Origin of the sequence: Sphingobacterium sp. UBA2480, from assembly GCF_002341965.1 — a bacterium.
GTDB classification, from domain to species: domain Bacteria; phylum Bacteroidota; class Bacteroidia; order Sphingobacteriales; family Sphingobacteriaceae; genus Sphingobacterium; species Sphingobacterium multivorum.
Genome location: NZ_DDPA01000001.1, coordinates 403,700 through 519,042, shown reverse-complemented (window position 1 = coordinate 519,042; position 115,343 = coordinate 403,700). Strand labels below are relative to the sequence as shown.

Below are 115,343 nucleotides of genomic sequence, written 5' to 3'. Positions count from 1 at the left end.
ATCATATCGCAAATGGGGGACGATACATGAGCGAGGAAATCGCAATGATACTATTGGACCAAGTTCGCTCTGGACAAAGCTATGCACAGGTATCAGGAGAACTACAGACAGATTTTGATATCTCCGATAGAGAGCTTGAAGTACTCAAATTAATTGCAGAAGGATACACGAATATTGAAATTGCCGATAAGATATTTTTAAGCAAGCGTACAGTTGAAGGACACCGTCAAAACTTAATCGATAAAGCGGGCGTAAAAAATACAGCTCATTTGGTCAAATTTGCATTTGAAAGAGGTATTTTGAATTAAAAATTTCCTGATGGCCCCATCAGGAAATTTGAAATCTACACCACTATATTTTATGCAGTTAGTTTGTTGCACGCAATTGCGCAAAGTTCACATAATTTAGCACAGTGCTGGCAATGTTCATGGGGATGCATAAAGCACTCCTCTGCACAGAGTGTACATAATTCAGCGCAAGTCTTGATAAGTCGTCGGCTATAGTAACTTTCCATAGCAAGAAGTTCGGCCACTGCTTTACAAACGACTGCGCATTCCATATCCAATGCAATACATTTTGCCATGGCTTGAAGGTCACTTTCTTTTGTGCAAGCATTCGCACAGGTATGGCAAGCAGTAACACATTGCCAACAGGCTTCTATACACGATTGTTCGATTGAATTTATCATAAGTTTGTCGTTTTGTCTCGCTGATTGCGCCTTACATAACTGACTTGGCGGCTTTGATGCTATCTTCTAAATAGCCCATTATACCGTCATGATCAGCTTGGGTAATTTTGCCATTCCTTAAATTTTCCAAAACATCTTTTTTAATTCGAGCGATGGCTTGTTCTTTCTCCATCGCTTCTACTGCTGTCTTTGCATTGATTCGATCGACAATGATTTTGCCGAGTTTGTTGTATATCCTTTCAGCTTCCTTATTGGACAACGCTGGAGCTGGAATCCCAGCAACAGCCTCGTTAGCAGCAGCTATATTTGCATAAATGACTGCTTCGGTATTCTTTGCTGCCGCAGCTTCAGCTCTCACTATAGCCTGTTCACTGGCTGCCGCTGCTTTATGTTCGGCCTCCTCCATATGACGGGAAGCTTTTTCCTGAGGAGTTTGATGATTACACGATATCAACAGCAGACTGGTTATTAAGGAAAAGAAAAAGATGTTATTACATATCATGACCTACGCTCTTAATTAAGTATTTGATTATTTTAAATAGAACGGGTCTCAGAAGTAAATGGTTTGTCAATTAAATGAAACAGTTGCATTTAACTAAACTTGGTTAGAGAAATGGTTTTATGATACAAAATGATGTTCAATTGATACAATATTACCGGCAATTGAGCGATTAATTATTGAATTTTAGATATCTGTATACCAAATAGCTATTCAATTCAATGAACAAAATATACCTCTTAATTAGTGCCCTTTTTCTGTCTTTTGTACAGACGACAATCGCACAGCATACCACAGCAGTATCGATAGGAAAGGCGAATATTCCAATAGACGGGATTTTTCAGGCTGATCCAACCGTATTCTTTTACGGGGGATATTATTATCTGTACGGTACGAATGGAGATTCTGAAGAACAGCAGGGGTTTAAAGTGTATCAATCTACAGATTTGAAACATTGGAAGGTCCCGGCAGGCACAACTTCAGGTTTTGCTCTTTTAAAAGGAGATGCTTTTGGATCGACGGGATTTTGGGCTCCACAAGTATGGTTTGAAAAGGGTAAATTTTATATGGCTTATACAGCAGATGAGCATATAGCAATTGCAGTTAGTGATAGCCCTGTAGGTCCTTTTAAGCAAACTTCCAAAGCACCACTTGAAGTCGGGCAAAAGCAGATAGATCCATTTGTATTCAGCGATCGCAATGGGAGGAAATACCTGTTTCATGTCAGATTAACGCAAGGAAATAGAATTTTTGTCGCCGAATTAAAGTCCGATTATTCGGGAATAAAAGGAGAGACGCTAAAAGAATGTGTCCATGCGGAATTACCCTGGGAAAATACAGCAAATGCAGAGTGGACGGTTACCGAAGGTCCTACTGTTATCCAGCAAGGCCAGTATTATTATATGTTTTATTCGGCAAATGATTTTCGAAATAAAGACTATGCTGTCGGCGTGGCAATCGCGGATAATGTCTATGGGCCTTGGAAAAAACTGGAAGGTCAGCCGGCATTAAGCCGAAAAAATAGCGGTTTTGCCGGAACTGGACATGGCGACGTTTTCAAAAAAGGAAAGCAATGGTATTATGTCTGTCACACACACTTTTCAGATGAAAAAGTGGCACCTCGGAGAACCGCTATCATACCGTTTAATTTTGCATCAACTGGTGATGGTATTACGGTTCCTCGGTTTGATACCGCAAAGTTTCGCTTCCTGGCTACAGATCAGGGATTGACCCAGAATGGAAAATCCTATCAAACGGATGTAGCCTTTGGCGATCCCTTTATTGTATTTGATCCGCCTACCGATCGATATTATTTATATGGCACAGGTGGAACTGAAAACGGCTTTATTGCTTATAGTTCCAAAGATCTGAAAACATGGACGAAGGAAAGGAAAGTATATGATGCCAACCAGCCTAATGGCTGGGGAGAAAAAGATTTTTGGGCGCCTGAAGTTTACCGGGTCAATAACAAATACTATATGTATTATAGCGCCCATTGGAAAGATAATCCAAAACAACATATTGAAAACTATCGCATCGGGGTAGCTGTGGCGGATAGTCCCTTAGGGCCATTCAAAGACCTTACTGGAAAACCTATTTTTGATCCGGGATATCCAATTATTGATGCGAACGTTTTTAGAGATACCGACAATAGGAATTATCTGTTTTATTCGCGTTGTTGCTACGAGCATCCGGTGGAGTCGGAGGTTGCGGATTGGGCGAAGCAGAAGTATGGCTATAGCAGGATCGAAGAGAGCTGGGTGTATGGTGTTGAATTGGACAGCAGTATGACTAAAACGATCGGGGACCCAGTCCTTTTAATGCGGCCTCCAGTTTCGATGAATGACGTACAGGCTGAATGGGAGAGTAGGTCAGTCACTTCGGGTGAGATAAATAGACGATGGACAGAAGGTTCTTTTCTAATGAAAAAAAACGGGCAATATTATATGATGTATTCCGCCAACTATTTTGCTGGAGCCAATTATGCGGTAGGCTATGGAACGGCAACTGCCCCATTGGGAAGCTATGAAAAGTCACCTGCTAACCCAATCATTGAAAAAAATACCCATAGCGGGGGAGTAATTTCGGGTACCGGACACAATAGCCTATTTAGCGATAGAGAAGGAAAGCTCCGCTGTGTGTATCACGGACGTACTATAAAAACGGGTGATAAACGCATCGTTTTTATCAGCGACGTTTTTTTTAATGAAAATGGCCAATTGCATATCGTTACAGATTGACCCACTGGTCAATCTGTCTTTTTGGGGATTGCCGGATTTTCGAAATTTTCATCCCAAGCAGCGGACGAGGCCGCTCTAGCACTTGTTCCGTCGCTTGTTTGTGTCTTTTTATGGGCATAATTGACATTTTCTTCTTCTTCAGGATCGGTTTCATCCACGTCCGGTTCAGGACGCTCAATTGGATCAGTATCATTGGGATCCGGAATAGTATGTTGCCCGAATAATCCTTTGCGATACCATATGTTACTAAAGTAATAGGCAATAATCAAACCTCGTTTTACTACTGCATGTTGCAATATCTCTTCCATGTTTTCGATTTCGTTTAAGTGGTACAACCCTCTTTATTCGCGTTGTATTCTCTCGAATAATGAACAATATCAGCAAGGAAATAGTTTGCGAGATTTCAGGATGCTCATCAGGTTAATTGAGCAACATTTGTTCGGGAAATGGCTTAACAATTGGAAAGTAAAGATGAACTGTTGTGCCCAAACCGACTTCCGATTCAATTTTTATATTTCCTCCCAACCGCTCCATAATGCGCTTTACGAGTGAAAGACCAATGCCCGTACCGGGTATGGAGCCCACGTTATCCGCCCTTGTAAACATTTCGTATATGTGCGGTAGGTGTTCACTGGGTATGCCAATTCCATTATCCTTGATTTGATAATGGGTATAATCATCTTCATGCGAACTATCTATGGATACCACAGGGCTGTCCGACTGGGCTGAATATTTTATAGCGTTGATAATTAAATTGGAAAAAATTTGATAAGCGGCACTTTTCTCGCCCCAAATAGGCAATAATGTACCAAAAGTGGGCCGACAATTATTGACGTTATATAGAATACTGTTTTCTTGGAATATACGCTGAATGGTGTAGGCCATTGGAAGTGGCTCTTTGTCTAAAATGCTGGATCGGTGTTGGCTTAATTGTACCATATTGTTGATAATATCCTCAATGTTGGTGACACTTCGGCTGAAATTCTGATACCATTTATTGATTTTTTTAAAATCGATATTGTCGGGGTGTTGCTGAAGAAATTGTATACCCATTTTTAAGATGGACAGCGGGTTTTTCAAATCGTGGGAAAGCGTATGGGTAAACATTTCCAATTCATTGTTTAAGCTGAGAAGTTCGTCATTGAGGAGCTGGCGTTCTTTCAATTTCGCAAAGATGGATTCTTTGATGATTTGATTTAAGCGAAGCACAAAGTTAATTTCAGCATCATTCCATGGCTTGGCAACATCATAACGCGTATCTTCCCAGATTTTGAGCTGCTTTTTACCATCCTGTTCTTCTTTTAACTCCATTTGCATGACCTGACTGCTATTTTCTCTTCTAAACCAAACGATGTAATAATCGTTCTCCAAGCCTACCTTTAAATACATTAGACCGGCAAAACCAAGCTTTTCTTTAAAGTTTTCTTGATGATTTAGACGAAAGTTGTAGTCTTTAAAGAGGGCTTTGTCGGTATGTTTCTGCAGGAATTGAATGAGTTCATAAAACTGTGCTTTAGGAGGAGACTGCCCATAGCTAAAAACGTCGCCCTGATTGAAAATTGCCAAACCATCTGCATCCACAAGCTGAGTTAGAATGTCCATATGTTGTATCAAGGCACAATTTACCATCTTATTTTCAGAGAGACTTTTCTTTAATTCTTCTTCTGCGAGCTTTAGAAGCTCTGTTCTTTCCAAGAGATTCTGTTTGACATGACTTTCATATTTGCTGGTTGCCGCCTGGATGGCAAATGTGCATAGTTTTCGTTGTTGTAGGTCGACCACACGCTTTTCGTCATGCTGCGCAACCACAAGTCCCCAAAAATCATCATCAATACAGATTCGAAAAAAAAGGGCACTTTGAACATTTATTTCTTTTAAAAAAAGTTGATGGAGTTCAGGCAGAGGAGATAATAGGCTCGAAAGGGGATCGATGGCCTCATCTTTATAATAGAATTCTTGTCCCTGATCGTCCATGTTGGGAGCGTATCGATACGAATAACTACGATAGTAAGACAAAACTTCCTCGGGCATAAAATCTTTGGAGAATTCCTTGCCTTTGAAAGAAGACCGTCCATTTGCCGTATGCTCAGCAATCACCGAACTATACCCTGTTTCTTGAATTTGCAAAACGAAAACACGATCATAATTCAATATCTTGTTAATGGCCGAACAAACGCGATTCCAGTTATTTGGCTGAATGGTATCCAACAAAAAATTGAGTTCGTTAATTTTTTTAGCGGCAATATATTTTTTATGTTGTTGTTCCCATTCAATGTAAAGATATTCATCATGTCTACGTAGTTTAACATAAACCCTGTCGTTTTTAATTTTAATGGGTAAAATGTGACGCGACTGTCCGTTTTCAAGAAGTTCCATCACAGCATTCCTCACTTTCAACAGGGCTTCGCCGAAGGTATGGCCAAAGCTATGAAAAAAATGGGTTCCTAATAGAGCTTCACTGGTATAATGTTCATTTACGACAGACTCCGTCACTCCGACGATCGTAAAGTGCCGATCTAAAATGACCAGGCTGCCAAAAGACTGAAGCTTAATAACGGTTTGATTACTCGATTGGATTGTATGATTCATAGTACCCCAAAACTCCTAATGTATACATAAATATACGAAAAAAAATTACGACAGCATAGATCGAATCTTTAATATTAGAACGTTGGAAAGTAGATAAAATTGCCTTATTGGCTTCTTTTTACTTTGGAATTAAAAATGATACCAATTTCTCACATGCAACATACTATAAACGGGCATTAAATTCTTTGGCAACAGCATTCGCCATTCCTTTGATTAATGATTTCCACTGCGGATAGGAGGCTCCTATTTTCGCCGCCAAACCGACGAGATAGTTCCGAACATTATCGCTAAAATTTTCATTGTCAACGTTTATGATCTCGTTTCTGCCAGCATATTGAAACAATATACTGTTTCTACGCTGTTCGATCAGGAAAGTTGACGATGAAATTCCTTCGAAAAAATGAGCTGTATTTTTATCGCCGGGATGGCTTGGATCGGGACAAGGCTTTAAGGTTAGGGCAAAAACTTTATAATCATAGGTTTTGTCTAGCGTGAGGTTAACGACATGTACCCAGTCATAACCACCGCTACTTGGAAGTCCCGGTCCGGGGATATCCAGTCTGATATAATCATGTAATTCGAGTAAGCGATCTATCGGTGTACCATAACCGCCTGTCAATTGGAATGTGGTAGCGGGTAATTGGGCTAAAGTGTACCAATGGTTGACCTTTCTCAGGTTCTCTACGCCCAATTCAAATGCTAAGTTAGCGATATCTTCACTTGCAAATTCAAGTGATTCAAAACAATCAAGTCTTTTCCCTTCTTTCTGTTCCGGTATGATATTTTTCATCGTTTTTCTATTTATGCTTAAAATACTGGATTTCTTATTCCTGCTTTTAGCTTCCTTGAAGGTAGCTAAGCCACCTAGGTTTTTATGTCGGTGCGTCTTAACCCAAGCTCGCTTTTAGTTTGGCAAGGAGATCGTCTGCTTTTGTATGCTCAACTTTCATTTTTCGGATGGTTGGGCGTTTTCCCTTGTCTTTTTGCTTGATAATTTTTAGGAGCTCGTCCATGTATTCATTTTTATATTTACTAATATCAAAGGACTTACTGTGCTGCTCAATCAGCTGTGTCGCCATGTCCATTTCCACCTTTTGAATTTTTATTGTAGTGGGCAATTTAAGGTCGTCCAAGCCCCTAATCTCCTGCTGATAGCGAATTTTATTCAATACCAATGCATTACGATAGGGTTTTATAAGGGCTAGATGTTCGACATTTCGCATCACAAATGCTCCTAAACCCGCCATTTTTGTTTTTTCTAAAGCTTTGACAAGCAGCTGATAAGCTTTCTCACCGCCCTTCTGTGGTTCGAGGTAATAAGGTGTTTCAAAATAAATACTGTCAACATCCATCAGTTTTACAAATGCATGCAGATTGATAAGTTTTGATTTCTCCGGACTTGCATCTTCAAAATCGGCGTCTTCCAAAACTACATAGTGGTCTTTCATAAAGTATCCTTTAACAATATTGTCCCACTTTACTTCTTTACCAGTCTGTTCATTTACCCGTTTGAATTTAATATTGGATAAATCTTTACGATCAAGCATGTCCAAATCGAGACTTGCATTTTCAGTTGCACTATATAATTTTATGGGAATATTAACTAAGCCAAAACCAATAGCCCCTGTCCAAATTGCACGCATATGTTGTCCATTTATTGCTAATACGATAACCTTCGCTATGGAGGAATGGTTTGAAATTTAATAAAATAGCTGGCAAACTATTCCTAAAGGAATCGGTTATATACTGTAAAGCTGCTATTATTATCATGAATTTAAAGTCTAATGAGCCATTTTGGTTGGTGAAGAATGGTCTCTTAAATACCTATCCTTCCTTACAAAAAGATATAAGCTGTGATGTACTTATTGTAGGAGGGGGGATCACCGGAGCCTTGATTGCGCATCAATGTATGGCCGATGGAAAGAAATGTGTTCTTATAGATAAGCGGGAAATTGTGAATGGGAGTTCGGCGGCAACAACTTCCATGTTACAATATGAGATTGATATTCCCTTATATAGATTAAAGGAATTAATCGGCATTCAGGGGGCAATTGCGAGCTACCGAGCCTGTGGAGAAGCTATTGATAAATTAGGTAGACTTGCCAAGAAAATCCGATCGAAAGCTGGTTTTAGAAGCAAACAGTCACTCTACTATGCGGCAAAGAAAAAGGATATAGCTTGGCTAAAGGAGGAGTTCGAAGCAAGGCAAGAAGCTGGCTTCGACGTCAAGTGGCTAACGGAGCGGGATATCAGGGAACGTTATGCAATGAGCGGTGCTTATGGGGGTATACTTTCGGATCTAGGGGCAAGCATTGACGCCTTTTGTTTCACACACGAACTATTGGCATATAATGTTAACCGAGGGTTATCTATTTTTGACAAGACAGCGTTAGAAAAAGTGTTTTATAAGTCTGGTTATAATTCAGCGATTACTTCAACAGGGGCTAAAATCAAAGCGGAAAAGATTATCTATTGTACAGGATACGAAACAACAAATCTCATTTCCGAAAAATTTGTTGACCTGCTAAGCACATTTGCTATTGTATCGGAAGCTAATAAAGAACATAATCAGCTATATCGCGACCTTCTCATCTGGAATACGGCCACGCCCTATTTGTATATGCGAACAACAGACGACGATAGGTTTCTGATTGGAGGAGAAGATGAGACCTTTAAAGATCCCATCAAGCGAGATGAGCTCATTGCAAAAAAGTCTCATAAGTTAGCGCAGTCATTTAATAAAATTTTTGTCGATAAAACCTTCCGCACTGATTTTACTTGGGCAGGTACATTTGGGACGACCAAAGATGGATTACCTTATATCGGAGAACATAGAAAGTTCAAAAATTCATATTTTGTATGTGGCTTCGGCGGAAATGGTATAACCTTTTCTGTTGCAGCAATGGAGATGGTTGCGAGATGGCTTCATAAGCTAAACCATCCATTGGAAGAATGGTTTAGATTTGGCCGGTAATTTCCTGCTTAGCCATGCTTACGTAAAAATCGGAATACTCTCTCTTCAAGCTTCGCTAGTGGTAATTTATCTTTTATAAAGGGGAACTTTGCTTCCATAAATACCTGTTGTATGGCCGGATGGATATAATAAGTCTGCGAAACAGACTTCGTATTACCAAGTTGCTCTGCAACCTTCTTGATGACGCTATTTAATTGTCTTTTCCGTGCACTGAGTGATTCCGCCTGTTTTGTTTGCGCAAGCTGATAAAAGGCTTCACGACTGGCGCCCCAAATGCGAATACTCTTGCAGCTGATCTCACCCGTACAATTCTTCCGCAGATACTGATTAAAAGCGGAGCCACAGAAAGTACTTTCGCAACTTGCACTATCCATTTGGAATATCCTTTTGCCTTTCATTTTTAGTAATTCTTCCAAAAGTTTAGCTTGTTGTTTGTTGGTCCAGGATTTCTGCTGGAAAACCCCCTTTTTACCTTTATAGGCTAGCGATATCCGATTGCCTTCAATGCTGACGTGTCTTTTTTCCAAAGTACTCAGCCCATACGATTTATTTGTCAGTGTATAACGCTTATTGCCAATACGAATCAATGTACTGTCCATTATTTTAAAAGCAACTGCACAAAGTTTATCCATGTCCCAAAATTCGTGTTTGAGGTGTTTGGAACTGATGTTTCTCAACTCTTGTAAGTATTTACCCATATAGAGGATATTGCTAAACTTTGCAGCTTGCCGTTGGCCGACAAATTTGGAATGATAGATATATTGTTTGCGTCCTTTTTGGTCGAAGCCAAAAGCCTGTAAATCGCTTTTTGAGCTTTTAGCGATCCAAACATCTGTCCAATTTGGTGGAATAACGAGTTTTGCGATCCGCTCTAAAATCTTTTTATCGGACACTTCCTTTTCCGAAGCGTCGAAATATTTAAAAGACTTACCTACTTTTCTTCTTGTATACCCCGTTCTTGCTTTCATAGTGCATTTACCCTTGTAAAATATGTTGATAATAGGTTAAGACGTAGTGGCCTTGTCTCGTAACGTTTTAATATATTCGTGAGCTTCGAGCTGTATACCAAGTTGTTTTTCGATGAGCAGGAGCAGATCATGGCTGATTTCCCAGTCTTCATGGTCAACAACATCCTTATAGGTATGTGTAAAGGCATCTTCACCTTGCTCACAGCTGCATAGTAAACTCCTTTCATCATTTCCTGAAATGGCGGATTTTATCTCCATCCAAATTCTGAATAGCTTGCCACTGATCATCGTTCCTCCGATTGAGTCGTCTTCCAGCGGAGCTAGGTAGGGTTTTAATTCTTCAATAAATACCTCGGTTTGGTTCATAAACTCAATAAAGGTGTTATTTAAATGTTCAAGATGGAGGCGTGTGGCTATTTCTACAGCTTTCTGATAGCCTGCAATCCGATCGTTGTTGATCTGTATAAGGTCGCTGATTAATGTACGATCATTTATCGTATTGTTTTCCATTTAATGTCGGCTTTTTGAATTTCTATTTTTCACTTAAGAACGCCTCAAGTAGCCCTGCAGTTTTGTGAAAGAACAGGATAGGTATAATTTCATCCATGAAGGCGATTTTATACTGCGTACCATCAGTAGATTGTTGCACGATAGCTGGAGCGAAACGCAAAAAAAACGGCTGCTTTAAATTGCTAAAGCAGCCGTTGGACGGTAATTGCTATCTTTATTTTTTATTAAAAGAAGTTTTTTTACCTTTTTCCGTATCGACCTTAATCTGTTTCTTGTCTACTGATTCCGAAACTTCTGGTTGAACAATGGTTTTGCTATTTCCTTTTCCTATCGGACCGCCGCAGATAAGTAGCGCAATGACCATAGCTTGCTGATTATTTATTTTAACTCTTGATTTCATATGTTTACCATTTAACGAATTGTTGTGATGTCGGTTAGCTGCTTCTAGATAGATAACCCTAGAACCACCTTTTTGTTTTTTATTTGAGCCTGTAAATTTTAAGTTGCTTTTGAAGTTTCTTTCTTGTCATGTGGATCCTGGTTTTTATAGTGCCTTCGGGCATGTCAAAATAAGAGGCTATCTCATGATACTTGTATCCTTCGAGAAATAATTGAAACACTTGATAATTTTCTTCCGACAAACTGCACATCGCTTTTTCAATATCATCCGCGATGAATTTGTTGTCACTTTTATTTGTTTCTATTGTATTGGTACTTTCGAGACCGATGTAGGTTTCGTGGATATCATTCGTACGCTTCGCTTTGCGGTATTGATTGATGTATACATTTTTCATAATAACGTAAAGCCAAGACATTAACTTGGGGTGACGGATAAAATCATCGATCGATTTTAATGCGCGGATAAGTGTTTCTTGAACCAAATCCTCTTTTTCATCAGGATCATTGGTGAATTTTCCCGCGAAATGTTTCAAAAGACTTCTTTTTTCTTCGACTAACAAATTTAAATTGGAATTGTTCATAGTACCTTTTGTTAAATTGACTGATGTGTATTCGATAAACAGAGGTACAATTAAAGTGCTAGTTTTGCGATTTAGAGGTCATCCAAACCTTGTTTAAACAGGTATATGGGAAAAATACGTAACGCTGCGTATCCTTGATTTTGTAGTAGAAACACTACAAAAAAGCAGGATTAAACGTGTCGCAATAAAATTTACTGCCATGAATAGTTTTTTTAATTGGGTATTTGTTCCTAAAAAAAATGTCTTTATTACGGGTATTACCTGTTTTAATGATTTATGCCAGTGTCCATTTTTTCAAGCAAGTTTTAAATTTCTTGTTTTTATCAGCTTTTATTGAACTAATAAGCTTTGAACGTGGTTCTTATCGAAAAAGATTAAAGCAAAATAAAATAGACTATGAAAAAGAGCAAAAGATTCACATTAACTTTAGGAGCGATATTATGCGCTACACTATTCTTTTCGTGCCAAAACTCGACCAAAAATCAAACTGAGGGAAGCGGTCAGTCAGACAACATTGCACCTACTGATGCCGACGAAACCCGGTATAATTTAAGCGAACAGCAAAAAATGACCATGCAGAAAGATACGAGTTTAGCAGACACACTTAGGAAAGACAGTATCAATAATAGTAAATCAAAACCTTAACCATCTCGTCGACCTATCAATATATCTGATAAAAAAACTCCCTTAATTAAGGGAGTTTTTTTGCTCTTTCTTTTGATCCGAATCAGCACCATAAATATCTTCTTCAGAATGGTCCGGTTGCTCTTTCTTTTGATCCTCTTCTGTATTAATTTTTTCTTTATTACTACGATCGCGTTGTTCTTCTTCGCTTGGATCAGGCCCCTCTGCATTTTCAGGATAGTATAGGTCAGGAGTTACGTCTTCTTGGGAAGGGACTTGAGGCTGCTTCCGTACAGAAGTACCATCGTCGGTACTTGGATCGTTGTCTAGAGGGTCTATTTCGTTCATGTACATGGAGTTTCTCCAATATGATTGTGAAATAGAATCACCAAATTGAATTGCTGTATTCATCATCTTTTTAATAAAGAACAGCAATTAAAACTGAATGGTTGTTTTTTTTATTAAAAAGTGGTATCCATATTTTAATGATAAATTTAAAACTTTTCATTTATTGACCTTGTTATTAAATTAAAGTAATTTAGAACATACATATATATGAAAAAATCGACACTTCTTTTATTAATAACAGCAGGTATTGGGTATCAGGCCCATGCGCAGAAAATTGAGACCACGCCACAGATGTCATCGGAGGTAGGCATCGAACCTATAAAGCAAGGAAACTGGATGGTCGGTGGATCGATCGGTAATCTAGGCTACAGCTTTGAAGCAAAATCGTTTAACATTGCACTTCAACCGAGAGCGGGCTATTTTGTTTCGGATGGTTTGGCCATCGGAGCGCAAGCCAACTTAGGTTTGGCCACGGTAAAGGATGCTGATAATGAATGGACATATGGGGTTGCACCTTTTGTACGCTATTACTTCCCCAATGCAGGTTCAACTACAGGGAGATTCTTTGGGCAGGGAGACATCGGGATTTCGGGTAGCTCGAAAGGGAAAGATGTTGCGCTGGCCGTAGGAGCGAATGTGGGTTATGCACATTTTATTACCAGGACAGTGGCTTTGGAAGCCACCTTCGGTTATAACTACAGTAAAGCCAATATCAATACGGGTAGTGGAGCGAGTGGATTGGGGGTAGGTTTGGGTTTTCAGATCTATCTGCCTGGCAAAAGATAGATTAATCTCGTACAGACTTAATAAAAGCATGTTTTCAAACCATAATGGTGAAAACATGCTTTTTTTATATAACGTGTTTATACTTGATACTGTGTATAAAAGACGCATTTTTGCTGGAATCAGCAAATGATGCAAACATTTAGACAATTACTGATGTTCCCTTTTTAAGAAAGGAGCAAATTACGATGACTGGAACAAAAAATATTGGGTTGGTACTAAAAGATAAAATGGGGAAATGGTCTTCTTATGATATACCATTGCTTAAGGAATGTCATCTAAATAATAAACTGGTCAAAAGTAACGAGCAGGAAGGTATTTTTGTGGTGGGAAGCTTGGCAACAGGATTATATATTTTCTCATTGTATAAGAACCGTTTTATCGATTTAATGGGTAAACAAATTGGGGTGGAAGAAATCTGTGAGCATTTTGATCGATACAAACAGACCTTAATATAAGCACCGATAGCGCTTTCGAATGCTCAAACCGAAGGTGTTAACCTTACTTTTTAACACCTTCATGTTTGTTTTATGTTAGTGAAAAATTGGTTTATCCAATTTTATCGCTAGGCGGTAAACAGCATTCATCAATCCAACGTGACTATAGGCTTGAGGGAAATTACCCCATTGGCTACCGTTATCTTCCGTAACATCTTCGCTGAACAGACCTAAGTGATTGCTGTAGGTCAGCAAACGTTCGAGAATCTCTTTCGCTTCTTCCACACGCCCTACGCAGGCCAAGGCTTCTACATACCAAAATGCACAGACCAAGAACGTGGATTTGGGGCGGCCAAAATCATCTTGATGCTTATACCGATAAAAAAGTCCATTTTCGCCTTTTAATTCTTTTTCCAGCATCTCGAGGTGATGACGTGCACGGTCCGATTTTGGGTCAAGATAATCCATAACAATAAGCTGTAAGGTGCTTGCATCTAAATTTCGGCTGTCTAATGCGTTTTGATAGACTTTTCGCTCCTCGTCATAACAAGCTTCAATGTAAGCTTCTGCCTTTTTTAGGAGAACATTCGCGCGATCCTCCATATCCTGATAACCATTTTGGCGTGCAATTAATAGGGCAGCTTTGCATCCAACCCATTGGAAAAGATTCGAATAGCAGTGATGGTTGGCAAAGTTCCGGAACTCCCAAATGCCGGCATCTTTTTCCTCGATTGTGGCTTCTATTTTTTCCAGAATAAAATTCACCCAGCCTAAGACATTTTTGTTTTCATGGATTTTAAAACGCTGATCAGTGAAAAGAGGCAACAATGCAATCATAGCCTGACCATAGACGTCATTTTGGATATGTTCAAACGCCTGGTTCCCGATTCGCACTGGACCGCTTTCCTGATATCCTTTTAGATAGGGTAAAATATGTTCCGTAAGCTCGGAATTGCCGAGAATACCGTACAATGGTTGAAGCCTTCCCGGATTACGATGTGTGATGCCGGCAATATAGTTTGCAAAGCTTTCCATTTCTTCAAATTGACCGATATGCGTCAGTGCCGTTAGCACATAGTAGCTATCCCGTACCCAGCAATAGCGGTAGTCCCAGTTTCTGCCAGAACCAGGGTACTCGGGCAAGCTTGTTGTTGAAGCTGCTATAATTGCTCCTGTGTCCTCATATTGATGGAGCTTTAGCACCAAAGCGGATCGAATAACTTCTGTTTGATAGATGTTGGGAATACTACATCTTTTAATCCATCGCTGCCAATAGCTAATTGTCTTATGGAGAAAATCTTCGCAGGTACCTGCGATAGCTGATTCGAAAGCAGCATCATAGGTCAATACAAGGTATTTATTCTCACTGATGATGGTCCAGCTCTCCTCTTGAAAGAAATGAGAAATGGGCAGATCCGTAGTAAGGCGAATTCGTTCTCCGATCTGGTCGTTACTATACAGGATATGATTGCTTCCACGGGTTGGTTTAAGTGCCAATCGGCCATAGTCGCCAGTAGGATGACACCTAACGTTTACACTGGGGACCCCATATAAAGGTTCGATCTTCCGGACCAACATCAAAGGTTTAAAATATCGTCCGAATTGTTCAAATCGAGGGGCAAAATCCGTAACGCGATAGGCATAGGACGCTGTATGGATTTCCGTGCAGAGCACGTTGGAGTTTTTGATGTAGTATTGCTTGGTTTCGACAATAGGTTCCTCTGAGCTGATCTCAAAGCGCCCGCCTTGCTGTTTGTCGAGCATACTGCCAAATACAAAGCTATCTTCGAAAGAGGGCCAGCACAGCCAAGATATATTGGTATCCATACCGACATGCGCAATATAGGAACAATTGCCAATGATTCCAGATTGATAGGTATGTCTTTTTTCCATTGTATTTTCGTTCATTATTTTATGATAAGTTGATTCAAAAATTGAAGAACATCTTCTTGTTCATCCAGATAATATTTTGCCGCAGACTTATTGCTACCAACTTTAATACTTATCGTCGATTGAGGAAGATAACGGAATAGGTCTTCATCGGTAATGTCGTCGCCAATGACCAACATAAAATCTGCTTTTATATGACCTGCAATTTCCAATGCTGCTTTACCTTTGTTAACTTCCGTATTTTTAACCTCAATGACCGCATTTCCGTCAAGTAACTGTAAGCCATAATCATTCAGCATCGGGTTTAAAATCTCTTTTAATTCAGTGGCTTTAAGTTCGCCCAAGCCTAATTCTACTTTTCTATAATGCCAGGCCAACGAATAAGGCTTGACTTCAATAAATGCGCCTGGAGTTTGGTCGGCCAATTTTTCCATCAATTTTTTTACTTCGGGCATCCAATGAAGTGCCAGTCCTTTTTTATATGACCAGTTGAAATTTGGGAAATTTGACCAAATGCCATGTTCGGCAACCAAATAGTAAGACCGACCGTCAAACCAAGACGATAAGCTTTCTTGCGAGCGCCCGCTTATGATGACCAAGGTATTAAGTGGGTCTGAAATAATATTATCCAAGAGGTTGTACAATAAGGTCGTCGGAGTTGCTTTTTGGGCGTGGTTCTGGAATTTGACCAAAGTGCCGTCATAATCCAGGAAAAAGAGCCTATTGCTGCTTTTACTGTATCGTTCCGAAATACTACTGAACACTTTATCTGAAATCCGCCTTGCCCATTCATCACGCTGGATGGCTTTGGTTTCAGCCAGGCGATTGGTAAATAGTTGCACCCAATGCTGTACATTAAACTTCTGTATAATCTGAATATTGGCATCGGTACGTTCCTGAACTTCTTCGGGCGGCATTTTAAGCGCTTGGTAAATACTGTCAGCAGTTTCCGTTCGATTATAGGGGTTGATAATCAAGGCGTCAACAAGTTCTTTGGAAGCGCCCGCAAACTCACTTAAAATCAACACACCTTTTGATAACGTTTTACTGGCGATATATTCTTTACTGACAAGATTCATCCCATCGCGCGTCGATGTAATCATGCAGATATCAGATGCAACATATAATCCAACCAGCTCCTCGAATGGAAGTGATTTGTAAAAATATAATACTGGCGTCCAGCTTAAATTTCCATAAATGGAATTGATTTCACTCACCTTTCGGTTAATCTCGTCTTTCAGCTTCTTATATTGCGACACTTTATCCCTTGATGGCACGATAAGCATATATAAGACAACTTTTGTATGCCATTCGGGGTATTTTTCAAGGAAGGTGAGAAAAGCACGTAATCGCTCTAATATCCCTTTGCTATAATCGAGCCTGTCGACCGATATAATAATCTTCTGGTCGGGAAAGTGGCTTCGAAATTGGCTTGCAATGGATTGAATTTTTGGTTGATGGCTGACTTGGACGAATTTATCAAAATCAATGCCCATCGGAAAGGATTCCACAAAGATATGGCGATCTTTATATTTCAGCTGATTATAACCAGATGATACATGCAGTATTTTTTTGCAGGCGTTTAGAAAGTTCTGGCTATCAGCGAACGTATGAAATCCGATGAGATCCGCACCCAATAAACCTTCGACCAATTCTTTACGTTGTGGAATGTTCATAAAGAGCTCTTCAGAAGGAAAGGGGATATGGTGAAAATAACCGATGTTGAGTGTTTGGTTTTCTGAACGCAGCAGTTGCGGGAGCAGCATAAGCTGATAATCCTGCACCCAGATAAAATCCGAAAGTTGATCGATGGAAAGAGCGGCTTCACAAAATTTTTTATTCACTGTGACATACGTAGACCAATATTCGCGATCAAAATGAATGTAGCTCGGCTGATAGTGACAGATAGGCCAGAGAACCTCATTGGAATAACCTTCGTAGAAATTGCGGATTTCATCTTTTGATAAGAAAACAGGAAGTAAGCTCATCGGTTTGAGAAGCTCAACAATCTTTTCTTTTTCCTCTTCATCTTTCGGAACGATTCCCGGCCAGCCAACCCAGAGTATTTCGTCGCTATCAAAAGCGGAGTTTAACCCAGTTGCAAGTCCACCCGCACTCGGCTTGATGATTAATTTTTCTTTTTTTCGTTCTATTTGTATCGGCAGTCTATTTGAAATTATTATTTTCTTCTTTTTCTTCATAAGAATATTAGATCGATTTATTTGCAGTGTGGAAGAGTTATATTGACTATAACGATGGGCTTGTCATCCACTATCTGAACAACCTCGGCGAAGAATAGTTTCGATAAATTCAAATTAGAAGGACGGTAGGGGCAGCTGTTGAAGAAAGAACAAGGTAGTTTATTGGAATAATGCTGGGGAATTTGGGCAGCGGTACGGCCCAAATAGCAACAAAAAAGACCTCTATTTCTACAGGTCTTTTTGTTATCTCATTAACTTACGATATAGGGACAGCAGCAGCTTTTTCGTGATTCAATTTTTTCATAAATTGATCGAGGATGTCTCCTAATCTCCCTGAAATTTCCCCTAAAATGCTTTCCCAATCTTTAACGGTACCATCACAATTGTCTGAAACAATTTTAATGCTATGAAAGGTGAGATTTTTTTGAAAACAGAAATTCGCTAGGGCATAAGATTCCATATCAAATGCCAGAGGATTAAAATGTTTGATATCCTGATAAAAAGCCGTATTTACATTGATAAAACGATCCGATGTCAAGAGTGCATCTTCGTAACGAAATTCATCGCGTGAAATGGATTCCAAAATCCCTTGCCCTTTAAAAAACAAGGTGTTTTCCAGAAAAAAACCATCTGTATACGCGTCTCCTTGCGCATAGTATGCCGGATAAAGAACATGTCCTATCGGATGTCTTGTACAGCCCACAGTGCCCACATTGAGAAGAACAGGATTGATCCCTAAAGCTTTGATGTCTTCATAAAGCGTAGCAACGGCTAGGAGAGCATTTACTTTACCTACACCAATTTCGTAGACAAAAGTCGATTCACTGGTCGGATTAAAAGATAGCTCATTTTTATTTGCTACCAAGATAATCGTTTCAATATCTTTATTCAGGATCATTTAGTTTTCTTCAATATATGGATACTCAAAAGCCAATTCTCCGGCAGTTATCAGATTTAAGAAGTTAACACAAGCCTGCTTTGAGGTGGGAAAATCCATAAATGTGTAGTTTCCGCAGCTAATCGGGTTTTGGAAAGGTACTTCGTATCCTTCTGTAAGAATAGTCTCTAATACTTCTTTCATCAATTCCGCCACATTCTGAGGAGTTTTCGCTGTTCCAGCCAATACAACATAAAATCCCGTGCAACAGCCCATTGGTCCAACATAAATAACCTCATCACCTAAGATGGTTCTAATTTCTGTTGCAAAACAATGCTCTAAGGTATGCATGACTTCAGGCGATAGCATACGCTCAGGAGAATTCGGTCTGATCATGCGAATGTCGTAAGTTGTATAACTTTCAACATTGCTGTTATTGGTGGTAGAAGCTTTAGCGTAGATCCCTTGTTTTAATTTGGTATGATCTACCGTAAAACTATTTACTTTTGCTTTTTCTTTTGTGTACATCTTGTTCTGTTCAAAGCTGTAACGCTTGCGACGCTACAGGGGTTAAAAGTTGAATATCAAAAATTTCTACAAAGATACTAGATTATTATAGAAAAAGGACGATAAAACTACTATTTTAACACTTCATAATGTTCGACTGTTGGAAACGGATCGTAGTAATGATGTAAAAGTTTTTCCCATTCCTTAAATAATGCAGATTCTCTGAAACCGATGGTATGATCTTCCAACGTTTCCCATTCGACCAATAGAATGTACTGGTTGTCTTTCTCAATACATTTACGTAGTGAATGCGTTATATAGCCTTTACTCGCACTAATATACTGGCAAGCTGTTTTATAGTCTCTTTCAAAATTGGATTGTTGTCCTTCAATAATTTGCAATACAGCTACTTCTAAAATCATAATTTGTTTTTTTATCAAGTTTAGTAAATAACTCAAACTTAGAAAATTTGTTTCTGATATGCAATACACGAACAAGCTTACCGAACAATTTATTCTTTATTGTTTTAATATGGACTTAGACCTTAATTATCCCGCTTTGACGTATTATATCCGTATTTTAGTTTTGAAGTGATGATCTGGGTGACCAATGGAATACCCGGGTTGCGATTTTGTGCATTCCAAACTAGAGAGAGCGTTGTTCGTTGTGGTAAACCGTTCAATTCAAGGAAGGTGACATCAACATGGTATCCGTTCTTTAAAGACGAAGGAACAATGGCAACACCCAATCCCTGAGCAACCATATTGAAAATGGTCAAAGCATTCACAGTGCGCAAAGTAACTTTGGGGATAAACTTATGATCACTAAAGATACTCATGACGAGATCATAATAAGAGTGGCTATAGTTTTTGGAAAATAAGATAAATGATTCATCTTTTAAGGCGTCAAGACTTGCTTTCGGCGAATTCAATAGGGGATGATCGTTGGGTAAAACGAGACTAAAATGCTCGGTATGTATAGGCAGGCTACATAGGCCAGGTGGCGTTTCCGAAAGACGAACAAAGCCTAAGTCCAATTCTTTTTTCTCCAGCAGATCCAGCTGGGTTTCATTCGCTAGTTCGTGAAGTGCTAACTCAATATCTGGTTGCTGCTGTTTTAAATTGAGTAGTAGTTCCGGCAGGATGGTCTGAACAGCCGACCCAATAAACCCCAGCTTTAAGGTACTTATTTTACCATTGGCAAAGCTTTGAAGTTGAGTTTCAATCTGATCCAAGTGCCTAAAGAGTTCTTTCACCTCCGCAAAGAGATAGATCCCAGCTTCCGTCATTTGAACATTTCGTTTATTACGCTCAAAAAGTGCTACGCCATAGGATTCCTCCAGCTGCTTAATTTGTCTGCTCAAGCCCGGCTGCGCAATAAACAATTTTTCGGCAGCCCTTCTAAAATGCAGCTCTTCTGCCAATACTTTAAAATACAGTAAGTGTCTTAGTTCTATTTGATAATTCATGGTTATCAATTGATGATAAAAATGGTATTTCTAATTATCAAATATAGCAAGTACATTTGAGTAAAGCAGATAGGAAGATGGAAAAATTTTTATACGGCAGTGGGCAGCTAACATGCTCCATAGCCTTAGCCATAGTAAAAGGAACGGTTACGGGGGAAATATCACCCGGAGTCAAGAATAAGATCGAGCAGAGCGCCAGTTATGTCCGTAAAATAGTCGAGCGTGGTGAGGTTGTCTATGGGATTAATACCGGTTTTGGTCCCTTGTGTACCACACTTATTGACGCAAGTCAAACGCAGTTGCTACAAGAAAACATTCTAAAAAGCCATGCTGTCGGTATGGGCGAACCTATCGCCAATGATTTGGCCAAATTGATGCTTATTCTTAAAGTTCACGCGCTTTCTCAAGGATTTTCGGGTGTTCAGTATGCGACAATTGAACGGATTATTTGGCATATCGAAAACCATATCATTCCTGTGGTACCTAAGCAAGGCTCTGTCGGCGCATCGGGTGATTTGGCGCCATTGTCACATTTATTTTTACCCTTGATTGGCTTAGGAAAAGTCAACGTAGAAGGGGAAATTATGGAAACAGCTACCGTTCTGGAAAAATATGGTATGGCTCCGGTGCACTTGGGCGCAAAAGAAGGTCTGGCTTTGATCAATGGAACTCAATTTATGGCAGCCCATGCTGTGATGGCTGTTGCTGAGTTAAATCGTGTACTTCAGAATGCTGATATTATTGCGACCTTAATGATTGAAGGTTTAAACGGCTCAATAAAACCATTTTTTACTGAATTACATCAATTACGCCCGCATGCCGGAAACCGTTATGTCGCTGCAAGCATTTTTAACATGCTTCATGGCTCCGCCATTTTAGAAAGCCACAAAGACTGTTCCCGCGTACAAGATCCCTATTCTTTGCGCTGTATCCCTCAAGTCCACGGAGCATCACGCAATGCTTGGCTTCATTTGAAGGAGACCATAGAAATCGAAATAAATGCAGTGACCGATAATCCTGTGATCATTAATGATGAACTAACCATTAGTGGCGGTAGCTTTCACGGACAGTCAATCGCTTTGCCTTTGGATTATGCCACACTTGCTGCATCGGAAATCGGCAATATTTCGGATCGAAGGGTTTACTTGTCTTTAGAAGGTCAAACCAACGGTGTCCCAAAATTGTTAATGAAATCAACCGGTCTCAATTCAGGATTTATGATCTTACAATATAGCACAGCCGCGATTGCAAGTGAGAATAAAGGGCTTTGTTTTCCTGCAAGTGCAGATAGTATTCCTACCTCTTTAGGCCAAGAGGACCATGTCAGTATGGGATCTATTTCCGGCCGAAAATTACTACAGGTCATTGACAATGTTGATAAAATATTAAGCATTGAACTGTTATGTGCGGCACAGGCAAAGGATTATCATCAGCCATTAAAATCGTCTGCAGCATTGGAAGCTATTCATGCGAGAATTCGTCAGTCCATTCCGCATATCGAATCCGATCAACCGATGGAAGAGCTGTTGACTGAAGCATTAAGGCTCGTAAAATCGGGCGAACTGATCACATTGCATCGTCAATATGCGACGGGCGAAATTGCTGCGGATTTGAAACAAAGATTTGAAGAGTTTTAGACGAAGAAGGATGGAAAAAGAGCTAAAATTAGTTGGACCTTTTAGGCAGATATTAACCATGTCAAATATGCCCGTTAATGGGGCGCTCCATGATAAACAAATAGTTATTATTAAAGATGGAGGTATTTTAATAGCAGGTAACGATATCATGGAAGTGGCGGACTTTGAGGGATTACAACTGCAATGGGGAAAGCAAGTGGCACTTGTACATGTAGAAGGAGATCAGGTCGCCTTGCCAGGCTTTATTGATTGCCATACGCATATTGCTTTTGCCGGTAATCGAGCGAATGATTTCGCCCTCCGAAATGCAGGCTCAAGCTACCTGGAGATTGCGGCAGCTGGGGGAGGGATTTGGAGCACGGTATCACACACAAGGGATTGTGATGCAGCAGAATTGATTGATCTCACGATCCAGCGTGCAAATTTTCTGTTAAGGCAAGGAATCACAACAATTGAAGTTAAAAGCGGTTACGGTCTTAATGTTGAAGAAGAGCTGAAGATATTACGTGTCATTCAGGAGTCGGATCGTCGTACGGCATCAGACCTTGTTCCAACTTGTTTGGCGGCACATATGCTCCCGCGAGACTTCAGCGGATCGCCAAAGGATTATCTTCATCGAATTGCAACAGATCTTTTTCCGCTATTGAAATCAGAAGGGCTGTCAAACCGGATTGACGCATTTATAGAAAAAACAGCGTTTCAAGGAAAAGGCATTGTGGCATATTTACAAAAAGCAAAAGCAATGGGTTTTGACCTGACTATTCATGCCGATCAGTTTACAACTTCGGGAAGTCAGATTGCAGTTGAACTCGGTGCCCAATCTGCGGATCATCTTGAGGCATCAACAGCAATTGAAATTGACCTTATTGCCCATTCAGATACTGTTGCGGTGGCGCTACCTGCGGCTTCCATCGGACTTGGATGTGGTTTTACGCCAGCTAGAAAGCTGTTGGATGCAGGTGCATGTTTGGCCATAGGCAGTGATTGGAATCCGGGTTCTGCACCCATGGGACAATTATTGACAAGTGCGAGTATTTTGGCAACAGCAGAGAAGTTGACAAACGCTGAATTGCTTGCTGCATTAACCTACCGTGCGGCCAAAGCTTTAAACCTGTCGGATCGCGGCGTGTTAGCCAAAGGCATGAAAGCAGATTTCAGTATATTTAAAACAGCTAATTATCAGGATATTACTTACTACCAGGGAAGTTTGCAACCTACAGCAGTATGGAAAAATGGTCGGGAAGTATTCTCATTATAACAACATGGAAGATACATTTAAGAACGAGGTGGCGGAAGGTATTCCGACCGTATTGCCCCCAAAAGTAGAGCGAGATCATACCATAAGTCATGCCCCCCGACGAAAGGATATTCTCACCCGGTCGGAAGAGAAGCTGGCTTTACGGAACGCATTACGCTATTTCCCCAAACAATGGCATACCGTTTTAGCACCTGAATTTTTAGAGGAGCTCCGTAGTTACGGCCGAATCTACATGTACCGCTTTAGGCCCCAATATGCGATGCACGCTCGACCGATAGCTGACTATCCAGCAGGGAGTAAGCAGGCGGCAGCGATTATGTTGATGATTCAGAATAACCTTGATCCGGCTGTAGCCCAACATCCCCATGAACTGATTACGTATGGTGGGAATGGAGCTGTTTTCCAAAATTGGGCTCAATATCGGCTCACCATGCAGTATCTTTCTCAGATGACAGATGAGCAAACTTTACATCTCTACAGTGGTCATCCGATGGGTCTTTTCCCGTCGTCACAACATGCACCACGTGTTGTTGTAACGAATGGCATGATGATTCCAAACTATTCGAAACCGGATGACTGGGAGCGTTTTAACGCCTTAGGTGTTACGCAATATGGACAGATGACAGCAGGTTCCTATATGTATATTGGTCCCCAGGGTATAGTACATGGCACCACAATTACTGTCATGAACGCTTTCCGAAAACACTTAGCAGCAGATGATACAATTCAGGGCAAGGTATTTTTGACTTCTGGCTTGGGGGGAATGAGTGGCGCACAACCTAAAGCAGGTAATATTGCCGGCTGTATCACCGTATGCGCTGAAATAAATCCCGCTGCGGCAAAGAAACGGCATGAACAAGGTTGGGTAGACCGATTGATCGAAAACATCGATGAACTTGTTGAACAGGTACGGTTGGCGATGGATCAAAAGGAGACCGTATCCTTTGCCTATATCGGTAATATTGTCGAAGTGTGGGAAGCCTTTGATAACGAAAATATCCGCATCACTGTCGGATCTGATCAGACATCATTACATAATCCTTGGTCTGGAGGCTATTATCCGATGGGGCTGACCTTTGCAGAATCGAATGCTTTATTGGCGAGTGATCCTGATCGATTTAAGCAATGCGTACAAGAAAGCTTGATACGGCATGTCGATGCCATCAATAAGCATGTATCCAAGGGAACCTATTTCTTTGATTACGGTAATGCATTTCTATTGGAAAGCAGTCGCGCTGGTGCAGCGGTATGGAATGACGATAAGGATCAATTCCGCTACCCATCTTACGTACAAGATATTCTTGGCCCAATGTGTTTCGACTATGGTTTTGGACCTTTTCGGTGGGTTTGTACGTCTGGAAAGGCTTCGGATCTTCAAAAATCAGACGAAATAGCCATGACAGTTTTGGAAAATCTCCGAACAGAAGCCCCAACGGAGATTCAGCAGCAGATGCAAGATAATATACAATGGATTAAAGAAGCTGGAAAAAATAGACTTGTGGTAGGCTCTCAGGCACGTATCCTTTATGCAGATTCCAATGGACGCATTGCGATAGCAAAGGCTTTTAATGACGCTGTAAAAAGTGGCTTGTTTGAAGCACCTATTGTATTGGGAAGAGATCATCATGATGTGAGCGGTACCGATTCACCTTATCGGGAAACAAGCAATATCTACGACGGCAGTCAATTTACAGCAGATATGGCAATTCATAATGTCATCGGAGACAGTTTCCGGGGGGCTACCTGGGTCTCTATCCACAATGGCGGTGGAGTCGGTTGGGGTGAGGTTATCAACGGAGGCTTTGGTCTACTACTAGATGGCTCTGAAGAAGCAGCTGTTAAATTGGAAAAGATGTTGTATTTTGATGTCAATAATGGGATTGCTAGGCGCGCTTGGGCTAGAAATAAGGAAGCTAATCAGGCGCTAGATCGAGCAATGGAGAGAAACACAACATTGCAAGTTACCCGCGCGCAACTTGTAGATGACGATATTATTGAACAATTATTTGATCAGAGCGAATGAACTTTTTGTTGAATAATCCAGAAATATATAGTAAAGGTGACCAAGCGGTATGGAAGGGGCGTACTGATGGCCAGGATCGTGAATGGATGCGTTGGCATCAATTAATGGATTGTGTTGATCTTCTCGAGCAGCCTGATTTAAGACAGTCCTTCGCTTTTCTGGGATTCTGTAGCGATGAGGGGGTCGGACGCAATCAAGGTCGTGTAGGAGCCAAGGACGGACCCACAGCACTTCGGAATGTCTTAACAAACCTTCCTGTACATTTTTCAGATAAATTACAACTTAAAGATTGTGGTGATATATTGATAAAAGACAGTGATTTAGAGCTGTCGCAGCAGGGTTTATGTTGTGCCTTAAATTGTATTCTTGAACAAGAAGGATTTCCAGTCATCTTGGGTGGCGGCCATGAAGTAACCTATGGCCATTATTTGGGTGTTAAAGAATTTCTTAAGAGCCGTGATCAAAGTCTAGGCATTATTAATTTGGATGCCCATTTAGACATCCGTCCATTGCAGGACGGCAAAGGGAATTCGGGAACGGGCTTCTATCAAATCGAGCAGGACCAGTCTAATGCAGGTTTGCCATTTCATTACCTGGCAATTGGTATTCAAGAAATTAGTAATACCAAAGGATTGCTCGACTATGCCAAAGCGAAGAAAGTACAGATTATAGGGCGAGAGGGTCTGGTCGTTGAGAAACTTGATTTCATTCGCGACAAAATTGTACGTTTTGCCAAATCAGTAGATTATGTATATTTGACGGTTGATCTTGATGCTTTCGCTGCAGCTTATGCGCCTGGAGTGAGTGCATTGGCATTTAACGGTATAGTCCCTGATCATTTGTTTTTTACAATCTATGATATTCTACTGGATCTGCCCAATGTAAAATCTGTCGATTTTGCTGAATTTAATCCCCATTTTGATATCGATTCCAGAACGGCCAAATTAACAGCTGATCTGATTTTTAAGTTGATAAACAAGCTTGCCATTAAATTTGATCAGCAACTGCCCGGCAGGTAAACGGGAGAAAAAGATGGTTAGATTGCGACAACAAACTAACCATCTTTTTTCATTGGGGTCGAGGACTTAAAAAAGTACATCGGCTAATGTCGGATCCTTATCAAAAACTGATTTTGCAAAAGGACATAAAGGCATAATTTTTAAATTTTCTTTACGTGCATAAGTCACTGCCGCCATCAATAGCTGTTTTCCTAGCCCTTTTCCTGCATATTCAGAGCTTACTTCCGTATGGTCTATAATGAATTTTGTAGGACCAGCCCAGGTATAAGTCATTTGTGCAACTGACTTTCCCTGATCGATAACCTCAAAGCTACCATGTTTATCGTCATTTTTTTGTATTACTTCCATGAGCATGAATTTAATTTAAGAAAAGTACAAAATAAACAAAATCCAGCAATATATAACATGGCATTAGTTGAGAAAAACAGCTGTTTTACCAGTTAGATGGCATAATTCGCTTTTGTGTTTTGTAAAATTGCAGTGATTCTTTTAAATAGCTAATATTTTTAGTATGTTTGCTTTGCGTTATGAGTGTAAATCAAAGCAAAAGACAAGAATTTGCCATTGTGGACATAGAGACTACAGGTGGCCATGCAAAATCGAGCCGGATCACCGAAGTTGCCATTGTTATTCATGATGGTAACCAGGTTTTGGAACGTTGGGAGACCTTGGTTAATCCAGGGAAAGAAATTCCAAATTCAATTTTTGCGCTTACGGGAATAGACAATGATATGGTGAAAGATGCTCCATTATTTGATCAAGTTGCCGAACACATTTATGGAATGCTCAAAGACCGTATTTTTGTTGCGCATAATGTAAACTTTGATTATTCATTCATTCGGTTTCAGCTTCAGGAATCGGGCTTCGAGTGGTCAGCAATAAAATTATGTACAGTACGCTATGCCCGAAAAATCAAGCCCGGATTATTGTCCTATAGTTTGGGACGTCTATGTGATTATTTAGATATCCCAATTGAAAATAGACACCGTGCGGGTGGCGACGCCGATGCAACAGCCATTCTCTTTGCTTATTTGAAAGTGCTAGATACCGAACAGGTATTTCAGGATATGATTAAACATAAAGCGCTAGACCAACGTTTTCCACCGCATTTAAATCCCTTGGAATATGAACAATTGCCCAATGAGCCCGGGGTCTATTATTTTCATGACAAAGCTGGAAAAGTAATTTATGTTGGCAAGGCTGTAAATATAAAAAAAAGAGTATTGTCCCATTTTACAGGGAATAATATTCAAGCGCAAAGGCAACATTTCTTAAAAGAAATTCATCATATAAGTTATGAGTGCTGCGGAACTGAGCTGATGTCATTGTTATTGGAATGTGCGGAAATTAAAAAGTTCTGGCCAAAATATAATAGGGCACTTAAACGGTATGAGCCTAAATTCGGTTTATTTTCTTATGAGGACCAAAATGGCTATCTCCATCTGGCTATAGGGAAGACGACAAGGGGACAAGCATGTATTCAGCTGTTTCAGCGTGAATATGACGCTATTCAGTTGCTGCAAAGCTTTATTCAGCATGACGCTATTAATCCGCAATTTTGTCAGTTTGGGCACGCCAGTTTGTCTACGAAATCCATCAAGAAGACCGAATTGCCCGATCGAGACCTACACAATACCCGGGTGGAACGTTGTATTGAGGATTGGCTCAAACAGCAACCATCCTTTGTATTGATCGATAAAGGACGTAATTCCGATGAAAAAAGCTGCATTGTCATTGAAAATGGCGTTTTTTATGGAATGGGATATATAGATCAATACGGCCAGTACAACGAGTTTGAAGATATAAAAGGACAAGTTAAAAAATATCAGAGCAATCACTACATGATGGAATTGGTCAAAATGGCAGCAGAAAGACATCCCGCTAAAGTACATTTCTTAACAAAATCAAAGATTTTACCTGACGTTGCGGCAGAGCCTACTTTCTCTTACGAGAAATTGGCCCCGAATAGTCTTTTTAATTTCTATTAATAGCATATTCAATTTATATTTTGGGAATTTTTTCCGTTTAGTCATTTCAATCTCAGTAATCTGTTAAAGAAATGTGAAATCGCAAATCGCGCGCGATTTTGGTCCAATAGTTGAAATATTCTTTGTGTAGAATATTAAAAAAAGACTTTTCATAATTTAGGTTAATAATTGGTTAGTTAAAAACCTGGGGCTCCCAACCTCAGGTTTTCTTTTTTTTATATTTCCGAACAAGAATTTTAGGTGAAGTATTCCTTTTATTTTGATTATTCAAAATAAATCAGTGTTTTTTTTTATTTGAAGTGTGTGTTTCAATTTATTGGTTTTCAATTGATTAATATTTGTCCCCCTTTTGTCCCCCTAAGTTTTTTCTCTCTATAGTTAGTTTAAGTTACTTTAGTGTCAGCGTACTGTAATAGCGGAATTAGTAAAACAAAGATGGGGCGTTTTCTAAAAGTAGCTGCGGTATATCTTATCCATATCTTTATATATAAAAAGGGCCTTTGGCCCTTTTTTTTATTCCTAATTCAGATTCACTTATTTTAACCCAAAGATACCTTGACCTAGATTTTGATATAGATATTTTTCTTTCGTAAATAATAGGCGATCAACCAATTCAAAGCGACAAATAGCAATGCAAATAGGGCGGAGGATAATTGTTGGTTTTGCCAACCATCAAACAGGAAATGATAGCTAAAGTTCCAAAGGTTTTGATGTTTATCCCCAATGAGAATAAATGAACAAATCGTAGGGATTAGTCCGCTAAGACAATAAATAAATAGTGTATTCTTACCAAAATCGTCAAAGACAGTATAAAATATCCCTCTGATGTTTTGAAATTCGATGAGATAGATTAATATACCAAGAAAAGAGATGGCAATACCCGTTGTGAATACGCAGTAACTGCTGGTCCAGATTTTCTTATTAATAGGAAAAGCAAATGACCATAGATAGCCCATTAAAATAAAGACCAGGCCTACGACAAATAGGGTCATCAGCTCCCTTTTGCCTGTCAGTTTTTGAATAATGTATTTTCCCGTGATATATCCGAATATCGTTTGACTGATGGCTGGAAATACGCTCCAGATATCCTCTGGATCAAACGCTGTTCCTTCGCCGTGATAAAGGTGGGATGCACCAAAGATTCGGATATCCAGTGTCGTTCCAAACCAACCATCCAGACTATAGGCATCTGCTGGATTACCGTAATAGCAAATTAGCCAATAGATGGGTAGGAGCAAGATACTAATAACTGCAGCACCTTTATCTCTAAAATAGTATAATATAATTGCCGTGCTGAAATAGCAGATTGCAATACGCTGCAGCACCCCAAAATACCTGTACTTGGCAAAGGGAATCCACTCGAGCTGGTGAAGACTATTCCATTCCACAAAGGGGAAAATATTTAAAAACAGACCAAGTAGAAAAAGTATGATTGTTCTCTTGAGAATTTTATTCCAATATAGTGTGGGGGCTAACTGGTCGCTGTTTTTTAAAGAAAATGCCATGGAGTTTCCGACAGCAAATAAAAAAAATGGAAATATGAGATCTGTAAACGTGCATCCATGCCAGATGGAATGTTCAAGTTGAGGAAACACATGATGATAGTTGCCAGGATTATTGACGAGAATCATAGCCGCGAGTGTAAACCCACGGAAAATATCCAGTGATTTAAAACGAGTCATAATAAAGTGTATTGGTAAAAAAGGCTGTTCAAGGATACTCCTTTGAACAGCCTATGCTTGGTCTAATTAATAGCCTGGATTTTGAGTCAGGCTCGGGTTTGCCTGCAGTTCCAATAATGGTATTGGAAGGAGCAGGCTATTTTGGTTAAAATTATACTTAATCAACGTAGGGCTACTCTGCTTGCCGTTATCGCATGTAAATTTGATTTCATTTAATTTATTCATCACATCTACTGTGACACCATAACGGTTTAAATCATCCCACCGTTGCCCTTCGAAAGCTAGTTCTAATCGGCGCTCGTTGAGAATGATGGCCTTTAGGGCACTGGAGCTGATACCGGATAAATCGGCGAGCCCTGCGCGATGACGGATGACATTAAGGGTATTTATTGCCCCTGAAGTATTTCCCAGTGCGTTTTGAGCTTCTGCTTTGAGCAGAATGATGTCCGCAAGTCGTAAAAGGTAAAAATGATCGCCACTTTGGAAGCTATTGGCATGTTTTTGCTTTACGTTAAATGGGATTTCTGTCGCAGCATCTCCGCAGGGATTCCAAAATTCATCCGCCCAAGGAACTGAATAGAACCAAATGTTGGCGTTCTTTCGTTCGGTGTCGCCAGCATTGTCATAAGCTTCGACAAGATCTTTCGATGGTGTTCCATATCGGCGCCATTCGTTTTCGTTGATTTTGCCATTTTCATCAAGATCCGGGAAAAAGAATGCGCCACCCCAGCAGCTTAGATTGGGACTGCCGGCGATATAGGGAATCTCAATGATAGATTCACTATTATAGTTGTGTTTGCCGTCAAAAAGATCCGCATAGTTTTGAAGGAGCTGGTAACCACCTTTTCCAGTGATCACTGCATTGGCGTATTGCAATACCTTATTGTAATCCCGATCAGGGCGTTGTGCCCATATCTTGGTCAGTAAGGCATTTGCAGCCCCTTTTGTTGCTCTGACCTTGTCAATGGAAGGTTGCCCACATCCATCGGGTAGGTTGTTTGCAGCAACTTGCAGATCCGAATCGATAAAATCATAAACCTCGGCTACAGTTGATCGCTTGATGCGTAATACTTCTGCATCTGTACTGTTGGAGTGTTTTTCCAAGGGCACACCACCATAAAGCTTGACCAATTGATAATAATGAAAGGCCCTTAAAAATGAAGCTTCTCCAAGAATTTGTTTGCGTCTTTCATCCGAAAAAGTAGGATCTGTGACCTTATCAACGTTGTCAATAACGATATTGCATTTTGAGATTGCTCCATACAGTTCTTCCCAGTCCCTGCGTACCATTTCATTGGTATTGGTGATGTTATTATAGTCAATTTGTGCAAAATCTATTTCGCCACCACCGGCAGCATGGGCATTATCAGAGCGAATATCTGTTTGCAGAATCATTTCCCATTGATAATAATTGGCATTGCTCCCTGGACGAGTGCCATTGCCTATAAAAGAATTATAGGCTCCGTTTAATGCTTTCTCAATATTGTCTCCTGTGAGATAGGCATTTTCGCTCGTTACCGTGGAGGTAGGCTGAAGATCTAAAAACTTTTTGCAGGAATTTAGAGTAAGCGATGTCAATAAGGCTATGGCTAATGACGTATATCTAGTTGATTTCATTTTTTGTAAGCTAAAAGGTTAAAAAGTTAGGTTTAAACCAACAATAAAGGTGCGTGCCTGCGGCGAAGTACCAAAATCGATACCGGGCGCCATATTGGAGCTCACGGTTTGCTGATTAGTTCCCCCATACATGCTTACCTCAGGATCCAAACCTGAGTATTTGGTGAATGTTAACAGATTCTCGCCCGTCACGTAAAAACGGACCTTATTGAGCTTCCATCTTTCAAGCACTTGTTTAGGTAGCGTATAGGCCAAGGTCATCGATTTTGCCCTGAGGTAGGAACCTTTCTCTACAAAACGGGAGGAAATTTGTGAATTGTAGTTGTCATCTGTATTGTTTAGATCTGGACGTGGCATAGTACTATTTTTGTTATCAACAGTCCATCTGTTTAACACGGCAACACTTTGGTTTCTCGGTTCCCACATACCTTCTGTATAAATGCGCGTCGCATTAAGGATATCATTTCCCTGTACCCCCTGTAAGAAAAAGGAAAAGTTGAAGTTCTTATAGCTGAAATCATTGGTAATGCCATAAGAGAATTTTGGTGTAGCATTCCCGATGATAGCCATATCACTCGTTTGAAGACCTGCTTCCGGATCAGCCATCTGATAGATCATATCTCCGGTCTCTGGATTGACGCCTTTTGCGATATAGCCCCAGAAGGACCCCAATGCAACGCCTTCTTTTGCAATCGTACTATTACCCCGACCATCGATATTTCCGTCATAATAGGTTCCGCCATCAATATTCAGGACTTTATTGCGATTGAGCCCAAAGGTCACAGTTGTATTCCATTTGAAATCGTGAACGAAATTTCGGCTACTCAATTCGAATTCGAAACCTCTATTTTGTAGGTCGCCGAGGTTTTTCAGCGCAGTTCTATAGCCCGAACTGTACGGAACCCTTGAGTTGAGAAGTAGGCCTACAGTCCTTTTTGCATAATAATCTGCACCAAATATCAATCTCGAATTAAAGAAACTGGCATCCACACCAATATCGGTCTGATTTGTTGTTTCCCATTTTAAATTGGGATTGTCCAGGGTAGCAGGCGTATAACCGGGTACAACTTGGTCGCCGATGTTATATGATCCTGTCACGTCGACTAAACCGAGATAGGAAAAGGCCGGAATTTGGCTATTTCCAACTTTACCCCAACTCGCACGGATTTTCAAATCGTTTATGGTGTTTTTCAGCGAACTGAAGAAATCTTCATTGGATAAACGCCAACCGGCAGAGAAAGAAGGGAAGTAGCCCCACCGGTTATTTGGGCCAAATACAGATGATGCGTCAGCCCGCAGATTTGCTGTAAATAGGTACTTGTCGTTATAATCATAACCAATTTTTGCGATGCCAGATACAGTGGATACAGCGGCGTCTACTGCCGTAGGCATCGCTGTGATCATCGAACCTCCATTGACGGTATGGATTGCTGGATTAGCAAAATTTTGCGTAGCAATATTCGAGGTTGTTGTTTGTGTTTTCGTTGTAATGTAGCCTAATAAGCCTGTAAAGTGGTGCTTGTCACTAAAGGTTCTATTATAGTTTAATGTATTTTCGGACATCCAATACTGATTGTCCTGCTGCTGGAGCGTTGCCATACCCTTATATTTTCGACCTTCCGTTGTACGAAAAGGATCTACGAAACTGCGGTACTGGTTGTTAAATTTCTCATACCCAAACAGCGATTTGAATTTTAGTCCAGGTAGGATATTGGCTTCCACAAAGGCATTTCCTGTAAATCTGTTGTTGATATAGCTGTGCTCGTTACCTGTTGCCAATGCAACGGGGTTGTCAAGATCTGTATAGAATGGATCCACTGTGAAAGCACCTTTATCGCCATATATGCCGATTACTGGAGAGCCCAGATAAGCGTTCATGATGACTCCATTTCGGGAGTTCTCGGTAATGTCCACGTCGTACCAACGGTTGTACGATAAGCTGGTCCCCACCTTAAAGATTTTATTGATCTGATGATCCAAATTAATCTTGAAATTGACCTTGTTTACTGTATTTGTGATGACCGTACCATTATCTTTTTGATAAGATCCCGAGATGTAAAACCCTGTCTTTTCATCTCCACCGCGTACTGAAGCCTGGTATTTTTGGCTGTGACCGGTGCGGAATAGCTGATCTGGCCAGTTTGTATCAGCGGTATATTTCGACCAATCCAAGGCTTCTCCCATCTCAGTCATTAATTCTCTATATTGTGCCGCATTTAGAACACTAGGCTTTTTTCTGATGGCTGAAAATCCTTGATAGGTTTCGAAATTTACCTGTGTCTTACCGTTTGTTCCTCTTTTGGTTGTAATCAATACAACGCCATTTGCGCCAGAAGATCCATAGACAGCGGCTGAAGCAGCATCCTTTAATACAGAAATGCTTTGAATATCGGATGGATTGAGCTCCGATATGTTTTCAGTAGGAACACCATCTACAATGTATAATGGATTGCTACCTGCAGTAATTGTTGAAGTTCCGCGAACGCGAATAGAGAAGCCAGCTTGAGGTTGTCCGGAAGATTTTACAATTTCCACCCCCGCCATTTTGCCCTCCATAGCACTCGCTAATTGGGTCACAGGGCGATCTTCAATATCTTTTGTACTCATGGTTGCAATGGCTCCCGTGATGTCTTTTTTCTTCTGTGTTCCAAAACCGACCACAACGATCTGTTCCAGTTGGTTGTTGGCAGTTTTTAGCTGTATATTGAGGTAACTATTGGAACCTACCGTACTACTGATAGTCTCATAACCTATTGAACTAAAGCTGAGTTGATGGGTAGTAGTCGCTTCAATAGAAAACTCACCTTTACTGTCTGTTTCCGTTTGTTTACCTGTTGTTGTATTGCGGATGGTGACTCCTGTTAATGCTTTACCGTCGCCATCGGTAACGCGCCCTTTGACAAGCTGTTGTATATTGATCGTGTTTCTTAAAGGTATGTCATCTATTTTCCTTTTTAGGACAATGGTGTTATTGACAATTTTGTATGAATACGACAGTTCTTTCAGGTTGTCATCCAGAATTTCAACAATAGAACCATCTTTATGGTTTATGCGGATTTTTTGGTTATCATTTATCTGTGAGTTATCGTACAGGAACACATAAGAACTCTGACGCTCGATTTCTTTAGCAAACTTTGCCAAAGTGTATTCCTTGTCTTGTAACTTGATTTTAGATTGGTTTACATTCGCCATCGCCAAATTATTTGCATGGGAAACGCATTGGATAGCAAGTAAAGCAGCAAATAGTTTTGCCTTTTTACCAGCCCCTTGGATGGTTTTAAGTTTATACATAATTAGTTGGGTAAGTTTGTTTTATATTAGATAATTTAGAGTTCAACTTCAATTTTATTGTTTTCCAATCGGCATTTTATATCCAGAAAGTTGAGGGTCTCAACCAGTTGCTGGGCAGTTGAATTGCGTTTTATCTTACCTGTCAGTTCACGCTTTTCATTTGTTCCTTTATACACGATATCCACATTATACCAGCGTTTTATGGCGGCAAGCGCATCTTTAATGGGTGTCGATTCGAAATAGAAAAAACCATTTTTCCAGGCCATTGCTTCTTCGATATTGGCTTCTGCTACGATAAGATTCCCGCCAGTGGTAAATGCTGCTTGACCAGGTTTCAGCATTTTTGACTTACCGAATTGCGAGACTTGTACAGAACCGGCTATAAGTGTGGTTTTATTGTTTTCATTTGGATAAGAGCGTACATTAAAATGGGTTCCGAATACACGAATGGTCTGTTCGTTGGATCGCACATAGAAGGGGCGCTTGCTATCGTGGCTGACCTCAAAATAGCCCTCCCCAGATAATTTTACTTCCCGGCTATTCGACGCAAAAGATTCAGGAAACGTCAGCACGGATCCAGCATTTAGCCACACCTTACTGCCATCGGCCAAAATGATCGTATACTCTGTTCCAATCGGGGTTTCAATGGTATTGGTACGGCTTGTAGCAGTATTCCTGCTGGCTGTAAATTGATATTGCACGGTTCCGGAAGCAGTGGTAATTACTTTCACCTGTTCATCCTGATGGAGGACGCGCTGTTGCTGGGCAGAAAGATCAATTTTAGTTCCATCGGCTAAAGTTAATACGGCCGCCTTAATGCCCGGGTGAACCTGTTGTTGCATCTTCACGGCTACCCGCTGGCTATCTCCAGATGTTCTTTTAACAAGGTAAAGGGGTAATATAAACAACAGTGCCAAAGCAGCAGCTATTCCACCCAACTTCACCCGTTGCGGAATTCGCCTGATTTTTGACGCTTGGATTTCCTGCTTTATATTGGAAAATAACAGCTCTTTGAGTTGTTGTTCATCGGTTGCCAGCCCCTCAGGAATAGAGAGAGGTTCGCCATTACTTGTTTCATACCACTCTTGCAATTCGGCTTCCTCTTCAGGGGTACATGTGCCTTGAAGCCATTTGTAAGCCAATTGCTTTATCCGGAATTGATTATGATCAACCATATTTAGGGGTTATTTATATATAGAGTCCCTAGATTGGGTTGATACCCTGACAAGAAGAGAAAAAAAATCACAAAGTAATCAGAAAGCGCTGAATACCAGCGCGTATTTTTTTTAAGGCACGGCTTAATTGGGTTTCGACCGTTTTCACAGAGATGTTCATGTGCTCAGCGATCTGTTTATAAGTGAGTCCTTCTTCGCGGGATAATTTGAAAACAAGCTGGCATTTTTCGGGCAGTTCCGAAACAAGCTGATCCAGCCGAACTCGAAGTTCTTCAAACTGAAGCCAATCTTCCGTCGAGTTATCGAAATCGGCCCATTCCGTATCGTGTTTAAAAGCTTCCTGCTTGTATTGTTGCGCCAGATATTTAAAGACTTTGTATTTAACGGCCACAGCGAGGTAGGAGGCGAGATTGCTTTCAATTTGGAGTTGATGGCGTCTCAGCCAAAGCGAAGTAAAGATGTTTTGTACGATTTCCTGCGCGTCTTCCAGCGAATTTGTTTTGCGCGCAGCCTGGTAATAAAGCTTTTTCCAATAGCGATCATACAAAGCTTCGAAAGCTAAGCTATCGTCTTGTTGAACCAATACAATCAACTCTTCATCTGAATGGCCTCCAAAATCTTTCATGCAAGACAATAATTTGTTTTTCTACGGTTAACGACGTGTAATGCGAATCGCGCTATAAATGTAGGGACTAAATTAGCAATAATGCAACTTTAATCTGTAAAAGCTGGTTTTGAACAGCTAAATACCTATTTTACAAAGACCAAGGGGAGGGCAAATAGGCAAAAAAAAAGAGTATCTGTTGATTCAGGTACTCTTTTTTTACGGGTACTTCTTAGAAGTTTGGTTTCAACAAGTATTTGTCGTAGAATCGGAAAATATGATCCGCAGCCTCTTCGGCAGTATCGACAATACGGTATAGTTTCAAATCTTCTTCGCTGATATATTTGTTAGGAATCATTGTATTCTGAACCCAGTCCATCAACCCTTTCCAATATTCAGAGCCAACCAACACGATCGGAAAACGTGCAATTTTGCCGGTTTGAATCAATGTGATTGCTTCAAAAAGCTCATCCATGGTTCCAAAGCCTCCTGGCATAACAATATAACCCTGAGAATACTTCATGAACATCACTTTTCTGACGAAAAAGTACTTGAATTCAAGTAGTTTGTCGCGATCAATATATTTGTTGTGAAACTGCTCAAATGGTAATTCAATATTTAGACCAACAGACTTTCCTCCGGATTCATAAGCACCTTTATTGGCTGCTTCCATAATTCCAGGTCCACCGCCCGAGATAATACCATAACCGCGTTCTGTCAATAAACTGGCAATATCGACCGCCATTTGATAATATTTGTGTTCACGTGGCGTACGTGCCGATCCAAATATCGATACACAGGGACCAATTTTTGCCAATTTCTCAAATCCGTCCACAAACTCTGACATCACTTTAAAAATCTGCCATGAGTCCTTAACTTTAATTTCCTGCCATGTTTTGTTTTCAAATGCGCGGATAATTTTATCTTCTTTTGTAATGTCCATATATAACGTTATACATTTAATTCTAAATTCCAATTTTTCAAAAAGGAATACAATATAGCTATTTTTTTAATAGTAGCTACTTTTTCTGATTATTCTTACATTTGCATTATGAATTTTTCTTCTAAACTTCTTGAGAATGCCGTCGCTGAATTTGGAAAACTACCAGGCGTAGGGCAAAAGACAGCATTACGACTGGTTTTGCATCTGCTGAAGCAATCCGATGCGGATGTAGCCCGTTTTACAGCCGCTATTGATCGCTTGAAAGAAGATATTCAGTATTGCCAGGAATGTTTCAATATTTCGGATCACAGTATATGTGAGATATGTGCCTCCTTTAAACGTGATAAAAGCTTGATTTGTGTTGTGGAAGATACACGTGATGTGATGGCCATTGAAAATACAAATTCCTATCAAGGTGTATATCATGTATTGGGTGGGTTAATTTCGCCAATGGACGGTATTGGTCCTGCGGATCTAAAAATTGAGGGATTACTCAATCGAATTCAAAGAGGTGAGGTGGAAGAAGTTATTCTGGCACTTTCAGCAACAATGGAAGGGGATACCACCATTTTTTATTTATATCGCAAATTGCGTGAGTTTGATGTTAAAATTACAACCATTGCCCGCGGTATAGCCTTTGGTGGTGAATTGGAATATGTGGATGAACTGACCTTAGGACGGTCCATTGCGACACGGGTGCCTTACGAGCGCAATGTTGGTTAATTGTATTTCAGATAGATTTGTTTCACACCCTCGTGTATCTTTCTTCCTTTGTCAATCTGTTGTTGTCGCCATAGGCTGTCGGTGATCATATGATTTGCTTTTTTATTTTTTAAGATATTCACATAAGCGATTTTACCGAGTACCGTTTTCCTTAAACCAAGTAATGAACACGAATAGTCTCCCAATAGATAATGATTGTAGTAGAGATGAATTTCACGCATAAGCTTTCGTCCCCATTTGTTTGTGGGGTAGGCTGCTTTAATGGGCTCTTCCATGAGCGCTTTTGCTAAGGCTAAACTATCCTGATCTCCTGATTGTTGGGTCATCGTCCAATAATACAACGCTTCAATAGCTTGCTCCTCGGTGTCGGGTAGCAATTGCGTGGGAATGCCCAGCAATGTCCCGATAAATTTCCAAACATGGAATAAACCATCAACCTCGCTTTTCAATATATTGAATTTCATGCGTTTTAGCCCTGTTAGATAAACAAGAGAGAATCCGAGGTTGGTCGCAAGCATATCCCAAGTGTTTAAAGGGATGCCCCATTTTTCTGTTTGCCACTGACCGTGCTTTAGAATATTTAACCGAGCATACGAATGGATACATCGGGTAAGTAGGATGGCCTCAATGCCGATATTACCCTTTTTCAGTGCATTGTTACCTGTGACGTCAACCCAAAAGGTGACCGTTTCGGTGAGCCTTTTGACAGCACCTTTTTTTAACGCACCTGTAAAAATTAGGGGTTTATTGATGGCACTGGATTCATAGCCCCCCATGAGGACATAGTCCCGTAATACGACAAGTCCTGATAAGCCCGAACGTTGGCTGAGGCCAATGCCTTGCTCTATTTTATCCCAATCTAACCAAGAGGGACTGAGATCCAATGTCTGTAGAAAATTCTGCAATATGGGTTCGTATGCTGCATCAATAGGCTTTCCTGCAAGTGCATCTTTAAGCAGTTGTTGACCTTGAGGGAAACCAATTTTTAGGTGGAGCTGTTCGACAAGCTGGTCGCAGCTATTGTCAAATTGATCGAGTAAAGGTACAAATTGATCGGCAGCAGCGATCGAAGGTTTAGTCGGCAATTTGCGAAGCAATTCCACGCCAAGACCTCTCGACCAATAGAAAGAAAATGAACTTGTATTAACTTGATAACGCTCGGGTATTCGCCTCTCTTTTATTGAGTTGTCCAAGATATATAACCTCCTGTTAATGTGATTGTATTGTTCGATTTATTGAATTTAAAGTCTATATAATCCGTTTGACAAGATAAAAGATCACTGCAGCAAAATTGACGGTCAATTTTAAAATGAAGTCTAAAAGAGCCGCCTGTCTGATCAGCAAAAAAAGTCAGCCTGCTGACGCTAAAGTCACTTAAATGCGGGCCGCCATCTTTATCTTCCAATTGATCGATAACGTAATCATTGATTTCTTTCTGATGTTTGTCGACGAATGGTAGGAGCTCTTGATCGGTGAACGGTATGATTAAACTGTCTTTTTCTATCGCTATTCTGATGCTAATTTCTGCCATTTTATTATAGTGTGCTAATAAAGATCTCTCCAGTTTGGGATATATAGATTGAAAATTGCTTCTGTTTCCTTTCGGGTCTTATCCGCAAATTTACAGAAAGCCTTTAGAATAATTAGATTGATGTGTTCTTTTTTAAAATCTATGAGTCGATTTGAAAATTGAAATCCACCTTCAACGATTCTAAAATCACTTTTGGGTAGTTTTCGGATGGTCACTGTTGCCACATCATATATATCCAATTGCTCCTCCCAGTAAGCAATTTGCTTGACGACTTCATGGTAGAGTAATTCCTGGCACCATTTGTACAGTAAGTTCAAGGTATTTGTGTTCTTCTTTTGATATACACATATGCTCGTTGCTGTCAATTCAACAGTTGGTAGCATTGCGGACGGATAAATCTTGACCAAATAAGGTTTTCCAAATAGGTAGTAGGGATCTTCCAGATAGGAATAGGATGAATCTTCCGATTTATTTTCTGGAGGATTTAGCTTAATGTACTCTTTGAGGAAAGCAACATCGCAATGCGCTGGAGCGTATACACGATAGGGTGATGAACTACCTAGAATCTGGATGTAATCTTTATTCCAAAGTACTATTTCGTAAAATATACTCCCTATTTCAATTTGCATGTTTCGATCTTAAAGTTGGAAATGAGGCATAGGCATTCGACCTAAATCAGACCCTATAAACTATTTCAAAGTAACGTTTTTTTGATATTAATCAATAATGATAATCGTAACAATTTCTGTCAATAATTGCGGGCAAGCTTAAGGGCTTCGTTAGAAAAAATGATAGCCTATTAGTAATCAACTTCGGACTGTAAGCAGTATGTCTATATGATGAAGCCACGGTAATTGCACATAAAAAATGTGGACTCAACGTGGACTTACTGTGGACTCACTGTGTTTACAGTACGAAGCTGGTCATAAGTTGGAAGTAATTTTTAGTATTGTTACCAGCTCTCACTAGCTTTTGTTTTTTGTTTTAATATTTAGATACTATCTTTGGAATACTGTTTATGTATCAACCCAACGACCATTTTCCAATACTAGATCTGCAAAAATTCCAGGAAGGGATTATTGCGGATTGTGACCTGCTTTTTCACGAACTTATTGGTCCTCGGGAAATTAATGAACCGCATAAACATGATTTTTTTATTCTCTTATTATTTGAAGAGTCTGTAGGTACGCATACCATAGACTTCGATCACTTTACGCTTGGATGTAATCAATTACATCTCGTTTTTCCAGGTCAGGTACATCAGTGGAAGATGGACGACTCGACCCATGCATTGCAGCTCATGATCAGCAGACGTTGGTTCGAAAGCTTATTACCTGCATTGCGATTTCCTATTTCTTATTATCTAAAGCATTTGGTCATTGATCTTTCAGTGATCCACTTTCAGTCGCTATTGGCAGAATTTAAAGCAATTGCAGCTGATCTAGCGGACGACCATATCCTATGGGAATTGATTTACGCGCGGGTTAAAGTAATCGCCCTTCTGATTAGCAAGATCGTTCAGGATAATTATCATGATTATGAACAACCTCAGGATAATCCGATTGTGGCAAAATTTGTTCAGCTTATCGATGAATGGTATAAAAGTGAAAAATCCGTTGCTTTTTATGCCGAGAAGCTAAATATATCCGCAAACTATCTGAATGTGTTAAGTAATCGGGTGTTACACAAGTCAGCTTCATTTTTGATTCAGGAACGCGTGTTATTGGAAGCAAAGCGCTTGCTTAAAATTTCGGATAAAACGATCAAAGCTATTGTCTTTGATCTGGGATTTTACGATAATGCAAGCTTCAGCAAGTTTTTTAAATGCCATACAAATATGACACCAAGTCAGTTTAAAGCGCAGCCATAATTTCTACACAAGCTGTGATAATTCATACAACGATCATTGTCCCAAATCACTTAGCTTTGGTGAAAATGATTTAAGCATGAATGAAATCAATCAAAATCAAGATACTTATTTGTTGAGGAACGTATTGCTAGAAATAGGCTTTCTTTATGAGAAGGAAGAAATTGTTGCTACGAAAACGGCATTATTTGATATTCAAATCGAGGCAAATAAAATAAAAAATATAGAGCCAGCGCAATCGGGGATTGACGGAAAAGGCTTTGACATGAAAGGTAAATTGGCCTTACCGCCATTCCGTGACATGCACATTCATTTGGATAAAACTTTATACGGCCTGCCCTGGAAGGCGGTATTTCCAAAAAACAGGACTGTAAAAGATATGATTGCCAAGGAACAGGTGATTATTCCTGAATTGTTGAAAACGTCTGTTGAACGGGCCGAAAAATTGATTGCGCTATTGCAGGGCTACGGAACTAATTTTGCGCGTACACATTTTAATGTAGACCCAACATCGGGGACGAAGTCATTGGAACATCTGTTACAGGCACTGGAACATTTAAAGTATTCCTTTGCTGCAGAACTGGTCGCATTCCCCCAACATGGTCTATTCTATACAGAATCCGCGAAGTTATTGGAGGAAGTTGCAAAATGGGAACAGGTGGATTTTATCGGTGGTTTGGATCCCTTTAGTATTGACGGCAGTATCGAGAAACCGATGGACTTGACGGTTCGACTTGCATTGGACAATAACAAGGGAATCGATATCCACTTGCATGAAGGTGGAGAATCAGGTGTTAAGACTATGGAATATTTGATTGATAAAGCATTGGAAAACCCCGCATTACAGGGACGCACATTTATCAGTCATGCTTTCGCCTTAGGCTACCTGCCGAAAAAAGACTTAGAACACATGGCCGAACGACTGGCAGAAGCGAAAGTCGGTATATGCAGTTCGGTTCCTTTCCGCAATATGTTGATGCCATTTCGGGAACTGAAAAAGGCGGGAGTGGAAGTTTTTGTGGGGAACGACAATGTTCAGGATCATTGGGGTACTTTTGGTAGTGGTAATATGCTTCAGAAAGCCAATCTAGCCGCGCAATTATATGGTTATGAAACTGAATTCGAGCTATCTCGTTGCCTTCGTTATGCGACCAATGGCAAAATCCCGCTTGATGACCACGGGAATTCGGTATGGCCGAAAGTAGGAGATGATGCTAGCCTTCTTTTTGTCGACGCGAGTTGTTCAGCAGAAGCAGTTTCTCGGATCTCGACCGTCCATGGGCTTATTCATCAGGGAAATCTCGTCAAATGGAACAATAGTTCACAGCTTGATTAAAATAGCACATAATAAGAACATTTGACATGCCAATTTATCGTCTGGGGAATTGGCATGCTCATTTTTTAGGAGGGATTACGGTTAATGTAGGAAAGTCGTCTTGCAGTAGTCTATTTTATAAGAACCTTGCTCATGGACCAATTGAACCTCGTTTTTGGTTCGGATATTATCGCCGTAATCAATAAATACGATAAACTTGCTCTCCGTTATTTTGTCGATTTTAACATCCTTGATATCCAATGCGTCGTCATTACCTCTTCCAAATAACCAGGTTTCCGCTGTATATAAGGGATAGATTTTTTCCCATTTAGCTTTGTAAGCTGCTTCAGCTTTGGGCAGTTCTTCATCTGTGAGGTTAGATGGCCCGTAAATTTCATTGGCATCTTTTAAGAACGCCTGAAAGCGTTTGGTACATAAGGCATCTTCTTTGTCCAGATAGTAACAATATTTGCCGGATACAGAACTTTTACATTTAAAAATCTCTTTTAACCAATCTTCCGCTTGCTGATGCTGAGCAATTGTCGTGTTTTGCTTCGCTGTGCCTGTGCCGTCGTTGATTAAAACCTGCTTTGCAGGATGTTCCACTGCAGTGCTTTTATGGTTTTTCGTTGGATTTATACAGCTCGCTAGCATGTAAAACAGCAGTATTGTTGCATACAAACTTTTCATCTTTTGATATCGTCTTTTATTTGGGTGTAAAATTAGGATATAAATCCCATAACACGATCACGGATTACCGCTATATTTCTACAGCATATTTGCCAAAAAATCCTATTTCCCATTCTGTTGAAATAAAGCAAAGCTCTGTGTGCCGATCGTGTGGCGTATAAACGCAATACATCTGCGTAGTTAAGAGTCCCTTGCTTCTTTCTGATGCTAATTATTTATTTTTAATTGCTGTATAACAGCATTTTATATTTTCTCTATATTTTTTTTACTTCTTTTTTTTCTTACGCAAATTCCCTGCGCATTAACCCAACGATATTTGTAATGTCAACAATGACAAACGTTCTTTGATGAAATTATAGCGAATAGCTTTAAGATATATACTTCTTGATGAAGTATTAAAGAAGCCTTTCTTCTTCAGTGGCATCCTGGTCACCTGTTTCAGTATAGCAGGTTAGTATTGTTCTCTATGAGAATCAATATACTGATAAAACGAGAAGTTGAAAGGAAAGTGCTCGTGTTAGAGGTTCGAGTCCTCTCCCGTAAAAAGGTAGCTCAAGGGTAGAGCAGAGCAGATAGTTGTGGGTCGTAGGTTCGATTCCTACTCCTGAGCAATCAGGATAGTTCAGTCTGGGTAGAACAACAGCTCAATCGTGTGGGTTCGAATCCCACTTCCATTTTCGGATGGAATAGCATAAGGGTATTGCACCGAACTGTCCATTCGGACATTCAAAGTTAAGACCTTCTTTAAAAAGGTCATTTGGTAGAAGCTTGCTATCTTTTTATCCTGCTTATGCGCTGTTTTCATGCGACTATGCAATTGATTGATGGCCTGAGATTCCTAAGATGTGGTATTTGAATTTATACTAAAAAGTCGTGACCAATAAGATGGGGTATTTGTTCACCGACTTTTGATTTTAAAAGCGGGTACTTGGGCTTTTGAATCCCGCTTGAGGTCAAGGGATAAAAAATAGCAGGTTTTATAATAGCAATAATGAAAATTTAAAAGAATATACAAATGAAAAGAGTACAGATAACTACAGCAGAAATCGGATTGGTTATTAAAAACAATATGGTGGTCCGTGTTTTAAAATCTGGTAACTATTGGTTGGGATTTGGTGAAAAACTGGAGAAATATACAACTACTCATCCATTTCCTTCCGATCGTAATATCGATGTGCTTTTGCAGTTGGCAGGTTTTAGTGAATTGGTCGACATCGTTGAGGTGGGCGATACGGAGATTTGTCTTGTTTTTTTGAATAATAATTTCGAAAAGACGTTAGCCTCCGGCAGACATGTTTTTTGGAAGGAATTGCGTGAACGCAGATTTCAACTGGAAGACATTGCGGAGATTGAGGTTCCGGCATCTTTAAATCGTCAGTTGTTGGAGAAACAGAGTTTGAGCTATTATGTACGTCAGTATAAAATTGAACCAAATGAGAAAGCCCTGTTTTTTGTAGACGGTGTGTTTGTGGATATCTTGAAGTCGGGAACGTATTATTGGTGGAAGAATGCAAAAACCATAGCGATTTCAAAAGCTGATATGCGGGTTTTGACCTTGGAGGTGGTAGGACAGGAGATCTTGTCTAAAGATAAAGCACAGATCAGAATCAATTTCACGCTGCAATATCAGATTGTGGATATTGTCAAAGCACTATTGAATAATAAAGACCACGAGAAGCAATTGTATTCGTTGATGCAGTTGACCCTACGGTCCTATATCGGGCAGATGACGTTAGACGAGCTGATGGAGCGGAAGACTGAAATACAAGGCTATATCTTAGAAAATACATTACAACAGGTTGCGAGCTTGGGACTAACACTGTTGACCTGCGGTGTTAAAGATGTTATTTTACCAGGGGATGTGCGGGACATCATGAACCAGGTGTTGATTGCAGAGAAGAGGGCGCAGGCAAATAGCATCATGCGTCGCGAAGAGACCGCTTCGACACGGAGTTTGTTGAATACGGCGAAACTGATGGAAGAAAACAGTATGTTGTTTAAGTTGAAGGAAATGGAATATGTCGAAAAGATCGCAGAAAAGATCAATACGATTTCGGTTTCCGGAAATGGACAGATTGTTGACCAACTCAAACAATTGTTTGTGAAATAAAAGATTATTAAATTGAAAGAGGTGCAGGTAGCAACGTAAAGAGCTGTTGTTACCTGCTTTGGAGGAGTTGTAAAGCTACTCTATAAATTAGAAAGTAAGAAAATGGAAAATAAGAGAATAAACGGCAATGACTTAATTGCTTTGGGATATAAAGAAAATCATAGCTTGGGAGTAGCGCTGAAGATCAACAGTAAAAGACACGGTTTTACGCGGGCAGAAATGCTTGAAAAGTTTAAAGCTGTTTTGGAAAATCCGACCAGCTATTCTGATGATGCTGTTTTCGGAATTTTAGCGAGTGCTCTGCTTGGGCAAGAGGCAATTGACAAGTCATTAATTGTCTTGAACGAAAAGCCGGCGGATTATACCATTTACGGTTCGTCTGAAATTGAAACAGGGGCGAAAGCACAGATGAATATCGCCATGAAATTACCAGTTTCGGTTGCCGGAGCATTGATGCCAGACGCCCATCAAGGATACGGATTGCCAATCGGAGGAGTTCTGGCGACAAATAATGCCGTGATCCCTTATGGTGTTGGTGTCGATATTGGCTGTCGCATGGCTTTGTCCATCTTTGATCTACCGGGTTCATTTGTGGAGCACAATATAATGACGCTGAAAGATATTATTCTACGAAACAGTAAATTTGGGGCTGGTAATGGATACCTGAGACATGAACGCGTAGATCATGCTGTACTGGAAAACAAATTATTCAATGAGAATAGTTTACTTTCCTCCTTGAAGGATAAAGCCTGGACCCAATTGGGCTCTTCCGGTGGGGGGAATCATTTTGTGGAATTTGGTATAGTCGAATTTGAGGAAAGAGATGAGGTTTTAAACATTGATAGCGGCAGTTATTTGGGTTTGTTGACACATTCGGGTTCAAGAGGAATGGGCGCTACCCTAGCAGCACATTATACCAAGCTGGCCAAATCCGTGTGTAAGTTACCTTATCAAGCGGAAAATCTGGCTTATTTGGACCTGGATAGCCATGAGGGACAGGAGTATTGGCTGGCCATGAATCTCGCTGGCGATTATGCGTCAGCCTGCCACGAAGTGATCCATGACAAGATCACGTTGGCTTTAGGAGCTGAATTGTTGGCGAAAGTTGAAAATCACCACAATTTTGCATGGAAGGAAACTTGGAATGGTCAAGATGTTATTGTACACCGAAAGGGTGCGACGCCCGCTGCAAAAGGGGTAATGGGGATTATTCCGGGCTCCATGGCGACACCAGGGTTTTTGGTTCGCGGAAAAGGGGAGTCGAATGCTATACAATCGGCATCTCATGGGGCAGGTCGACTGATGAGCCGTACACAAGCGATTAAAACCTTATCTTCCCATGACCTTCATGCGATGCTTAAAGATCAAGGTGTTATGCTGCTTGGAGCAGGGATGGATGAAGCGCCGATGGCCTATAAAGACATCCACACTGTCATGGCTTCACAAAAAGATCTTGTTGATGTCGTGGCAAAATTTTCGCCCAAGATTGTCCGCATGGCAGATGATGGGAGCAGAGAAGACTAATGGCAAGAAAAAGCGGCTCAGATTGATGTCTGAGCCGCTTTCGTATTTAATTTCTTTTGATTACCTGGCCGTCGCCACTTCCTTATAGGTGTATACGTTATAAGGATATAGTTTTTTAGCTAGCGTTTTCGCAATAAAACTGCTGATGAGTAGGGGGGCTAGTAATAAATATCCGGAAGGAACAAGACTTGCAATAATAAAGATCGCCGTGAAAGGTGCATGTATAGCCGCAGAAAGCATTGCTGCAGCACCAAAAAGGGCAAAATTAATAACCACCAATTGTGTGCCTAGATAATGGTTGCAAAGCTGTGCAAACAAAACGCCTAACAATGCACCTGTAACAATACTGGGGGCAAAAACGCCGCCGTCACCACCAGCACCTAGCGTCAGAGAAGCCACAAAAGGTTTTAAGAGAACAAGCAGGATCAACGGAAGAAAGTAAAGTAAATTGACAGAATCATGCAGACTGCTTTTTAGAATCTCTCCAAGACCATGATAGCTGTCGCCATAGAGTACCGGTAAGAAAAAGATAAATGTTCCAACGGTGATTGCACCCAAGTTGACACGGATAAAATTACTTTTTATGCCTGCAAAATAGGACTTCGCATAAATTACCGTTTTAGTAAAATATAATGCTAAAATCCCGCCAATCAATCCCAAAATAGCGACAAAAGGGATCGCTTGCCATCGCCATGCTTTTACCTCAAATGTAAACAAAGGACTTGCGTCAAGATAATAGACAAATACGGAAGCCAGGGCCATTGAAGTTAGTCCGCTAATGAGCAAGGTCTTGTTATATCTGCGTGCAATTACCTCAAAAGCAAAAAGAAAACCACCCAATGCACTTCCAAACAACAGGGTGACTCCAGCGATTACGCCAGCGCAGATCAACTCGGTTTTGTAAGCCCAAGCTGGATGTAATCGCTTATACGCTTGGTTACCCACCGTGGCTGATGCAACAACTGTAGAAACTTCAACACCGGTTGACCCACCAAAAACTACCGTTAGAAAACCATTGATATAATGTGAAGGAATCTTAAAAAAAGGTAAATGGTCTTTTCTTGTTTCCAGTGTCGTATAAATTTCTTTGATCCCTTTGTTTTTTCTGTTTTGAAAAGCGTATTTCCGTAAGAAGTAAATCGCTGTAATACCTATGCTGGGTAAAACAATAAAAAGTTTGGCATCCCAGGAAGATACACTTTCAAACAATTCTTCCTGTACATAAGCTGTGCTGTGTTTGAGGCTGTATGCCAATACACAACAAACGATACTGACGAGCGCTGAACTTCCAATTAATTTTAGATAGCTATATCGAACAACTTTTTTTCTGTATGTCGTATTGCCTTGCATCATGTTTTTCTTTAAATCGGCACAAAGGTAAGGGTTATTTAGTTTAAAATAAACGATAAATACCTTAACACATACGTTTTGTTACGATAAAGACCCTAATGAATGCCTATGTATATATCCACCTTTGCATCGTGTGGGTTTTGGGCTTTTTCGCCATATATTTCGAGGTCTGCGGCATACGTTCTGGGTAAATCCGAACGCCATATCCTTTGCCAAGTTTCATAAACGATGCCATCTTCCAAATTTCCTTCTGCTGTAAAATGTCGGTAATGGTTTTCAGCGATATGAATACCGTCCAAGTCTTCGGGTAGTTCTTCAAGATTGCTGACTTTACAGCCTAATAAAGTCGTATAAGGCAATGTGTGATCTTTTTCATATTCGGTATAGATACAATAGAGTTCGCTGGATATCTTGTTGGGAATACGGCTCAACACATCTTCTTTAAAAAAGCGGGCCCAAAGTTCTGGAATGTCTTTCGCCGCCTGCCCATTTTGGTTGCTTGTACGGATGGCAAGACCTATTATACTGAATGAAGGGATTATTTTATTATTCATTTCGCTTAGTTTTCCCCAAAGTTAGATCGGCCAATGACAACCCTATGTCATGACCAAAGGGCTAATGTTGTTTTTTCCAGATTTTATCTACTTGGGACAGATATTCTGCCAAGGCAGCTGAACCATACCAGGGGTAAAACGAAGCTTCTAAGAGGCCGTTTTTTATCGCTGGATCGTTCTCTAAAATATGCTTTGCCGCATCAGTTGAAGCCATGTTATTTAAGATAAAAAGGCCCCGAAAGTTGTCGTCATTTTTTCCAAATGGGCCAGCAACAATCAATTGTCCATTTTTTACGAGACGATTGATATTTTCCATGTGACCTTTGAAACATTCATTAATGAATTGTTTGTCTGTTGTTTTATTCTCGCCAGTTTTGAGGAGGACAAAGATGTAGGATTTCATTCCATAATCATCAGCCCCCAATTTTTTTGCGAGCTCTTGATCGTAATTTGGGTTTCCTTCAGTCGTGGTCGGTGCAATTCTGCTCGCATAAAAAGACCTGGCTCTTCCCGATTTTCCTTCCACTACAATGTGAAGTCGGTTTGTGGCGACTGGTGTGTACCGAATGTAATTGGGGAAATCATGGGCCTCATTGATAAACGAATAGGTACTATCCTGATAACTTAGCTCAAAATTGACTTCTTTTCCATGGTTTTGTCCGATGACCAGTGCTGTGTATACAACTTTATCCTTTATTTTGGTCAATTTTAGGTATTCACTGACGATCTTTTGCCCATTTTTCAACGTATAGGAAAGTCCCTTTAATTCGTGTTCATTTATACGATCCCATTGTTCGTATTGCTCTTTATTGTCCACCTTCCATGTCCCTTCCAAGAACGATGGAAAAGATACTTGTGAAAAAAGCGGTTGGGCAGCTCCCCAGCAAAAGAGCAGGGTGGCTATTACAATTGTTTTCATATAGGTTTTAAATTTTGAAGGTTAGGGACTTTTAAAGAAAAAGTATGCAGCGAAATCCACGTGCGGCATAATAGGAGATTGCGCCATTATGATAGGTAAAGACTTGGTTGTAACGTCGGTCACAGAATAAGGCACCTCCAAGCTTGCGGATGGCATCTGGTGTTTGTATCCAGCTGGAAGTTTTTAAATCAAATTCACCTAATTGTTGAAGTTGGCGATATTGTTCTTCATTCAGTAGCTCAGTCCCCATTTTCTTAGCTTCTTCCACAGCATTCCCAATAGGCTTGTTTTCTTTCCTTTCATCCATGGCTCTTTGGTCAAAACAGAGGCTTCTTCTTCCTTTGGGACTTTCTTCAGCACAATCCACAAAAGCATACTGTTCTTTGTTTGCGTCAATCAGAATAAGGTCGGGTTCGCCAGCGCTCTTTTCCATTTGGAACAAGCTCCATAATTTCTTGGGATTTTCAAGTAATTTATGCGCAACATCATCCCAACTGATCTGTGGATGTCTTTTAGGAAATTTCTGAAACCTTTGTTTTAGTGTTTCAAGTAGCATTGACTGTTCCTGCAGTGTAAGTGAATTTTTCATAACGGTTGTCCTTGTGGTATTAAAATTACGTATTTAAATCAAATGTAATGTAGCTTAATATTACAAATGGATTAAATTCTTTAGTTCAAAATTGAATTAAATTTATATTTTTACGTTCAATTTTTATATAAATATGGCTTCAGGAATATTTGCAATACTAGATGATATTGCAGCGTTGATGGATGATGTAGCAGTGGCGAGCAAAATCGCAACAAAAAAAACTGCTGGAATCTTAGGTGACGATTTAGCGGTAAATGCAGAGAAAGCGACTGGTTTTTTGGCTTCACGTGAGCTCCCAGTTTTATGGGCAATTACAAAGGGTTCGCTGCTCAATAAGTTGATCATTGTACCTATTGCTTTATTACTGAACGTCTTTTTTCCAATTGCCATCAAATATATTTTAATTTTGGGTGGTTTCTACCTTGCTTTTGAAGGTGTTGAAAAGATTATTGAATACCTGTTTCACCGCAAACATGCTACAGAAGAAACGAAAGTAGAGACTGTCGTTGCTGAAAACTCAGTTGCTGTTGAAAAAGCGAAGGTAAAATCGGCTATCACGACAGATTTTATTCTTTCCGTGGAGATCGTCATTATCGCTTTAGGAACAGTTCTTGGAAAAAGCTTGTCCTTACAAATTATTACGGTTTCGGTTGTTGCTTTTTTAGCCACAGTTGGAGTCTATGGTATTGTGGCACTTATCGTTCGGATGGACGATGCGGGTTATAAATTGATTAAAACCTCCCGTGAGAAAGGCCCTGTAGCGAGTCTAGGTCGTTTTTTAGTCCGCGCACTGCCTTTTGTTATCAAGTTATTGGCTGTGGTTGGTACATTTGCTTTAATTTTGGTTTCAGGCGGAATATTTGCGCATTATATTGATTTCTTACATCACGCGCTACCCGATCTGCCAAGCATGCTAAAAGAGCTGTTATTTGGCCTAGGTGGAGGCATAATTGTGGTGATTTTATTTACGATCGGCAAAATGCTGTTTAAAAAGAAAAAATAACCTTATACTGATCATTGATGATCAGCAACCAAAAAAGGCAANNTTGCCTTTTTTGGTTGCTGATGTTTAAATTATATCTGTTGCCTCTGCCGCAGCATCTATTTCCACACGTTCGCCTTTTGTATTAATCAAAATTACATCGTCCGAATCCGCTAATGAAACAGAAGCCACGCCATCGCTGAACGAGGTAGCTCCACTGTATATAAATGGTATTGCAACTTTTCCCTGACCATCTAAATACCCATACTTTCCACCTTTGCTTGCAAGGAAAAGATTGGGTTCTTCGGTAATTGAAATCAAATCGTAGTCGGGCGCAACGATTTTATTGGTCTTAATATCAGTAAGATTATACTTGTCGTTTTCAATGCTGACGAAATGCGTTGCATTGTTTTCAGAAATAAAGCTATACGTTGCCGGGACAATTATTTTACCCGCTTGATTCAATATGCCATATTTATCTTTCACTTGAAATACAGCATAGCCCCCGTTAATGAATGATATCATATCATAATTTGCTGGGATCAAAATTTTACCAGACTTATCCATGACCCCATATTTTTCGTTTAGTCCAAAAACCAGTTGGCCAAGATGGTCATCGTAACCTAAATAATCGTATCGGAAGGGGAGGATTGGTTTACCGGTGAGATTAATGGCACCATATTTTTCATCTTTATATTGAACTATACTCAGGTCGCCAACAAATGGAGCAATGTAAAGGTATTGTGCTGGCACAATTGTTTTTTCATCGCCGTCTTTTACCCCCAAAAGGCTAGTTGCAGCATCTTCAAATAAATAGAGATTTTCAGCAATCTGGTTGCTATCTTCCGCATCCTCTTCGTCATCATAAATTGATGCTACTTGTTCATAATCCTCAGGTACAATAAAATCCTTTTCGTCCAGTTGGCTATCGGTGATGTTCTGCGCAATCATATTCATGCCAAGCGGTGTTGTTAGCTGCAGCACAGCCCCAGGTATTTTTTTGAACAGATCAAAGCCCTCCCAATAGGCGACTGGCAGTTTATCGCTATACCAAATCGATAGGGTACTGTTTTCCGCGTTATCTTCCGAAATAGGAATTTCTACCTGCGCTAGTTTGCAGGGATAACCAGCGATCATTTTCGTCTGGTTTGGGACGAGTTTGATCGCATGTGAGCTAAGCTCATTTTCTTTCACGACATATTTTGCCAGTCCTGGGTATAATATAACCGATTGCTCTTCATTTTTTTTAACGAAAAAGATGGACTCTTCGCCGTCTCCGGAAGCCGATACAACTTTTATTTTATCATTGTTAACATAAGCTTCGTAGACAGAAACTGGAGCTGCTTGCGCTTCTTCGCTGGGATCGACGGAATAGGTAATGGCATAGTTGATCTTGAATGCTTTATTGATTTGTGCAAACGACATGCTGCTGGCCGCCAAGATAGCTACGAACGATAGGGATATTTTTTTCATCTTCTTAAACTTTGAAAGACAAATATCCTGATTCAATGTAAGGTGTTATATCCCTGAAATCCGTTATTTAATGATAAATCGAAATCGAGCCGATCTCATGCAACGATCTTCAGGCCCTTATCAAACCCCAGTCTGAGATTTAATCGATGGCCAACTGATATTTAAGCAATAGTCCAGGCAGCTGTTCCCGACCAAATTTACTTTTTTTCATGCGATTGGCCTCGGGATCGAGCTGGATGTTGATGGAGGACCGAAAATCACAGCCTTCGAGATTGCTTTGTATAAAACGGGCATTTAACAAATTCGCTTTTCTAAACACCGCCTGTTGCAGATTAGCTCGTTCAAAATCCACATGTTGCAACGAACAGTGATCAAACTGAAATTTCTTTATATTTCGTTCAAAAAAAGAGGAGTAATCCAATACCGAGTTGCTGAAATTAACATGAAAGGAAAATGAACTACATTCATTAAAGTGTATACCTAGCATTTTGCAGTCATTAAAGACAACATGATCTAGTTGTGTGCCCTTCAGACTGACATTGGATAGATTACACGATTTAAATTCACAATTTGTGAAAATGAGGTCTAACAGTTCCGCGCTCTGAAAATCACATTGCTCAAAAGTGCATTTGTAAAATTCCTGGATTTGTTTCAGTTCAGGAGTCCATGTTTGGTTCGTGATTGTTTGTTCGATAAGTTCTTTCATTCTGTATGCTGTTGGCATTGATCTTAGCGAAAATAAACAATTCTCCCGAATGATTTTACTTTAAAATGAAGTGAATGCGCTACATCCGCTTATATGCAAAATACCTGATTTCAGGGATAAAAAGGGTAATTTTTTCCAACTATATTTGGCATAGCCATAAAACATAATTCTGGGGGCAAGACTGAAGTATTGTAGAACTCTGGTAGGTTTTAATATAGTTGTTAAAGGGCACCCTATAGAGTGCCCTTTACTTTTTTAGCTATTTCGATTCTTCAATTTGCCGAATATTAGTTGTTTTTTAAATATTGCCGTAGCACATATTGCAGAATACCGTCATTCTTAAAATACTCGATTTCAATGGCAGAATCGAGTCTTGCTTTCACTTGAAATGTGGTTGTTTTTCCATTGTCATGCACCGCCTTTACCGAGAGGAGTTTATGGGGTGTTAAATCGTTCGCAAGTCCCGTGATGCTATAGACTTCTGTTCCATCTAGTCCTAATTTCTCTGCATTTTCGTCATTGATAAACACAAGTGGTGCTACCCCCATACCGACAAGATTACTTCGGTGAATACGCTCAAAACTTTCAGCAATAACCGCACGTACGCCGAGCAGAAATGTTCCCTTTGCAGCCCAATCTCTTGAAGAGCCCGAACCATACTCTTTTCCAGCCAGCACAATGAGTGCAGTGTTGTTTTTTCGATATTCCATTGCGGTTTCATATACCGTCTTCACCTCATTGCTTGGGAAATAACGGCTAAATCCACCTTCACGATCAGTAATTTTGTTTTTAATACGCACATTGGCAAATGTTCCACGCATCATAACTTCGTGGTTCCCACGTCTAGATCCATACGAATTAAAATCTTCTTTACTTACCTGATGTGCGCTGAGGTATTGCCCAGCCGCAGTTTCTTCTTTGAATGACCCTGCAGGTGAGATATGATCCGTTGTAACCGAATCACCAAGATAAAGTAACACCCTTGCATTTTGGATGTCTTGTATCGGATTTGGTACAGCCTGTAAATTTTCAAAAAAGGGCGATTCTTTAATGTAGGTAGACGTGTTGTCCCACTGGTAATTTTGATCCAGATTCACTTCAAGTTCTTGCCAGTCTGTTGAACCATCGAAGATGACATCATAAACTTCTTGAAAATCCGATTGTTTGACGCAGGCATTGACGGTTTCCATAATATCCTCGCGGCTCGGCCAAATATCTTTCAGATATACGGGCTCACCATTCGGGTCGTAGTCGAGCGGCTCCTCCAAGAGATTAATATCAACTCTTCCGACTAACGCATAGGCAACAACAAGCATCGGCGACATTAAAAAGTTCATTTTTACCTGAGGATGCACACGCGCCTCAAAATTTCGGTTACCAGACAATACCGATGCGACAATGAGTTCACCTTTTTCCACTGCCTCTGCTATTTGTGGTGGAAGAGGACCCGAGTTTCCAATACAGGAGGTACAACCGTAACCCACCGTGTGAAAACGCAGGGCATCGAGATCAGCACTAAGTCCTGATCTTTCAAGGTATTGTGTAACGACTTTTGAACCAGGGGCTAAGGAGGTCTTTACCCAGGATTTGGTCCGCAGTCCACGCTCGATAGCGTTACGGGCCAATAATCCTGCGCCGATCATCACAGTAGGGTTCGACGTATTGGTACAGCTTGTTATGGCGGCAATGGCAATACTGCCATCACTGACAATATATTCTTTATGATTGTGCTTGATGCGCACAGCATGAATAGACTCTTGGATAACTTCATGCGGTGAATCATGTTCAATAGGTACCTTACCAAAGGTAAACTCCGTACCAGACCCGCCGTCGGCAAGCCAAGCAGATTCCGATCGCTGTAGAACAGGGATATACTGTCGATGGTGTTCGCTATCCAAGAGATGTGAAAATGTAGTTTTTAGATCTTTCACAAGAATTTTATCCTGAGGTCGCTTAGGGCCGGATACAGTTGGCTCCAGACTTGATAAATTGAATTCAACAACCGACGAATATTGAATTTCTTCCTTGCCTGTCCGCCAGAGTAAATTGCTTTTACAATAATCTTCAACAATTTTAATCTGTTCGGCACTTCGATTGGTGCTATGCATGTATTCAAGGGTTCGGTCATCGATCGGAAAATAGGTAACCGTACAGCCAAATTCTGGTGACATATTGGATATTGTCGCACGATCTGTCACCGAAAGGCTGTCCAATCCATCGCCAAATACTTCAACAAATTTGCCCACAACACCTGTATCACGAAGTATTTTTGTGATGGAAAGAACCATGTCCGTCGCGGTGCATGTCGCTGGTATTTTGCCCGTAAGTTTAAGGCCGATAACCTCGGGGCAGGTGAAAAAGATGGGTTGTCCAAGCATGGCTGCCTCGGCCTCAATACCACCAACTCCCCAACCTAATACACCAATACCATTGACCATTGGTGTATGCGAATCTGTCCCTACTAATGTGTCAGGAAAAAGCCAATTGTCACGTTCAATGACTCCTTTGGCAAGATATTCCAAGTTGACCTGATGGCAGATACCCATACCTGGGGGAACAACGGTAAAATTTTTTAATCCTTTCTGTGCCCATTTAAGGAGTTCATAACGCTCACGGTTGCGTTCATATTCCAACTCGACATTCTTGTCATACGAGTACTGTGTACCAAAGTAGTCGACCTGAACGGAATGATCAATGACCAGATCCACCGGGATAGCAGGATTTATTTTTTGTCCATCCTTGCCATGACGGATAAATTCGGCACGTAGCGATGCCATATCGACTACAGCAGGTACTCCGGTGAAATCCTGCATTAAAATTCTGGCCGGTTTGAAGGGGATATCTTTGTCAACAGGTTGTGGAGTCCAATGAATCAGGGTATTGACATGCTCGTCCGTGATACTGAATCCATCATGGTTTCGCAATACATTTTCCAGTAGTATCCGGATGCTGAACGGTAGGTGCATAACATTACCTTGAGGGAGATCTTTAATAGAACTATACTGGTAAACTTTTCCGTTAATTTCAATTTCTTGTATTGATTTCTCTTTGCTCATATTCATTTACTTATTTTCATACTATATAATATACATATCCCTAAATTTGTTTGTAATATCTTTTACACTTATCTTTTCGCTTTCGTATTCTAACACCGAATTTTAAACCTCCATTGCCGCTGAAAAATCCGTTAAAAAAACGCGTGAAAAAATTCGATTAATTTTCTGCTGTAAAAGCAATCAAATTAGGATACAAACGTTATGGTAATGTTTAAGCTTAGTTAAAGTGTTATATGACAAAAAAAGTAAATTATAGTCTCCTTTTATTGGTTAGTTTGTTGTTTTGCAATCCATTTTTGGTTAAAGCAAGCAAGCATTGTGTGGTCGAGAAGGAGAATAAGAGCAGAACCGAAGGATACAATCTTAGTTTTAGGGACAGTAAAAACAATATATTGAGCCTAAACCAGCTCAAAGGAAAAGTTGTGGTTATTAATTTATGGGCGACATGGTGTCCACCATGTCTTGCTGAGATGCCTTCCTTGGATCAACTCTATAAGGACTTTAAGGGCAACGATGCTATTGTTATTTTGGCTGTCGATATCGATGGAAATCTTAGCGCTTCGCGGAAGTTTATGGCGAAAAGAAAATATAGTCTACCGGTCTATCAATTAAATTCGGCTTTACCCAAAGAATTGAGTACCACAAGCATACCAACAACGATTATTTTGGATAAGGCTGGTAAGCTGGTCATTAAACACGTAGGTGGAATGAACTTTGGGTCACAGAAATTCAGAAAATCCCTATTGGATTTAAGCAAGGAATAGCTTTTGGTCTTGGAGACTATAACAATATAATGGAAGATAATTTATGTTTCATTTAGCATTTATGGCATTTTCTTGCTAATTTTGCATGCTAATTGTATAAGGAGAAATTATCTATGCCGGTCAAACTTCCTAATAACCTTCCTGCCATTGAGCTGTTGAAAAAGGAGAATATATTTGTCATGAGTGATTTAAGAGCAAATGAGCAGGATATCAGACCGCTTCGTGTTTTGGTACTGAACTTAATGCCGCTTAAAATTACGACAGAGACAGATTTTATTCGTTTGCTGTCAAATAATCCTTTGCAGGTGGAAATGGAATTTTTGCGACTTGAAACGCATGTTTCAAAGAATACCCCCGAAGAGCATTTGGAAATGTTTTACAAGAGCTTGACCGAGGTTAAGGAGAATTTCTACGACGGAATGATTATTACGGGGGCTCCAGTTGAAATGGTTGCTTTTGAGGAAGTGACCTACTGGGATGAAATTCAGACCATCTTTGACTGGGCAAGGACCCATGTAACATCAAGTTTGTATATCTGTTGGGCGTCTCAAGCTGCATTGTATCATTTCTATGGTGTAGAGAAGAAGCCATTAACGGAAAAACTTTTTGGTGTATTTAAGCACACTGCGTTAAACAAAAGACATCCTTTATTCCGTGGATTTGACGATGAGTTCTTTATACCGCACAGCCGCCATACAACAATTGAGAAGGATGATCTCCTGGTAAAAGAGGGTTTAGAAATTCTTTCAGAATCGCCAGAAGCCGGTATTGCTATCGTTTCTTCACGCGGGGGACGCGAGTTTTATTTGACGGGACATTCAGAATATGCTCCTTTTACACTGGATGAAGAGTATAAAAGAGACTTAGAAAAAGGGCAGGAGATTGCTATGCCGGCAAATTATTATGTTGATGACAACCCCGAAAATCGCCCTCTGGTGCGCTGGACAAGTCATGCGAATCTTCTTTTCAATAATTGGTTGAATTACTTTGTGTATCAAGAAACTCCTTTTGATCTAAAAGACGTGGTTTATTTAGGCGAGATCAAACAAGGATAATTTAATTCCTTCAAACAAAAACAGCTAAAAGAGTATTCTATTCATATGAAGTGATTAAATATGAAAAAGACTGCTTTAATAGTTTGTCCTGTTTTTTCAGTTTTTTTACTGAAAGCACAGGTTACCCTGGAAGAGAATCAAAAGCTTAAAGAAGCGAATGGGACGTTATGGTATGCTAATCCGTGGATTTGGATTGCCGGTGTCGCACTGTTTCTACTGATTTTTATCCTTGTACTACGTAAATCAACACGCAATAAAACCAAGACTTAATTATCCCCATTAATTTTAGTTGCGATTAGAATCCCAATTGTTGCATTAACAATAGAAGAACTTTGCTTAAGTTTGTGTATAGCGATAGACAAACTAAATTTTTATATGAAGAAAAATCTACTTTTAGCAGCTTTGTTGACCTGCGGCTCATTGGCGGGCCAAGCGCAAAACAACGCAATCAATGTGAGTTACATGGACAAGAGTGTTCGTCCTCAAGATGACTTTTATAATTTTGTGAATGGACACTGGATGAAAACAGTCAAAATACCCTCTGATAAAGCACGTTGGGGTTCTTTCGACGAATTGCGTGAAAACACCGATATTGCTACGTTGAAGGTCTTGCAAGAATCGCTAACTGGACAATTCCAAAAGGGTACAGACAATCAGAAGATAGGTGATTTGTATAAATCATTTGTGGATATGAAAACACGTAATAAACTTGGTTTAGAACCTGTTAAACCTTATCTTGCTAAAATTGCAGCAATTAAAAATTTTGATGATTTATACAACTATCTTGTTGAGGTAGCACCGATTGGTGGAAATCCTTTTTTTAGTGGCTATGTATATGCGCATCTTAAAAATTCCGATGTTAATACAGTATACCTCGGCGGAGGAAGTCTGGGGCTTGGACGTTCTTATTATCAAGTAAAAGATAAGAAGAACGAAGAAACGTTAACGGATTATTCAAATTATATTTCTGCACTTTATGCTAAATCAGGCCAAATTACGAAGGATTTAAAAGGTCCAAAAATTGTCGCCTTTGAAAAGCAGCTGGCGGCAAACCTTAAAACCGTTGAGCAATCACGCGATGCAAATGGGCGATATAATCCGATCGCTGTAGCCGATCTAAAAAAGATTGTGAAAAACGTCGATATTGCAAAGTACCTAAAGGATGTCGGTTTTAAGGCTGATACTGTTATTGTACCGGAAATAAAGTATTACGAAAATTTGGATCGGGTTTTCAACCCTGAAAATCTACCGGTGATCAAAGAGCTATTGACATTTCATATTTTAAATAATGCAGCGTCATATACTACACAGGAGTTAAATGATCTGTATTTTGATTTCTGGGGTCGTAAGTTAAAAGGACAAAAGGAGCAGCGTGCTTTGGATAAGCGCGGTGTGGAATTTGTCAATTCGATCGCAGGTGAGTTATTAGGGAAATTATATGTGAAAGAAAACTTCCCTCCAAAGGCCAAAGCTGAAGCGGAAGAGCTTGTAAGCTATCTCGTTAAATCTTTCGGGCAGCATATCAAGGGATTGACTTGGATGTCGGATGAAACGAAAGTAAAGGCATTGGACAAACTGGCTAAGTTTAAAGTTAAAATTGGTTACCCGGATAAATGGAAAGATTTTAGCAAACTTGATGTTGGGGCATCGTTGTATGAAAATGTATTGGCTTCAAGTAAATGGGCATTTTACCAGAATTTGGCGAAACAAGATAAGCCAGTGGACAAATCTGAATGGGGGATGACTCCACAGACTGTGAACGCTTACTATAGTCCACTGTTTAATGAGATTGTCTTTCCAGCAGCGATTCTTCAGCCGCCATTCTATGATTATAAAGCTGATGCTGCAGTTAATTTCGGCGGTATTGGTGCGGTAATTGGTCACGAACTTTCGCACGGATTTGACGACCAGGGTGCGAAATACGATGGAAATGGAAACCTGAACAACTGGTGGAGCGACAGCGATAAGGCGAAATTTGAAGCAGCGGCTGATGCTTTGGTACGTCAGTTTGAATCCTACGAACCTGTACCAGGTGTGTTTGTGAACGGTCGTTTTACATTGGGGGAAAATATTGGGGATTTAGGTGGTTCATCAGTGGCTTTTGATGCATTGCAACTTTATCTGAACGATAAGGGAAATCCTGGATTAATAGATGGTTTTACACAGGACCAGCGCTTTTTCCTTTCCTGGGCAACGATTTGGAGAACGAAAACTACCGATGAGTTTGTGGTCAATCAAGTGAAAACTGATCCGCATTCTCCAGCACAGTACCGTGCTTTTGCCCCGATCATTAACCTAGATGCTTTCCATAAAGCTTGGGATACAAAGAACGGCGACAAAATGTTTGTTCCGGTCGATAAACGTATCAAAATTTGGTAGGTTTCAGGCATGTTTAATGAAAAACGGGTGTATCTCACATGAGCATACACCCATTTTTCAGTTATCAAGTGTAGGCTACTTCATCCATCTCAGAACCAAGTAGAACCCGATCGCCGTAGCAGATAAGGTTAATGCGGTTGCCCACCATAAGGTTGTAAAACCGAAGGAATCGACGATGCTAGTCCCTAAAAGCGGCGAAAATATATTTGCAGCTGAAAATGCCAACGAATTGAACCCCATGTATGCTCCTTGTGTTTTAGGTGTCGAACGGTTAACAGAAACCGTTGCCATAAAGGGTAGTGTCAGCATCTCGCCAAGGCCGAAAATAAAGAATGTGAAATATAACCACCCGAGTCCACCTGAAAAATTTAACATGGCATAAGAGCTGGCACATAAAAATGTTCCAAAGACGAGCGTGCTTATAAGCGAGAATCTTTTTTCAGCTATATGGACAATGAACATCTCCAGTAATACGATAACGAATCCACTCCAGCCGAGTAGAAATCCGATTTGGTGATCATTCAAATGGTGAACTTCTCGGTAGAAAATAGGTAACGTTGTGATCAACTGAAAGAAACAGAATGAGAAAATGCAACAAAAGATATTGAATAAGACAAAAGGCAGGTCGGTATAGGGATTTCGTGTCTTTTGAGGTAATTCGTTTTCAGCAGTAATCTCTTTTTTAGATTTAATATCGCTTCTTTTTTCTCGTTTATGAAAAAAGACAAAGAAAATCACTGCAGCGCAAAGGACGGCAAAAGAATTTCCATAAAAGATCCAATTGAATGAGATGGTGGCCAAAAATCCAGCCACCGCCGGGCCGATTGAAAATCCCAGATTTATGGCAAGACGATTCAATGAAAAGGCGCGCGTGATATTTTCGGGTTTAGCGTAACTTGCCACTGACACGGAGTTTGCAGGTCTGAAGGCATCAAAGATTAAGCTTAACGTAAAAATCATGATGGATAAGGACTGTACCTCTTTGAAATGTGGGATCAGTAAGAATAAAGGGGCCGCCAATACCAGACTTCCGAACTGAACCTTGAAGCTGCCAATCCGGTCAGTCAGCCAGCCACCAATATAGGAACCACAAACGGAGCCGAATCCATAACTCATCAATACCACACCGACCTGTTTAATGTCAAAATGTAGAACCTGGGTCATGTAGAGGCCAAGAAAGGGAATCACCATACTTCCCATTCTATTAATGAGCATCACTATGGCAAGTAGCCATGCGGCTTGAGACAGTCCCTTAAAGGAGTCGAGGTAAATCGATAAAATTCTTTTCATTGAATGACGAATCAGCGTGTATAGACCGTATAAGTTTTTACTTCATACGTCTTCTTATAGTATTGGTAAAAAAAATGCCAAATTGATTAGTCAACTTGGCATTTGTTAAAATTAGATTATATTATGCCAACATGGACTCCGGAATTGTCGGATTGACCTGATAGGTACTTGCGACCATTTGTTTCTTCTCAGACCCTGGTTCCATAATAAAGTCAATACGTCCTAGATTAATTCCAGCAAAACCGACTTGATTCACAACGGTCTTTGTTCCTTTTAAATTTGTAACCAGTGTTGGTTCATTTAAGAAGGTGTGCGTATGTCCTCCGATAATGAGATCAATGTCTGAGGTTTTGGCGGCAAGGATCAGATCCGACACCTTGTCGTTTTCATATTGATAGCCCAAATGCGATAAACAGATGACCAAATCACATTTGTGTTTTTCTTTCAATGTGCGGACCACCTTGTTGGAAACTTCAATAGGATCCAAATATTTCATTCCCCTGAAGTTATTGGGGTCAACCAATCCCTCAATATCTACCCCTAGTCCAAACACGCCTATTTTTATTCCACCTTTATGGAATATGGTATAATCTTGGGTTCTGCCCTCCAATACGGTTCCTTTGAAGTCGTAATTTGCCGTTAAGAACGGAAATTTAGCGTGATCCAGGTACTTTACAAGACCGTCAAGACCATTGTCAAATTCATGATTTCCAAATGTCCCGGCATCATAACCTAACTTTGTCATGAGGTCAAGTTCAAGTTTTCCTCCAAAAAGATTAAAATAGGGGGTACCTTGAAACATATCGCCTGCATCGAGTAATAGAAGATGTTCTTCTTCTTTGCGGATTTTATTGATCAGTGTACTTCGGCGCGCAACACCAGCCAATCCCTGATATTTGCCGCCGTCCATTGGAAACGGTTCAATACGGCTATGAACATCGTTGGTATGTAAAATTGTAAGTTTTACCTTTTTGCTCTTCGCGTCGACTTGAAAAGGAAGTGATCCCAAAGCAACTGCAGCAGAAAATCCACCAACTTGCTTGATAAAAGATCTTCGGTTAATTGATTTTAATTCTTCCATCTAATTCTGCATTTACTTTTTTGCCTTCTTTTGTTAATTCGCTCACATATTCAATCAAACCTTCACGCATGCGTTGCGGATAATTAGCCCGGGATACAGGTTGTGTCAACAGGCTGAGGTTGTCACCACCATTGGCAAGATAATCATAGGTCACTAATTTATATAACTTATTGTCTTCAATAGCTTGACCTTTGATCTTTATGTCCTGAGCTTTGTTGCCCGTAATTGTCAACGTCATTCCGGCTATAGGTTGTCCATGTGTTGTAGCAATATAGTCAGCCAGCTGACGAATCTGACTACCTTTGAGCTCGAGTATCGTCAATGTGTTCTCAAAGGGCATAACCTCAAAAATATGTCCTACTGTAATATCGCCTGCTTTAAGATCATTTCGGATACCACCTTTTGTTGCGAACGCCAAATCCGCGGGGTTATGGGCATTGTGTTCACTCATCCACAACAAGGCTTCACAAAAAAAATTGCCCATTAATGTTTCCGCTGTTTTCTCTTTTGTCAATGCCTTGTCCGCATGTCCAATCACACGATTCATCTCCGCTTCCATTTTGTGTTTGAAGGGTTCGTAGATTGACACGACTGCAGGATCAGCTTGCATATCGCTATTGATATGATATTGTTGGAAATCTTTTTGCGTTGGATGGAGTTGTTTTGTACAACCTGTAATCATCAAAAGCGAAGCGACACCAAGGCTACCAATAAAGGCAATTTGCTTCGAAATATTCATTCTTTTTAATTTAACCAAATAGTACGCAAAGTTAGCCAATTATATATGAACAAATCTTATCCAATGTTAGCTAATTTTTAAAAACAACAAAAGCTTAACATTGTTACACGTTAAGCTTTGCCCATATAATTAGAAAAATAACAACCTAATGAACTAATTCCGTCTCAGGAATATGTTTGTTGTCCGTTTGGGGATCCGCTGCTATCAAACGCTCTAAACTATTCTCCTGCTGAAGGATCTTTTTCCTTTTGCTGCGCGAGGACAGCTTGGTACGATATGCTTTCCAGTTCATTAATAGGACCGAGAATAGAATAACCGCTAGTCCAACAATTTGCAATGAGGTCACCACATGCGAAGTAAAAAAATGACTTAATATAAGTGCAATAATTGGGTTCACATAAGCATAGGTACTTACTTCCATTGCTGGACGTACCTGCAATAACCAAATATACGAGCTAAAAGCAAGGATGGAACCAAATGTGATTAAATACCCCAAGTTAAACCAGTCAACAGGTGCTACACTGCTCAGTGTAAATGATGCATATTCACCGGTAAATAGCGCCGTGATATTAAAGAGAACACCTGCGGTAACCATTTGCCAAGCAGTCTTCACCATAACATGCAGGTCCTCTTTTTCTTCTTTTTCGGATTTTTTAAAATACTTGGAAATCAATGAACCTACAGTCCAAGCGATAGAACCCAATACCAAAATAGATAGGGCAATTACCTTAAGCGTACCGTCTGTATGATCATTGGTCGCCATGATCTGTTCAGCGAAAAGCATCACAACACCACAGAAACCTAATGCTACACCAGCAACCGTGCTAATGCTGCTAAAGTTTTCTTTCCACTTGGGTTTATCCAATAAAATAAACCAGATTGCAGCGGCTGCGGCAATAATAGCGGCAACACCACCAGACACATATTGTTCGGCCCAGATAACCCCGGCCATATCGACAAAGAGCAATAAAAAACCTACGATTGCGGCCTCTTGAATAGAACGCTTGTTAAATAATTTATACCCTTTTATAGCACAATATGTCATTAGAATTGCACTGGCTGCAACAAATCGAAACGAACCCAAAATAAATGGGGGGAAACTATGCAACGCTTTTTCTATAAAGAAAAAGGTCGAGCCCCATACCACATAAATAATGAAATAAGCAACTACAACCATTAATGGGCTAGCAGCCTTTTTTTGTCCTTGCAACATGATTAAACCTCCTTTCTATTACTCAGGTATGACAACCTGCTGATCTTCCTTGACAGTCTGAAGTACAATTGTTGTACGCGTTGAAATAATACCTTCCACTTTACTTAAGGTATTTCGCATAAGATCCACTAAACCTGTAGAATCCGCAGTTCTTACTTTAATAAGGTAACCATCGTCACCTGCAATGTCGTGTACCTCTTGAACTTCAGGGATTTCCGCAAGTGCCAACCCTACACCCTGTTCGCCAATAATATCATTGGCTTTGATAAAAATAAACGATAAAAGTTTCTGATCGACCGCGGCAGGATTGATCTTGGCACTATACTTTAAAATCACATCTTTTTGCTCGAGCTTCTTTACGCGCTCGAGGATCGCCGATGGTGCCATGCCTAATTCTCTTGCGATGTCAGCATTGTTGATCCGTCCATTATCCTGCATTAAGCGCAAGATTTTATAGTCGACCTGGTCTAAATTATATTCTACTTTTGTCATTTCGACTGCAAAGATAGGTAAAAAAGTATAAAATTCAAAATTGTATATAAAATTCTGAATATAATTCTGAGTTATCGGAAATTTGAGTGAATTTTATTCTTATTTATCACAAAGAAATCTTGACCATTTGGGCTATGGTACTGAAGGTAAGTATATTGCCTTTTAGAGAGGTTAGGCCTATAACTCAACAATTGTACCTTTTTCTTAATTTCAGAATAATATTACTTGTTGACAGGATGACGCCCAATCCAATCAGACAACCTAAACAGACACAGCCAAAGCGATCCAAGGCGGCGAAGTAGGAGCGACTTTGCTGTTCATGAAGGTAGACGATAATTAGCGCAACCATAGAAGTCCGTGCTACAGCCATAATATTGAGTAGCTTGCATGTAATCAATGACGCAACAATACCGATAATCATGGCATAGAGTTGCGAAATGGGAACGAAATATAGACTGAGACCAATTGCTGATCCTATAAAGTTGGATTTAGCCCGGTCGATGGCTATTTTTTTCGACTCATTCTCTTGCGGTGAAATGACCAATATAATGGAAATTAGTGTCCAGGAAACCGAATATTGGGGAAAGGATACGAAAAGGGGATAACCTATAAGGAAGCCAATCAATACCCGGATGGTGTATATAATAAAATCAGAATGCAGCGTATAGCGAAGGAATAGATTACGCATATAAGGATATGAATCGTTAACTTAAATGATGTAGCGCCACAAAAATACATGCATTGTTTGAAGGAACGAAATAAAATTGGCTTTTATGGTAATTTGTTTGGTTTTGCGTTTTTATGCGTTTTTTGTTTTTGATTTGGGTGTTTCTTGCAATCTTCTCTTTTTCCGATGCATAAATTTGACTAAATTTGTTTCATACATAAATGTAGATTAAGTGAAAGATCAGAATCAATTAGCCTTATTAGCGTCTCAACTCAAAGGGGAGCTCTATTATACCCATGAAACGAAGGACCAAACGATGTTGCTTGCCTATTCGACAGATGCATCTGTTTATCAAGAAAAACCCTTGGCCGTAGCCATACCCGTCGATCATGATGATATCAAAAAAATAATTGATTTTGCACGGCACAACGGTGTCACAATCATACCACGTACCGCCGGCACTTCTTTAGCTGGTCAGGTAGTAGGCAATGGCATTATCATGGATATTTCTCGTCATTTTAACCATATACTTGAACTTAATGTCGACGAGCAGTGGGTTCGGGTACAACCTGGTGTGATCCGTGACGACTTGAATAATTATCTTAAACCGTTCGGACTGATGTTTGGCCCTGAAACTTCGACTGCAAGCCGTGCTATGGTAGGTGGAATGATTGGCAATAACTCTTCGGGTCTGCATTCGATTGTTTGGGGCGATACACGACACAATTTGATTTCGGCCAATGTACTTTTGGACGACTGTTCTGAAGTGACCTTTGAAGCAGTTGATGAAGCAGCCTATTTTAAGAAATTATTATTAGCTGGTCGTGAGGGGGATATCTACCGTAATATGAATGCATTATTGACAGACCCCGAGCATTTAAGCGCCATTGAAGCGGGCTATCCAAAACGATCTATCACGCGCAGAAATACCGGTTATGCTTTGGATATCCTTACCGATCGCTCGACACCTTTCAATATGTGTAATTTGTTGGCAGGGTCCGAAGGAACGCTGGCTATTGTTACAGAAGCGAAACTCAAACTGATGCCCTTACCACCGCAGGAACTAGGCTTACTTTGTGTTCATTTTGCGGATATGGTAGAGTGTATGCACGGTAATGTGGTAGCCTTAGCGCACAAGCCGGAAGCATCCGAATTGGTAGATAAATACATCATGGATTTTACGGTTGGGCATCCAACTTATAAGTATAATCGTTTTTTTATTGAGGGTGATCCCCAGGCTTTATTAATTGTTGAGTTTAGGGGGCAGACAGCCGCTGAAACAGAGGCAAAAGCGATGGCTCTGAAAGCGGACCTTGTAGCCCGCGGGCTTGGTTATGCTTATCCCTACATTACGGGTATTGAACAGACCAATTTGGTTTGGGATGTACGCAAGGCAGGACTAGGGCTAATTCGCAATTTACCCGGGGATAGTCAACCTGTAAATTTGATTGAAGATTGTGCGGTGTCGCCTGAAGATTTACCTGCTTACGTGCGTGATATCCAAAAACTTTTGGTGGAAGAGGGGGTGCATGCATCCTATTATGCGCACGCGGGAGCCGGGGAACTACATATTGAGCCCTTTGTGAATTTGAAAACAGCAGCAGGGAAGCGTACATTTCGTTCAATCCTCGAAAAAACCAGCGACCTTGTATTAAAATATAACGGTTCACTGAGTGGTGAGCACGGTGATGGTCGTCTGCGCGGCGAATTTATCGGCAAAGTGCTTGGTGAAAAAGTCTACAAATTGCTTGAAGATGTAAAATATATCTTTGATCCACAGGGCGTTTTTAATGCAAATAAAATTGTCAACACGCCGCCAATGGATTCTCATTTACGTTATGACAACGATAGCAACCGAACGGAAATAAAGACCTATTTCGATTTTTCTAAAGATGAGTCTATTCTTCGGTTGGCGGAGAAGTGTTCTGGTTCGGGAGATTGCCGAAAGACTGAAATTACCGGTGGAACAATGTGCCCTTCATTCATGGCTACGCGCGATGAAAAAGATACGACACGGGCGCGGGCAAATATGTTGCGTCAGTTTTTAACGAATTCCACAAAGAAAAATCGTTTCGATCATGAGGAGATCAAGGAAGTTATGGACCTTTGCTTAAGCTGCAAAGGCTGTAAAACGGAGTGTCCTTCCAGTGTGGATGTAGCCAAAATGAAAGCAGAATTTTTACAGCACTATTATGATGAGCATGGCGCAGGGTTTAGAACAAAATTAATCGCTAATTTCACCCAGTCACAGAAATTCGGATCGTGGGTTGCGCCCATTTACAATTTTGTGGTCAAAAATGATTTCTTGTCAGGAGTAGTCAAAAAAACAGTAGGATTTGCGCCAAAGCGTTCCTTACCTACAGTCAATGGAACGACTTTAACCCAATGGGTAAAGAAACAAGCAGTGGTAAGTGATAGTAAGCGTCGGGTTTATCTTTTTTCGGATGAGTTTACCGAATATAATGATGCCGAGATCGGCATTACCGCATATAAGTTACTGACTGCCTTGGGGTATGAAGTAGTCATTCCAAAACATGTGCAAAGCGGGCGGACTTATCTTTCTAAAGGCTTTGTGAAAAAAGCAAAGGAGATTGCGAATCAAAATATCCATTTCTTAAAGGGACTAATTACGGATGATACGCCACTTTTAGGCGTTGAACCCTCCGGGATAATTACATTTCGAGATGAGTATTTAAGTTTAGTCGATGATGATTTACGTGTTGACGCACAAAAAATAGCCAAAAACGCGCTGATGATTGACGAATTTCTGTTGAATGAAATGAAAGCGGGACGTATTCATTCAGAACAGTTTACGTCGGAAACGAAAAAGGTAAAGCTTCATGGCCACTGTTATCAAAAGGCTTTTCATCTCGTTACTGTTACGGAACAGGTCCTATCATTTCCGACGAACTTTAGCGTAGAAACAATTCCTTCGGGTTGTTGTGGTATGGCAGGATCATTTGGTTATGAGGCTGAACATTATGATATCTCGATGAAAGTAGCCGAATTGGTTTTATTACCAACCATACGCGAAACAGAACCTGGTACTTTAATTGCCGCAGCGGGTACTTCTTGCAGACATCAGATTAAAGATGGTGTAGGAAGAAAATCTTATCATCCTGTGGAAATTTTATACGATGCTTTATTGAAATAAAATAAAAACATTGCTAATAGTTGTTTGTTATCAGTAATAATGGTAATATTATAAGAGCAATATTCATTAATAACTGATAACAAACAATTCAATATGTACAAGATTCAATCTATAGCATTTCTTGCGACCGCTACGGTGCTGATGGCTAGTTGCGGAAATTCCAATCAAAAGAAAACTGATGGAAGTGATACAACAACGGTGAACAAAATTGAAGGTGTAAAAATCGAACAATTTACGAATGGTTCACCGGGCGCAGAAAAGAAGAACTTTTTTCTACGTATTACAGATGAAATTAAAACGGATTCAAGCCGTATTTATATCACAAAATCTCTTTACAAACAGGATACTGTAGGAGCGAAGTTTGAGGTTGTAGATTTTATACCCGCAGGTATAATAGATGGCCAACCGAGTGATGAAGTCGGCTTTACCAAAGGTAAGATTAGAATCTCGTCGTCGGGTCAACAGTCTGACAATTTAATTAAAGCATTAGGTGATTTATTTCAAATAGCTACCACTGATTCTTTTACAAAAGATGTAATTCTTCCAAATGTGTTTTCATCCAATAAGGTGAATGCTGATTTGTCCAAAAAAACAGCGTACAGCTTTAAACTATTTTTGGACAATAAAAAAGCTGCTCCAGCGGAGCTCTTCTTTAATGTAGACACCTATAAGCATTCGATCGAGTTTTCGGAGAAAGATCCTTCGTTCCGGGCTGGATTATTGTCAGCGTTGACCGGTAAATAGTGAAGCTGTGACTTGTGCCGCTACTTCGATGCGCCCTAAGTTATATGCTCAGATGTAGTGTATAGATTGATCATAAAATAAAAACGGCTAGAAGCTATCTAGCCGTTTTTATTTTATCTAAAAAAGAGATAGATTTGTACTAATATATTTAGTTTGAAATGAAACGATCCGGAACCGCAGATCTCCCATTACACTATGGAAAAGTACCAGCGTGGCTTTACGAACGTATGGCTTTGCTAGGTCGCTCCATTGTTGAAGTAATATTAATGGATTATGGTAAAGACGAGGTTTTGAGAAGACTGGCAGATCCCCGCTGGTTTCAAAGCTTTGGTGCTGTTCTCGGCATGGATTGGCATTCTTCAGGGATCACAACGGCTGTTATGGGGGCATTAAAACGCGCTATTAATCCCGATGCGAAATCTTTAGGACTATATATCTGTGGGGGTAAAGGCAAGCTTTCCATGCAGACCCCACAGGAACTACTTCGGCTTTCGAACGACATGGGACTAGATGGCAACGACTTGATTCGCAGCAGTAAGCTTGTTGCTAAAGTGGATAACACCGCTATTCAGGATGGTTACCAATTATATCTCCACAATTTTATCGTGACGGATAATGGCAATTGGTCGGTCGTGCAGCAAGGTATGCATGAAAAGGATGGAACTGCCCGTCGTTACCATTGGCATTCTGAAAAGGTCAAATCGTTCGTTGAAGAACCACATGCGGGTATCAGTGGTCCTTCACAAGGTATTATCCTCAACTTGACAGCTGCAGAAGCGGCGGCCAATAGAACAGGTATTATGACGATCGTAGCGGAGGATTCAACTCAAGTGATGCAAGACTTCGCTAAACTTATTATGCCATCCCATCACGATGTCCGTGCTTCGGACGTTGACTTGAAGAGGCTAGGAGCGATGTTGTACGTGGCCCGAGAAAGTCAACCAAGCCATTTTGAAGACTTATTGCTTTTAAAAGGAGTTGGGCCCCGTACGTTACAGTCATTGGCTTTAGTCAGTGAGGTAATCCACGGTGCGCCTTCACGGTTCAATGACCCCGCTCGATTTTCCTTTGCTCATGGCGGGAAAGATGGGCATCCTTTTCCAGTTCCTTTAACCATTTACGATGAAAGTATTCAAATTTTGCAAAAAGGTATTGAAAAATCTAAACTGGGTTACGGTGAAAAATTAAAATCGATTAACAAGTTGCACCAGATTGTCTTGGATAGCGAAAGAGATTTTCAGCCACAGTTTGATATTCAACAAATTATAGCAGAAGAACGGCGAGATTCTTGGAAATATGGTGGCAGAACAGTCTTCGGAGATGCAGAACCTTTGAGAACAAATGGTCGGGGTTTGCAATTGTCACTTTTCTAGCGGAAATCTACGAATTGTAATTGTTTTGTTAAAATGTGTTAAAGATCGTTAAAATTAGTTGTACGCTAGTATATTTGCTCCGCAATGAAAGCGGTTGTTACGATATTCTTATTCTTATGCTTCTTATTGATCAGAAGCAGTAATAGCCATGCCGTGCTCATTGAATCCGACCGACCAACTGTTAGTTTTATGTATCAGCATAATCATGCTGATGTACAGCAGTATATTGACGCATCAGTTGACCACATCGATCCGCTATTTTACGGTAATATTCACAGTGATAATCCAGTTATCGAGGAATTTGATGCCGAAAATTTTCAACTGACCAAGGATTTGCAGGTGACATCCCAATTTGTTGCGCTGCTACTTTTTGCAATTGTCCTTTTTGTTTTCGTTTTTCGATTTGCAAAGAAGATACCTTTTTGCAATTTCATAGCCTATCTTTTCCCTCAAAGATACGTTCTTCAACAAAACTGGAGAATTTAAAATATACCCTTCGAAATTTCATATGCTTTGGTGGATATCCTAAGGGACGCTCCGCTCAGTCGTAATCGATTTGTACAATCTATGAACAAGTCGGAACGACTATAAACCAAAGTAGAGGTCATTTCACCAACCAAGACAACAAACAATCAAACTTATTTTTTTAATTAGACGCTTACAAATGAAAAGAGTATTTATGCTCGCTAGTTTGGCTATTACCTTATGCCAAATCGGGTGTACTTCCAAAAAGGAAGAAAAGGAAGAAAAAGAGAAATTTACTGCGACCTCTCCGGTGCAAATGGACACAACTATCCGTAAGGACTTTGTTTCCCAGATTAGGTCTTTCCGAAATATTGAGCTTCGGGCTCAGGAAAAGGGCTATCTCGAGCAGATTTTCGTAGATGAAGGACAATTTGTCCATAAAGGGCAATTACTTTTTCGGATTATGCCGAAGATGTATGAGGCCGAATACCGTAAATCTTCGGCAGAAGTTAATGTAGCAGAAATTGAAGTTCAAAATACAAAAACGCTTGCCGATAAAAATGTCGTATCGCCCAATGAACTCGCGATGGCTAAAGCAAAACTTGAGCAAGCCAAAGCTGAGGCTGCGATTGCAAAATTACATCTCTCCTTTACAGAAATCAGGGCGCCTTTTGACGGAACCATTGATCGGATTCCATTGAAATTGGGAAGTTTGGTGGATGAAGGTGAATTATTGACAAGTCTGTCCGACAACAGTGAGATGCTGGTTTATTTCAATGTCTCCGAACCTGAATATTTAAGTTATCAAACTAACGTGAGTAAACGTGGAGATACTCATGTCGGCTTGTTGCTTGCCAATAATGAGTTGTTCGCTCAAAATGGTCTTGTGGAGACCATAGAAAGTGAGTTCAACAGTGAGACGGGAAATATTGCTTTTCGAGCGAAATTTCCCAACCCAAACCGTCTATTAAAACATGGCGAGAGCGGCAAGGTGGTGATGAACTTTCCGCTGAAACAGGTTTTAATTATTCCACAGAAAGCGACATACGAAATGCAGGACCGTAAATATGTGTATGTAATCGATAAGGAGGGCAAATTAAAAGCCCGTCATATCACCATTGGTAACTCCCTACCAGATCTGTATGTGGTAACGAGCGGACTTCAAAAAGATGATAAATTTTTGTTGGATGGTATTCAGAAAGCAAAAGAGGATGATAAAATCAGCTACAGCTTTGTGCAACCTAAAGACGCCATCTCAAATTTGAAGTTAAAAACAGAATAGATCCCTTACAGTTAAATTACTATGTTTAGTCGTTTTATAAATAGACCAGTACTTTCGATCGTGATATCACTGATCATTGTGTTTTTGGGTGTGCTTGCTATGGTACAGCTTCCTGTAACACAATTTCCGTCAATATCGCCACCGAAGGTGAACATCACTGCCGAGTATCCTGGAGCCAATGGTGAGTTGATGATTAAATCAGTTATCATTCCGCTGGAACGGGCGATCAATGGGGTTCCTGGAATGAAATACATGGCTTCCGATGCCGGTAATGACGGGGAAGCAAGTATTCAGGTCGTATTCAACCTAGGAACAGATCCGAATCAGGCTTCTTTAAATGTACAGAACCGCGTAGCCTCTGTGGTTAACAAGCTTCCGCCAATTGTGGTCCGTGAAGGGGTGAAGATTACACGTGAAGAATCCAATATGTTAATGTACATCAATCTCTACAGTAAAGACAAGGAGCTTGATGGAAATTTTATGTATAACTATGCGGACATGAATATTGTCTCCGAATTACGTCGGGTAGACGGTGTCGGGGTGGCAAATATTCTTGGAACACGCGAATTAGCGATGCGTATTTGGTTGAAACCTGATCGTATGACAGCCTACAAGATTTCTGCAGAAGAGGTGATGAAAGCCTTATCCGAGCAAAGTTTGGAAGCTTCACCAGGTAAAGCCGGGGAGTCGTCTGGTATGACCTCCCAGTCTTTTGAATATGTATTGAAATACCCGGGGCGTTTTACAACTACGGAAGGTTATGGCAATATCGTTTTACGTGCAGGTGAAAATGGTGAAATGTTACGTTTAAAAGATGTTGCGGAAATCAAATTCGGTTCGGCGATGTACGATATCTACTCTACACTGAATGGAAAACCATCTGCAGCGATTGTCTTAAAACAATCCTATGGAAGTAATGCTTCTCAGGTAATCCAAGACGTTAAAAGCAAAATGAAGGAATTGAAAGCTTCCTTTCCGAAAGGGCTGGATTACGAAATTAGCTATGACGTATCAAAATTCTTGGATGCATCCATGGAAAAAGTAGTCCATACTTTATTGGAAGCATTTGTGCTTGTTGCTATTGTCGTTTTTCTATTCTTAGGAGATTGGCGTTCGACATTGATTCCAACCATTGCAGTACCGGTTTCCTTGGTGGGATCGTTTTTGTTCATGCAGTTTTTTGGAATTACCATCAACTTGATCACATTGTTTGCACTGGTGCTTGCCATAGGTGTGGTTGTGGACGATGCGATTGTGGTTATTGAGGCTGTTCATGCTAAAATGGAAGAGCTTCATATTTCGGCCTATAAGGCGACCAAAAAAGCGATGCACGAAATCAGTGGTGCCATTGTTGCGATCACATTCCTTATGGCGGCGGTTTTTATTCCGGTTGCCTTTATGTCTGGCCCCGTAGGGATATTCTATAGGCAGTTTTCCATTACCATGGCTACTTCCATCATCTTATCGGGTGTTGTGGCATTGACACTCACTCCGGCTTTATGTGCGATTATGCTGAAGAATAACCATGGAAAGGCAAGAAAGAAATCCATTATCGATAAATTCCTGGATTCTTTCAACAGATTGTTTGATAAGATGTCCAACAAATATGTTTACTTGTTGAAGGGCATAGTGGATAAGCGCGTTTTTACATTTTTAGTATTAATTGGTTTTTGTATTGGCGCATATTTTTTGAATAATGCTGTTCCTGCAGGTTTTATCCCCAATGAAGATCAGGGGATGATCTATGCTATTATTCAAACGCCGCCAGGATCGACATTGGAACGGACCAATCTAGCGGCCCAGACATTGCAAAAAGAAGCTGAAGACATTGATGGTGTGCAATCGGTATCTTCGTTGGCTGGTTATGAAATCCTGACTGAAGGAACCGGGGCAAATACAGGTACTTGTTTGATCAACTTGAAAAGCTGGGAAGAACGCAAAGAATCCTCGCAGGAGATCATAGAGCAACTGGAGGCCGCTGCCAAAAATATCCCAGGAGCGTCTATCGAGTTTTTCCAACCACCGGCCGTACCGGGCTATGGTGCTGCGGGTGGATTTGAGCTTCGTCTTCTGGACAAAGCAGGTTCTGGCGACTACAAGAAAATGGAAACGGTAAGTAAGGATTTTGTGCGTGAATTGAACAAAAGGCCTGAATTATCGTCTGTATTTACCTTCTATAGCGCGAGTTTTCCGCAGTATATGTTGCATATCGATAATGATCTGGCGCAACAGAAGGGTGTTACCATTGATAATGCACTGAATACGCTTTCAACTTTGGTGGGCAGTAATTACGAAACGAATTTCATTAAGTATGACCGCCAATATAAAGTTATGGTTCAGGCTTTGCCGCAATACAGGGCTTTGCCGGAAGATATCTTAAAACTATATGTGAAGAATGATAAAGACGAAATGGTACCATTTTCAGCATTTATGCATATGGAAAAGGTTTACGGTCTTTCTGAGATCACCCGGCACAATATGTATATGGCATCTGAAATTTCGGGCTCTGCCGCACCAGGTTATAGTAGTGGTGAAGCAATTCAGGTGATTAATGAAGTCGCTGCCAAGACCTTACCACGAGGCTATGGCATTGATTGGGCTGGTATTTCCAAAGATCAGGTAGGTCGTGGAAATCAGGCAATTTATATCTTCTTAATTTGTCTCGGTTTCGTTTACTTGATACTTTCCGCTCAATATGAGAGCTTTATTATGCCCTTTGCGGTGTTGCTTTCTTTACCAATCGGAATCTTTGGGGCATTTCTACTATTGAAGTTATTGGGATTGGAAAACAATATTTACGCGCAGGTTGCTTTGGTCATGCTTATCGGTCTACTTGGTAAAAATGCCGTGTTGATTGTTGAGTTTGCCGCTCAACGGCATTCGCAGGGATTGAGTATCATTGAGGCTGCCTTGGACGGTGCAAAAGTAAGGTTTAGACCTATTTTGATGACATCATTTGCTTTTATCGCCGGGTTGATTCCCTTAGTTATGGCTTCTGGCCCAGGTGCAATTGGAAACCGTACGATCGGTACAGCGGCAGCGGGAGGTATGTTGTTTGGGACGGTTTTTGGTATTGTGGTAATACCGGGCTTATACTTTATCTTCGGGACTATTGCCTCCAAACGCAAGCTTATTAAACACGAAGATGAAAATCCATTAACTGAAGAACTTGATAATAATGACTAATCGCAGAAAAATACAATGGGTCATTGCATTTTCGCTTTCAGCAGCAGTGACGGGATGTAAGGTTCCGAAAGCGACACAAATACAGGAGAATAAATTCGTTCCGAAGCAGTATACAGATGTAGCTCAATCAGATACAACGAATTCAGCGTCGGTTAAGTGGCGTGAATTTTTTACGGATCCAAATTTAGTTGTATTGATCGATACAGCGTTGAAAAACAATCAGGAGCTGAATGTTACTTTGCAGGAGTTGGCGATCGCAAAGAATGATATTCTTTTACGAAAAGGAGCATTGAAACCCACTGTTGGTTTACGTGCCGGAGGTGGTGTTGAAAAAGTTGGACGATACACCAGTCAGGGGGCCGGTGATGCCAGTACAGAAATTGCCCCTGGAAAGGAAATGCCGGATCCACTAGGAGATTTGACCATTGGTGCGTATGCCAGTTGGGAAATCGACGTTTGGAAAAAACTGAAGGACTCCGAACAAGCAGCACTGAACCGTTATCTTGCTACGGTAGAAGGGAAAAATTTTGTCTTAAGTAGCCTTATTGCCGAAGTTGCCCGTTCGTATTATGAATTATTGGCATTGGACAATCAGTTGGCTATTATCAAACAAAATATCGAGCTTCAGGACAATGCGCTTGCGGTAATCCGATTGCAGAAACAGGCTGCTCGTGTAACAGAACTGGCGGTTCAAAAGTTTGAAGCCGAAGTGTTGAAGACCAAAGGTATGGAATTTGAGACGCGGCAACAGATCAAAGAAACTGAAAACCGTATTAATTTTCTATTGGGACGTTTCCCACAAGAGATCAAACGTGACAAAAGCAATTTTGTCGATCTGATCCCGGCGAAAGTTCAGACAGGTATACCGAGCCAACTACTAAGCAATAGACCTGATATTCGTGAGGCCGAGTATGAGCTCGCTGCCGCGAAGTTGGACGTACAGATCGCGCGGAAAGAGTTTTATCCTTCTTTGGAGATTTCGGCTGCTCTGGGTTTACAGGCATTCAAGCCTTCTTATCTATTTAAGATGCCTGAATCAGTTTTGTATAATCTAATAGGGGAGCTTGCAGCACCTTTGATCAACAAAAATGGGCTTAAAGCGGAATTTAATACAGCCAACGCGAAACAAATACAGGCGGTATATAATTACGAGAAGACGATTCTGAATGCTTACTTAGAAGTCTCTACACAACTTTCTAATATTGAAAACCTCGGGCGCAGCTACGATTTCAAAACAAAACAAGTTGAGGTTCTGAATAATTCCGTGTCTGTGTCAAATGATCTCTTTAAATCAGCGAGGGCAGACTATATGGAGGTTTTAATGACACAACGCGATGTACTGGATTCAAAACTTGAATTGATAGAAACAAAGAAGCAGCAGCTCAATGCTGTTGTCAATATCTATAAAGATTTGGGAGGAGGCTGGAAATAAGTTGTTTGTTTGAATGGACCCCGCTAGGCGGGGTTCTTTTTTTATAAGCCTATGCAAACTTCTTTCTTGTGAAAATAGAATAAATGCTTATTTTTAATCCTTATTTAATCTATTGTATTTGTTTTATGGAATCACAAGAGTATATTCTTACCAATGATGACGCTGAAAGGGGCGTTTTTTATAAAAAAACCTATCTTCATGTTGCGCTTTCGATTTTAGCATTTATCGTTTTGGAAACTTTGCTGATCAAATTGATCCCTTATGATTTTATCGTTTGGATGGTTAGCGGAAAATTTATTTGGTTGTTCTTATTGGGATGTTTTTGGTTGGGCTCCACACTTTCATCAAGATGGACACTTTCGCAAAGCCGTCAAACCCAATATCTAGGCCTAGCATTCTATATTGTACTGGAGGCAATCATCTTCCTACCGATGATTTTTATGGCGGTATTTATGACCGAAGGAATTAGTGTCATTTATCAGGCAAGTATAATGACTTTGGCCTTGTTTACTGGCCTTACTGTCGTTGCATTTGTATCCAATAAAGATTTTTCATTTCTCAGAAATATCCTGGTGATCGGAGGCTTCTTATCTTTGGGGGCAATTGTCGCAGGAGCTATTTTTGGTTTTGAACTTGGATTATGGTTCTCGGTTGCCATGATTGCACTTGCTTCCGGAAGCATACTCTATCAAACTCAAAACCTGAAGTATAGTTACGGCAACGAACAATATGTAGGGGCAGCCTTGCAGCTGTTTTCATCAATCATGTTGTTGTTCTGGTACATTCTACGAATTTTAATGCGCAGAAGATAAATTTTGTTCCTTTTAAAAATGAGAAAAAGTGGTTAAAATAAAGTTTATTTTAACCACTTTTTTTTGCATTGTATAGTCGCTATTCTAGTCTATTTTTTAAGTTTTTCAGACCCTGATCGAAGTCTTTATTCATATTCATAAATAAGTTCATAAAGTTCCATGGATAGGGCGATTTTCCTGAAATTCCCCAGGTCACCAAAGTTTGAGTAGGCGAGATCTCTTTTAAGATGAAATAACCCTTGGCTGGTTCACCCATACCGAAATCGAGGGCCGTTTCAATTGTTTCGCCCTCGACGATTTTTGTAATGGTCTGTGAACCTTTACCAACTTTCTTACCATCCCAGCTGGATTTATAGCCGACTTGACCATCTACACCCTGTTCAGTTTTTTTCATTTGCGGGTCTGATAGTTGCCATACACCAAAGTTCTCTTGGTTCTTAAGCATTTTCACGTAGTTGAACACTTCCTGCTTTGGCTTATCGATTGTTATCTCACTTTGGGCCGAGAAGTCTTTACTGACGAAGAGTGCAGTAATTAAGGGAATAGCGATGATGATCGCTAAAACAATGAGGATTTTTTTTAGGATTTTCATAATCATGCATTCATATTGGTTTTCCTAATAAAGATAAAGGATAATCGGGATTTTTATTGGAAAAAACAGGAATATATTTAGCAATGAAAAAAGCCTCTTCCAATATTGAAAGAGGCTTTTTTGTAATCAAAGCGTAGCACTACTTTAATAGTTCTAAATGGGTGCTGATGCCAATTCTATTCCACGCATTTATAGTAATGATCGCCATAATAATCTGTGCAATCTCCTTTTCTTCAAATATTTCTTTTGCTTTTTGAAAAGTGCTTTCTGTCAAACCCTTTTGATGTATCAATGTGATCTCCTCTGTCATCTCCAACAAAATCTGTTCTTCCTTAGTGAATAGATCCGTTTCTCGCCATGCATTTAATAAAAATATCCGTTGTGGCGTTTCACCGTACTTCAGCGCATCCTTGGTGTGCATATCTAAGCAAAAGGCGCAACCATTGATCTGTGAAGCACGTATTTTTATGAGTTCCTTTTGAATTGGATTTAAAAAAATATCATTGAGATAGGTTTCCAATCCCATCATCGCCTTATAGGCCGTTGCATCTACTTTTGCAATATTCAATCGTGTGTTCATTGTTTTAAGTTTTGATAAGACAAAGTTGCGATTAGTATACGCTAAAAAAATTAAACTGGTTTAAGAATGGAAATTTTACGTATGAAGACAAGCCTCCATTCAATCGATATACAGCGATAGTAGCCTAGTTTGATACAATCAGGTAATAGTTGTCGGGGTCACGCAGGATAAATTGATCCATTAGCGAGTTCTCATTGTAATGTATATCTTTCTCTATGACTGCATTTAACAAAGTAGCGTTTTCGAAGATTTGCTGTAAATTGTCTACTCTAAAGAATAATATAAATCCATTCCCCGCATGTTTTTGATCCCGCATAGTACGGTGGTCGTGCTCACCCCATTTGTGTAAACAGAGAATGACAGTTCCGCCATCCGTGAGAATTTCAAATGTTTCGCCGCCATGTTGACTGGTACAGCCCAAAAGCTTTTGGTAGAATAGCGAGCTTTCGGAGACGCTCTTTACAGCAATTATTGGTTCTGTTCGTGTCATATGATTTTGAAAGGTTGAAAATCTAATTAAAGAGGCCGAGCGATTTCTCTTTTACCAAGTCCAATATCATGCGATATGCTGCAACAGAGTTGCCATGTTGATCCAATGCTGGACTGTAGGCCCCTATACCCATTTTATTCGGTACACTTACTGTGATTCCGCCACCAACGCCCGATTTACTTGGAAGTCCGACAGTTCTGGCATATTCGCCACTAAATTCGTACATCCCTGCAATGAGCATTTGTGATTGAACTAGCTGAGATAGATCTGGGTTATAGTATTGCTTATTTCCATCATAGCGCACGCAATGATGTGCAAAAAAGAAACCTATTTTAGCCAGATCCTCCGCAGTTATCTCAATGGAGCACTGCTTAAAATAATTATTGAGTTTGTCTTCACCTTCACCATCAATGAGTCCATTGTTGCGCATCAGGTAGAACATGCCTCTGTTTCGATTTCCAGTCTCCCGTTCCGAATGGTATACAGATCTACTGTAATCGATTTTTTCATTATTCGTTATAAAGCGAATCATATCCCTTATTTTAACAAAAGGTTCCTCACCTGTTCCTTTAATAAGCGATGTCGTTAAAATGGCGCCGGCGTTCATCATCGGATTGAGCGGTTTACCCGATGTTTCCAAATTCGCAAAATGATTGAAGGGTTTATCTGTTCCATAGTATCCCATTTTATTAAAAACAACTTCCTCGCCATTTTCCAATACAGCAACCATCAAGGAAACAATTTTTGAAATACTCTGAATTGTAAATCTTTGTTGTACATCTCCGATACTAACGATTGTTCCATCACTATTTACCACCGAAAGTGCGACAGATGCTGCATTGGCTTTACTTAATTCCGGGATGTAATCAGCCACTTTACCTTCTTTGAATGATTGCCTATTTTTATCCAATATTTTATCCAATAGTGCTTTATCAATGATCGCGCTCTTAGTACTGTGCTGGTTTTGAATGTTGTTTTGAGCAAACGATACAGTAATTGATCCGGAACATATCAAACCTATAATACAGGCTACCAACCTGACATTTTTTCTCATTTTTTCAGTATTTGTTTGTTCCAAAGATAGGGAACAGTGTATTAAAAGAAAAGAGGTGCCAAATAAGTAACATTTTAGCACCTCCATCTAGTAGGTCATCCTTTAGGATGCATTTGGAGCTGGATCAACATTCCAACCGGAAAGTATACCGCCATAGAAAAAGAAGGTGACGTAAAAATTCTTTTTGCTCACCTGATCAGTAACCAGGTATTTTTGAGTTACATCGTATGCATCTATTTTTTTATATTTTGATAATGCTATCGGGCTGGCAGCAGGGTTTTCTGAGCGTACCAAATCTTGTATCTTTTGGTTGATTAATTTCATAATACCTTCTTTTTTGAAAGGATTATTTTCGATTTTCACATGTGCCGAATGGGTTAAAGTTCCATTATTTTGCGCTTTTTTAGCTTTCGCAGCAGCTGTATAGTTTTTAAATTTTTCCCTTATCTGTGGATCTTTTAAGCTATGGATGGTAAAAATAGAAATTCCCTGCGCACCATTATTTAACGCCTCATCCATATCGGCAAATATTTCTTCATTATTTTTAGCCATCAATCCACAATATAGCGTCGTATTTGCTCCTTTATCGCGCACATTTTCTAATGTACAATCTCTAATAAAGCTTGGATCTTCTGTATAAAAATTGCTGTATACCATCGGAAAAACAACATCCAAATTCCACTTACCCCAATCTTGGCGCACCATACGAGAAGCCATTTTGGGAGTCGGAAATGGGGATGCAGCCATTGTTTTACCATGGGAGTGAACGATGTCTGCAATCATATTGGCGATATCGGTTATCTGATCGCAACGAAATTGGCGCCATTTTAGATCTTTCGATGGATCTTTTTGTGCTCTCGGATCATAACCATACTGTTTCTTGAACTTCGCTATTGCAATTGGATGGTAACCGTAATCCCAAGCTGGGTATTCACGATCTTGAACAATATTGTATTTAGGCCAAAGGGTTGTAGGGAGGACAACATCCACGTAGCGATTATAGTCAATAGAAATCCCCTCCAATCCCTCGACTTCACAATAGGATTCGATTTTTTTACGGATATACTCTTTTACTCCGGGCACAACAGGTGACAAGAATTTATAATAACCAACGTATGCAGTGGTATCTGCCAGACTTTTACCGTTTCGATTGACGCTGAACCAATCCGGATGTTCTTGGAGTATTTTATCCCTGTCATGTTCCAAGTTCATCGTCCAAAGCCACGCGATAACTTGGATGCCATATTTTTTTGCAATGGGAATTGCTACCCGATACTCGTCTGGACTGGCGGCATTTAACATTACGCCATCGATTCCCAAATAATTCATCTCACGGCAAATTGAATCAAAGTTTGTTTTGGCGTTGTAATCTAGCCAAGTCCAAAACATGGCGGGTTTTTCTTTGTCAGCAGCGTAGCTTGTGGTTATTGAAAAACCCTGAATGATCAGGAGAAGCAGGCAAATAAAACATGTCTTGATTAATTTTTCTTTCATAATATTTATCGATTCTAAAAATTGCATACCATAATTTACTCGCGAAGTTTTCAGTGAGTTCAATGGCTCCTTAAAAGATCAATCTGCGAATTTGAAAATTAGATTAGTTTAATGTTCGTCCGTGAAATTACACAAAAACATGGAATTTACACGACACCATTTTAGAATCGGACTGGTTTTCTTACAGTTATTAAATTATATTAAAATAACAAAACATTTTCTAATGTTATCTGTTGTTACTACAATACCAAATCGAAGAAGTAACATTATTAACAACGAAAAGTAGGCCGGGCTACTCGCTAAGGCCAAATTGTTTTGATATGAAGAAACATTACATTCCACTCCTTATTGCGTGCTCACTATTGAATAACCTGGCCAAGGGGCAAGAAGTAGGGACCGAACAACAAAGCAAAGTAGATTCTGTAAAACTAACCAAGGATGATACGATTTATCCCAAGCTTCAGGTAAAAGGTTTATTTCAGGCCAGATACCTTGTGAGTGGCACAAAAGATGTAGACGTTAATGGACTGCATCACAGTGATGGTTCTGGTACGGACAACAATTTTATGGTGAAGTATATGCGCGTTCAGATGCGTGCTCAAATTAGCAAACGCACAGAGGTGGCAGTTTTGGCAAATCTCGCGGATTTTAAAAGCGATCCGAAAACAAAAGTTCTTGAGAATGCTTATTTGAAATATACATTTAGTCCCAAATTGGCGATCACAGTAGGCCAATTCCGTCCCTGGTTTGGTATTGAAGAGACCTATCCGATTGATATTATCAAATCATTGGATTGGTCCAATCAATATCTTGAGTTTGGCAAACTCGGCTGGGCAAGCTTTCAGATCGGCGTGGCAGCGACAGGCGAGACCACGCTTGGGGAAATGCCTTTTAGCTACTCGTTATCCGTGGTAAATGGAAATGGGAAAAATCAGGTAGTCGATAACGACAATGGCAAACAATATGCTACGCGTCTTGTCTTTGGCCTTTCGAAGAAGTATAGTGTTAACTTAGGGCTCAATGGGGGGATTGGCGAGGTTATGAAAAAACAGGTGCACGCATTGGGTGTTGATCTAACCGGAAACGTGAACTTTGGCAAGCGCTGGAATCTCGATATGCAGCTGGAAGCAAAACAGGCGATCAATCATAACCTGTATTATTCGTTGGACGAGAGTGCTCGTAGCTCCAAATTGAGCGATTACCTTGTACGGGGTATTTATTTTCTTCCAAACTTAAGATACGAAGTAAATTATTTCAACCTAAGCGCTTTCGAGCTATCTTGCCGATATGAATACATTGATCCTAATTATAAACTAAATGCAAATGGACGTCAAACATACACACCGATGTTTGGTCTAGAATTTTTAAAAAATTATGGTGCAAGGATTCAGCTTGGTCTCCAGTTAGACCGGTATAAAAAGCAGACCGAAAATACCAGTGAATTCAATAAGAATTTATTTATTATTCAAGTACAAAGTCGATTCTAATTTATTAAACCTCGCTTATTATGAAAGAAATCAGTATTAAAAATATTGCCATCACTTTTCTTGTGGCACTCATTTTATGGTTTATCCCAATACCGAAAGGAGTCAGCCCAGAAGCTTGGCATCTCTTTGCTATCTTCGCAGCAACTATTCTTGGGATTATTTTAAAAGCAGCGCCGATGGGTACCATGTGTATGATGGCTATAGCATTTACCGCGCTGACACAAGTGTTGGCCCCCGGAGATGCTGGTAAATCCATTACCAAAGCTTTGACCGGTTTTGGCGACAAAGTTATCTGGCTGATTGGTATCTCTTTCTTTATTGCTCGCGGTTTCATAAAAACCGGTCTTGGCAATCGGATTGCATTTCTTTTTATTCGTGTTTTTGGAAAAAGTTCGCTCGGGTTAGCCTATGGATTGGGACTGGCAGACGTCTGTTTAGCTCCAGCAATCCCGAGCAATACGGCTCGAGGTGGTGGTATTATCTATCCAATTATGAAATCCATGGCTATTAGTTTTGATTCCGTCCCCGATAAACCAGAGACACATCGGAAATTGGGATCCTATCTTACTTTAAATAGCTATTATATGAATCTAATAGCCTCTTCGATGTTTTTGACGGGGACGGCCAGTAATCCAATGTGTCAAAAGTTTGCTGCTAACCTGGGAATCGACATTACTTGGATGTCCTGGGCGATTGCAGGGTTCATACCTGGTATTGTCGCCTTTTTTGTGGTACCTCTTGTTCTTTACAAATTATATCCGCCTGAATTAAAAAAAACAGGGGATGCGCCGAAGATGGCTGCACAGAAACTAAAGGAGATGGGGCCTATTTCGAGGAATGAGTGGTTAATGCTTTTGGCATTCTTTATCTTATTGGCATTATGGATCTTTGGTGGATCCTTTTCAATTGATGCTACAACGACGGCTTTTATAGGTTTAACGCTACTGTTACTAACCTCTGTGTTGACCTGGGAGGATGTTAAAGCGGAGAAAGGAGCTTGGGATACGATTGTTTGGTTTGCTGTTTTGGTCATGATGGCCAGTTCATTAAACGAATTGGGATTCATCGGCTGGTTTAGTGATTTAATTAAAGTACAGATTGGTGATTTGAGCTGGCAAATAGCCTTTCCTGTTATCATTCTTGTTTACTTCTTTAGTCACTACATTTTCGCTAGCGCCACTGCCCATGTAGCAGCGATGTATGCCGCGTTGTTGGGTGTCGGTGTTTCTTTAGGCATTCCACCAATGCTGCTTGCGATGATGCTTGGATTTCTAGGCTCCATCTATGGTGTATTAACACATTATGGCCATGGCCCTGCACCGGTATTTTTCGGAAGTGGCTATGTTGATTTAAAATCATGGTGGTTGCGTGGATTGGAAATTGGAATCGTATTATTGGTGATTTACATGGGTGTTGGTGGATTGTGGATGAAGGTTATAGGTTATTATTAAAAATTAGGATCTTATTATGTTATCTACTTTGTCAAAAAAGATGCTCATGTGCCTGACTGGATTGTTTTTAGCGTTCTTTTTGCTGATTCATTTCCTAGGCAACTTACAGCTATTCTTGCCGCAGGAACAAGCACATTTACAATTTAATGCCTACTCACATTTTCTAGCTGGCAATATCTTGATCAAGATTATCTCTTATGTACTTTATGCCAGCATTATCCTTCATGCCTTGGATGGCCTTGTTATTACCTTAAAAAATAAAAAGGAGGGAGCTGTTTATAAATCGGATCATCGCGGAAGAGCAAGCAAATGGTATTCGCGTAATATGGGAATTTTAGGTACTATAATTCTCATCTTTTTAGTTATCCATTTTCAGAATTTTTGGTATGTATACAAATTTGGTGCAACCCCGCTTGATGAGCGGGGGAACAAGGATTTATATGTTTTGGTGATCGCTGTCTTCCAACAGTGGTGGTACGTCCTTATTTATGTATTATCTATGATAGCCTTGTGTTATCATCTTATTCACGGGATTCATAGCGCAATCCGAACCTTAGGATTATTTCATCCAAAATTTGTCAAATGGTTTAAGATCCTTGGCATTGGCTATTCGGTTATCATTAGTTTGGGCTTTGCCATGATGCCCATTTATATATTCTTTACAGTAAACTAAAGCGGATAAATCATGATATTAAATTCAAAAATACCAGAAGGGCCATTGGATGAAAAATGGACACGCTATAAGAAGACTGCCAAATTAGTTAATCCCGCCAATCGCAAAAAATTGGATGTTATCGTGATTGGTACAGGGTTGGCGGGTAGTTCTATTGCAGCCTCCCTTGGCGAGATGGGGTATCAGGTGAAATCATTTTGTTTTCAGGACAGTCCGCGACGGGCGCATTCCGTCGCAGCGCAGGGCGGTGTAAATGCGGCAAAGAACTATAAAAATGATGGAGATAGCGTTTACAGGATGTTTGTTGACACCTTAAAAGGAGGGGATTTCCGTGCACGTGAAGCAAATGTATACCGCATGGCAGAATGCTCACTTAATTTGATCGATCAAGCTGTAGCCCAAGGAGTTCCTTTTGGACGAGAATACGGCGGCTATTTAAATAATCGCTCTTTTGGCGGCGTACAGGTAAGTCGGACGTTCTATGCAAGAGGCCAAACCGGGCAGCAGCTTCTTTTGGGCGCCTACCAGGCACTTATGCGCCAGGTAGGAAAGGGAACCGTGCAACTTTTTACACGACATGAGATGCTTGATGTTGTTGTTATCGATGGAAAGGCACGTGGTGTTATCGTACGTAATCTAGATACGGGCGATATTGAACGGCATGCGGCCCATACAGTTGTATTAGCAACAGGAGGTTATGGTAAAATATATTACCTATCGACCTTGGCCATGGGATGTAACGGTTCGGCAATCTGGCGCGCACATAAAAAGGGCGCATTAATGGCTTCCCCGAGCTGGATTCAGATTCACCCGACGTCCTTACCACAATCGGGCAGTTATCAGTCTAAATTAACCTTAATGTCAGAGTCTTTGCGCAATGACGGAAGAATATGGGTCCCCATGAAGGAAGGTGAGACGCGAGAACCCAACGCTATTCCGGAGGAAGAACGAGATTACTATTTAGAACGACGGTATCCCGCATTTGGAAATCTTGCCCCACGGGATATTTCCTCTCGGGCGGCAAAGGAACGGATCGATGCCGGCTTTGGGATTGGTCCACTCAAAAATGCTGTTTATCTTGATTTTGCGAAGGCTATTAGCGAACAGGGGAAACAGAAAATACAGGAAAAATATGGTAATCTATTTGACATGTATGAAAAGATTACGGGATATGATGCTTATAGCGTACCGATGATGATTTCACCGTCTGCACACTTTTCCATGGGCGGTTTATGGGTCGATTATGAGTTGATGACGAGTCTGCCAGGTTTATTTGCGCTTGGCGAAGCTAATTTTGCGGACCATGGTGCAAACAGACTTGGGGCAAACTCACTGCTTCAGGCATCTGTCGATGGCTATTTTATCGGTCCCTATACGATTGCCAATTATTTGGCAAACGATATTCATACGGGGAAAATTTCCACAGATCATATTGCGTTTGAACGTGCTGAAGAGGATGTTAGAAAACAAATCGACGTATTTTTGAAAATCAAAGGCAGTAAAACTGTGGATTATTTCCATAAAACACTGGGCAAAATACTCTATGACTATTGTGGGCTGGCGCGTAATGAAAAAGGGCTTCGCTATGCTATTGAAGAAATTAGAAAGCTAAAACAAGAATTTTTCAAGGACGTTATTGTCAGCGGCGAGGCCGATACTTTAAATAGCGAACTGGAGAAAGCCGGACGCGTAGCAGACTATTTTGAGATTGGAGAACTGATGTGTTATGATGCATTGACGCGAAATGAATCCTGTGGAGCGCATTTTCGGGAAGAATATCAAACTGCAGACGGAGAGGCGCTACGTAACGATGCCGAATATCAATTTATTTCCGCTTGGTCATGGAAGGGAGAAAATGAAGAACCTGAGTTGGTCAAAGAACCGTTGACCTTTGAAGAAATACAACCAACTGTTAGGAGCTATAAATAAAATGAATGATTATGGATTTATATCTTAAAATATGGCGACAAAAGGATCGCAATGCTACAGGCAAATTAGTGACCTACACATTAACTGATCTCAATCCACATATGTCTTTTTTGGAAATGTTGGATACTTTAAATGAACAGTTGATAACAGAAGGAGACGAGCCCGTCGAGTTCGATCACGACTGTCGTGAAGGAATTTGCGGACAGTGCGGAATGATGATTAACGGCATTGCACATGGGCCCCTTAAACATACGACGACTTGCCAGTTACATTTACGTTCATTTAAAGACAAGGATACCATTACCATAGAACCTTTTCGTTCAGCCGCATTTCATATAAAAAAAGATCTGAAAGTGGATCGTTCCGCATTCGATCGAATTATTTCTTCCGGTGGATTTGTCTCTATCAATACGGGGCAGGCTCCAGATGCAACAGCCATTCCTATTTCTCATGAATTAGCTGAATCGGCATTTGACTCGGCAGCCTGTATAGGTTGTGGTGCTTGTGTGGCGACGTGCAAAAATGGCAGCGCGGCCCTTTTTACCTCAGCAAAGATCACCCATATGGCACTATTACCACAAGGAAAGGAAGAGCGTAGTCAACGGGTATTAAATATGATCAAACAAATGGATAAGGAGTCCTTCGGTCATTGTTCAAATACAGAAGCCTGCGAGGTAGAGTGTCCACAAGGTATATCAGTACTGAATATCGCACGTATGAATTTTGAGTATAACAAGGCACTATTTTTTAAAAAGAAATAAAGACCAACGGTCGAAAAAAGTGGCACGATAGTTTCTTATATCGGATTTATAATAAAAACTGAAGCCATAAAAAGAGCTATACCGGATTGTTGAAGATGACTCACCTTATCCCTGAAAGTAGGGATTTGTAAGATTTTATGGTTAATAAATAGGTTTTTGTAGTAATTTTGAAAAAAGAAATTCATTAAGTTATAGCGATTGATATGAAGTGTAGTAGGTTGTTTGTGGTACTTTTCATTTGTAGTATAGTGTTTAGTGTAACCGCATGTAAGGATTTTTCAAACAAAGTCTTGGGAAAAGGCGAACTGAAGGACACACTTACGGAGAAATTGGTTGTTAAGGAAAAAATACCACATTTGTTGAATAGGTGGGATTCGCTTCAGAAAAATCAGATACACTTTACAGTAGATAGTCTACACCCTGTTCCGATCAAACAACAAAAACGTGAGCTAAAGGACTCCCTGCGGAAAGCATTTGATAAGCAACCAAAACATATTTATTTGACTTTTGATGATGGCCCATTAATTGGTAGTGCTTTTATTGATTCTATTGCGAAAGAAAAAAACATTAAAGTGAGTGTATTCTTGATTGGTAAACATGCAAATATGAGCAAAGGAAGAAAACGCGATCTTGCCCGTTATGAATCCAATCCGCTTATAGCCTGTTATAATCACAGCTATACCCACGCAAACAATCAATATTCAAGATTTTATAGTAACACCCAAAATGCTTTTGCTGATTTTGAAAAGAATGAAAAAGATCTCCATTTAAAACATAAAATTGTTCGGCTTCCAGGAAGGAATATTTGGATATATGATAATGTTCGTAAGATTGACCTTAAGAATGGATCCAGCACAGCCGATCTATTGCATAAGAACGGATATACAATTTATGGCTGGGATGTCGAGTGGCGGCTTAATAGCGTTACTGGTACGCCCATACAGAGCCAAGAGTCTACCTTGTCTCATATCCGAAATTATATGAACAACAAAAGCTCAATGGTACCTAATAATGTTGTTTTCTTAATGCATGATGATATGTTTCAAACGCGAAAAGGGCAGCAGGAGTTATCCACTTTAATTGATGCATTAAAAAAAGAAGGCTACCAGTTTGAATTGATGCAAGATTATCCGATTAAGTATTAGATAGGTTCGTCAGCTGTCATCTCATCAAAACCCATTTCTTTTGCAATCTGATGAGCACCAAGAATTAATTTACCGCCAATTCCCTGTCCTTGAAACTGAGGTAGCACAGCGACAGGAGCCAAGGCAAGAGAATCGGATGTTTTTTGATTCTCTTTATCGATAATCTTCACCTTTGTCAGGAGTATATAGCCTGCTATTTCTCCTTCAGCTTCAGCTACCATTGACAGTTGTGGTATAAATTCTGCTGTCTTTCTTAGTTTTTCTACTAAAATGTGCTCTTGATGATCGCTATACTGTTCGTTTTCAAAGGCGAGTCGGATCAGTTCGAATACAATCGTTGTGTCACTTGACTTTTCTGGCCTAATATTTACAGTCATAGTTTTTTTGTAGATACAACTATTTCTTCGCTATTAATAAAGCCGTTTTTGGCCCCATTATTTGTAGGTACATAGTTGTTTAGAAAAAATCAATTATAGATCTAATTATATAGGATAAATATGCGTATTAATATTTGAAAAATTGATAATATAGTTTCTAAATGATAAAAAGTACTTTTCTTCAGGACTTTCTATTTGCAGTGTTTTACTAGTTCTTTGATCTTGCGTTGAGTAGCAAAAGCGCTGGAAACAATTTTGAGAAAATGAATTTACAATTGATTTGTTTTTCAATAAAATATCTGATTACCAATCACTTAATAACAATAGTGTTAAATAGTGTAAAAATAACACTTGCAATGTATATTTATTTTCGTATTTTCATGTTAAATAAACAATTATAAATCGCCTCCAGTAGACACCTAAACCGATACGTCTTAGAGGTAAAAAAAATAACTAATTAAACACAAAATTTAAACAATTAAACAGTTTTTATGATTAACTGCCATTATTTCTCAAATCAATGGAAGAGAGCGTTTTGGACTGGATCATTGTGCTCATTAGTGGCCTTGAGTCCCCAAATCGTCGATGCTACAACCCTCGCAAGCTATGGGATTCTCTTCCAGCAGGAGCAAAGTGTTTCTGGAACGGTGCATGATGAATCTGGAATGCCAATTCCTGGAGTAACAGTTTCCGTCAATGGAACAAAGTTAGTAACTAAAACCGACGTTCAAGGTAGATACAAGTTAGACAAAGTGCCCGCAAGTGCGATTATTAATTTCCGGATGGTCGGCAAACAATCTATGGATGAAGCTGTAAAAGGAAGACAGACCATCGATATCACACTTCTTAATTCGGAATCGAATCTCGAAGAAGTCGTTGTTGTTGGTTACGGAAAGCAACGCAAAGAGACTGTCACCGGTGCCGTAGCCACTGTGAAGGGAAGCGATCTAGCACAATCACCGGCATTGAACGTTTCCAATGCATTAACAGGACGCGTCCCGGGCGTTACAGCAACCAACGGGAGCGCCGAGCCTGGCTACGATGGTTCCAATATCAAAATCCGGGGAACGAATACACTGGGTAATAGCAGTCCCTTAGTCGTTATTGATGGAGTTCCTGCGCGTGAAGGAGGAATTGATCGTATTAATCCCCGAGATATAGAAAATATCTCGGTTCTAAAAGATGCTTCTGCTGCTATTTATGGAGCCAGGGCAGCCAATGGGGTTATTCTCGTTACGACAAGAAGAGGAAAAACAGGAAAACCGCAGTTTTCTTATACGTTCAACCAAGGGTATTCCCAACCTACCGTTATTCCTAAATTAACAGATGCCTCCCAGTTTGCGGCAATTAGAAATGAACTCGAAATTTATAACCTCCCTGTTGAAGAATGGTCTGCTGCTTATACAGCGATCAACGAGAAAGGCAGTTACAATAAACAAGGTGGAGGAGTTTTGGATGCTCCGTTTAAACCAGAAGATATCCAAAAGTTCAAAGACGGATCAGATCCTTGGGGGCATCCCAATACTGACTGGTATAAAGCTACGCTAAAAAACTGGTCACCTCAACAGCGCCACAACCTCCAAATCAATGGCGGTACTGAGGATGTCAAGTATCTGATGTCTTTGGGGTATCAAAATCAGGATGCCTACTATAAAAATTCGGCTACAGGTTATAAACAGTATGACTTAAGGATCAATCTGGACGCCAATATAAGTCAGTATATCAAAACACAATTTGGTGTTTTAGGAAGACAGGAAAACCGAAATTTCCCCACCAAGAGTGCTGGCACGGTCTTTAGAATGCTGATGCGGGGAAATCCAACACAACCAGCAATATGGCCGAATGGAATGCCGGGACCAGATATCGAAAATGGCGAAAACCCCGTGGTAATTACGACCAATGCGACAGGTTACGATCACGATAAACGCTACTATTTTCAAACAAATGGTCAGGTTGAGATTACAAATCCCTGGATAGATGGTCTTAAATTAACGCTTAATGCCTCTGTCGACAAATATGTAAAAAATCAAAAAACATGGGTTACACCCTGGACTTTGTATTCTTGGCAGGGCGCTTATGAGGCCGATGGCAGCACACCACAACTGGTTCCTGGAAGACGTGGGCCTGCCGATCCAAATTTAAACCAAAGCAATGAAGATCAACTGAATATCTTACTTGGTGGAATCTTAAGCTTTGAGCGGAAATTTGGTGACCATCAGGTAAATGCTATAGCCGGTATCAACAGAGAAACAATTGATAATGATAAATTCAGCGCGTATCGTCGCTATTTTCTTTCAAATGCGATCGACTATCTTTTTGCCGGTGGAGAACAGGAAAAAAATAACGATGGATCTGCATGGAAAAGAGCGCGGCTAAATTACTTTGGGCGATTTGGCTATAATTATAAAAGCAAGTATATCGCAGAATTCCTTTGGCGTTATGACGGATCGTATATGTTCCCTGAAAGTGAACGGTTCGGTTTCTTTCCAGGTGCCATGGCGGGATGGGTCGTGTCGGAAGAGAATTTCTGGAAGGAAAATGTCCCTGTAATTAATTATTTCAAGATCCGTGCGTCATATGGCCAGATGGGTAATGACAACATCTACTATGATGATAAGTTACAAGAATATCAATATTTTTCAACCTATTCCTTTGGTACTTATATCGTCAATGATAAGCTAGCCAAAACCCTTTTTGAAAGCCGTGTTCCTAACGAGATGATTACTTGGGAGGTTGCCAATAACTATAATTTAGGGTTTGATTTTCAATTTTTACAAGGAAAGCTGAATTTCGAGTTTGATATTTTTAAAAATCGCCGTAATTCCATTCTGTGGAGAAAAAATGCATCAATACCACAAAGTACAGGGATGACATTACCGGCAGAAAATATTGGTAAAGTGGATAACAAGGGTTGGGAATTTAACTTAGGTTATCGTGGCAAGGTAGGAGATTTGGGGTACACGGTAGGTGTGAATGGTGGTTATGCTAAAAACAAAATTATCTTCTGGGATGAAGCCCCGGGCGCACCTGCATGGCAGCAAAGTACAGGTAAACCTATCAAAACGGATATTTATTATGTCTATGACGGCGTATTCCGTGACATGGAAGATATCGCCAACAATAAATTGGACTATAGTGCCATTACGAAAACTTTACGCCCTGGAGATATGAAATATAAAGATTTCAATGGTGACGGAAAGATTACCCCGGATGACAAAGTAAGGCGAGACAAGAATAGTGACCCAACATTTCAGGGAGGTTTCAATTTTAGTCTGACCTATAAGGATTTTGACTTATCGGTACTATTTCAAGGAGCTACAGGAGGAGAGATACGTGTAGGAACAGATGAATCTGGATCTATCGGAAATTTTGTGGAAGAATTCTATGATAAACGCTGGAGCATCAGTAACCCAAGTAGCGTTTATCCACGTTTGACAGACCGTGGCAATCAATATTATTCTTATAACAATACCTATTGGATGCGGAGCACCGATTATTTGCGGCTTAAAAATGTAGAAATAGGATATAATCTGGCCTCAAGCATTTGTAGTAAAATTGGCATTGGTTCTTTACGGCTATATGCAAATGGCATGAACTTAATGACGTGGAGTAAGATCAAAATGTATGACCCAGAAGCCGTTAATGCATTAGGGCAATATTATCCACAGGCAAGATTGATTAATTTTGGCGCATTATTATCGTTCTAACCAACTGTCATATTAAGAACTTAACGAAGAATAAAAATGAAAAAAATTAAGAATATATCACTTATACTACTTGTACTTTCTGCATCATTACAAGCTTGCAATGATGATTTTGTGAGCACGAAGCCACTCAGTGAAGTTCCACAGGAGATCGTTTGGTCGGATGCTGGTTTGTCTGAGGCTTTCGTGACAGAAATCTATAACGGTTTTGGAGTAGGAGGCTTTTATGAGCAAGAAATGGCATCCATGACCGACGAAGCCTTATTTACACACCCTAATCGGGGCATAAATACCGTGACCGAATCTCGATCAAATCCAGCTGATCAAGGCTATATTATGGATACTTACGAATACGGTCGCATGTATACGCGCATCCGGGCAACTAACATTGCCATCTCCAATTTGAGTGCACCCAAGTTTGACAAAGCAAAAGCCGATAAGCTGTTAGGCGAAGCCTATTTCCTGCGTGGGTATTATTATCAACAGCTCTTACGCTTTTATGGTGGCATCCCCATCGATAATAAGATATATACATTGAACGATAAAGACTATATGGTTCCGAGGAATAGCTATGAGGAGTGTGTCAATGCCATCGTGAAAGATCTAGACAGCGCAGCTCTTTTGTTAAAGGGCAGTTCATCAACAAAGGGACGTGCAAATGAAACTGCAGTATTGGCCTTAAAATCAAGGGTATTACTCTATGCTGCCAGCGATCTCCACGATGCGGGTAAAGCCAAAGCAAAATCAACATTATTGGCAGGGTATAAGAATCCAGAATATCTAATGTACACGAGTGGCAATCAGGTGGAGCGTTGGACAAAAGCAAAAGCCGCAGCAAAAGCCGTACTGGATCATACAGAATTCGCCTATAAGTTAGACCTAACTCAACCCGCTTCGCCTAATGAGGGTACTGCCAACTATATGGCCGTATCGTTAGGAGGGGGGAGCAAGACAGTTGATTTTACAGCAGGAAAAGATATTATTCTGGGGAGATTCTTTATTGACGAAAAGGACGAACGTGGTGGCTGGGTAGGGCGAGACAACGGTCCAAATGGCTATCATAACTGGGCCGGAAATACACCGATACAACTCTTGGTAGACGACTACGAGACTATTGATGGCCAAAAATTCAGTTGGTCAAATCCTACTATGGCAGCCAGCCCTTATCAAAATCGTGACCCACGTTTAAAGGCAACAATTTTATACGACGGTGCGGATTGGAAACCTAGGACAGCCGATGTCGCGGAAAGAGATAAGGCGAATCAAATCCAAACAGGTCAATACGAAATAATGAATGCCAAAGGACAAAAAGTTATCCAATTTGGCCTTGACACAAGAAAAAGCCCGATTGAAGATTGGAATGGTTCACGGACAGGATATTATATTCGTAAATTTACAGATCCGGACCCTACAATGCAGGATCAAAACACAAGACAGCGCATTCCCTGGCCAATGTTTCGCTATACAGAGGCGATATTGAACTATGTAGAAGCATGTCTTGAATTAGGAGAAGAGAATGAAGCTAAAACATGGTTAAACAAAATCCGCTTTAGAGCTGGAATGCCTGCAATTCCAACCGCCGAAACCGGAGCGGCTCTAAAAGCACGTTATAGAAACGAGCGCCGCATTGAATTAGCCTACGAGGAGCATCGCTTCTTTGACGCGCGACGCTGGATGATAGCCGCGGAAACTATAGGTCGTAAAGCAAATATTATAAACATCACGGGAACCCTTAAGGCGGGTAAAAATGTAACTCTTTATCAATATAATCCCGATAACTATACCTATACCTATACGGTATCCAATATTGATCCAGGTATCGAAAATAGGAACTGGGATGACAAGATGTACTACACGTCTTTACATCGAGATGAGGTTAATCGAAATACGAAATTGATCCAAAATCCAGGTTACTAGTATTTAAAGAAGCTGTCCAAATGTGCAGTGCCCCCAGAAAATGTCTAACTTTTTGGGGGCACTGCATTTTTTTGGACAGCTTTTTTTGCGGCTAATTTTTATACGTTTTGAATAGGTCCAATTTTAGTAACTATGCTGTATTGATAAGCGACAGGAATAAGTTTCAGTATATGCTGCTAGTGGCGGCAATATGCCTTAGATACCTATTGTGTTCTTACCTGCTTCGGACAAGCTTCGGAGCTCACCAGATAAGGATTAGCTATTGGCCAGTTCCTGACCAGTATTTTCCTGTTCGGAGACTGGTCAATGACTGTTCAGCATCTGTACGGAATCTATTGATGATCCGAAGAAAGTACGAAGCAGGTACGAAGCAAAGGGCTTCCCACTCGCTTATTTTGGGTATTTTTCATCGAATTTCACCATAGCTCTTTGGACAGGTTGAAACTTTATCTGCAATTCAAAAATAGTTTCCACAAAACGGGTGACTAACTTTTCGGACACACGGATTATATAATTACTTTTTCTGCTGACTTATATTAGGTAATAGCCCTGTAACTACTCCGATTAATGGAAGATAAGCACAGATATTAAATACATATTCGATTGAGGTTTGATCTGCAAGCCAGCCCAGAACTGCTGAACCAATTCCCCCCATACCAAAAGCAAAGCCAAAAAATAAACCAGCAATCATTCCGACCTTTCCTGGGATGAGTTCTGTCGCATAGACCAAGATAGCAGAGAATGCAGACGATATAATAAGACCTATTAAAATAGCGAGGATAATGGTTAGCCCTAGACCAACGTGTGGCAATAGTAATGTGAACGGAGCCGCTCCGAGAATCGATACCCAGATAATTAGTTTACGCCCATAGCGATCTCCCAATGGCCCCCCTAATATAGTTCCCGCAGCTACAGAAGCAAGAAATATAAATAAGTATATTTGAGATTCCTGAACCGAAACATGGAATTTATTGATCAAATAGAAGGTGAAATAACTGGTCATGGAAGCCATGTAAAAATATTTGGAAAAAATGAGTACCAATAAAATTACAAGTGCAAATACTACTTTTGATTTTGGCAGGTCGGCTTTTGAAGCACCAACAGCAGTTGTTTGTGTCTTAGGCTTGAGATGTATTTGATACCAATTACCGACATAAGTAAGAATCATAACGGCTACAATGGCCAATACGCCAAACACACCAATGTATTGTTGGCCCAAAGGGATCACAATAAGCGCTACAAGAAGGGGACCTATCGCACCACCAGCATTACCACCGACTTGAAAGATGGACTGGGCGAGCCCCTTTTTGCCTCCGGAAGCTAAATGAGCAACTCGAGAAGCTTCAGGATGAAATATAGATGAACCCATGCCAATTAGACTTACAGAAAGGAGAATGTAGATAAAGTTTGACGCAAAAGAAATGCATATCAACCCTGCTAAAGAGAAAAGCATACCGACAGCGAGTGATCGTGGTGTAGGGTTTTTATCTGTATACAAACCAACGAAGGGCTGCAAAATAGAAGCAGTAAGCTGAAAAACCAACGTTATAATACCAATTTGGGTAAAACTAAGTGCATAATTTGATTTTAACATGGGATATACTGCTGGGATGACCGACTGAATCAAGTCATTGAGCAAATGTGAAAGACTAATCGCAAATAAAATCGGATAGACGGTTTCGGAGCTTTTCCAAGATCCACTCGGGTTTAATGATTGTGTTTTCATAAAAGAAATATTCATCAGGTCATCTGATGTTTTAATTGATAAATATGGAGTATATTGAGATTGATAATTTGCATATGCTACAGGAAAATTACAGCTGTTGGATAATTCGGTTAGCAATATCAACAGCTTTTTTCACTTCTTTATCTTTGATTGCCAACATCAGTTCCTCGTGTTGCTGTTGTGAAGTTAAGAAGGGTACTGTATCCTTATAAATAGTCATGAAGAACTTATTGACATGTTCAGATAAAGTTGTATATAAAGCGGTCAAAATACTATTTCCACATGATTCAGCAATCGCACTGTGAAAGGCAATATCGGCATCCACGCACGCCATCAAATTTCCCATTTCGGCATATTTCGCTCTATTTTTGAGCGCTTGAGCCATATCCTTGAGGCCTTTCGAAGTACGATTTACGGCAGCTTTTTCAATAATTCGCAATTCCAATACGTGTCTAACTTCAAAAATATCGTTAAAATTGGCTTTTTCAATTTTTGAGTCAAGAGCATGATGACCCGTGCTACTTTTAACAAAAGTACCAAGACCTTGTTGTACATTGAGATAGCCTGATTGACTTAAATATTTGACCGCCTCACGAATGCTGGATCTGCCCACAGCAAATTGTTTCATCAATTCTGGTTCCGTAGGAAGTTTAGATTCTACCGGAAATTCACCTAATTTGATTTTTTCTTCTATTGCCGCGGCAACTTCCTCTGCCAAGGATCTTCGTACGATAGCTTCAGTCTTCATATAGTCATATCATCTGATGATTGCAAAGGTAGTAGAATTTTTTGAATTCTTATTTATTTTCAAAAATTTGATCAAACCAACCGAATATTGTTACGACTACATCAGATATTTATTACAGTGTTTACTGTGTTAAATTTATTGGCAGTTTTAGGTTAATTAACAGTGAGGCTGGTCCTCCAATGTATTTATCTAAAACTTAGTAACATGAAAAAATTAATGATGAGCGCCGTAGCCTTGGCTTTAATGTCATCTGCTACTTTTGCGAAAACGGGGCCAAAAGCGGCCGACAACAGCCTTGTTGAAAAATCAACGATTTACAAATCACAAACTGGAAAAGCTAATTTGAATATCGTGAGCGACGCCAAAGAGATCAAGCTCGGAAAGTCTCGTACGCTATGTAGATTGACGATGAGTATCTATAATACAAGCGGTCAGTTGATCGAAACTCAGGTTCTCACGTACACCAGCTATGGAGCCAATGATATGTATTATAGCAGCTGCGGAGCATGGTTTAGTGCTACCATTCAGAATTATCAAAACTATTATGGTAATCCGAATCATTAAGTATCAACTAATCAAACGATGTAACGGGGCTAGCATGCCCCGTTTTCATTTTTCCACAATTCAACCAAAAGGAAACTTCTATTGACGATCCTAATATGACAATGAAGATGCTACTGTATGCAAACATGCGATAGGGCTGACAGCTGATGATGTTAGAAAAGCGAGATACCGCTTAGTAAAAATAAATTGATCGTATTCGNNCGAATACGATCAATTTATTTTGGAATATTATTGCATAACATTGTTTTACAGTGATTTATGGTTTTGGCAATAAAATTGGCATCAGCTGTCAATGAAGAATTACAAAGAAGCCAGCAAGAGATAGGAGAGGCGCTTCGTATCATCACTTAAATGATCATAAATAAAATGAAAGCTTTACCAATTACTGGAATTTTTGCGATACTAGTGTCAACCGCATTTGCTCAAACGACCCCTCAAAAAATAAAGGAGATTTCTCATGTCGAATCCAGTCTCATACCGCCTGTTCGTTTTGAGGGTGAGCCGGCCTGGAATATTAAATCGCGCATGGAATTTTATCAGGTTCCAGGTGTAAGCATCGCCGTGATAAAAAACGCTGAAATATTATGGAGCAAAACGTATGGTTTTGCCGATCTCGATTCGAAAACACCAGTTAGGTCAAACACCTTATTTCAGGTGGCGTCCATGAGCAAGCCCGTAAGTGCATACGCTGCATTGAAGGAAGTGGAGCTTGGCAAGTTGGCATCCAATGCCGATGTGAATTTATACCTGAAATCCTGGAAAATACCCGAAAATAATTGGACCAGAGCGAAAAATGTTACACTCAAAAATATCATTAGCCACACTGCGGGACTTACTGTAAGTGGGTTCCCGGGCTATCGGACAACAGACCCAATTCCGACAGCGGTAGAAGTACTGAGTGGTCTAAAGCCTGCTAATACACCTATGGTGTATGTTGATAAACTTCCTGGCTTAAATTTTCGGTATTCAGGCGGTGGCTATACCGTACTTCAACAGATGCTCGTTGATATTGAAGGGAAAGATTATAGTAGCATCATGGAAGAAAAGGTACTCTCACCTTTGGGTATGAAAAATAGCACTTTTGCCCAGCCTCTTCCTGAGTTGAAAAAACAATTTGCGGCGACGGCTTATACTGTAGATGGTAAAAAAGTGGAAGGAAGATATCATGTCTACCCAGAGCAGGCGGCTGCTGGCTTGTGGTCAACAGCAGAAGATTACGCTAGGTTCGTGATCGATATTCAACGGACCTTAAATGGCAAAAGTAATGCTGTTATTTCCAAGAAGATGGCCGAAGAATTCACAAGCCCTTATATTGAATCTATTATAGGATTAGGTGTCTTTCTGGAAGATTACGACGGTTCATCTTATTTTTGCCATGGTGGATGGAACGAAGGCTTTAGCTCCTATTTTGTTGGAAATAAAACAAGCGGTGATGGCGTAGTTATTCTTACAAATACAAACAAACCTGAATTTATCAACGAACTTGTCCGAGCGGTTGCATTAACCTATCAATGGCCCAATTACCTGGCCCCAATAAATAAAATTTTGCCGCTAAGTTCTCAAGAACTGAATGTCAATAGTGGACGTTATCGATCTGGCAAATACGGTGTTATAAGGGTCTATAGTCAGAGTGGCAAGCTTATGTCAGTCCAAAATCTAGACAAGCCTGTAGAGTTGGTTAAAGTGTCGGCAAATACTTTTGCTATGCGAGATCGAAACGTGAACGTAGTATTTTCAAAGGATACCAAAAGCGGTCAATATGAGCTTGTACAGGTTTTGCGTGATAAAAAGATTTATTCCAAAAATCCGAAAGTAGATGCAAATGACCGGACTCCACTAGAGCTTATTTTAGAAGGAAATTTCGAGGATGGATTAAAAGCTTTTCAAAAAGCAAAAGAACAGGATAGTGACGATGAGTTGCTTTCAGAAGGTTTCCTGAACGGTGCAGGTTATGAATTGCTCAATCAGCATAAAATAAACCAAGCTATTGACATATTTAAGGTGAATACGGTGCTATATCCTAAAAGTGAAAATGTTTATGATAGTTTAGCGGAAGCCTACCTGAAATCTGGACAAATAGATAGTGCCAAGAAGAACTATCAAAAAGTTCGCGAAATTAATCCTAAAAACGAAAGAGTAAGTAAGATTTTAGAAACGTTATAACACAAATATAATGGGCCATATTTTTGTTAATTTGCGACCATGACAAATCAAGCTAATAATTATCGATTGTTTTCCAAAGAAATTCTCTCACTTTGGAAGAGCCAGGATGTATCATATGTTAAAGTAGAAGAATTATCCATTGTTGAAGGAATCACTTTTTTTGAACTTATACCAGATTCCGAACTTTTGGATGAAGGTGGGGTAGAAACACTCTATGCCATAGATTCTGAAGATGTAGCGGATATGTTGGTGTTTAGCAAGTCTATTCGTTTTGTTGTTCACGACATTTATTTGGATGAAGACTAATAAATTAGTTATTTATGATCGACAATTCAATCTGCATTGTCGATCATAAATGTACGGCAGTAGGCTGAGCTAGGGATAAACTAGCTTCTCATATTCAACCTTTCTTCCTGAAGATCTAACAAACGAAGGTGTTTGCGGATGATCTCTTCGTCCAATAAAAGTTCTTCGCGGTTTTTATTGATAAGCCAAATTCGCTGTGTTTCAAGGATATCGATATAGATTTTACGGTATTCGGCATAATTAATGATAATCTCGGAGCTCCGCAACTGATTCTCATACTTCTGTAGTTGATCCTTTAAGGTCGGAAAACTTTCAACTTTGTCCGCGTAATCATTACGAATCTTGTCAACGGCGACTTGAGCCAATCTATTCTGAATTTCATAATCGATCTCCTTTTCACTTCTTACAAAATCTCTATCTACTAATTTGATTTTTCTCAAGATAAAAGGGAGGGTCAACCCTTGAACAAGTAAGGTTAACAGAATCACAACAAATGTGATGAAAAGAATGAGATTCCTTTGAGGAAAAGGAGTTCCGTCGGCCAAAGTTAATGGGATAGATAGCGCTGCTGCCAAAGAAACGACGCCACGCATTCCAGTCCAGCCGATAATCATTGGCGTTTGCCAACCGGGCGATTGAGCGTCTGCAACCGTTATAAAATTTCTCATGATCAAGGTCGTAATTACTGCAGCATACCCTGCAAAAATTCGTACAAGAATAAGGACTATTGTAACAGCGACGCCATAGCCAATAGCAGTGGAGATATTGGTATCACCCAATCCAGATACAATTTCCGGTAAATCTAATCCGATAAGCATAAAGACAATGCCATTCAGCAGAAAGCAAAAGCTTTCCCATACGGTCACTGTCCGGATCCGGGATGCACTGCTCAAAAAATCGTGACTACGATACGAGAGAAATAAGCCGCCACTGACAACCGCAAGAACCCCAGAAGCATGAAGTTGTTCTGCGATCAAATACATCGAGAAAGGTGCAATAAAAGTTAGCAATATGTCTGTATTGGAATCGGTTGGTAAAAGTTTGTGCATTTTCAGAAAAACATAGGCAATTGTAAGTCCGATTCCCACTCCGCCAATACACATCCAAATAAAGCTCCCGGCCGCTTGGTACCATACATACTGCCCAGTAGCAGCAGCAATCATTGCAAAGCGAAAAATTATTAGTGAGGAAGCATCATTCAACAAACTTTCACCTTCCAATATGGACGCCAGCCTTTTGGGTACCTTCACGAATTTTAAAATTGCACCGGCACTAACCGCATCAGGAGGGGAAACTATTCCGCCCAATAGAAAACCGAGAGCTAAGGAGAATCCCGGGATAAAATAGTTGGCAAAAACGGCAACGGACAATGCTGTAAAAAAGACCACAACAAAGGCAAAGCTGAAGATAATCCGGCGCCATCGCCAGAGTTCTTTCCAGGAAGTTGACCAAGCTGCCTCGTAAAGGAGCGGCGGTAAAAAAATAATGAATATCAATTCGGGTTCTATCTTAATAGGGGGAACTCCCGGGATAAAACTTATTACAAGTCCCGCTAATACGAGTAAAACAGGGTATGCAACCTGAATTTTTCTCGCCAGCATGATCAACATCGTAATTAGTAGGACTAAAAAAAGGTAAAACTCAAAATTCTCTAACATATGTAAATTTTAGGTATATAAATATAGATCAAATTTCTAGAAATATTTAAACTAGCTTGACGGTATTCATGGTGGTAGATCTTCCTAAATTAGTTAAAGTTTGTCTTTCTCATAACCCACGATCTAAAATATGGGATGGCATTATCATAAAGAAAGGTTCGTCTTTGAGGAGTTTTACTTAAAATATAGTTTCAATAACAGTATAGGACAATACTCTAGGAATAACAACCCGAAGTTGTTCGAATACAACGATAAGTAGCATAATTACAACTAGAGGTATTTCCCTTTTCGCGATAATTACAGATTAGCCTCAATATATTTGTAAAGTTGAACATCATCAATAAACAATAATTATGGATAACAAAACATTAGGTAATAATATTGCCAAAGTGCGGAAAGAGCGAAATATGTCGCAAGCACAGCTTGCTGAACTTTTATTCGTCAGCCCCCAAGCAGTTGGAAAATGGGAGCGGGGAGAGTCTTTACCAGACTTTTTAACACTTCATAGACTTGCGGAAATATTCGCAGTCGATCTAAACTACTTCGCCGAAAATTCGAAATTAGGAGATAGCGTAGCAAGTCAAAAGGTGGTCATTGGCACTTTAGATGGCACGAAAGGAAATTCTCTGGAAGATGCAAAATTTTCTGATACGGGACAAAAGCCCCTACTGACAGATTTTAGTGGTAACACGCTAGCCGAAACTGATTTTTCTGGCGTAAATGCGCCAAAGAGAAAATTTCTCGGAAGTGAGCTGCGTGGTACAGACTTCAGTACAGCAGATTTCACGGCAAGCATTTTTAAAGGAAGTGATATCCGCGATGCTAATTTTGATTCGTCGAACCTTACGGACTGCACATTTTCTGCTAGTAATATGACGAACGCAAATTTCAACAAGACCGTTCTCGCACGTACAGAATTTTATGCGTCGGAGTTGAACAATGCTAGATTTAATAGTATAAAGCTGACAGATGTCAAATTTACGGCGTCGGATCTCAGAAAAACCATTTTTGAACACTGTGAGTTCAATGGTGTTTGCTTTAAGTCTTGTGATATGAAAGGCATAAGCTTTGATGGGCAAGTATTTGTCGACGTAAAATTCGATAATGCAGACCTAGCAAACAGTTCATTTAGAGGGGTTATTCTTAGAAATGTCTCCTTTCGGCCAACGTTTGCGCTTACCAATAAATATTATAAGAGTATTAAAACAATCGATTTTGACGGAGCCTCAATGGACAAATTAACCTACGCAGCTCTTAAGGGAGTAGGCGTATCGCTTGAGAATATTGTGCTCTTATAAACAACACGATACAAATAGAAGGCATGGTTCTGCAAGTATGAACCATTGCCTAAGTGTAGGTGCCATACCAATGAAATTCATCAATTCCGGGAAATTAAATTAGGAGAGTCGTCAGCGCAGCATAGTAAAGCCAAAATATGCTAAACTAATTATCAAAGAAAGATTGGGAGACGGGTTGTATTCACGATTTCTTTCATGACAAAATAACTTTCCATATGTCTTATTCCCTTGATTGTTGCCAGTTTATTAAAATTGAATTCATGATAGTGATCAACATCCCTAACCATCACCTTTATTTGATAGTCAAATGCACCCGTTACGTGGAAACACTCGACTACTTCTGGAAATTTTTGTATCTCCTCCATAAATAACAAAGCACTTTCATTGGAATGTTTTTCCATACTGATGGATACAAGCACCATTAGATTAAGATCAAGTTTTCTTCTGTCCAGCAGAAAGACTTTCTGTTTGAGAACGGAGGTTGCTATTAACTTCTTAATACGTTCGTATACGGGAGTCATGGATAAATTAACACGGTCAGCTATTTCCTTGTTACTTATGTTCGCATCCTGTTGCAAAAGGTCCAGAAGCATGAGGTCTTTCTCATCCAATTTCATTATCGTAGTAAATTAAATCTAAAAAAACTATATCTATGACTGTAGTTAGATCGTAAACACTAGTAAATAAAATACAACCATATTATTTTACTAAAATAGCCATAATTACAGATATATAATACTATCATTTAAACTATATGTAGTAAATTTAAATTAATTAATTACTATCAATTTACCAACCTAAATAAAATTATGAGTGAGCCTCAATTAAAAAAAGTCCTTGGTCCGGTTATGTTATGGGGATTGGGTGTAGGCTATGTTATCTCGGGAATGTATTTTGGATGGAATCTCGGTTTGGCAGAAGGCGGCACATTGGGATTGGCCATTGCGACAGTGTTCGTTATTATCATGTACCTTACATTTACCTTCAGCTATACAGAGATGGCGTGTGCGATCCCTAAGGCTGGCGGAGCCTTTGAATATGCCAATCGAGGATTGGGCAAGCATTTGGGATTTGTCGCCGGTATTGCACAAAATATCGAGTTTGTTTTTGCTCCGCCTGCCATTGCTGCTGCTATAGGTGCTTATCTACATTTATTGCATCCTTCGGTTGACTATCTTATTTTTGCCATTGGGGCCTATGTGATTTTCACTTCAATGAATATACTGGGCGTAAAACTCGCTGCATCATTTGAATTGGTCGTAACTGTTCTTGCGGTTATCGAATTACTGATATTTGCCGGTGTTACATTTCCGGCTTTCGAATTTTCCAACCTTGAGCACAACGCATTGCCCAATGGCTTCTCGGGTATTTTTGCAGCTATTCCGTTTGCTATCTGGTTTTTTCTCGCTATTGAAGGTGTAGCGAATGTTGCTGAGGAAACGATCAATCCACAGAAAAATGTATTAATCGGCTTTGGATCGGCCATCGTAACTTTAGTTGTGCTTTGTATCATTACATTTTTGTCGGCGGTGGGTGTCGGCGGCTGGGAGGCTGTCGTTTATCCTGTCGGAAGCACTGAACCCTCCGATTCACCATTGCCACTTGCCATTGCACATGTCATTGACAATCGCCATATTCTCTATAAACTACTTATAGGCGTTGGTCTTTTGGGTCTTATAGCCTCATTTCATGGTATCATTCTCGCTGGTGGCAGAGCCACCTTTGAGTTTGGGAGAGTGGGGTATGCACCGTCGATTCTCGGAAAAGTGCATCAACGATTTAAGACTCCGGCCAATGCACTCTTAATTAATATGGCTATTGGCATCATAGCATTATTGACCGGGAAGACCGCAGGCATTATTACCATCGCATGTTTTGGGGCAATCTGTCTTTATATAATATCCATGTGGTCATTTTTTGCCTTGCGAAAAAAGGAACCCGATTTGGAACGCCCATTCAGAGTTCCTTTGTATCCGCTGTTTCCGGCAATTGCATTTATTATTGCTATCGTGTGTCTCATTGCAATGATATATTATAACCCCTTGACAGCTCTATTATTCTTTGGGCTTGTCATCTTATCATACCTCTATTTCCTAATCTTCCTTGACAAGGACAAAACCATCAAATTATGATAACTAAAAATGAAATTATTGCCAAATTAACAGCAAGCACAAGTACGCACGTTAAAGTTGCCGTCGCTGATATAGACGGGGTGCTCCGTGGGAAATTTATGCATCGGGATAAGTTTATCTCTGCACTGGACAATGAATTTGGGTTTTGCTCGGTGGTATTTGGATGGGATGTTAACGATCAGGTTTATGACAATGTGGAAATTACAGGCTGGCATACAGGATACGGCGATTTCCCGGCGCGTATTGATGGAAATACATTTCGACAGATTCCCTGGCAAGAAGATATTCCCTTTTTTCTAGCTGATTTTGAATCTCCGCTTTCTCGGGACCAAAATGTGTGCCCAAGATCACTCCTTAAAAACATAATTGCACAGGCGGAGACTGCCGGATTTAAACCAATTTTTTCACAGGAATTTGAATGGTTTAATTTCGTGAAAGCCGATAATGCCGCTCCCCAAAATAGTTTTAGAGATATGACACCGATAACATCTGGTATGTTTGGTTATTCCATCTTACGGATGTCTGACAATTACGGATTTTTTCAGGATCTTTTGGCTATGCTCGAAAGATTCGGTGTACCTCTTGAGGGGCTACATACGGAGACCGGGCCAGGTGTTCTGGAAGCTGCGATCCAATGTAGTGATGCTCTTGAAGCTGCGGATAGGGCTACGCTCTTTAAATCTGCGGTTAAGGACATCGGAAAAAAACATAATATCACGGCGAGTTTTATGGCGAAACAGACCAAGGACTTACCAGGCTGCAGCGGCCATGTGCATCAAAGTCTTTGGGATCTCAACAAACAGAACAACCTCTTTTATGATAAAGATGATGAACTCGGAATGAGCCAGTTGATGAAGCATTTTCTTGCGGGGCAATTGTATTGTTTACCTGATATTCTACCGTTATTGGCGCCCACTGTTAACAGTTATAAAAGGCTGACTGAAGGAGCATGGGCACCGACAACCCTGACTTGGGGCATAGATAATCGTACCACAGCACTCCGCGTCATCGAAGGCGGCCCCAAAGCCACACGCATTGAACACCGTGTTGTCGGTTCAGATGTGAACCCTTATTTGGCAGTAGCAGCATGTTTGGCTAGCGGGTTGTATGGCATCAAGTATAAATTGCCATTGGATAATCGACATACTAGCGGTAATGGTTATAAAGATCTGCAACACGGCGTGTTACCAAGAAACCTCCACGATGCGACCGCTCGAATGGCGCAATCGCAAATAGCCTCCGAGCTATTTGGCCAAAAGTTTGTCGATCATTTTTGTAAATCACGGTTATGGGAATGGCGACAATTTTCTGAGCAGGTCACAGATTGGGAAACAAAAAGATATTTTGAAATTATTTAACTGAACAATGGATACAGCAAAAATTTACGGTTTTAATTTTCCGACACCGATCCGTTTTGGTGCTGGAGTGATCGACGAGCTACCAGACTATTTATTGACCAATGGACTTAATCGCCCTTTACTGGTAACGGATCCGACTATCGCCCAACTGCCATTTTTTAAGGGAGTTCAACAAAAGCTGACGAACAAAGGGATCGACGTTATTGTCTTTCATGATTTGCATAAAAATCCAGTAAAATCTGATGTCCTCTTGGGAGGAGATGTCTTTAGAGGGCAAAATAGAGATTCAATTATTGGCGTTGGCGGTGGAGCAGCACTCGACGTAGCACGGGCAATTGCCTTGCGCGCAAATCATCATCGTGATTTATTTGATTACGACGATCTGATCGGTGGCGATATCTATGTGACCAACGAGATACCACCATTGATTACTGTACCTACGACCGCCGGGACTGGGAGTGAGGTGGGGCGTAGTGCTATTATTTCAGAAGATGAAACCAAGAAAAAACGAATTCTGTTTAGTCCCAGATTGATGGCAAAAATTGTATTTGCCGATCCTTTGCTTACAATGGATCTGCCACCGTTTATTACTGCAGCAACGGGAATGGACGCACTTACCCACAATATGGAAGCCTATTTGGCCAAAGGGTATCATCCGATGTGTGATGGTATAGCGCTTGAAGGAATGGCCATGGTGGCGACGTCTATTGAGTGTGCTACGAAAGAATCAGACTTGCCATCCCGCTCCAAAATGCTTTTGGCATCATTGATGGGAGCTGTTGCTTTTCAGAAGGGATTAGGAGTCGTTCATAGTTTAGCGCATCCGCTGTCCTCGCTCCTTGATACCCATCATGGATTGGCCAACGCGGTGAATCTTCCTTATGGCATGCAGTTTAATTATGTCGGTTTTGAAGATCGTTTCGATAAGATGGCCATGGCTTTAGGGCTCGGTAGTCATGCTGGAGACAGGGTTGTAGACTATCTGTTTGACCTCAATGTACGTTTGGGACTGCCTACACAATTATCTGCGATAGGCGTGCAAAAGGAACATCTGCAACCGTTATCAGAACTGGCGTTTGTAGATTTCTGTCACCCATCAAACCCCAAGCCCGTTAGCAAAGCAGATTTTCTTGCAATTTATGAAACCGCTTACGAAGGAAAATAATATGTTAAAAATCGGTATTAGTGCGTGTTTTTTTTATCCAGACCCCGAGAGGACGGTCTTTGGACACAAATCACTGAGCTATATGGAAAATGATATGGTTCGATGGATAACTAAAAAAGGCGTTCTTCCTATATTATTGCCGGATCTTGAAGAATCATTATTAGCGGACATCTTACACCAGATGGATGGCATAGTTCTTCAAGGTGGAAGCGATATAGCACCCCAGCATTATGGAGAAGAGCCTATCGGACCCTGGAAAGGAGACCCTTATCGGGATCAATATGAGCTAAAGATATTGGATTATGCCATCAGAAATCATAAGCCAGTCTTAGGTATCTGTCGGGGATTTCAGTTAATGAACGTCTATTTTGGAGGCACAATGTATCAGGATATCGGTAGTCAGCTTCCTCAGTCGGCTATACATCGTTCAGCAAGTCTATACGACACCATCAATCATCCCGTACATATAGAACCAGGAACACTTTTCGACAGACTATATGGCCATGTTGCCAATCCATTGGTCAACACTGTACATCATCAGGCTATTAAAGATCTTGGCCGTGATCTCGAAGTCTTTGCGCGCTCGGAAGACGGATTTATCGAAGCATTTGGTTATACCAAAGAAGCGGCCGGGAAAGTGATGGGTGTACAATGGCATCCCGAATTTTCCCAAACACAGAAGGGAATACTTTTAGATGAAAATTTAATTCTTAATGTTTTTATCGAACATGCAAGACAACATAGAAATTAGAAATCCTGCAACCGGTGCTGTAGTAGCAACGTTGCCTTCAACCACAACAGTTGAATTGGAAAATACACTCTCCTTACTAAAACAGGGACAGCAAAAATGGGCCAACGTTCCTTTGAGGGATCGTTTGGCGTGCATCATACAATTTGGGGAGCTGATCTTGGCGAATAAACAGGAACTTGCGGAGATCCTTACCAAGGAGACGGGCAAACCCATCACACAATCGCTTAATGAAATTAACGGAGCACAAAACCGTATTGAGCATCTTCGAAAAAATGCTGAAAGATGGCTTTCAGAAGAAATTATTGTAAATGAGGGGGCTACACTAGAACATATTCGCTATGAACCACTTGGTGTCATTGCCAATATTTCTGCATGGAATTTCCCTTATAATGTGGGCTTTAATATTTTTCTGTACGCCTTGGTTGCGGGCAATGCCGTGCTCTATAAACCTTCTGAATTTGCTACGCTGACCGGATTGCAGTTTGCAAAATACCTTTATGAAGCCGGTATACCTGATGATGTATTTCACTGTGTTGTTGGAGATGGGAGGATTGGCGAGCATATCTTATCATTGCCATTGGATGGCTATTTCTTTACTGGATCCTATAAAACTGGAGTACATATTGCTAGGGCCGTAGCGCATAAATTAGTTCCAGTCCAGCTTGAGCTAGGCGGAAAGGATCCACTATACGTAACAGAAGATGTGAAAGATATAAAACAGGCGGCAGTGTCGGCAGCTGAGGGCGCTTTCTACAACAATGGGCAGAGCTGTTGTGCTGTTGAACGTATCTATGTTTCAGAACAGATATACGATGAGTTTGTCGAGGCATTTATTGAGGAGGTAGCTTCCTATCAGGTTGGCGATCCATGCGCTGGAGACACATTTATCGGTCCTTTAACGAGGGCTGCTCAGCTGGACGTCCTTGAAGATCAAGTGAAAGATGCCCTTGAAAAGGGAGCAACACTACGGTTGGGCGGACATGTATTAGAAGGTAAGGGATATTATTATGCTCCCACAGTATTTGAGCACTGTAATCACAACATGCTACTTATGCGTGAAGAGACTTTTGGTCCGTTGATAGGTATACAAAAGGTCACTTCAGACGAAGAGGCAATTACGTTGATGCAGGATACGACCTATGGCCTTACTGCAGCGGTGTTTTCGTCCGATCAGGATAGAGCAATGAATATCCTTAGCAAAATGGATACAGGAACGGTATATTGGAACTGCTGTGATAGGGTAAGCCCTAATGTGCCTTGGTCCGGAAGACGAAATTCTGGCTTAGGTTCGACCTTATCGGCTCAAGGTATACGAGCATTTGTTCAGCCTAAAGCCTATCATTTAAGACCCGCATAATTTAATGTTTAATTCTATGGATATAGCCCATTATGCCGATCGTTCATTGGATAATGGGCTTTCCCTCAAAAATAAATTTCGGTACCCCATGAGAGTGAGTGCGTAAAGATTATGGGGTCCGCTTCATGGAAAAGTGATCGCCAAGGTGACTTATGCCGATGCAATAGATATGCAAGTCCTTACTGAGGAGAGATAGACTGAATGAATTCGCTAAAATACTTGAAGACTCTCGCAACATTTTCTATTTTTGTTACAAACAGAAAAGAAATGAGCACTGAAGTGACAGGTTTGAAGCGTGTAGCCACACTATGTATATTAAGAAATAAAGATAAGTTTCTATTGTTAAAGCGCCTTAAAGAACCCAATAAAGATATGTATGTTCCCGTTGGTGGGAAATTAGACCCATTTGAAAACCCGGATGATGCGGTAGTTCGTGAAGTCATGGAAGAAACAGGGATCCATATCACGTCAAAACAATTTTGTGGCATGTTAACCGAAACATCACCGATCAATTACAATTGGATCAGCTATGTATATGTATCCGATATCGAATATGTAGAGGCCCCCTATTGTAATGAGGGTGACCTCGAATGGATCGCTGCAGACGAACTGGAATCTATTCCGACCCCTTTAACCGATCTTTATATTTATGATTATGTGGCTAAGGGAAAACTGTTTGCTTTTAATGCCGTATATGATTCAGACCTAAACTTGACCGGGTTATGGGAACAATATAATGGCATCAAGATCAAGTAAACTACTTAAATTGAATTAAAATTAGAATGATTATCAATAAAACTGCCATTAAAGTCATCGCATTCGATGCAGATGATACATTATGGGTAAACGAACCATATTTTCAAAAAGCAGAACATGATTTTTGTGCACTGTTAGAAAATTATCTTCCACAGCATGCAGTATCAAAAGAATTATTTGAAACAGAAATGAATAACCTGTCCCTCTATGGGTATGGTGTGAAAGGCTTTATTCTTTGTATGATAGAGACTGCCAGCCGTATTTCGGCAGGACAGTTATCGCTGAAGACAATAAACAAAATCATAGCGATTGGACAAGATTTATTAAAGATGCCGATTGAATTATTGGAAGGTGTTGAAGATACGTTGGTAAGGCTGAGTGCACATTATAAGCTAATCGTAGCCACAAAAGGCGACCTTTTGGATCAGGAAAGAAAGCTGAAAAATTCGGGTCTCCAAAAGTACTTCCATCATGTGGAAATTATGAGTAACAAGAAAAATGACGATTACTCAAAATTATTAAGAAAAATTGAATGCCCCGCTGAAAATTTTATCATGATCGGAAATTCAATCAACTCCGATGTTCTGCCTGTTTTGGCATTGGGGGGACAGGCAATACATGTCCCTTACCATGTGACTTGGACACATGAGCAAGCTTGTGATGACGTTAAACCAAGCAATTTCCTGCAGGTAGAAAGTCTAGATCAACTGTTACCGATTCTGCTTTAATCGAAAATGCGCATCTAGATGCGCATTTCTTCTACCGGCTGTTACCCAGCAAAGAGCTGCGAAACAATTAACTGTTTTCTGTTGTTATTCATCAGTACAGTTAACCTCTCACATGGCAATTATTACAAAATATCTATTTTTCCTTTTACCCTTTTTTATTTTAAGCTGTAAGAGCAGTCAGCAAAAAGGGGATACGTTCTATTTTGGTGGAAATATTATTACGATGGAAGATGATTTTCCCCAGGTAGATGCGTTAGTAGTAAAAGGCGGGAAAATTCTTTTCGTCGGTAGCCGGAAAGAAGCGGCCCCCTATGTAGGAGAAAACACGAAACAGATCGATTTAAAGGGAAAAACTTTACTGCCTGGCTTTATTGATGCCCATGGCCATATCACTTCAAGAGCAGGAATGCAACAGGCAATAGATTTATCGCCCAGTCCCTATGGTACCGTTAATTCAATACCAGATCTTCAAAAGACTATATTATCAGTTATTAAGCGAACAAAATTAGGCGCTTCTGTTCCTGTATTAGGAAATGGTTACGACGATGCTATCATGCGTGAGCATCGCCATCCGACTCGTCAGGAATTGGATGCGATCAGTACGACAAATCCGATTATTGTCATTCATGCTTCTGGTCATGCAAGTGTTGCCAATAGTGCGATGTTGAAGTTATTAGGTATTACCGAAAATGTGAAAGACCCGGAGGGGGGACATTACGGCCGAAGCCCTGATAATCGACTAAACGGCAAACTAGAAGAAAATGCCTCTTTTGCCGCACTGGTGAAGTTGACGAATATGATTCCCAAGCCTCAACAGGCCAAAAATGAGCTATCTCAATCCCTAAAAGATTTTGTCAAAGCGCAAGACGAATTGCTTAGTTATGGGCAGACAACAATCTGTGACGGACGTTCGATGGGAGTGGGGGTTGGCCTGTTGAAGGAAGCAGCTTCGAAAAATCTTCTAAAGGCAGATGTGGTTTATTTTCCGGATTTTGAAGCAAACAAAGCCGAATGGAAATCCTTTAAACCCAATTACATGAAATACGAAAAGCGTTTGAAATTTGGTGGATTTAAATTTTCGGATGATGGTTCGCCTCAGGGGAAGACAGCCTGGTTGACAGAACCATACCTGGTTCCACCAGAAGGTCAATCGGCAGATTACAAAGGCTTTCCAATCTTTTCGGACCAGACCCTCTACAATGATTTAAAGACAGTGTTTTCAAATCATATTACGGCACAACTACATGTTAATGGCGATGCGGCTATTGATCAGGCACTTCGTGTGATCGGCAGATTGAAAGCCGAAGGAATTTATAAGCCTGAGCTTAGGGCAACCTTGATACATGTGCAGAACAGCCGCCCCGATCATATCGCCAAGATAAAAGATATCGGTGTTATTCCTTCCTATTTTTCATCCCATGTTTACTTATGGGGAGATTGGCACTATCAAAGTGTTTTTGGTCCCAAACGTGCGACGTTTATTAGTCCAGCTCAGTCGGCAAAAAAAGCGGGAATACTGTTTACCATCCATCATGATAGCCCAGTAACACCTCCAGATCTATTGACCGGGGTGTATGCTGCAGTCAATCGGACGACACGTTCGGGAATGTTGTTGGGGCCAGATGAACGTATTGATGTCAGG

General features: G+C 40.3%; 101 protein-coding genes and 1 tRNA gene (2 of these 102 running past the window's edge). 50 read left to right on the top strand and 52 right to left on the bottom strand.

Translation table 11 applies throughout. From position 1 onward, the window contains the following. Positions 1–308, top strand: the end of a protein-coding gene (locus tag B3600_RS02410) for a response regulator transcription factor (RefSeq protein ID WP_286751959.1). The gene continues 349 nt to the left of window position 1, outside the view; the window shows 308 of its 657 coding nt (coding positions 350–657); its start codon lies beyond the left edge, outside the window; its stop codon occupies positions 306–308. Positions 309–366: 58 nt separating this feature from the next. Here the strand turns inward: B3600_RS02410 and B3600_RS02405 are convergent, their stop codons facing one another. Together B3600_RS02405 and B3600_RS02400 are read right to left on the bottom strand one after the other, a co-directional pair. Further along, positions 367–615 (bottom strand): hypothetical protein, encoded by a 249-nt coding sequence (locus B3600_RS02405; RefSeq protein WP_156167613.1) that lies wholly within the window; start codon positions 613–615, stop codon positions 367–369. 104 nt (positions 616–719) lie between these two features. Further along, positions 720–1,190, bottom strand: a complete 471-nt coding sequence (locus tag B3600_RS02400) for a hypothetical protein (RefSeq protein WP_286751958.1) — start codon at positions 1,188–1,190, stop codon at positions 720–722. Positions 1,191–1,408: 218 nt separating this feature from the next. Here B3600_RS02400 and B3600_RS02395 point away from each other — a divergent pair, with 218 nt between their 5' ends. Continuing rightward, positions 1,409–3,427 (top strand): glycoside hydrolase family 43 protein, encoded by a 2,019-nt coding sequence (locus tag B3600_RS02395; protein ID WP_286751957.1) that lies wholly within the window; start codon positions 1,409–1,411, stop codon positions 3,425–3,427. A gap of 8 nt (positions 3,428–3,435) precedes the next feature. Here the strand turns inward: B3600_RS02395 and B3600_RS02390 are convergent, their stop codons facing one another. From B3600_RS02390 to B3600_RS02375, 4 genes are all read right to left on the bottom strand, one after another. After that, a complete protein-coding gene (locus B3600_RS02390; RefSeq protein WP_286751956.1) occupies positions 3,436–3,735 on the bottom strand; it encodes a hypothetical protein in 300 nt (99 codons plus the stop codon). 112 nt (positions 3,736–3,847) lie between these two features. Continuing rightward, on the bottom strand, positions 3,848–6,016 hold the full coding sequence (locus B3600_RS02385) for a GAF domain-containing sensor histidine kinase (protein ID WP_286751955.1): 2,169 nt from the start codon (positions 6,014–6,016) through the stop codon (positions 3,848–3,850). A 163-nt stretch (positions 6,017–6,179) separates the two neighbouring features. Next, on the bottom strand, positions 6,180–6,806 hold the full coding sequence (locus B3600_RS02380) for a hypothetical protein (RefSeq protein ID WP_286751954.1): 627 nt from the start codon (positions 6,804–6,806) through the stop codon (positions 6,180–6,182). 97 nt (positions 6,807–6,903) lie between these two features. Continuing rightward, positions 6,904–7,659, bottom strand: coding sequence for a Ku protein (locus tag B3600_RS02375; protein ID WP_070563924.1), 756 nt, complete (start codon positions 7,657–7,659; stop codon positions 6,904–6,906). 125 nt (positions 7,660–7,784) lie between these two features. Between B3600_RS02375 and B3600_RS02370 the strand changes: the two genes are divergently transcribed. Next, a complete protein-coding gene (locus B3600_RS02370; protein WP_286751953.1) occupies positions 7,785–8,990 on the top strand; it encodes an NAD(P)/FAD-dependent oxidoreductase in 1,206 nt (401 codons plus the stop codon). Positions 8,991–8,998: 8 nt separating this feature from the next. On the opposite strand, the gene B3600_RS02365 is transcribed toward B3600_RS02370, so the two are convergent. The 4 genes from B3600_RS02365 to B3600_RS02350 all read right to left on the bottom strand — a co-directional run bounded on the left by B3600_RS02365 (position 8,999) and on the right by B3600_RS02350 (position 11,448). Then, complete coding sequence (locus B3600_RS02365; protein ID WP_286751952.1) at positions 8,999–9,958, bottom strand: DNA topoisomerase IB; 960 nt, start codon at positions 9,956–9,958, stop codon at positions 8,999–9,001. 36 nt (positions 9,959–9,994) lie between these two features. After that, positions 9,995–10,468 (bottom strand): PA2169 family four-helix-bundle protein, encoded by a 474-nt coding sequence (locus tag B3600_RS02360; protein ID WP_286751951.1) that lies wholly within the window; start codon positions 10,466–10,468, stop codon positions 9,995–9,997. 214 nt (positions 10,469–10,682) lie between these two features. Beyond that, positions 10,683–10,868: a hypothetical protein gene (locus B3600_RS02355; RefSeq protein ID WP_286751950.1), complete on the bottom strand. Its 186-nt coding sequence runs from the start codon at positions 10,866–10,868 to the stop codon at positions 10,683–10,685. Between the two features lie 79 nt (positions 10,869–10,947). Further along, positions 10,948–11,448: an RNA polymerase sigma factor gene (locus B3600_RS02350; RefSeq protein WP_286751949.1), complete on the bottom strand. Its 501-nt coding sequence runs from the start codon at positions 11,446–11,448 to the stop codon at positions 10,948–10,950. Positions 11,449–11,844: 396 nt separating this feature from the next. Between B3600_RS02350 and B3600_RS02345 the strand changes: the two genes are divergently transcribed. Further along, a complete protein-coding gene (locus B3600_RS02345) occupies positions 11,845–12,093 on the top strand; it encodes a hypothetical protein (RefSeq protein ID WP_070563936.1) in 249 nt (82 codons plus the stop codon). Positions 12,094–12,135: 42 nt separating this feature from the next. Here B3600_RS02345 and B3600_RS02340 read toward each other — a convergent pair whose 3' ends face one another. Further along, complete coding sequence (locus B3600_RS02340; protein WP_286751948.1) at positions 12,136–12,486, bottom strand: hypothetical protein; 351 nt, start codon at positions 12,484–12,486, stop codon at positions 12,136–12,138. 141 nt (positions 12,487–12,627) lie between these two features. On the opposite strand from B3600_RS02340, the gene B3600_RS02335 reads away from it, so the two are divergent. Both B3600_RS02335 and B3600_RS02330 read left to right on the top strand, forming a co-directional pair. After that, positions 12,628–13,206, top strand: a complete 579-nt coding sequence (locus B3600_RS02335; protein ID WP_046673497.1) for a hypothetical protein — start codon at positions 12,628–12,630, stop codon at positions 13,204–13,206. 185 nt (positions 13,207–13,391) lie between these two features. Next, positions 13,392–13,661 carry a hypothetical protein gene (locus B3600_RS02330; protein ID WP_046673496.1) on the top strand — a complete coding sequence of 90 codons (270 nt, stop codon included), beginning with the start codon at positions 13,392–13,394 and terminating at the stop codon, positions 13,659–13,661. 75 nt (positions 13,662–13,736) lie between these two features. Here the strand turns inward: B3600_RS02330 and B3600_RS02325 are convergent, their stop codons facing one another. The 6 genes from B3600_RS02325 to B3600_RS02300 form a co-directional block, all read right to left on the bottom strand. After that, positions 13,737–15,548, bottom strand: a complete 1,812-nt coding sequence (locus tag B3600_RS02325) for a glycoside hydrolase family 15 protein (RefSeq protein ID WP_070563945.1) — start codon at positions 15,546–15,548, stop codon at positions 13,737–13,739. Next, complete coding sequence (locus B3600_RS02320; protein WP_286751947.1) at positions 15,548–17,731, bottom strand: bifunctional alpha,alpha-trehalose-phosphate synthase (UDP-forming)/trehalose-phosphatase; 2,184 nt, start codon at positions 17,729–17,731, stop codon at positions 15,548–15,550. Before B3600_RS02320 ends, B3600_RS02325 begins: the two co-directional genes overlap by 1 nt. 256 nt (positions 17,732–17,987) lie before the next feature. After that, on the bottom strand, positions 17,988–18,629 hold the full coding sequence (locus tag B3600_RS02315) for a hypothetical protein (protein WP_046673493.1): 642 nt from the start codon (positions 18,627–18,629) through the stop codon (positions 17,988–17,990). Continuing rightward, entirely contained in the window at positions 18,630–19,136 is a 507-nt protein-coding gene (locus B3600_RS02310; RefSeq protein WP_046673492.1) for an S-ribosylhomocysteine lyase, read from the bottom strand. A 110-nt stretch (positions 19,137–19,246) separates the two neighbouring features. Further along, entirely contained in the window at positions 19,247–19,537 is a 291-nt protein-coding gene (locus B3600_RS02305) for an antibiotic biosynthesis monooxygenase family protein (protein WP_046673491.1), read from the bottom strand. Between the two features lie 122 nt (positions 19,538–19,659). Continuing rightward, positions 19,660–20,583 carry a LysR family transcriptional regulator gene (locus tag B3600_RS02300; protein ID WP_286751946.1) on the bottom strand — a complete coding sequence of 308 codons (924 nt, stop codon included), beginning with the start codon at positions 20,581–20,583 and terminating at the stop codon, positions 19,660–19,662. Between the two features lie 77 nt (positions 20,584–20,660). Between B3600_RS02300 and hutH the strand changes: the two genes are divergently transcribed. Genes hutH through hutG form a run of 4 tightly spaced genes read left to right on the top strand, consistent with a single transcriptional unit; the run spans position 20,661 to position 26,520 of the window. Then, positions 20,661–22,220, top strand: a complete 1,560-nt coding sequence (gene hutH / locus B3600_RS02295) for a histidine ammonia-lyase (protein ID WP_112374086.1) — start codon at positions 20,661–20,663, stop codon at positions 22,218–22,220. Between the two features lie 10 nt (positions 22,221–22,230). After that, on the top strand, positions 22,231–23,478 hold the full coding sequence (hutI, locus tag B3600_RS02290) for an imidazolonepropionase (protein ID WP_286751945.1): 1,248 nt from the start codon (positions 22,231–22,233) through the stop codon (positions 23,476–23,478). A gap of 4 nt (positions 23,479–23,482) precedes the next feature. Beyond that, complete coding sequence (locus tag B3600_RS02285) at positions 23,483–25,501, top strand: urocanate hydratase (RefSeq protein WP_286751944.1); 2,019 nt, start codon at positions 23,483–23,485, stop codon at positions 25,499–25,501. Beyond that, positions 25,498–26,520, top strand: a complete 1,023-nt coding sequence (hutG, locus tag B3600_RS02280; protein WP_286751943.1) for a formimidoylglutamase — start codon at positions 25,498–25,500, stop codon at positions 26,518–26,520. The genes B3600_RS02285 and hutG overlap by 4 nt, the downstream gene beginning before the upstream one ends. 66 nt (positions 26,521–26,586) lie before the next feature. On the opposite strand, the gene B3600_RS02275 is transcribed toward hutG, so the two are convergent. Further along, positions 26,587–26,868 (bottom strand): GNAT family N-acetyltransferase, encoded by a 282-nt coding sequence (locus B3600_RS02275; protein ID WP_286751942.1) that lies wholly within the window; start codon positions 26,866–26,868, stop codon positions 26,587–26,589. Positions 26,869–27,047: 179 nt separating this feature from the next. Here B3600_RS02275 and B3600_RS02270 point away from each other — a divergent pair, with 179 nt between their 5' ends. Further along, positions 27,048–28,508 (top strand): exonuclease domain-containing protein, encoded by a 1,461-nt coding sequence (locus B3600_RS02270; protein ID WP_286751941.1) that lies wholly within the window; start codon positions 27,048–27,050, stop codon positions 28,506–28,508. Positions 28,509–29,068: 560 nt separating this feature from the next. On the opposite strand, the gene B3600_RS02265 is transcribed toward B3600_RS02270, so the two are convergent. The 6 genes from B3600_RS02265 to B3600_RS02240 all read right to left on the bottom strand — a co-directional run bounded on the left by B3600_RS02265 (position 29,069) and on the right by B3600_RS02240 (position 37,814). Next, positions 29,069–30,190: an acyltransferase family protein gene (locus B3600_RS02265; RefSeq protein WP_286751940.1), complete on the bottom strand. Its 1,122-nt coding sequence runs from the start codon at positions 30,188–30,190 to the stop codon at positions 29,069–29,071. 66 nt (positions 30,191–30,256) lie between these two features. Next, positions 30,257–31,807, bottom strand: a complete 1,551-nt coding sequence (locus B3600_RS02260; protein WP_286751939.1) for a RagB/SusD family nutrient uptake outer membrane protein — start codon at positions 31,805–31,807, stop codon at positions 30,257–30,259. A gap of 18 nt (positions 31,808–31,825) precedes the next feature. Next, entirely contained in the window at positions 31,826–35,098 is a 3,273-nt protein-coding gene (locus B3600_RS02255) for a TonB-dependent receptor (RefSeq protein WP_286751938.1), read from the bottom strand. Positions 35,099–35,133: 35 nt separating this feature from the next. Then, positions 35,134–36,273: a FecR family protein gene (locus B3600_RS02250; protein WP_286751937.1), complete on the bottom strand. Its 1,140-nt coding sequence runs from the start codon at positions 36,271–36,273 to the stop codon at positions 35,134–35,136. 67 nt (positions 36,274–36,340) lie between these two features. Further along, complete coding sequence (locus tag B3600_RS02245; protein WP_112374094.1) at positions 36,341–36,898, bottom strand: RNA polymerase sigma-70 factor; 558 nt, start codon at positions 36,896–36,898, stop codon at positions 36,341–36,343. Between the two features lie 211 nt (positions 36,899–37,109). Continuing rightward, positions 37,110–37,814: a TIGR00730 family Rossman fold protein gene (locus B3600_RS02240; RefSeq protein WP_046673602.1), complete on the bottom strand. Its 705-nt coding sequence runs from the start codon at positions 37,812–37,814 to the stop codon at positions 37,110–37,112. 114 nt (positions 37,815–37,928) lie between these two features. Here B3600_RS02240 and recR point away from each other — a divergent pair, with 114 nt between their 5' ends. After that, positions 37,929–38,543: a recombination mediator RecR gene (recR, locus tag B3600_RS02235; protein WP_046673482.1), complete on the top strand. Its 615-nt coding sequence runs from the start codon at positions 37,929–37,931 to the stop codon at positions 38,541–38,543. On the opposite strand, the gene B3600_RS02230 is transcribed toward recR, so the two are convergent. From B3600_RS02230 to B3600_RS02220, 3 genes are read right to left on the bottom strand one after another with little or no spacing between them, the layout of a single operon-like run. Continuing rightward, positions 38,540–39,736 carry an oxygenase MpaB family protein gene (locus B3600_RS02230; protein WP_236560205.1) on the bottom strand — a complete coding sequence of 399 codons (1,197 nt, stop codon included), beginning with the start codon at positions 39,734–39,736 and terminating at the stop codon, positions 38,540–38,542. The two genes, recR and B3600_RS02230, sit on opposite strands and share 4 nt — an antisense overlap. Beyond that, a complete protein-coding gene (locus B3600_RS02225) occupies positions 39,721–40,074 on the bottom strand; it encodes a hypothetical protein (protein WP_046673481.1) in 354 nt (117 codons plus the stop codon). The genes B3600_RS02230 and B3600_RS02225 overlap by 16 nt, the downstream gene beginning before the upstream one ends. Positions 40,075–40,088: 14 nt before the next feature. Then, entirely contained in the window at positions 40,089–40,703 is a 615-nt protein-coding gene (locus B3600_RS02220; protein ID WP_070563987.1) for a hypothetical protein, read from the bottom strand. Between the two features lie 389 nt (positions 40,704–41,092). Between B3600_RS02220 and B3600_RS02215 the strand changes: the two genes are divergently transcribed. Together B3600_RS02215 and B3600_RS02210 are read left to right on the top strand one after the other, a co-directional pair. Further along, a complete protein-coding gene (locus B3600_RS02215) occupies positions 41,093–41,944 on the top strand; it encodes an AraC family transcriptional regulator (protein WP_286751936.1) in 852 nt (283 codons plus the stop codon). 76 nt (positions 41,945–42,020) lie between these two features. Next, complete coding sequence (locus B3600_RS02210) at positions 42,021–43,277, top strand: amidohydrolase (protein WP_286751935.1); 1,257 nt, start codon at positions 42,021–42,023, stop codon at positions 43,275–43,277. Between the two features lie 81 nt (positions 43,278–43,358). Here the strand turns inward: B3600_RS02210 and B3600_RS02205 are convergent, their stop codons facing one another. After that, positions 43,359–43,946, bottom strand: coding sequence for a hypothetical protein (locus B3600_RS02205; RefSeq protein ID WP_286751934.1), 588 nt, complete (start codon positions 43,944–43,946; stop codon positions 43,359–43,361). A gap of 546 nt (positions 43,947–44,492) precedes the next feature. On the opposite strand from B3600_RS02205, the gene B3600_RS02200 reads away from it, so the two are divergent. Continuing rightward, positions 44,493–44,554 (top strand) — tRNA-OTHER (locus B3600_RS02200). Between the two features lie 14 nt (positions 44,555–44,568). Here the strand turns inward: B3600_RS02200 and B3600_RS02195 are convergent. Next, positions 44,569–44,751 (bottom strand): hypothetical protein, encoded by a 183-nt coding sequence (locus B3600_RS02195; protein ID WP_046673477.1) that lies wholly within the window; start codon positions 44,749–44,751, stop codon positions 44,569–44,571. A 210-nt stretch (positions 44,752–44,961) separates the two neighbouring features. On the opposite strand from B3600_RS02195, the gene B3600_RS02190 reads away from it, so the two are divergent. Together B3600_RS02190 and B3600_RS02185 are read left to right on the top strand one after the other, a co-directional pair. After that, on the top strand, positions 44,962–46,056 hold the full coding sequence (locus B3600_RS02190) for a slipin family protein (RefSeq protein ID WP_286751933.1): 1,095 nt from the start codon (positions 44,962–44,964) through the stop codon (positions 46,054–46,056). Between the two features lie 102 nt (positions 46,057–46,158). Then, the gene (locus B3600_RS02185) at positions 46,159–47,580 is read left to right on the top strand and encodes an RtcB family protein (RefSeq protein WP_286751932.1); all 1,422 of its coding nucleotides are present in this window, start codon (positions 46,159–46,161) and stop codon (positions 47,578–47,580) included. Between the two features lie 60 nt (positions 47,581–47,640). Here the strand turns inward: B3600_RS02185 and B3600_RS02180 are convergent, their stop codons facing one another. The 4 genes from B3600_RS02180 to B3600_RS02165 all read right to left on the bottom strand — a co-directional run bounded on the left by B3600_RS02180 (position 47,641) and on the right by B3600_RS02165 (position 50,992). Then, complete coding sequence (locus B3600_RS02180; protein WP_286751931.1) at positions 47,641–48,933, bottom strand: chloride channel protein; 1,293 nt, start codon at positions 48,931–48,933, stop codon at positions 47,641–47,643. A 92-nt stretch (positions 48,934–49,025) separates the two neighbouring features. Further along, positions 49,026–49,484, bottom strand: coding sequence for a GyrI-like domain-containing protein (locus B3600_RS02175; RefSeq protein ID WP_046673474.1), 459 nt, complete (start codon positions 49,482–49,484; stop codon positions 49,026–49,028). Between the two features lie 61 nt (positions 49,485–49,545). Further along, positions 49,546–50,403, bottom strand: a complete 858-nt coding sequence (locus B3600_RS02170; protein ID WP_112374103.1) for a DUF6265 family protein — start codon at positions 50,401–50,403, stop codon at positions 49,546–49,548. A gap of 31 nt (positions 50,404–50,434) precedes the next feature. Further along, a complete protein-coding gene (locus B3600_RS02165) occupies positions 50,435–50,992 on the bottom strand; it encodes a DUF4256 domain-containing protein (protein ID WP_070564004.1) in 558 nt (185 codons plus the stop codon). Positions 50,993–51,125: 133 nt separating this feature from the next. Here B3600_RS02165 and B3600_RS02160 point away from each other — a divergent pair, with 133 nt between their 5' ends. Beyond that, the gene (locus B3600_RS02160) at positions 51,126–51,995 is read left to right on the top strand and encodes a DUF808 domain-containing protein (RefSeq protein WP_286751930.1); all 870 of its coding nucleotides are present in this window, start codon (positions 51,126–51,128) and stop codon (positions 51,993–51,995) included. 66 nt (positions 51,996–52,061) lie between these two features. Here B3600_RS02160 and B3600_RS02155 read toward each other — a convergent pair whose 3' ends face one another. The 3 genes from B3600_RS02155 to acnA form a co-directional block, all read right to left on the bottom strand. Further along, the gene (locus B3600_RS02155; RefSeq protein ID WP_286751929.1) at positions 52,062–53,447 is read right to left on the bottom strand and encodes a WG repeat-containing protein; all 1,386 of its coding nucleotides are present in this window, start codon (positions 53,445–53,447) and stop codon (positions 52,062–52,064) included. A 139-nt stretch (positions 53,448–53,586) separates the two neighbouring features. Beyond that, on the bottom strand, positions 53,587–54,153 hold the full coding sequence (locus B3600_RS02150) for a pentapeptide repeat-containing protein (protein ID WP_286751928.1): 567 nt from the start codon (positions 54,151–54,153) through the stop codon (positions 53,587–53,589). A 287-nt stretch (positions 54,154–54,440) separates the two neighbouring features. Further along, complete coding sequence (gene acnA, locus B3600_RS02145; protein ID WP_236560202.1) at positions 54,441–57,209, bottom strand: aconitate hydratase AcnA; 2,769 nt, start codon at positions 57,207–57,209, stop codon at positions 54,441–54,443. A gap of 233 nt (positions 57,210–57,442) precedes the next feature. Between acnA and B3600_RS02140 the strand changes: the two genes are divergently transcribed. The 4 genes from B3600_RS02140 (at position 57,443) to B3600_RS02125 (ending at position 61,407) form a co-directional block, all read left to right on the top strand. Next, a complete protein-coding gene (locus B3600_RS02140) occupies positions 57,443–57,973 on the top strand; it encodes a TlpA family protein disulfide reductase (protein ID WP_286751927.1) in 531 nt (176 codons plus the stop codon). 113 nt (positions 57,974–58,086) lie between these two features. After that, a complete protein-coding gene (metA, locus tag B3600_RS02135) occupies positions 58,087–59,028 on the top strand; it encodes a homoserine O-acetyltransferase MetA (protein WP_112374108.1) in 942 nt (313 codons plus the stop codon). A gap of 60 nt (positions 59,029–59,088) precedes the next feature. Beyond that, entirely contained in the window at positions 59,089–59,298 is a 210-nt protein-coding gene (locus B3600_RS02130; RefSeq protein WP_046673330.1) for a hypothetical protein, read from the top strand. A gap of 105 nt (positions 59,299–59,403) precedes the next feature. Further along, positions 59,404–61,407 carry a M13 family metallopeptidase gene (locus B3600_RS02125; protein WP_286751926.1) on the top strand — a complete coding sequence of 668 codons (2,004 nt, stop codon included), beginning with the start codon at positions 59,404–59,406 and terminating at the stop codon, positions 61,405–61,407. Between the two features lie 75 nt (positions 61,408–61,482). On the opposite strand, the gene B3600_RS02120 is transcribed toward B3600_RS02125, so the two are convergent. From B3600_RS02120 to B3600_RS02095, 6 genes are all read right to left on the bottom strand, one after another. Next, entirely contained in the window at positions 61,483–62,697 is a 1,215-nt protein-coding gene (locus B3600_RS02120; RefSeq protein ID WP_112374110.1) for an MFS transporter, read from the bottom strand. A 121-nt stretch (positions 62,698–62,818) separates the two neighbouring features. Then, positions 62,819–63,778: a bifunctional metallophosphatase/5'-nucleotidase gene (locus B3600_RS02115; RefSeq protein WP_286751925.1), complete on the bottom strand. Its 960-nt coding sequence runs from the start codon at positions 63,776–63,778 to the stop codon at positions 62,819–62,821. After that, complete coding sequence (locus tag B3600_RS02110) at positions 63,756–64,517, bottom strand: 5'-nucleotidase C-terminal domain-containing protein (protein ID WP_236560201.1); 762 nt, start codon at positions 64,515–64,517, stop codon at positions 63,756–63,758. Before B3600_RS02110 ends, B3600_RS02115 begins: the two co-directional genes overlap by 23 nt. 145 nt (positions 64,518–64,662) lie before the next feature. Next, positions 64,663–65,730 (bottom strand): EamA family transporter, encoded by a 1,068-nt coding sequence (locus B3600_RS02105; protein ID WP_286751924.1) that lies wholly within the window; start codon positions 65,728–65,730, stop codon positions 64,663–64,665. 18 nt (positions 65,731–65,748) lie between these two features. After that, a complete protein-coding gene (locus B3600_RS02100; RefSeq protein ID WP_046673335.1) occupies positions 65,749–66,222 on the bottom strand; it encodes an Lrp/AsnC family transcriptional regulator in 474 nt (157 codons plus the stop codon). 184 nt (positions 66,223–66,406) lie between these two features. Next, entirely contained in the window at positions 66,407–66,910 is a 504-nt protein-coding gene (locus tag B3600_RS02095; RefSeq protein ID WP_046673336.1) for an FUSC family protein, read from the bottom strand. Between the two features lie 211 nt (positions 66,911–67,121). Between B3600_RS02095 and B3600_RS02090 the strand changes: the two genes are divergently transcribed. The 8 genes from B3600_RS02090 (at position 67,122) to B3600_RS02055 (ending at position 79,337) form a co-directional block, all read left to right on the top strand. Further along, positions 67,122–70,043, top strand: coding sequence for an FAD-binding and (Fe-S)-binding domain-containing protein (locus tag B3600_RS02090; RefSeq protein ID WP_286751923.1), 2,922 nt, complete (start codon positions 67,122–67,124; stop codon positions 70,041–70,043). A 93-nt stretch (positions 70,044–70,136) separates the two neighbouring features. Further along, positions 70,137–70,787 carry a hypothetical protein gene (locus B3600_RS02085; RefSeq protein WP_046673338.1) on the top strand — a complete coding sequence of 217 codons (651 nt, stop codon included), beginning with the start codon at positions 70,137–70,139 and terminating at the stop codon, positions 70,785–70,787. Positions 70,788–70,945: 158 nt separating this feature from the next. Further along, complete coding sequence (locus tag B3600_RS02080; RefSeq protein WP_286751922.1) at positions 70,946–72,160, top strand: DUF763 domain-containing protein; 1,215 nt, start codon at positions 70,946–70,948, stop codon at positions 72,158–72,160. A gap of 84 nt (positions 72,161–72,244) precedes the next feature. Further along, positions 72,245–72,646, top strand: coding sequence for a hypothetical protein (locus B3600_RS02075; protein ID WP_286751921.1), 402 nt, complete (start codon positions 72,245–72,247; stop codon positions 72,644–72,646). Between the two features lie 178 nt (positions 72,647–72,824). Next, positions 72,825–73,907, top strand: a complete 1,083-nt coding sequence (locus B3600_RS02070; RefSeq protein WP_046673341.1) for an efflux RND transporter periplasmic adaptor subunit — start codon at positions 72,825–72,827, stop codon at positions 73,905–73,907. Between the two features lie 21 nt (positions 73,908–73,928). Further along, a complete protein-coding gene (locus tag B3600_RS02065) occupies positions 73,929–77,093 on the top strand; it encodes an efflux RND transporter permease subunit (RefSeq protein ID WP_286751920.1) in 3,165 nt (1,054 codons plus the stop codon). Continuing rightward, positions 77,086–78,525 carry a TolC family protein gene (locus B3600_RS02060; RefSeq protein ID WP_115048722.1) on the top strand — a complete coding sequence of 480 codons (1,440 nt, stop codon included), beginning with the start codon at positions 77,086–77,088 and terminating at the stop codon, positions 78,523–78,525. Before B3600_RS02065 ends, B3600_RS02060 begins: the two co-directional genes overlap by 8 nt. A 125-nt stretch (positions 78,526–78,650) precedes the next feature. Then, positions 78,651–79,337 carry a Bax inhibitor-1/YccA family protein gene (locus B3600_RS02055; protein WP_286751919.1) on the top strand — a complete coding sequence of 229 codons (687 nt, stop codon included), beginning with the start codon at positions 78,651–78,653 and terminating at the stop codon, positions 79,335–79,337. Between the two features lie 79 nt (positions 79,338–79,416). Here the strand turns inward: B3600_RS02055 and B3600_RS02050 are convergent, their stop codons facing one another. From B3600_RS02050 to B3600_RS02030, 5 genes are all read right to left on the bottom strand, one after another. Further along, a complete protein-coding gene (locus B3600_RS02050) occupies positions 79,417–79,929 on the bottom strand; it encodes an SRPBCC family protein (RefSeq protein ID WP_286751918.1) in 513 nt (170 codons plus the stop codon). Positions 79,930–80,068: 139 nt separating this feature from the next. Further along, positions 80,069–80,509, bottom strand: a complete 441-nt coding sequence (locus B3600_RS02045; protein ID WP_046673345.1) for a carboxymuconolactone decarboxylase family protein — start codon at positions 80,507–80,509, stop codon at positions 80,069–80,071. A gap of 124 nt (positions 80,510–80,633) precedes the next feature. Beyond that, entirely contained in the window at positions 80,634–80,999 is a 366-nt protein-coding gene (locus B3600_RS02040) for a glyoxalase (RefSeq protein ID WP_286751917.1), read from the bottom strand. Positions 81,000–81,021: 22 nt separating this feature from the next. Further along, positions 81,022–82,053 carry a glutaminase A gene (gene glsA / locus B3600_RS02035; RefSeq protein WP_286751916.1) on the bottom strand — a complete coding sequence of 344 codons (1,032 nt, stop codon included), beginning with the start codon at positions 82,051–82,053 and terminating at the stop codon, positions 81,022–81,024. 102 nt (positions 82,054–82,155) lie between these two features. Next, the gene (locus tag B3600_RS02030; RefSeq protein ID WP_286751915.1) at positions 82,156–83,547 is read right to left on the bottom strand and encodes a hypothetical protein; all 1,392 of its coding nucleotides are present in this window, start codon (positions 83,545–83,547) and stop codon (positions 82,156–82,158) included. Positions 83,548–83,867: 320 nt separating this feature from the next. Here B3600_RS02030 and B3600_RS02025 point away from each other — a divergent pair, with 320 nt between their 5' ends. The 6 genes from B3600_RS02025 (at position 83,868) to B3600_RS02000 (ending at position 90,993) form a co-directional block, all read left to right on the top strand. Further along, on the top strand, positions 83,868–85,034 hold the full coding sequence (locus B3600_RS02025) for a porin (RefSeq protein ID WP_084823119.1): 1,167 nt from the start codon (positions 83,868–83,870) through the stop codon (positions 85,032–85,034). A 20-nt stretch (positions 85,035–85,054) separates the two neighbouring features. Then, positions 85,055–86,485: an anion permease gene (locus B3600_RS02020; RefSeq protein WP_046673349.1), complete on the top strand. Its 1,431-nt coding sequence runs from the start codon at positions 85,055–85,057 to the stop codon at positions 86,483–86,485. 16 nt (positions 86,486–86,501) lie between these two features. Next, positions 86,502–87,158 carry a succinate dehydrogenase cytochrome b subunit gene (locus tag B3600_RS02015; RefSeq protein WP_046673350.1) on the top strand — a complete coding sequence of 219 codons (657 nt, stop codon included), beginning with the start codon at positions 86,502–86,504 and terminating at the stop codon, positions 87,156–87,158. Between the two features lie 12 nt (positions 87,159–87,170). Next, on the top strand, positions 87,171–89,087 hold the full coding sequence (locus tag B3600_RS02010; RefSeq protein ID WP_286751914.1) for a fumarate reductase/succinate dehydrogenase flavoprotein subunit: 1,917 nt from the start codon (positions 87,171–87,173) through the stop codon (positions 89,085–89,087). A gap of 11 nt (positions 89,088–89,098) precedes the next feature. Continuing rightward, positions 89,099–89,848, top strand: a complete 750-nt coding sequence (locus tag B3600_RS02005) for a succinate dehydrogenase/fumarate reductase iron-sulfur subunit (RefSeq protein WP_286751913.1) — start codon at positions 89,099–89,101, stop codon at positions 89,846–89,848. Between the two features lie 203 nt (positions 89,849–90,051). Then, positions 90,052–90,993, top strand: coding sequence for a polysaccharide deacetylase family protein (locus B3600_RS02000; protein WP_286751912.1), 942 nt, complete (start codon positions 90,052–90,054; stop codon positions 90,991–90,993). Here the strand turns inward: B3600_RS02000 and B3600_RS01995 are convergent. Then, positions 90,990–91,370, bottom strand: coding sequence for a GNAT family N-acetyltransferase (locus B3600_RS01995; protein ID WP_286751911.1), 381 nt, complete (start codon positions 91,368–91,370; stop codon positions 90,990–90,992). The two genes, B3600_RS02000 and B3600_RS01995, sit on opposite strands and share 4 nt — an antisense overlap. Positions 91,371–91,861: 491 nt before the next feature. Between B3600_RS01995 and B3600_RS01990 the strand changes: the two genes are divergently transcribed. Continuing rightward, positions 91,862–95,077 carry a SusC/RagA family TonB-linked outer membrane protein gene (locus tag B3600_RS01990; protein WP_083295857.1) on the top strand — a complete coding sequence of 1,072 codons (3,216 nt, stop codon included), beginning with the start codon at positions 91,862–91,864 and terminating at the stop codon, positions 95,075–95,077. A gap of 36 nt (positions 95,078–95,113) precedes the next feature. Next, positions 95,114–96,991, top strand: coding sequence for a RagB/SusD family nutrient uptake outer membrane protein (locus tag B3600_RS01985; RefSeq protein ID WP_112374115.1), 1,878 nt, complete (start codon positions 95,114–95,116; stop codon positions 96,989–96,991). A 514-nt stretch (positions 96,992–97,505) separates the two neighbouring features. Here the strand turns inward: B3600_RS01985 and B3600_RS01980 are convergent. Beyond that, the gene (locus B3600_RS01980) at positions 97,506–98,717 is read right to left on the bottom strand and encodes an MFS transporter (RefSeq protein ID WP_070564519.1); all 1,212 of its coding nucleotides are present in this window, start codon (positions 98,715–98,717) and stop codon (positions 97,506–97,508) included. Positions 98,718–98,805: 88 nt separating this feature from the next. Continuing rightward, positions 98,806–99,465 carry a FadR/GntR family transcriptional regulator gene (locus tag B3600_RS01975; RefSeq protein WP_286751910.1) on the bottom strand — a complete coding sequence of 220 codons (660 nt, stop codon included), beginning with the start codon at positions 99,463–99,465 and terminating at the stop codon, positions 98,806–98,808. A gap of 204 nt (positions 99,466–99,669) precedes the next feature. Here B3600_RS01975 and B3600_RS01970 point away from each other — a divergent pair, with 204 nt between their 5' ends. The 3 genes from B3600_RS01970 (at position 99,670) to B3600_RS01960 (ending at position 102,498) form a co-directional block, all read left to right on the top strand. Then, a complete protein-coding gene (locus tag B3600_RS01970) occupies positions 99,670–100,029 on the top strand; it encodes a hypothetical protein (protein ID WP_286751909.1) in 360 nt (119 codons plus the stop codon). 366 nt (positions 100,030–100,395) lie between these two features. After that, positions 100,396–102,192 (top strand): beta-lactamase family protein, encoded by a 1,797-nt coding sequence (locus B3600_RS01965; RefSeq protein WP_286751908.1) that lies wholly within the window; start codon positions 100,396–100,398, stop codon positions 102,190–102,192. A gap of 39 nt (positions 102,193–102,231) precedes the next feature. After that, complete coding sequence (locus tag B3600_RS01960; RefSeq protein WP_286751907.1) at positions 102,232–102,498, top strand: hypothetical protein; 267 nt, start codon at positions 102,232–102,234, stop codon at positions 102,496–102,498. Between the two features lie 80 nt (positions 102,499–102,578). Here the strand turns inward: B3600_RS01960 and B3600_RS01955 are convergent, their stop codons facing one another. Then, on the bottom strand, positions 102,579–104,156 hold the full coding sequence (locus B3600_RS01955) for a Na+/H+ antiporter (RefSeq protein ID WP_115048708.1): 1,578 nt from the start codon (positions 104,154–104,156) through the stop codon (positions 102,579–102,581). Between the two features lie 353 nt (positions 104,157–104,509). On the opposite strand from B3600_RS01955, the gene B3600_RS01950 reads away from it, so the two are divergent. Beyond that, positions 104,510–105,454, top strand: a complete 945-nt coding sequence (locus B3600_RS01950; RefSeq protein ID WP_286751906.1) for a pentapeptide repeat-containing protein — start codon at positions 104,510–104,512, stop codon at positions 105,452–105,454. 152 nt (positions 105,455–105,606) lie between these two features. Here B3600_RS01950 and B3600_RS01945 read toward each other — a convergent pair whose 3' ends face one another. Further along, complete coding sequence (locus B3600_RS01945) at positions 105,607–106,071, bottom strand: Lrp/AsnC family transcriptional regulator (RefSeq protein ID WP_046673359.1); 465 nt, start codon at positions 106,069–106,071, stop codon at positions 105,607–105,609. A gap of 192 nt (positions 106,072–106,263) precedes the next feature. On the opposite strand from B3600_RS01945, the gene eat reads away from it, so the two are divergent. From eat to B3600_RS01905, 8 genes are all read left to right on the top strand, one after another. Further along, positions 106,264–107,586: an ethanolamine permease gene (eat, locus tag B3600_RS01940; protein ID WP_286751905.1), complete on the top strand. Its 1,323-nt coding sequence runs from the start codon at positions 106,264–106,266 to the stop codon at positions 107,584–107,586. Beyond that, positions 107,583–108,944 carry a glutamine synthetase family protein gene (locus B3600_RS01935; RefSeq protein ID WP_156167603.1) on the top strand — a complete coding sequence of 454 codons (1,362 nt, stop codon included), beginning with the start codon at positions 107,583–107,585 and terminating at the stop codon, positions 108,942–108,944. The genes eat and B3600_RS01935 overlap by 4 nt, the downstream gene beginning before the upstream one ends. Positions 108,945–108,951: 7 nt before the next feature. After that, complete coding sequence (locus tag B3600_RS01930; protein ID WP_286751904.1) at positions 108,952–110,109, top strand: iron-containing alcohol dehydrogenase; 1,158 nt, start codon at positions 108,952–108,954, stop codon at positions 110,107–110,109. Further along, positions 110,084–110,860 (top strand): gamma-glutamyl-gamma-aminobutyrate hydrolase family protein, encoded by a 777-nt coding sequence (locus B3600_RS01925; RefSeq protein ID WP_286751903.1) that lies wholly within the window; start codon positions 110,084–110,086, stop codon positions 110,858–110,860. Before B3600_RS01930 ends, B3600_RS01925 begins: the two co-directional genes overlap by 26 nt. Then, positions 110,838–112,217 carry an aldehyde dehydrogenase family protein gene (locus B3600_RS01920; protein WP_239468864.1) on the top strand — a complete coding sequence of 460 codons (1,380 nt, stop codon included), beginning with the start codon at positions 110,838–110,840 and terminating at the stop codon, positions 112,215–112,217. The genes B3600_RS01925 and B3600_RS01920 overlap by 23 nt, the downstream gene beginning before the upstream one ends. Before the next feature lie 267 nt (positions 112,218–112,484). Further along, positions 112,485–112,973, top strand: coding sequence for an NUDIX hydrolase (locus tag B3600_RS01915; RefSeq protein WP_286751901.1), 489 nt, complete (start codon positions 112,485–112,487; stop codon positions 112,971–112,973). Between the two features lie 26 nt (positions 112,974–112,999). After that, entirely contained in the window at positions 113,000–113,701 is a 702-nt protein-coding gene (locus B3600_RS01910; protein ID WP_115048702.1) for an HAD family hydrolase, read from the top strand. 112 nt (positions 113,702–113,813) lie between these two features. Next, positions 113,814–115,343, top strand: the 5' portion of a protein-coding gene (locus B3600_RS01905; protein ID WP_286751900.1) for an amidohydrolase. 198 nt of this gene lie beyond the right edge of the window; 1,530 of the gene's 1,728 nt are visible here — the first part of the coding sequence; its start codon is at positions 113,814–113,816; the stop codon falls past the right edge of the window.

Bases quoted from the DNA above. Each gene is read 5' to 3' on its own strand.
- B3600_RS02125 (WP_286751926.1), top strand. From the start codon at position 59,404: ATGAAGAAAAATCTACTTTTAGCAGCTTTGTTGACCTGCGGCTCATTG.
- B3600_RS02110 (WP_236560201.1), bottom strand. From the start codon at position 64,517: ATGAATATTTCGAAGCAAATTGCCTTTATTGGTAGCCTTGGTGTCGCT.
- B3600_RS01935 (WP_156167603.1), top strand. From the start codon at position 107,583: ATGATAACTAAAAATGAAATTATTGCCAAATTAACAGCAAGCACAAGT.
- B3600_RS02015 (WP_046673350.1), top strand. From the start codon at position 86,502: ATGTTATCTACTTTGTCAAAAAAGATGCTCATGTGCCTGACTGGATTG.
- B3600_RS02030 (WP_286751915.1), bottom strand. From the start codon at position 83,547: ATGAAAGAAAAATTAATCAAGACATGTTTTATTTGCCTGCTTCTCCTG.
- B3600_RS02405 (WP_156167613.1), bottom strand. From the start codon at position 615: ATGCTTGCACAAAAGAAAGTGACCTTCAAGCCATGGCAAAATGTATTG.
- B3600_RS02005 (WP_286751913.1), top strand. From the start codon at position 89,099: ATGGATTTATATCTTAAAATATGGCGACAAAAGGATCGCAATGCTACA.
- B3600_RS02260 (WP_286751939.1), bottom strand. From the start codon at position 31,807: ATGAAATCAACTAGATATACGTCATTAGCCATAGCCTTATTGACATCG.
- eat (WP_286751905.1), top strand. From the start codon at position 106,264: ATGAGTGAGCCTCAATTAAAAAAAGTCCTTGGTCCGGTTATGTTATGG.
- B3600_RS01925 (WP_286751903.1), top strand. From the start codon at position 110,084: ATGAAACCGCTTACGAAGGAAAATAATATGTTAAAAATCGGTATTAGT.
- B3600_RS02195 (WP_046673477.1), bottom strand. From the start codon at position 44,751: ATGAAAACAGCGCATAAGCAGGATAAAAAGATAGCAAGCTTCTACCAA.
- acnA (WP_236560202.1), bottom strand. From the start codon at position 57,209: ATGAGCAAAGAGAAATCAATACAAGAAATTGAAATTAACGGAAAAGTT.
- B3600_RS02225 (WP_046673481.1), bottom strand. From the start codon at position 40,074: ATGGCAGAAATTAGCATCAGAATAGCGATAGAAAAAGACAGTTTAATC.
- B3600_RS02105 (WP_286751924.1), bottom strand. From the start codon at position 65,730: ATGTTGCAAGGACAAAAAAAGGCTGCTAGCCCATTAATGGTTGTAGTT.
- B3600_RS02010 (WP_286751914.1), top strand. From the start codon at position 87,171: ATGATATTAAATTCAAAAATACCAGAAGGGCCATTGGATGAAAAATGG.
- B3600_RS02205 (WP_286751934.1), bottom strand. From the start codon at position 43,946: ATGAAAAGTTTGTATGCAACAATACTGCTGTTTTACATGCTAGCGAGC.
- hutH (WP_112374086.1), top strand. From the start codon at position 20,661: ATGGAAAAATTTTTATACGGCAGTGGGCAGCTAACATGCTCCATAGCC.
- B3600_RS01965 (WP_286751908.1), top strand. From the start codon at position 100,396: ATGAAAGCTTTACCAATTACTGGAATTTTTGCGATACTAGTGTCAACC.
- glsA (WP_286751916.1), bottom strand. From the start codon at position 82,053: ATGAGAAAAAATGTCAGGTTGGTAGCCTGTATTATAGGTTTGATATGT.
- B3600_RS02365 (WP_286751952.1), bottom strand. From the start codon at position 9,958: ATGAAAGCAAGAACGGGGTATACAAGAAGAAAAGTAGGTAAGTCTTTT.
- B3600_RS02150 (WP_286751928.1), bottom strand. From the start codon at position 54,153: ATGAAAGAACTTATCGAACAAACAATCACGAACCAAACATGGACTCCT.
- B3600_RS01970 (WP_286751909.1), top strand. From the start codon at position 99,670: ATGAAAAAATTAATGATGAGCGCCGTAGCCTTGGCTTTAATGTCATCT.
- B3600_RS02390 (WP_286751956.1), bottom strand. From the start codon at position 3,735: ATGGAAGAGATATTGCAACATGCAGTAGTAAAACGAGGTTTGATTATT.
- recR (WP_046673482.1), top strand. From the start codon at position 37,929: ATGAATTTTTCTTCTAAACTTCTTGAGAATGCCGTCGCTGAATTTGGA.
- B3600_RS02335 (WP_046673497.1), top strand. From the start codon at position 12,628: ATGAAAAAATCGACACTTCTTTTATTAATAACAGCAGGTATTGGGTAT.
- B3600_RS02065 (WP_286751920.1), top strand. From the start codon at position 73,929: ATGTTTAGTCGTTTTATAAATAGACCAGTACTTTCGATCGTGATATCA.
- B3600_RS02310 (WP_046673492.1), bottom strand. From the start codon at position 19,136: ATGTACACAAAAGAAAAAGCAAAAGTAAATAGTTTTACGGTAGATCAT.
- B3600_RS01990 (WP_083295857.1), top strand. From the start codon at position 91,862: ATGATTAACTGCCATTATTTCTCAAATCAATGGAAGAGAGCGTTTTGG.
- B3600_RS01955 (WP_115048708.1), bottom strand. From the start codon at position 104,156: ATGTTAGAGAATTTTGAGTTTTACCTTTTTTTAGTCCTACTAATTACG.
- B3600_RS02050 (WP_286751918.1), bottom strand. From the start codon at position 79,929: ATGAAAATCCTAAAAAAAATCCTCATTGTTTTAGCGATCATCATCGCT.
- B3600_RS01920 (WP_239468864.1), top strand. From the start codon at position 110,838: ATGCAAGACAACATAGAAATTAGAAATCCTGCAACCGGTGCTGTAGTA.
- B3600_RS02160 (WP_286751930.1), top strand. From the start codon at position 51,126: ATGGCTTCAGGAATATTTGCAATACTAGATGATATTGCAGCGTTGATG.
- B3600_RS01985 (WP_112374115.1), top strand. From the start codon at position 95,114: ATGAAAAAAATTAAGAATATATCACTTATACTACTTGTACTTTCTGCA.
- B3600_RS02075 (WP_286751921.1), top strand. From the start codon at position 72,245: ATGAAAGCGGTTGTTACGATATTCTTATTCTTATGCTTCTTATTGATC.
- B3600_RS02220 (WP_070563987.1), bottom strand. From the start codon at position 40,703: ATGCAAATTGAAATAGGGAGTATATTTTACGAAATAGTACTTTGGAAT.
- B3600_RS02400 (WP_286751958.1), bottom strand. From the start codon at position 1,190: ATGATATGTAATAACATCTTTTTCTTTTCCTTAATAACCAGTCTGCTG.
- B3600_RS02250 (WP_286751937.1), bottom strand. From the start codon at position 36,273: ATGGTTGATCATAATCAATTCCGGATAAAGCAATTGGCTTACAAATGG.
- B3600_RS02340 (WP_286751948.1), bottom strand. From the start codon at position 12,486: ATGATGAATACAGCAATTCAATTTGGTGATTCTATTTCACAATCATAT.
- B3600_RS02170 (WP_112374103.1), bottom strand. From the start codon at position 50,403: ATGAAAACAATTGTAATAGCCACCCTGCTCTTTTGCTGGGGAGCTGCC.
- B3600_RS02130 (WP_046673330.1), top strand. From the start codon at position 59,089: ATGAAAAAGACTGCTTTAATAGTTTGTCCTGTTTTTTCAGTTTTTTTA.
- B3600_RS02345 (WP_070563936.1), top strand. From the start codon at position 11,845: ATGAAAAAGAGCAAAAGATTCACATTAACTTTAGGAGCGATATTATGC.
- B3600_RS02265 (WP_286751940.1), bottom strand. From the start codon at position 30,190: ATGACTCGTTTTAAATCACTGGATATTTTCCGTGGGTTTACACTCGCG.
- B3600_RS01960 (WP_286751907.1), top strand. From the start codon at position 102,232: ATGACAAATCAAGCTAATAATTATCGATTGTTTTCCAAAGAAATTCTC.
- B3600_RS01930 (WP_286751904.1), top strand. From the start codon at position 108,952: ATGGATACAGCAAAAATTTACGGTTTTAATTTTCCGACACCGATCCGT.
- B3600_RS02020 (WP_046673349.1), top strand. From the start codon at position 85,055: ATGAAAGAAATCAGTATTAAAAATATTGCCATCACTTTTCTTGTGGCA.
- B3600_RS01975 (WP_286751910.1), bottom strand. From the start codon at position 99,465: ATGAAGACTGAAGCTATCGTACGAAGATCCTTGGCAGAGGAAGTTGCC.
- B3600_RS02025 (WP_084823119.1), top strand. From the start codon at position 83,868: ATGAAGAAACATTACATTCCACTCCTTATTGCGTGCTCACTATTGAAT.
- B3600_RS02095 (WP_046673336.1), bottom strand. From the start codon at position 66,910: ATGCGTAATCTATTCCTTCGCTATACGCTGCATTCTGATTTTATTATA.
- B3600_RS02155 (WP_286751929.1), bottom strand. From the start codon at position 53,447: ATGAAAAAAATATCCCTATCGTTCGTAGCTATCTTGGCGGCCAGCAGC.
- B3600_RS02190 (WP_286751933.1), top strand. From the start codon at position 44,962: ATGAAAAGAGTACAGATAACTACAGCAGAAATCGGATTGGTTATTAAA.
- B3600_RS02045 (WP_046673345.1), bottom strand. From the start codon at position 80,509: ATGAACACACGATTGAATATTGCAAAAGTAGATGCAACGGCCTATAAG.
- B3600_RS02210 (WP_286751935.1), top strand. From the start codon at position 42,021: ATGAATGAAATCAATCAAAATCAAGATACTTATTTGTTGAGGAACGTA.
- B3600_RS02380 (WP_286751954.1), bottom strand. From the start codon at position 6,806: ATGAAAAATATCATACCGGAACAGAAAGAAGGGAAAAGACTTGATTGT.
- B3600_RS01980 (WP_070564519.1), bottom strand. From the start codon at position 98,717: ATGAAAACACAATCATTAAACCCGAGTGGATCTTGGAAAAGCTCCGAA.
- metA (WP_112374108.1), top strand. From the start codon at position 58,087: ATGCCGGTCAAACTTCCTAATAACCTTCCTGCCATTGAGCTGTTGAAA.
- B3600_RS02165 (WP_070564004.1), bottom strand. From the start codon at position 50,992: ATGAAAAATTCACTTACACTGCAGGAACAGTCAATGCTACTTGAAACA.
- B3600_RS02060 (WP_115048722.1), top strand. From the start codon at position 77,086: ATGACTAATCGCAGAAAAATACAATGGGTCATTGCATTTTCGCTTTCA.
- hutG (WP_286751943.1), top strand. From the start codon at position 25,498: ATGAACTTTTTGTTGAATAATCCAGAAATATATAGTAAAGGTGACCAA.
- B3600_RS02385 (WP_286751955.1), bottom strand. From the start codon at position 6,016: ATGAATCATACAATCCAATCGAGTAATCAAACCGTTATTAAGCTTCAG.
- B3600_RS02040 (WP_286751917.1), bottom strand. From the start codon at position 80,999: ATGACACGAACAGAACCAATAATTGCTGTAAAGAGCGTCTCCGAAAGC.
- B3600_RS02325 (WP_070563945.1), bottom strand. From the start codon at position 15,548: ATGAACGAAAATACAATGGAAAAAAGACATACCTATCAATCTGGAATC.
- B3600_RS01995 (WP_286751911.1), bottom strand. From the start codon at position 91,370: ATGACTGTAAATATTAGGCCAGAAAAGTCAAGTGACACAACGATTGTA.
- B3600_RS02285 (WP_286751944.1), top strand. From the start codon at position 23,483: ATGGAAGATACATTTAAGAACGAGGTGGCGGAAGGTATTCCGACCGTA.
- B3600_RS02275 (WP_286751942.1), bottom strand. From the start codon at position 26,868: ATGGAAGTAATACAAAAAAATGACGATAAACATGGTAGCTTTGAGGTT.
- B3600_RS02255 (WP_286751938.1), bottom strand. From the start codon at position 35,098: ATGTATAAACTTAAAACCATCCAAGGGGCTGGTAAAAAGGCAAAACTA.
- B3600_RS02320 (WP_286751947.1), bottom strand. From the start codon at position 17,731: ATGAAGAAAAAGAAGAAAATAATAATTTCAAATAGACTGCCGATACAA.
- B3600_RS02080 (WP_286751922.1), top strand. From the start codon at position 70,946: ATGAAACGATCCGGAACCGCAGATCTCCCATTACACTATGGAAAAGTA.
- B3600_RS02355 (WP_286751950.1), bottom strand. From the start codon at position 10,868: ATGAAATCAAGAGTTAAAATAAATAATCAGCAAGCTATGGTCATTGCG.
- B3600_RS02140 (WP_286751927.1), top strand. From the start codon at position 57,443: ATGACAAAAAAAGTAAATTATAGTCTCCTTTTATTGGTTAGTTTGTTG.
- B3600_RS02185 (WP_286751932.1), top strand. From the start codon at position 46,159: ATGGAAAATAAGAGAATAAACGGCAATGACTTAATTGCTTTGGGATAT.
- B3600_RS02055 (WP_286751919.1), top strand. From the start codon at position 78,651: ATGGAATCACAAGAGTATATTCTTACCAATGATGACGCTGAAAGGGGC.
- B3600_RS02120 (WP_112374110.1), bottom strand. From the start codon at position 62,697: ATGAAAAGAATTTTATCGATTTACCTCGACTCCTTTAAGGGACTGTCT.
- B3600_RS02300 (WP_286751946.1), bottom strand. From the start codon at position 20,583: ATGAATTATCAAATAGAACTAAGACACTTACTGTATTTTAAAGTATTG.
- B3600_RS01915 (WP_286751901.1), top strand. From the start codon at position 112,485: ATGAGCACTGAAGTGACAGGTTTGAAGCGTGTAGCCACACTATGTATA.
- B3600_RS02115 (WP_286751925.1), bottom strand. From the start codon at position 63,778: ATGGAAGAATTAAAATCAATTAACCGAAGATCTTTTATCAAGCAAGTT.
- B3600_RS02100 (WP_046673335.1), bottom strand. From the start codon at position 66,222: ATGACAAAAGTAGAATATAATTTAGACCAGGTCGACTATAAAATCTTG.
- B3600_RS01950 (WP_286751906.1), top strand. From the start codon at position 104,510: ATGGATAACAAAACATTAGGTAATAATATTGCCAAAGTGCGGAAAGAG.
- B3600_RS02350 (WP_286751949.1), bottom strand. From the start codon at position 11,448: ATGAACAATTCCAATTTAAATTTGTTAGTCGAAGAAAAAAGAAGTCTT.
- B3600_RS02305 (WP_046673491.1), bottom strand. From the start codon at position 19,537: ATGATTTTAGAAGTAGCTGTATTGCAAATTATTGAAGGACAACAATCC.
- B3600_RS01945 (WP_046673359.1), bottom strand. From the start codon at position 106,071: ATGAAATTGGATGAGAAAGACCTCATGCTTCTGGACCTTTTGCAACAG.
- B3600_RS02085 (WP_046673338.1), top strand. From the start codon at position 70,137: ATGTACAAGATTCAATCTATAGCATTTCTTGCGACCGCTACGGTGCTG.
- B3600_RS02315 (WP_046673493.1), bottom strand. From the start codon at position 18,629: ATGATCCTGAATAAAGATATTGAAACGATTATCTTGGTAGCAAATAAA.
- B3600_RS02395 (WP_286751957.1), top strand. From the start codon at position 1,409: ATGAACAAAATATACCTCTTAATTAGTGCCCTTTTTCTGTCTTTTGTA.
- B3600_RS01910 (WP_115048702.1), top strand. From the start codon at position 113,000: ATGATTATCAATAAAACTGCCATTAAAGTCATCGCATTCGATGCAGAT.
- B3600_RS02245 (WP_112374094.1), bottom strand. From the start codon at position 36,898: ATGAAAGATTTTGGAGGCCATTCAGATGAAGAGTTGATTGTATTGGTT.
- B3600_RS02070 (WP_046673341.1), top strand. From the start codon at position 72,825: ATGAAAAGAGTATTTATGCTCGCTAGTTTGGCTATTACCTTATGCCAA.
- B3600_RS02330 (WP_046673496.1), top strand. From the start codon at position 13,392: ATGACTGGAACAAAAAATATTGGGTTGGTACTAAAAGATAAAATGGGG.
- B3600_RS02370 (WP_286751953.1), top strand. From the start codon at position 7,785: ATGAATTTAAAGTCTAATGAGCCATTTTGGTTGGTGAAGAATGGTCTC.
- hutI (WP_286751945.1), top strand. From the start codon at position 22,231: ATGGAAAAAGAGCTAAAATTAGTTGGACCTTTTAGGCAGATATTAACC.
- B3600_RS02270 (WP_286751941.1), top strand. From the start codon at position 27,048: ATGAGTGTAAATCAAAGCAAAAGACAAGAATTTGCCATTGTGGACATA.
- B3600_RS02175 (WP_046673474.1), bottom strand. From the start codon at position 49,484: ATGAATAATAAAATAATCCCTTCATTCAGTATAATAGGTCTTGCCATC.
- B3600_RS02360 (WP_286751951.1), bottom strand. From the start codon at position 10,468: ATGGAAAACAATACGATAAATGATCGTACATTAATCAGCGACCTTATA.
- B3600_RS02180 (WP_286751931.1), bottom strand. From the start codon at position 48,933: ATGATGCAAGGCAATACGACATACAGAAAAAAAGTTGTTCGATATAGC.
- B3600_RS02215 (WP_286751936.1), top strand. From the start codon at position 41,093: ATGTATCAACCCAACGACCATTTTCCAATACTAGATCTGCAAAAATTC.
- B3600_RS02375 (WP_070563924.1), bottom strand. From the start codon at position 7,659: ATGCGTGCAATTTGGACAGGGGCTATTGGTTTTGGCTTAGTTAATATT.
- B3600_RS02000 (WP_286751912.1), top strand. From the start codon at position 90,052: ATGAAGTGTAGTAGGTTGTTTGTGGTACTTTTCATTTGTAGTATAGTG.